The 115,343-nt window shown below is 61.4% G+C and carries 66 protein-coding genes (1 of these 66 running past the window's edge); 30 read left to right on the plus strand and 36 right to left on the minus strand.

Annotation, left to right across the window (positions count from 1 at the left end; genetic code table 11):
- Window positions 1–92: 92 nt before the first annotated feature.
- The 5 genes from MRY80_RS17625 to MRY80_RS17645 all read right to left on the minus strand — a co-directional run bounded on the left by MRY80_RS17625 (window position 93) and on the right by MRY80_RS17645 (window position 3,663).
- Window positions 93–545, minus strand: coding sequence for a hypothetical protein (locus MRY80_RS17625; protein ID WP_293292371.1), 453 nt, complete (start codon window positions 543–545; stop codon window positions 93–95).
- A 27-nt stretch (window positions 546–572) separates the two neighbouring features.
- Entirely contained in the window at window positions 573–932 is a 360-nt protein-coding gene (locus MRY80_RS17630) for a hypothetical protein (RefSeq protein WP_293292372.1), read from the minus strand.
- Window positions 933–966: 34 nt separating this feature from the next.
- Window positions 967–1,269: a hypothetical protein gene (locus MRY80_RS17635; protein WP_293292373.1), complete on the minus strand. Its 303-nt coding sequence runs from the start codon at window positions 1,267–1,269 to the stop codon at window positions 967–969.
- A complete protein-coding gene (locus MRY80_RS17640) occupies window positions 1,266–2,138 on the minus strand; it encodes a phage integrase N-terminal domain-containing protein (RefSeq protein ID WP_293292374.1) in 873 nt (290 codons plus the stop codon). Before MRY80_RS17640 ends, MRY80_RS17635 begins: the two co-directional genes overlap by 4 nt.
- 874 nt (window positions 2,139–3,012) lie before the next feature.
- A complete protein-coding gene (locus MRY80_RS17645) occupies window positions 3,013–3,663 on the minus strand; it encodes a hypothetical protein (RefSeq protein WP_293292375.1) in 651 nt (216 codons plus the stop codon).
- 238 nt (window positions 3,664–3,901) lie between these two features.
- Here MRY80_RS17645 and MRY80_RS17650 point away from each other — a divergent pair, with 238 nt between their 5' ends.
- Window positions 3,902–4,528 carry a site-specific integrase gene (locus MRY80_RS17650; RefSeq protein ID WP_293292376.1) on the plus strand — a complete coding sequence of 209 codons (627 nt, stop codon included), beginning with the start codon at window positions 3,902–3,904 and terminating at the stop codon, window positions 4,526–4,528.
- A 130-nt stretch (window positions 4,529–4,658) separates the two neighbouring features.
- Here the strand turns inward: MRY80_RS17650 and MRY80_RS17655 are convergent, their stop codons facing one another.
- Window positions 4,659–8,528: a hypothetical protein gene (locus tag MRY80_RS17655; RefSeq protein ID WP_293292377.1), complete on the minus strand. Its 3,870-nt coding sequence runs from the start codon at window positions 8,526–8,528 to the stop codon at window positions 4,659–4,661.
- 386 nt (window positions 8,529–8,914) lie between these two features.
- On the opposite strand from MRY80_RS17655, the gene MRY80_RS17660 reads away from it, so the two are divergent.
- The 3 genes from MRY80_RS17660 (at window position 8,915) to MRY80_RS17670 (ending at window position 14,855) form a co-directional block, all read left to right on the plus strand.
- The gene (locus MRY80_RS17660) at window positions 8,915–10,579 is read left to right on the plus strand and encodes a ParB/RepB/Spo0J family partition protein (RefSeq protein WP_293292378.1); all 1,665 of its coding nucleotides are present in this window, start codon (window positions 8,915–8,917) and stop codon (window positions 10,577–10,579) included.
- Between the two features lie 197 nt (window positions 10,580–10,776).
- On the plus strand, window positions 10,777–12,975 hold the full coding sequence (locus tag MRY80_RS17665) for an ATP-dependent endonuclease (RefSeq protein ID WP_293292379.1): 2,199 nt from the start codon (window positions 10,777–10,779) through the stop codon (window positions 12,973–12,975).
- Window positions 12,972–14,855 carry a UvrD-helicase domain-containing protein gene (locus MRY80_RS17670; protein WP_293292380.1) on the plus strand — a complete coding sequence of 628 codons (1,884 nt, stop codon included), beginning with the start codon at window positions 12,972–12,974 and terminating at the stop codon, window positions 14,853–14,855. Before MRY80_RS17665 ends, MRY80_RS17670 begins: the two co-directional genes overlap by 4 nt.
- Window positions 14,856–15,023: 168 nt before the next feature.
- Here MRY80_RS17670 and MRY80_RS17675 read toward each other — a convergent pair whose 3' ends face one another.
- Both MRY80_RS17675 and MRY80_RS17680 read right to left on the minus strand, forming a co-directional pair.
- Window positions 15,024–15,416, minus strand: coding sequence for a hypothetical protein (locus tag MRY80_RS17675; RefSeq protein ID WP_293292381.1), 393 nt, complete (start codon window positions 15,414–15,416; stop codon window positions 15,024–15,026).
- Between the two features lie 106 nt (window positions 15,417–15,522).
- The gene (locus tag MRY80_RS17680) at window positions 15,523–16,890 is read right to left on the minus strand and encodes an integrase family protein (protein ID WP_293292382.1); all 1,368 of its coding nucleotides are present in this window, start codon (window positions 16,888–16,890) and stop codon (window positions 15,523–15,525) included.
- A gap of 777 nt (window positions 16,891–17,667) precedes the next feature.
- Between MRY80_RS17680 and MRY80_RS17685 the strand changes: the two genes are divergently transcribed.
- The 3 genes from MRY80_RS17685 (at window position 17,668) to MRY80_RS17695 (ending at window position 20,921) form a co-directional block, all read left to right on the plus strand.
- A complete protein-coding gene (locus MRY80_RS17685) occupies window positions 17,668–17,880 on the plus strand; it encodes a hypothetical protein (RefSeq protein WP_293292383.1) in 213 nt (70 codons plus the stop codon).
- Window positions 17,881–19,199: 1,319 nt separating this feature from the next.
- Window positions 19,200–20,342, plus strand: coding sequence for a helix-turn-helix transcriptional regulator (locus MRY80_RS17690; RefSeq protein WP_293292384.1), 1,143 nt, complete (start codon window positions 19,200–19,202; stop codon window positions 20,340–20,342).
- A 426-nt stretch (window positions 20,343–20,768) separates the two neighbouring features.
- Window positions 20,769–20,921 (plus strand): hypothetical protein, encoded by a 153-nt coding sequence (locus MRY80_RS17695; protein WP_293292385.1) that lies wholly within the window; start codon window positions 20,769–20,771, stop codon window positions 20,919–20,921.
- A 39-nt stretch (window positions 20,922–20,960) separates the two neighbouring features.
- Here MRY80_RS17695 and MRY80_RS17700 read toward each other — a convergent pair whose 3' ends face one another.
- The 5 genes from MRY80_RS17700 to MRY80_RS17720 form a co-directional block, all read right to left on the minus strand.
- On the minus strand, window positions 20,961–21,935 hold the full coding sequence (locus tag MRY80_RS17700; protein ID WP_293292386.1) for a class I SAM-dependent methyltransferase: 975 nt from the start codon (window positions 21,933–21,935) through the stop codon (window positions 20,961–20,963).
- Window positions 21,936–22,018: 83 nt separating this feature from the next.
- Window positions 22,019–22,822, minus strand: coding sequence for an SDR family NAD(P)-dependent oxidoreductase (locus MRY80_RS17705; RefSeq protein WP_293292387.1), 804 nt, complete (start codon window positions 22,820–22,822; stop codon window positions 22,019–22,021).
- Between the two features lie 2 nt (window positions 22,823–22,824).
- The gene (locus MRY80_RS17710; RefSeq protein ID WP_293292389.1) at window positions 22,825–23,487 is read right to left on the minus strand and encodes a hypothetical protein; all 663 of its coding nucleotides are present in this window, start codon (window positions 23,485–23,487) and stop codon (window positions 22,825–22,827) included.
- The gene (locus tag MRY80_RS17715) at window positions 23,484–24,062 is read right to left on the minus strand and encodes an isoprenylcysteine carboxylmethyltransferase family protein (protein ID WP_293292391.1); all 579 of its coding nucleotides are present in this window, start codon (window positions 24,060–24,062) and stop codon (window positions 23,484–23,486) included. Before MRY80_RS17715 ends, MRY80_RS17710 begins: the two co-directional genes overlap by 4 nt.
- Window positions 24,063–25,304: 1,242 nt before the next feature.
- Complete coding sequence (locus MRY80_RS17720) at window positions 25,305–27,200, minus strand: EAL domain-containing protein (protein WP_293292392.1); 1,896 nt, start codon at window positions 27,198–27,200, stop codon at window positions 25,305–25,307.
- Between the two features lie 309 nt (window positions 27,201–27,509).
- Between MRY80_RS17720 and MRY80_RS17725 the strand changes: the two genes are divergently transcribed.
- Window positions 27,510–32,006: a PAS domain-containing protein gene (locus tag MRY80_RS17725; protein WP_293292393.1), complete on the plus strand. Its 4,497-nt coding sequence runs from the start codon at window positions 27,510–27,512 to the stop codon at window positions 32,004–32,006.
- A gap of 300 nt (window positions 32,007–32,306) precedes the next feature.
- Here MRY80_RS17725 and purU read toward each other — a convergent pair whose 3' ends face one another.
- On the minus strand, window positions 32,307–33,191 hold the full coding sequence (purU, locus tag MRY80_RS17730; protein WP_293292394.1) for a formyltetrahydrofolate deformylase: 885 nt from the start codon (window positions 33,189–33,191) through the stop codon (window positions 32,307–32,309).
- Between the two features lie 739 nt (window positions 33,192–33,930).
- Between purU and MRY80_RS17735 the strand changes: the two genes are divergently transcribed.
- Entirely contained in the window at window positions 33,931–35,544 is a 1,614-nt protein-coding gene (locus tag MRY80_RS17735) for a sulfatase-like hydrolase/transferase (protein WP_293292395.1), read from the plus strand.
- Between the two features lie 87 nt (window positions 35,545–35,631).
- Here the strand turns inward: MRY80_RS17735 and MRY80_RS17740 are convergent, their stop codons facing one another.
- The 8 genes from MRY80_RS17740 to MRY80_RS17775 all read right to left on the minus strand — a co-directional run bounded on the left by MRY80_RS17740 (window position 35,632) and on the right by MRY80_RS17775 (window position 45,776).
- Window positions 35,632–37,215 (minus strand): ABC transporter ATP-binding protein, encoded by a 1,584-nt coding sequence (locus MRY80_RS17740; RefSeq protein WP_293292396.1) that lies wholly within the window; start codon window positions 37,213–37,215, stop codon window positions 35,632–35,634.
- Window positions 37,212–38,030 (minus strand): ABC transporter permease, encoded by an 819-nt coding sequence (locus MRY80_RS17745; RefSeq protein ID WP_293292397.1) that lies wholly within the window; start codon window positions 38,028–38,030, stop codon window positions 37,212–37,214. Before MRY80_RS17745 ends, MRY80_RS17740 begins: the two co-directional genes overlap by 4 nt.
- Window positions 38,027–38,989, minus strand: a complete 963-nt coding sequence (locus MRY80_RS17750) for an ABC transporter permease (RefSeq protein ID WP_293292398.1) — start codon at window positions 38,987–38,989, stop codon at window positions 38,027–38,029. Before MRY80_RS17750 ends, MRY80_RS17745 begins: the two co-directional genes overlap by 4 nt.
- 21 nt (window positions 38,990–39,010) lie before the next feature.
- A complete protein-coding gene (locus MRY80_RS17755) occupies window positions 39,011–40,534 on the minus strand; it encodes an ABC transporter substrate-binding protein (RefSeq protein WP_293292399.1) in 1,524 nt (507 codons plus the stop codon).
- 385 nt (window positions 40,535–40,919) lie between these two features.
- On the minus strand, window positions 40,920–41,453 hold the full coding sequence (locus MRY80_RS17760; RefSeq protein ID WP_293292400.1) for a hypothetical protein: 534 nt from the start codon (window positions 41,451–41,453) through the stop codon (window positions 40,920–40,922).
- Window positions 41,446–44,250: a 2Fe-2S iron-sulfur cluster-binding protein gene (locus tag MRY80_RS17765; protein ID WP_293292401.1), complete on the minus strand. Its 2,805-nt coding sequence runs from the start codon at window positions 44,248–44,250 to the stop codon at window positions 41,446–41,448. Before MRY80_RS17765 ends, MRY80_RS17760 begins: the two co-directional genes overlap by 8 nt.
- Window positions 44,247–44,513, minus strand: coding sequence for a sarcosine oxidase subunit delta (locus MRY80_RS17770; protein ID WP_293292402.1), 267 nt, complete (start codon window positions 44,511–44,513; stop codon window positions 44,247–44,249). The genes MRY80_RS17765 and MRY80_RS17770 overlap by 4 nt, the downstream gene beginning before the upstream one ends.
- Before the next feature lie 9 nt (window positions 44,514–44,522).
- The gene (locus MRY80_RS17775; RefSeq protein WP_293292403.1) at window positions 44,523–45,776 is read right to left on the minus strand and encodes a sarcosine oxidase subunit beta family protein; all 1,254 of its coding nucleotides are present in this window, start codon (window positions 45,774–45,776) and stop codon (window positions 44,523–44,525) included.
- 96 nt (window positions 45,777–45,872) lie between these two features.
- Between MRY80_RS17775 and MRY80_RS17780 the strand changes: the two genes are divergently transcribed.
- Window positions 45,873–46,523, plus strand: coding sequence for a TetR/AcrR family transcriptional regulator (locus MRY80_RS17780; RefSeq protein ID WP_293292404.1), 651 nt, complete (start codon window positions 45,873–45,875; stop codon window positions 46,521–46,523).
- A 379-nt stretch (window positions 46,524–46,902) separates the two neighbouring features.
- Window positions 46,903–49,305, plus strand: a complete 2,403-nt coding sequence (locus MRY80_RS17785) for an FAD-dependent oxidoreductase (protein ID WP_293292405.1) — start codon at window positions 46,903–46,905, stop codon at window positions 49,303–49,305.
- 1,136 nt (window positions 49,306–50,441) lie between these two features.
- On the opposite strand, the gene MRY80_RS17790 is transcribed toward MRY80_RS17785, so the two are convergent.
- Window positions 50,442–51,278, minus strand: coding sequence for a LysR family transcriptional regulator (locus tag MRY80_RS17790; protein ID WP_293292406.1), 837 nt, complete (start codon window positions 51,276–51,278; stop codon window positions 50,442–50,444).
- 106 nt (window positions 51,279–51,384) lie between these two features.
- Between MRY80_RS17790 and MRY80_RS17795 the strand changes: the two genes are divergently transcribed.
- The 7 genes from MRY80_RS17795 to MRY80_RS17825 all read left to right on the plus strand — a co-directional run bounded on the left by MRY80_RS17795 (window position 51,385) and on the right by MRY80_RS17825 (window position 61,853).
- On the plus strand, window positions 51,385–52,101 hold the full coding sequence (locus MRY80_RS17795) for a class II aldolase and adducin N-terminal domain-containing protein (protein WP_293292407.1): 717 nt from the start codon (window positions 51,385–51,387) through the stop codon (window positions 52,099–52,101).
- A complete protein-coding gene (locus MRY80_RS17800) occupies window positions 52,101–53,564 on the plus strand; it encodes a sulfatase-like hydrolase/transferase (protein WP_293292408.1) in 1,464 nt (487 codons plus the stop codon). The genes MRY80_RS17795 and MRY80_RS17800 overlap by 1 nt, the downstream gene beginning before the upstream one ends.
- 19 nt (window positions 53,565–53,583) lie before the next feature.
- Complete coding sequence (locus tag MRY80_RS17805; RefSeq protein WP_293292409.1) at window positions 53,584–55,116, plus strand: ABC transporter substrate-binding protein; 1,533 nt, start codon at window positions 53,584–53,586, stop codon at window positions 55,114–55,116.
- An 84-nt stretch (window positions 55,117–55,200) separates the two neighbouring features.
- The gene (locus tag MRY80_RS17810) at window positions 55,201–56,160 is read left to right on the plus strand and encodes an ABC transporter permease (RefSeq protein WP_293292410.1); all 960 of its coding nucleotides are present in this window, start codon (window positions 55,201–55,203) and stop codon (window positions 56,158–56,160) included.
- A complete protein-coding gene (locus MRY80_RS17815) occupies window positions 56,160–56,984 on the plus strand; it encodes an ABC transporter permease (RefSeq protein ID WP_293292411.1) in 825 nt (274 codons plus the stop codon). The genes MRY80_RS17810 and MRY80_RS17815 overlap by 1 nt, the downstream gene beginning before the upstream one ends.
- Window positions 56,981–58,669, plus strand: a complete 1,689-nt coding sequence (locus MRY80_RS17820) for an ABC transporter ATP-binding protein (protein WP_293292412.1) — start codon at window positions 56,981–56,983, stop codon at window positions 58,667–58,669. Before MRY80_RS17815 ends, MRY80_RS17820 begins: the two co-directional genes overlap by 4 nt.
- A 97-nt stretch (window positions 58,670–58,766) precedes the next feature.
- A complete protein-coding gene (locus MRY80_RS17825) occupies window positions 58,767–61,853 on the plus strand; it encodes an autotransporter domain-containing protein (protein WP_293292413.1) in 3,087 nt (1,028 codons plus the stop codon).
- Between the two features lie 252 nt (window positions 61,854–62,105).
- Here MRY80_RS17825 and MRY80_RS17830 read toward each other — a convergent pair whose 3' ends face one another.
- Together MRY80_RS17830 and MRY80_RS17835 are read right to left on the minus strand one after the other, a co-directional pair.
- The gene (locus tag MRY80_RS17830) at window positions 62,106–64,016 is read right to left on the minus strand and encodes a histidine kinase (protein ID WP_293292414.1); all 1,911 of its coding nucleotides are present in this window, start codon (window positions 64,014–64,016) and stop codon (window positions 62,106–62,108) included.
- The gene (locus MRY80_RS17835; protein WP_293292415.1) at window positions 64,013–64,681 is read right to left on the minus strand and encodes a response regulator transcription factor; all 669 of its coding nucleotides are present in this window, start codon (window positions 64,679–64,681) and stop codon (window positions 64,013–64,015) included. The genes MRY80_RS17830 and MRY80_RS17835 overlap by 4 nt, the downstream gene beginning before the upstream one ends.
- Window positions 64,682–64,928: 247 nt before the next feature.
- Between MRY80_RS17835 and MRY80_RS17840 the strand changes: the two genes are divergently transcribed.
- Entirely contained in the window at window positions 64,929–66,119 is a 1,191-nt protein-coding gene (locus MRY80_RS17840; protein ID WP_293292416.1) for a hypothetical protein, read from the plus strand.
- 301 nt (window positions 66,120–66,420) lie between these two features.
- Window positions 66,421–67,878 (plus strand): hypothetical protein, encoded by a 1,458-nt coding sequence (locus MRY80_RS17845; protein WP_293292417.1) that lies wholly within the window; start codon window positions 66,421–66,423, stop codon window positions 67,876–67,878.
- Between the two features lie 200 nt (window positions 67,879–68,078).
- Here the strand turns inward: MRY80_RS17845 and MRY80_RS17850 are convergent, their stop codons facing one another.
- The gene (locus MRY80_RS17850; protein WP_293292418.1) at window positions 68,079–73,403 is read right to left on the minus strand and encodes a hypothetical protein; all 5,325 of its coding nucleotides are present in this window, start codon (window positions 73,401–73,403) and stop codon (window positions 68,079–68,081) included.
- Between the two features lie 363 nt (window positions 73,404–73,766).
- Window positions 73,767–74,483 carry a GntR family transcriptional regulator gene (locus MRY80_RS17855; protein ID WP_293293025.1) on the minus strand — a complete coding sequence of 239 codons (717 nt, stop codon included), beginning with the start codon at window positions 74,481–74,483 and terminating at the stop codon, window positions 73,767–73,769.
- A gap of 143 nt (window positions 74,484–74,626) precedes the next feature.
- Between MRY80_RS17855 and MRY80_RS17860 the strand changes: the two genes are divergently transcribed.
- From MRY80_RS17860 to MRY80_RS17880, 5 genes are read left to right on the plus strand one after another with little or no spacing between them, the layout of a single operon-like run.
- Complete coding sequence (locus MRY80_RS17860; protein ID WP_293292419.1) at window positions 74,627–75,427, plus strand: ABC transporter substrate-binding protein; 801 nt, start codon at window positions 74,627–74,629, stop codon at window positions 75,425–75,427.
- A gap of 51 nt (window positions 75,428–75,478) precedes the next feature.
- Window positions 75,479–75,919 (plus strand): hypothetical protein, encoded by a 441-nt coding sequence (locus MRY80_RS17865; protein WP_293292420.1) that lies wholly within the window; start codon window positions 75,479–75,481, stop codon window positions 75,917–75,919.
- Complete coding sequence (locus MRY80_RS17870) at window positions 75,916–76,674, plus strand: DUF1445 domain-containing protein (protein WP_293292421.1); 759 nt, start codon at window positions 75,916–75,918, stop codon at window positions 76,672–76,674. The genes MRY80_RS17865 and MRY80_RS17870 overlap by 4 nt, the downstream gene beginning before the upstream one ends.
- A gap of 13 nt (window positions 76,675–76,687) precedes the next feature.
- Window positions 76,688–77,362, plus strand: coding sequence for an amino acid ABC transporter permease (locus tag MRY80_RS17875; RefSeq protein WP_293292422.1), 675 nt, complete (start codon window positions 76,688–76,690; stop codon window positions 77,360–77,362).
- Between the two features lie 5 nt (window positions 77,363–77,367).
- On the plus strand, window positions 77,368–78,516 hold the full coding sequence (locus MRY80_RS17880; RefSeq protein WP_293292423.1) for an aminotransferase class V-fold PLP-dependent enzyme: 1,149 nt from the start codon (window positions 77,368–77,370) through the stop codon (window positions 78,514–78,516).
- A gap of 46 nt (window positions 78,517–78,562) precedes the next feature.
- On the opposite strand, the gene MRY80_RS17885 is transcribed toward MRY80_RS17880, so the two are convergent.
- The 7 genes from MRY80_RS17885 to MRY80_RS17915 all read right to left on the minus strand — a co-directional run bounded on the left by MRY80_RS17885 (window position 78,563) and on the right by MRY80_RS17915 (window position 87,915).
- The gene (locus tag MRY80_RS17885; protein WP_293292424.1) at window positions 78,563–79,321 is read right to left on the minus strand and encodes an Asp/Glu racemase; all 759 of its coding nucleotides are present in this window, start codon (window positions 79,319–79,321) and stop codon (window positions 78,563–78,565) included.
- 273 nt (window positions 79,322–79,594) lie between these two features.
- Window positions 79,595–81,094 (minus strand): aldehyde dehydrogenase family protein, encoded by a 1,500-nt coding sequence (locus MRY80_RS17890; RefSeq protein ID WP_293292425.1) that lies wholly within the window; start codon window positions 81,092–81,094, stop codon window positions 79,595–79,597.
- 21 nt (window positions 81,095–81,115) lie between these two features.
- Complete coding sequence (locus MRY80_RS17895; RefSeq protein WP_293292426.1) at window positions 81,116–82,135, minus strand: histone deacetylase family protein; 1,020 nt, start codon at window positions 82,133–82,135, stop codon at window positions 81,116–81,118.
- A gap of 27 nt (window positions 82,136–82,162) precedes the next feature.
- Window positions 82,163–84,175 (minus strand): ABC transporter permease subunit, encoded by a 2,013-nt coding sequence (locus tag MRY80_RS17900; RefSeq protein WP_293292427.1) that lies wholly within the window; start codon window positions 84,173–84,175, stop codon window positions 82,163–82,165.
- Window positions 84,172–85,191 (minus strand): betaine/proline/choline family ABC transporter ATP-binding protein, encoded by a 1,020-nt coding sequence (locus MRY80_RS17905; protein WP_293292428.1) that lies wholly within the window; start codon window positions 85,189–85,191, stop codon window positions 84,172–84,174. Before MRY80_RS17905 ends, MRY80_RS17900 begins: the two co-directional genes overlap by 4 nt.
- A gap of 200 nt (window positions 85,192–85,391) precedes the next feature.
- Window positions 85,392–86,636: a Zn-dependent hydrolase gene (locus MRY80_RS17910; protein WP_293292430.1), complete on the minus strand. Its 1,245-nt coding sequence runs from the start codon at window positions 86,634–86,636 to the stop codon at window positions 85,392–85,394.
- A 13-nt stretch (window positions 86,637–86,649) separates the two neighbouring features.
- Complete coding sequence (locus MRY80_RS17915) at window positions 86,650–87,915, minus strand: Xaa-Pro peptidase family protein (RefSeq protein WP_293292431.1); 1,266 nt, start codon at window positions 87,913–87,915, stop codon at window positions 86,650–86,652.
- A gap of 160 nt (window positions 87,916–88,075) precedes the next feature.
- Here MRY80_RS17915 and MRY80_RS17920 point away from each other — a divergent pair, with 160 nt between their 5' ends.
- From MRY80_RS17920 to MRY80_RS17930, 3 genes are all read left to right on the plus strand, one after another.
- Window positions 88,076–89,014 carry a LysR family transcriptional regulator gene (locus MRY80_RS17920; protein ID WP_293292433.1) on the plus strand — a complete coding sequence of 313 codons (939 nt, stop codon included), beginning with the start codon at window positions 88,076–88,078 and terminating at the stop codon, window positions 89,012–89,014.
- A gap of 156 nt (window positions 89,015–89,170) precedes the next feature.
- Window positions 89,171–90,124, plus strand: coding sequence for an ABC transporter substrate-binding protein (locus tag MRY80_RS17925; protein ID WP_293292434.1), 954 nt, complete (start codon window positions 89,171–89,173; stop codon window positions 90,122–90,124).
- A 120-nt stretch (window positions 90,125–90,244) separates the two neighbouring features.
- Entirely contained in the window at window positions 90,245–92,341 is a 2,097-nt protein-coding gene (locus MRY80_RS17930; protein WP_293292435.1) for an FAD-dependent oxidoreductase, read from the plus strand.
- Window positions 92,342–92,344: 3 nt separating this feature from the next.
- Here MRY80_RS17930 and MRY80_RS17935 read toward each other — a convergent pair whose 3' ends face one another.
- Window positions 92,345–99,853, minus strand: coding sequence for an autotransporter outer membrane beta-barrel domain-containing protein (locus MRY80_RS17935; RefSeq protein ID WP_293292436.1), 7,509 nt, complete (start codon window positions 99,851–99,853; stop codon window positions 92,345–92,347).
- 416 nt (window positions 99,854–100,269) lie between these two features.
- On the opposite strand from MRY80_RS17935, the gene MRY80_RS17940 reads away from it, so the two are divergent.
- The gene (locus MRY80_RS17940) at window positions 100,270–105,246 is read left to right on the plus strand and encodes a CHAT domain-containing protein (protein ID WP_293292437.1); all 4,977 of its coding nucleotides are present in this window, start codon (window positions 100,270–100,272) and stop codon (window positions 105,244–105,246) included.
- On the plus strand, window positions 105,243–106,010 hold the full coding sequence (locus MRY80_RS17945) for a peptidoglycan-binding domain-containing protein (RefSeq protein WP_293292438.1): 768 nt from the start codon (window positions 105,243–105,245) through the stop codon (window positions 106,008–106,010). Before MRY80_RS17940 ends, MRY80_RS17945 begins: the two co-directional genes overlap by 4 nt.
- A 29-nt stretch (window positions 106,011–106,039) precedes the next feature.
- Here MRY80_RS17945 and MRY80_RS17950 read toward each other — a convergent pair whose 3' ends face one another.
- Window positions 106,040–115,343, minus strand: partial view of an autotransporter outer membrane beta-barrel domain-containing protein gene (locus tag MRY80_RS17950; RefSeq protein ID WP_293292439.1) — the 3' portion only. The gene runs 4,070 nt beyond the window's last position; only the last 9,304 of its 13,374 coding nucleotides appear in the window; its start codon lies off the right edge, out of view — the gene reads right to left on this strand; its stop codon occupies window positions 106,040–106,042.

Here is a 115,343-nt window from a genome sequence, read left to right on the forward strand (position 1 = left end):
ACGCGTCTTCACCAGTTGCTCAACCCGCGCCCTACGGCGTAACAGAAACGGACGAGGCTCTAATCGCCGCTGGATGAAAGTTCAGTGGCAGGTCAATATCGACCGATCTTACTCCGGCACGATTCATTTGCAATAAATTCAGATTTCTGACCCGATTCATTCTCTTCTAGACTTCTAGCTCTGTATTTTTTTCTATTAATGCGTTCATCTGAACGCTCGCTTTTAAATTGATCCGACCCGCTTATTGCAGAGTTCAAGACTAAAGCGAAAAATATTGCAGCGAGAAACTGGAACACCCAACTTGGAACCTTTTCCAGCAAATCACTTTTCGAATGTAAGTTCCCTCCAAAAAAGCCGGTGCTGAGCGCGGCGAACAGTAATAATATGACCCCGATAAGTTTGTTAACGTTGTCTGCCCCCTCTACAAAGGATTCCAACCGTCTGAATTTTCGCAAAATTTTCGGAATTGTTTTCCAATCCAAGCGTGCAGTTCGTAACACTGCAGCTATGAGAACGATCAGAACAAGGAAATAGAGAGCGTTCATAATACGAAAGAGGCCCGAAGGCCTCCGTCAATTGAGAGTTTTGCGCGTCAGCCAACCAAGCCACATCAGCATGACATTGTTGATCACTATCAGCAACAAAACTGGAGTGCCAGCAGATTCAGTTTGCGACAAATGCGTGATCAATGCCCAAATCAACAAGAGGTAGAGCACCGTTTGAACTGCGTTCAGAACAAGTCGCATTTTGAGCTCAGCCGTGTTTTCAGTATTGCCTTCAGCACACATGCGTATCTCCGCCCCTGTGATCCCCGAGGCGCAGGAGGGCGAAAGCCCTTGCGCCCCGGCAGCGCCGGAGGACAAACGTTGATGATGTTTCGGAATTTCTTCCTTTAGCTTATATTCAGGGGCACGAATATTTTCTGACATCATTCTTACGCCCGTAAAGCGCGAACGATCGGTGTTTTCACCAGAACACCACCAATTCCAGATATTCGGTGTTGGTGGACGGTCGGAGCGGATCCGGTTCGTGATAGGCCGGACGCCAGACGACGCGGAAGTCCTCCTGTTCCAGCCATTTCTCCAGCTTGCGTGCGGCGTCAGTTTCGGTCAAGTCGAACGGATTAACCTGGATAATCCGATAGCTGCGAAAGCCCGCTTTGGCGCGTTCCAGGAGCGCGGTGGAGACGGTTTCAATGTCGAAGAGTTCTTCCGCGTAGGATTGGCGGGCTTTGGCGGTGACCGCATAAGTGGATTCGGCGCGCGTCATGAAAGAGCCCTCCCCAGATAGGTATCAGTCACTTCTAGGCGTCCGTGGCCGAGTTCACCGGAGATCTGGCGGCGAGCCGCCCGATCGGCCTGGCGCTCCTGGGCTGTCATCTCCTGCCAGCGCTTGCCGCCGTTCAAGGGGCATTGCATGCCTGTCAACGCCTCATAGCGATGCTGGGCATAGGCGTGACGAAACCCATGGGTGTTGCGCATCCCGGCATTCAAGGTCTGGTATTCATAGCGCTTCAGTTGTTCGGCATAGGTCAGGTTAGCCGGAATCAGCGAACCGCCCTTGGCCACGCGGGAAACCCGCTGAAGCACCCTGCGCTGCATGTCGGTCGTGATGGGGATAGTGCGAGGGCGGCCGCCCTTCGTCCAACTGGCCTTGAGCGCAATGTGATCATTGCGCAGGGCAACGTCCGGCCTGAATTTCATGGCTTCCTCACGCCGGAGCCCAAAGCTGGCCTGGAGCAGAATCGCCGCCCGGATATGGGCGCAGGGTATCTTGCGGTACTTCTCCAGCTTGAAGGTCTTCGCCCGGTTAATGTCGGCGCCGGTGCGCGCGGCAACACCATAGTCGGCATTGTCGCGGGAAATGACCGATCGTTTGTCGACCTTTTCCGCCCACCACCTGAGCCAGGTCAGGCGGTTGCGGATCGTTGCGTCATCCAGATCGCTCCCCTGCCATTTCTCAATCAGGGCGGCGACATGTTTCGGTTTGATCGAGCGGGTGCTCGGGAGTTTGTAGCCGAGGCTGTCAAGCTCCCCGGCGATCGCGGTCAGGCCGCGTTGGCGGTTTTTCTGGGTGCCATAAGAACCGTCGCGGTTGCGACGGCACAATTGGACCAGGTCCATGGTCAGATTGTCCATCTTGCTCTCTTTCCTGTTTCAAGGTTGGTGAGTGTTGATGGCCGTTGCCTGTCCGTAGATCAGGACAACCCGCGGAGATGGCCCGCGGCACTGGCCGAGGACTTGAACTGAACTCCTTTCATTGCGGTAAGAGCCTCCCTGAACCGGCCGGGTGACCGGTCATATTGGCTTGCCCGAATGGGCATCCGGTGTGGGAACCTGTGGGTTCGGGACACCGGGGGTGCCGCTTGCTGGCGGCGCGCGTGATTTCCGAGCAATCATGTTGCTCTCCTTTCGTGAGGTGAAACGGGATGGGAGATTGATCAGGCTTGGTGCGTGATCCGAGATGAATTTTCGCGAACAGTTTGACCTGGCGCCAGTAAAAAACGGCGGAAATGATTGTGGCGCAGGTGGGTGTCACCTCCACAGTCACGCGGTGGTCACGTGTTATCCCTTCCGGGGAAACGCTCTGAGCGGTGTCAAACAGCAGAGCCGTCACTCCCCAATAGATAGGGGAGTGACGGCTCTGCCGGCGCCCCGGGTTGTCGGACGTCCGACAACAGATCACCCGGCACCTCGTGTTGGTCGCGGCGGCTACACTAAGCGCCCATGACAGCATCTGGCGATGACGCGGGAGAGGATGACCTGCCACCGACAACCCGCTAGTCGTTTGCCGCCGCTACGCGGTCTCCCGAGCAAAGACTGGCAGAACGCCCGCTCATGGCAGGTCGTGTCCCGCTCAACATCACCAGATTGTGTGGGAGGGCGCTTCACGGCACCCTGGCCGCCCGTTACTCGGTGGCGGGTCCGGGGCGCGAATGCGGTGCCGCTGGCAAGTCCACTATGCAAAGAAACAGCCGCTCCGTTGCCGGAGCGGCTGCTGGATTGCCTGCTGTCAGAATGCAATCCGCAGGTAACCGGTGGCCATGCCGTAGTCGAACTCCGTATCTGGCGTGTCGCCGGTGGAGCGGCCGTACTCACCACGCACGCCGATTTCGGCTCGCTCGTTCCAGAAGTTCAGGCCGAGATCTGCACCCCCGAAGTAGGCATTCGTGCGGGTGGTGTCGGATGCGGGAACGCCCGAATAGCTCGTATCGCCCTCAATCCGGCGATAGCCTGCAAACGGCGCGAAGGTCAGCGCGCCCATATGGGCGCGTGCCTGCACATAGCCGCCAACCGTCCAGATCGAGGTATCGGAGGTGCCGCCAGGACCAGCGAAGATGGTCTCCTGCACGCCGCCCAGACTGGTGAAGCCGGTGACGCCGCCGCACAGGTCGAGCCAGCCAGCAGAGCCCGTGCCATCCGTACACAGACCAAGATTGCCGGAGATACCCCAATAGGTATTCGCGATGGCGTCGGAGAGCGTGCCGTCATCCAGATAAAGCAGGAACGCAGACGGGCCAGCCAATGCATCCAGATAGAATGCCCGGTCAATCCGCTCATTGAGTTCCGCCTCCGGCGGGCTGTCGTACACATCTGCGGCATGCGCAGTGGCTGACATGAGCAAAGCCGCCGCAGCGGCCAATATCGGTGTGATCGATTTCATGTTTTCTTCCTAGGAAAGGTTGAAGAACACGAAACACTATTGCCAATTTTGTTTATCCATCTGGCTTATCTGTGTTTTAATGACTTGAATAGGCTTTCCGGCTCCGCTATGCCGGATGCGCACCTGCCGCTAAAGCGCTGAATCGGCAGGTGTTTTTCACCGCACGAAACACAATTGGCAATTCTGTTGCAGCTCAGCCACATCTGACGCTGCGGCAGCGGAGTGCGAGGTGCGGTCAATGAATAAGAAAAAGGGTACACCCATCAGCCGAACAGGAATGCCATACATCCAGCTGTATGATGAACGGAGCCAACGGCTCTATATCAATGAAGACGAGCGGCTGCGGTTCCTCCATGCCGCGGAAAAAGCGCCGGGTGTGGATTGCACCCTGGCCATGACCTTACTCTATACCGGTTGCCGGATTTCCGAGGCGTTGGCATTAACGGTGGATTCCGTTCAGCTGAAGCCGGGGCTGGTCACGATCCGCACATTGAAGAAGCGCGGCCCCCGCGTGCATATTCGGCAGGTGCCCATTCCGCCCGGGCTGGCGTACCTTTTGCAGTGCCACCATCCGTTTCACGCAATCAACGCTCAGGGTCGGGCCAATCAGGTGCTGCTGTGGCCAATCAGCCGGTCTACCGCGTGGCGGCGCATCTCTAACTTGATGGACGCGGCGGGCATTGTGGGTGTTCAGGCCACGCCGAAGGGATTGCGGCATGGTTTCGGGGTGCACTGCGTCCTGCGCGGTGTGCAGCTCAACATGTTGCAGAAATGGATGGGACACGCCTCAATCGGTGTGACAGCCGGTTACGCCAACGCCAGCGGACCGGAGGAGTTTGCAGTCTGTGCGCGGACTTGGGATTGAAGCGTGATCAAGGCCACGTGTTTGCGAACACAGAGGGAACAATGGAGAGCGTTAATTAAAGAATCAGCCCCAGATTTAATTAGCGGCAGGCGCTAATTAAATTTGCAGGGCTAAAACACCAATGCCTTTTTTAGATCAGGTAGAAATGCCCTCTAAGCCAGTCTTCAAGATAGGAACTTGCCTGAGGGGTGGAGTACAGCCGGATCCGCAATAATTCGGTCCCCTGCGCGATCTTATGGTGAGACGACAACATCCGATAGAGGCGCTCCAATACTCGCCCGGAGTATTTCATCTTTTCAATTCGCTCTATCTCAAGTCGCCAGGCGAGACGGAGAAACGCTAAGGCGACCCGAAAATGCGATCCGAAATCAGCGGTTTCATTTCCAAGAAAAGTCAATGCGGCATCGAACAACACCGACTTTTCGGGAATGCCCCCCTCCGCTATCGCCGCCAGAACATCGGGCGACAAGGATATGTGGCCGTGGCGTATTTGAGCGAGTTTGGCCGAATCCATTGCATAGTCGGTTAGCGACAGCACACCCGTTTCGTGGCCGTACATCAAAATAGCTTGTAGCCACGCTGACCGCGCGTTTTCCGGATCGAGAACCCGGAAGAGTTGGCGCGAACCGAGGTCTTCACTCACGAACAAGAGGCCATGACGTTTGGCAACGGTGAACGGGCCGAGGGCCGATTCATCTAGTTCCTCAAAAACAGCCGCAATCTCGCTGTCATCCATAGTCGGCAAGACAAACGGTTCGGCGGTAAAATGCTGCTGGATGTAGGCAAGATTGCCCTCAATTCGAGCCACACGCGCATTGAGCTCGTCGGCCGAGGTCTGGACACGGAGATAACGTCCGTCCTGGTAACTCAGACTGAGTTGCTCGCCATGCCCAGCTTCATTCCGCACGATTTCGAGCAGGTGAACCAGCTCATCAATTGTGGTCTGACATATGATTAAAGAGCCCAGAATTTGGCGAAGCTGATCGGCAATTCCCAGTTCAGCGACAGTCCAAGCCGTATAGGTATCGAATATGGCGCCAGTCGCGGAGTTTTCTCTGAGAGTCTGTAGAGCTTGCTCACGTTCTTCGATATTGCCCAGACACGTGCGGATACCTTGCCCCTCGGCAATCAAATGCCCAGCATACTCGATACAAGAACCACCCCCGAATTCCGAGGCCATCGAGAGCGGGAGGTGGCCTTTATAGTACTCATTGTCGATGCGTTCGATATGCTCCGATCTGGTGCGAACAGAGTCCAATAGCGGCTGCATGTCGTTGTTTTCTATCTGGACGGGTCTTATCGCATTCTGAGGGCCGAAATCGCGACCGAGATTTCCCAAGAAGGCGTCATTCAGCGCGAGATACTTGTGCCGAACGGATCGAACCGTCCATGTTTCCTTGTTTCCGGCAGAATCCTGGACCTCGACGGACGAACCCAGCTCGGCGCCCAGCAATTGGCCATAATAGTGGTGATCTGGAGGGTAATGATTGGGGATGGATGAATTCGGGTCGGCTTCAAGAATGAATTCCTGGATTGCCTTGTCAGGGCCTTCGATTTTGACCTGAAAATCGATCTTTACGTCTTCTGCCGAAAGCACGTCGTCCGGCACGCTGTGATCATGGATCAGCATGGCGCTCAAGCTCAGCATAACATCGAAATTTTTCGCGTTGACCTGGGCAATCCGGTAGGCCGTCTCCAAAGCGGCCTTGTCCTGAAGACGCTGGGCACGCATGCGGGCCAGCGTGATCAGCGAGGTCGGCTTGCCAGTCAGCTTGCCCAGGTCGATTCCCGCCAACAGTTCGATCGCGCCATCGTCTTGGCCGTTGCGGCGCAGCGCGCCGATTTGCATCAGGATCGTGTCAGCATTCGTAGGATCATGTGCCAAGCTCTGTTTCGCGATTTCAATCGCGCGCGGTAAGTCGCGAATGTTGTACGCAATTGCCGCCAACAAATCGGAGTACGCCGGATCATCGCCGAGAGCGTCACAGGCGGAGGTATAAAACGCGAGCTCCGTTTCATCCAATTTGATGTAGGTATAAGCTTGTAGCAGGAGCCGTAGCTCGCTACTCGGCGTGTCTGGCGCTGTTATATCTTTCAGCGCAGCTATTATCGTTTGGTGATCGCCACGAGAGGCCGCCTCTCTCGCCAGCATGATGCGAGATGCGGAGTGCATCCCCTCGATGTGGTCGATTAGAGCCTGGTAGATTTCCTCCAAGTGTTCGAAATGGCCCACAACGCGCGCCAAGTTCAGGGCGCTGTGGAGGAGCTCCATGTTATCGGGGTTAGCCCCCACGAGATCACCCATCTTCTCAGAAGCCGCATCAGCGCCTCCCGTGTGCGCTTCCGCAAGAAGACACATGCCTTCCAAAGCAACTTGCTCCGAATTCTCAAATGCGGAGAGGTCCGCGGAAGCGAGAAGCGTCAACACATCCGCCCAGCGATCTTTGTTCAGAAACACCTGAACAAGGCCGAAAATCCGATCGCGCTCACTCCCTATCGCCGGGGCAAATTTTTCAGCGCTCTCCACATCATCTTCAGTGAGCGCGATGTAGAATGCAGCCGACTGCAGCGCCGGATGTTCGGGTAAGGCTGCGAGCGCTTGATCCAAAACCTTCTTTGCGTCGGTCAGATTGCCGAGGAGACGCAGCCCCACCACGAGATTGTGCGCCATCGTGGCACGGCCACCGTCCCAGCTGTTCTCGGATGCAATGTCATGGTCGAGTTGCCGATTAAGCACCTCAACCGCTCCTTCGAGCGCTGCTCTTTGATCTGCCGAGCAATGCTCTGTTGTCTGTATTTCGTGGGCAATTTGATCAACTGTGGCTTCCGCTGAAAAACGCCGCAGAGCCTGATTGTCAGAGAACTTCGCGCTGCCATCATGCGCATAGCGCCACCACCGTTTGCTGTCGGCTGTGCGGATGAAATACATGCACTTGGCGGCTGCGATGTTGTCGTTATCGGGAATCTCATCCGCAGACTCGACAAGGTCTTCCTCGGAAACCTCCTTGTTCGCAGCTGCAAGCCAATACATTACGGCCAGACGTTCATTCGCGATATGTTTGGGGAAAGACTGGTTGGCGATCTTCCACGCCTCGTCGAAGTCATTTTTCAGCAGAAAGGCATGAATCTGCGATGCGATGCCATCAGGTGTCTCGGACTGGCTGGCATAGGCTTCAAGATGATGCTTGATCGCATTATCGAGGTCGTCGAGGAGCATGTGGCAAGCAGCCAGATTCGCATGCAATCGAAATCTGAGACGGCCATCCAGCTTCCCGTCGTTGCGCTCAGCAAGTTGCTCCAGGAGCATCAGCGCCGTGCGGGGCCTGCCATCGTTGATGAGATCGCGCAGACCATCGATCTGACCGTCGATTTCAGTCTTGAGCGATTGGGAGTCCGCAGTTGGAGCCGAAAGATTAGCAAAGCCCTCTTGAATAGCCGTCAGTATCGCCAGATTATGCTGACCAGCGTCATTCGAGATTGTATCGAGTTTTGCTTGGATCTGATCTTGCCCGTCCAGAACGGAAAGCAACTTGTTATCGGGATCAAAGGCACGGATCGCCCGGTCATGCTCTATAATTCGGGCAGATAGGGTCTCCCACCCCCAATAGTGCGCTTCTATCTCCCTTCCGGCTTTTTGTTGCGCCAGCGCGAGCTTACTGGCGTAGGCCTGAAGCGAAGCATCATTCTTTGCGGTCGAAACTAAAATAAAGACATCAATCGCGGGATCGAGCCCGAGCGCACTTGTGAAGTCTGTTTCGAACTCCGGTTCAGATACTTTCTTCCCGAATTCCTTCTGCTTGCACTGAATGCCGATCCGTCGCTCGCCTGTCGGCGTTTTTTCGCGGGCAATGACATCGATGCCGTCCTGTTTCTGCCCTTTGGTTCCCCACTCTTGCGCATTCGGATCCTGATAGATTTCCCCGAACAGGATTGCGGTGCATTGCTGGAACACCTTTTCGTCGGTCGGTGGTTGAATGCGAGCGGCGTCAGTCTGGGTCATATGAGTTTCAAAGTCACTTTATTGCTAATCGTCAGCCTAACGGATTACGGATCAAAATAAATAAAAAGTTCCCATTATGTTCTAATTTGTTCGATGATCCCAGAGTATTGCGCGTTCCACGCGCTTGGTTCCCCTTTTGGACAGCTTACACCAAAGCCGGCGACGCCAGGGCTGTGGGTCAAGCGTCTTTCGCCGCAAGCGGTCTCCCGAAAAGACGCCTGACCCATCGCCGGTCTTTGGTCGATCGTCCCCGTAACGACGCGCCGACAGGCGGCGCGGCATCGTTTTGTTGGATTGGGGGACGCTCGGCGCTGGCCAGGGGAACATGCGCGGTTTGGTTTTTCTAACGGGCTGCGCGGATGTGAACCCAATCAGGAGACCGAACAATGGAAATCACCTATCTTGACCTCAATACCCTCAAACCCTGTCCGCTGAACGTCCGCAAGCATGGCGACACCAGCGGGACTGACCTCATGCCAAGCATTCGGCGCAAAGGCGTGCAGCAGCCGCTGTTGGTGCGGCCGAACTGCGAAGGCTACGAAGTCGTGGCCGGACAACGACGGCTCAATGCCTGCAAGGCGTTAGCCGAGGCCGGAGAGGCCATTGATGCCCTGCCCTGCATCATCATGGCGGACGACGATGACGCAGCGGCGTTGGAGGCCTCCATCATCGAGAATATCGAGCGTCTGCCAATGGATGAAATCGACCAATATGAAGCCTTTGCCGCCTTGCTGGAGAACGGACGGACGGTGGCGGATATCGCCGCCGTGTTCGGGGTATCGGAGCGGTTGGTCAACCAGCGGCTCGCCATCGCCAATCTCTACTCCCCCATCCTCAACGCCTATCGCCGCGAGGAGGTCAATGCAGGCGACATCCGTCTGCTGACCATGGCGAGCAAGCGCCAGCAGAAAGCATGGTGGAAGCTCTGGAAGGACGAGCACCAGTACCCGCCGACCGGACGCCACCTCAAACAATGGTTGTTTGGCGGGGCGGCTATTCCCACAGCGAACGCCCTGTTCGATCTGGCGGAATATGCAGGGGGCGTGACCGCTGACCTGTTCGGCGAGGAAAGCTTCTTTGCCGACGTCGACCAGTTCTGGCGGCTGCAAAGCAAGGCCATTGCCGAGAAGCGAGAGGCTTATCGCGCCGACGGTTGGAGCGAGGTACAGATTTGCGAGATCGGCGCCTATTGGGCGAACTGGCAATATGTGGGCACCGCCAAGGAGGACGGTGGCCGGGTCTACATCACCTGCACGGACGATGGCGAAGTCACCTGCCATGAAGGGTTCCTATCCGCCGAGGAAGCTCGCAAGCGTGCGCGTGCCGCAGAAGAGCCCGCCGATACGCCGAAACCCGTCCGGTCGGAACTCACCCAAGCCCTGCAAAACTATCTCACTCTGCATCGCCACAATGCGGTGCGACTGGAATTGTTGAGCCAGCCCGCCATTGCCTTGCGGTTGGCGGTTGCGCACATGATCGCCGGATCGACGCTGTGGCGGGTGCAGCCAGAACCGCAGCGGGCGAAAAGCAATGCCATCGAGCAGAGCGTTGCCGACAGCCCGACGCAGAAGTCCTTCATGGCCGAGGCCGATGAGGTGCGTGCCCTGCTTGGGATGGAAGACGGGGACACGGTGGTTAAGCAGGGCTGTTGGGATGGTCGCGTTTTATCGGAGGTGTTCGAGCGGCTGTGTGCCATGGAAGATGACGCGGTGATGCGGATCGTGACCTACGTCATGGCGGAAACGCTGGCGGCGGAGGAAGCCGTTATCAACAAGCTGGGCGAAACGCTCAACGTTGACATGCGCCAGCATTGGCAGCCAGACGATACCTTCTTTGATCTCTTGCGGCATAAGCCTGCCCTCAACGCCATGGTGGCGGAACTGGCAGGCGATGACGTGGCCAAGGCGAATCTGGCTGCAACTGGCAAGGTGCAGAAAGGTATCCTACGGGACTGCCTGAATGGTAACCGTAAGGCTAAGGTGACGGATTGGTTGCCGGGGTATCTGGCGTTTCCGCAACGGCTCCATTTGGAGGGTGAAACGGCGGTCTGATAACGCGCCAATGATCGGATGTTTGGGTCGCCTACGGCGACCCAATTTTGCCTTTATATTGAAGAAGCCAGCATTCATCTCACCTGAATGACTTCTCAAAAATGCTGCGCCTCGGAGGACGAAAGGCGACTTAATTCTGGATTGTTCCATCAACTCAAAGTATTTTGTCTATAGGAATGATTCATAGGCAAAACGAAATGCACTTAAGTAACATTAAGATAAATAATTATCGCCGCTTGGCAGATGCCAGAATTGATCTGGATCGCGAAATCTCAATTTTTGTTGGCGCGAATAACAGTGGCAAGACATCTGTCGCGCATGCCATGCACTTCTTTGTCGGCGGTGCCCGTGATCGTGTCAGTTTTCATGATTTCAGCGCATGCCGTTGGAGCGACATCGACGCATTTCAGGAGGGACAAGAAGGCGCCGCCCTTCCCGTACTATCGATCGACCTATGGTTTAGTGTCGAGCATACAGACCTTCACCGTGTCATTGATCTTCTTCCCGACCTTAACTGGCAAGGAACGAAAGTCGGCGTTCGTATCGCTTTTGCCCCGCGCAACGAAGAAGAAACGTTGGCGCGCTTCCAGGAACGGCACGCGCAGGCACAGGAGGCAGTTGCCAACCTGGAGACGCCAGAAGGTGAAGCGCCCTATGTTGCCTCGCCGCAAACGCTGCGCGAGTTCCTAGAAGGCGAACTTCAGAGAGAGTATGAATTCAAATACTTTGTCCTCGACGAAGCCCAATTCAATGATGATCTGGTGCCAAACGAAGTTTACGAACCCCAAGAGCTGTTAAGGGATCAAGGTCGGACGGGTAAGGACATCGTCAACTCGTTAATCAAGGTCGATTTCTTGCACGCTCAACGCCATCTTTCAGACACTGAGGGAGGCAGCCGTTCCGAGGAACTTTCACGACATCTTAGCCGCTATTATCAAAGAAATCTGGAGCGGCATGGAGACGATCACAACGCGATCAGGGCACTCGCGGAATCCGAGATATTACTTAACCAGCACCTTGAACAGGTGTTTGCCGATACTCTCCAGCGTCTTGCCCAGTTGGGATATCCGGGACTGACCAACCCGCGCTTGATGATCAAATCGGCACTTAATCCGGCGGCAGTCATGAATAGCCAGGACGGTGCCCATGTTCACTACGCTCTGAACGATGAGGGGCTGACGCTCCCCGACAAATACAATGGCCTCGGCTTCAAAAACCTTATCTACATGGTCGTTGAACTGCTCGATCTTCATGCGCAATGGCTTGCAACGGAGGAGAAGCGGCCGCCCCTGCATTTGGTCTTTGTCGAAGAGCCAGAGGCCCATTTGCATGCCCAGCTCCAGCAAGTGTTCATCAACAAAGTTCTGGAGATTCTGGCAGCAGAAGATGACGCGCCTGATGGTTTCCATACGCAACTGGCACTGACGACGCACTCCCCGCATATTCTGTACGAGCGTGGCTTCCAGCCCATCCGGTACTTCCGGCGCGAAGGGACAGGCGTCGAACAAGCGTCCAAAGTCCTGAACCTGTCGGAATTCTATCGCACGACAGGTAATCCTAGCCGTGATTTTCTGGAGCGATATTTAAAGCTAACGCACTGTGATCTCTTCTTTGCGGACGCAGCCGTGCTGGTCGAAGGCAACGTCGAACGGCTTGTCATGCCACAGATGATCGCGAAAGCAGCACCCGGCCTGCAATCCAGTTATCTTAGCGTACTCGAAATCGGCGGTGCGTACGCTCACCTATTCCGTACCCTCATTGAATTCCTAGGAATAACAACACTTATCGTCACCGATCTGGACAGCGTGATCGGGCCAGCCGATCAAGAAGAGGACGATAACGCCAACCCAGATGCGAACGACGACGAGGATGGTGGCGCGGCGGGCAGCACCTGCACGCCGGAAACACCAGATGCGGTGACCTCTAACCAGATGCTTGCGCAGTGGCTGCCCGGCAGAATCAGGATCGACGAGCTCTTAGAGGTCGACCCTGCTGGTAAAACCGTCGCCGCCGACGCTTTTGGCTTGGGGGCAGTTCGTGTCACCTATCCTTGTACGGTTGAGTTAACACGTAACGACGAGCAAACGCAGCGCGCCGGTCGCACACTCGAAGTCGCCTTCGCTTTCGATAACCTCGACTGGACGCAGGAAACCGCCAACGCTGACCTCAAACTGCGGGTGCGCGCACCGCAGGATATTGAACATCTGGCGCAGCGTATTCACGATAAGGTCTGTGGTTCGAACTACAAGAAGACGGATTTCGCGCTCGCACTGCTCGCGAAAGACCCGGCGTCCTGGAACGTCCCTCAATACATCGCCGAAGGCTTGCAGTGGCTCGAAGCCACGCTGGGTTTAGCAGCGGAAGAGGTCGACCAGCAAGAAGGTGACGCTGCATGACAAGCCGCATCGGTCAACCCAATACAGAAACCGACACAGCACTTCACCAGCGGCTCGCCGGCAACGGCAACCGGCATTTTGTGATGGTTGCGGGAGCCGGTTCAGGAAAAACAACATCGCTGGTCAAGGCTCTTGCGCAGATCGAACGCACCCAAGGGCCTACCCTGCGCCGAAACGGGCAACAGGTTGCTTGCATCACTTACACCGAAGTGGCGGTCGAAGAAATTAGGGGGGATGTTGGGAATGACGACCTATTCCACGTCTCCACGATTCACAGCTTTCTCTGGACGGTTATCAAGCCGTTTCAAAATAATCTCCGGGCCTGGGTGAACAACCGCTTGCAGGAAAAGATCGCCGAAGAACAGGAAAAGATTGATAAACCGCGAACGAAAGAAGCCACGAAGATCCGCGCGGCGGAAAACATCGAGCGCTATAAGCGTCAGCTCACCGAAATTGGCGCGGTGAAGGGCTTCCGTTATGGTACCGGCAGCGACTACTCGAATGGTGTCCTCGGTCACAGCGATATTCTGAAAATCGGCCCCGATTTCATCACCGAACATGCACTGATGCGATCGGTTCTGCCGCGGCGCTTTCCAGTGATCTTCGTCGATGAAAGCCAGGACACTGATCCGACCTTTGTGGATGCATTACGCCAAGTGGCCCGCGCTGTCCCGCAGGACTTTTGCCTCGGGTTCTTCGGCGATCCGGTGCAGAAAATCTACATGCAAGGTGCCGGTCCGATTCCTCCGGAAGTGGAATGGGAAACGCTAGAGAAGCCCGAGAACTTCAGATGTCCGCAGGCCGTGCTGCGCGTTATCAATCGGATCAGGGCGGAAGACGATGGGCTCGAGCAAACGCGGGGACGCCGCATTGCAATAGACGGCGAAGACGTTCCCGTCGAAGGTTCTGCCAGGGTATTAATCCTACCTGCAGATGAACGGCGACAAGAACGCCTGGTGGATGCACGTCGCTGGCTGGCTGAACAGGATAGTGACGAAGGATGGCTGGAAGATGAAGACGAAGAAGCGCTGCGGCTCTTAGTGCTGGTTCACCGGATGGCGGCCGCCCGTTTGGGTTTTCCGAACCTCTATAGTGCGCTCAATGACAAATCGCCCGAGGATCTCAGTACCGGCCTCATTGACGGGACCGCATGGGTGGTACGCCCCTTCCTGTCGTACGTCTTGCCAGTGGTGCTTGCGCGTCACGAAGGGCGGGAATTCGAGATCATGCGCTTGCTTCGCAAACATTGCCCTCGTTTGCAGCCGGATGCGTTGGCCGCTGAAGACACCGCGGGACTTTTAAACGACCTGCAACAACAGATCGGTGAGCTGGTAGCTATGCTGGGCGATCACGGCGGCGCGAGCGTCGGCGATGTTGTGCGCTTCATGAGAGATAACAATTTGATTGCTTTCGATGATCGCTACACCGCACTGATTGATCTCTATGCTGAAACCACTGAACCGATTATCGAGCCAACAACGGAAGACGCCGCCCTTCGCTTCATGCAATGTGACGCATTGGAGCTATGGGGATATCGGACGTACATTGAGAAGCTGTCGCCTTTTGCCACGCAGCAAGGCATCAAGGGAGCGGAGTTCGATAAGGTCATCGTCGTCGTTGACGATCAGGAGGGCCGAACGAATACGTTCTCATACGGCAAGTATTTTGGTTTAACGGAACTGTCAGATACGGATCGCGCGAACCTTGCCGCCGGAAAGGACTCCGTTATCGATCGAACACGGCGCTTGTTTTATGTTTGTTGCTCACGCGCACTTTCTGACCTTGTTATCGTGATATTCGCCGACGACACGATACGGATGCGCGATGCATTGCTTGAGAAGGCGTTCTTTGAGCCCGAATGCGTGCATGTCTTCGACTAGACCTCTTTTCTAGTTGTTCAGTGAAATCCACACAATAAGGACATTGATGCGGCACTTCACCCTCTGGGTGACGTCCTGCTTGGACCGAACTCCGTTGAAGCCTGACTATTCGTGTGTATGATCAACTCAGGCTTACGCCCCAGCCTACCGGCTAGCCCCTCATCAGATCTACCTTCCATAGTAAACACCCCACGCAAGCCCAATATCGGCAAAGGTCCATTCCTTACGACGGCCATGTGTTGGGCTGCGACGCGTGGAGCAGTCTTTCAGCCCGGTTTCCCGTTGGAACTTCATGAACCAAGCCACCGATTTGGGCTTGCCACGAGGTGTTGGCTGCACTTCGCGGATGATGCCGCTGTGCGCCCAGAGGGATCGAGGATCGGCAACGGTCGCGGGATCGGCAAGATAGCCGCGCAACCGTTCAAGTGTGGCCTGTTCCGGAGATTGCTGCAGTTCAGAGCGGAGCCGTTTCACAGCAAGTTCAGCTGCGCGCTGACCTGCGGATTCAAGCATTTCTGATAGCTGGTCGTGCGTGAGCACCACGGCGGGAATACCTTCCATGTGGCATGCTTTCATTGATTGTTGGAGAACGAGAAAGGTCGCGAAGAAACCGAACGGCGGGACGCCCTATCTCGATTGACTCACGTCACAGAGCGGTGGTCAAGAATTATACCTCTAACAGGGCGCCGAGCCGTTCCGTAACTGGACGCAAGGGATCGACCAAGCCGAGGTCATAAATCATAGTCGTTTCAAGGTTACCCCTGTGATCGACGTAGTGGGAGACGGCTTCGCGTGAGACGCCCTGCCCCGTCAACATTAGTGAAATCGCGATCCGCTTAAGATCATACAATTGGAAGTGATCGGGGACCTCAGGAAGTGCCCGAAAGCGTTTCAAAGCCCGATGAAAGTTGTTTCGCGGTCGAGCTGGGTCAGTATGGCATGGAAAGAGATGTTGCGCTTCAGGCCAACGATGGTGCTGCGCGGCAACCAGTTCTGCAACTCGCGGATGGATTGGCACAGAACGGTACGCAAACTCGGCCACTCTGCGCGAGAGCTTCAGGCCCTTTGTATTATGTTTGTGCCAGATTAGTCGATCCAGATCGAAATGGGAAAATTCAGCGTTTCGGACATCGCTCGGGCGCGCCATGGTCAACAACAGAATCCCCATGAATGCGCAAAGTTCGACCAATTGCTCGTTTGCCTGGGTGACCGCTCCGCAATTCAGGGCAGCGTCCCGTTTGGCTGTTCCCGTCAGGTCGCAAAGCAGAGGCGGAACAAGCAACGGCGGGTTGAAGATCGCCTTTATGAGATTCCGGATTTGAGCATCTGTGTATTCGCGCCGCTGTCGTTGGGTACGGCGTAGCTCGATCGGATCGCACGGATTGCGCATATCGATCAGCTGCATTTTCAGGCCCCAATTATACATCGCCTTGATATGCCGAAGTGCTGCGTTGGCCTGGTAATCGCTGGCAATTCCGTTCACGAAATTGGCGATCTGACTGGGCGTTATCTTCTCAGCGCTGTCAGTGGCATGCTTCAGGCCGAAGGGAACTTGCGTCCGGCGTTTCGGCCCGCCCCTTCCCGGCTTAAGCCCTATTTCGAGCCAGGGGGCAACGAGCGATCGGAAACTCCGCTGGTTACTCTGGCTAAGTCGAGACAGTCGGCCGGCAAAATACTCATCGACAAGCTCGCGAACCGTAAGTGTATGTACCCTGCGGTAGTCGGTGCGCTCCTTCTCCGGATTGACACCAGCGTTGATCTGAAGCTCGCGTTCCTGCGCCATCAACCGCGCCGACGCGACCGAAAGCAACGTAGCGCTTCCGAGCACATGGCGACACCGTCTGCCGTTGAACTGGTAGGAATGGATGAATGCCTTGTGACCGTTTCCGGTCACCCGCAGACCCAATCCCGCAATAGCGCCGTGACGAACTTTCCCATCTTCGCCGATGGGGCAATCCCAGATGATTTCTTGCTGCTTGCCCGATGGACAGCTGACCGATCTAACCAATGATTCTGTAAGAAATACCTGAGCCATTATCGTGGAGTCCGTGTAACGCTCATGTAACAGAAATATACAATATTTTGCATATTTCCTACAAATAGAATTTGTAGAAATTTGTCAAAAAATGATGATTTTCAAATGTTTACCGATATGCGTTATTTATGGCTGTGATGTTTATGTCACGCTTTTAACCAGCGTGTCACAGGTTCAAGTCCTGTACGGCCCACCAAGATTTTCAATGGCTTACGCAAATACGATATTACTAGAGCCAACACATGTAACCGCGGTGTAACAATCTCACTGGATTGCTCTAAAGATGCAAATATCATGAAAGCGATAGCTTGAAAGCAAATCGCGTTCCGCAGATGCCAGCGATGGACATTTGCCGTTTGGTCGACTATTCACAATTTTCGATTATCTACTAGCAACTCCATCCCCCGACCCAACTTTTCCCGCCCTTGACGACGCGGTAATTTGTTTGATCTTTTGCACAAAGACTAAAGGCGAAGGATGGGATTGGAGAGCAACCTGTCCGCCGAGATGCCGGCCGAGCATGTTGAGAAATTTGCGGATGACCCAACAGGCGAGGCTCGGATCCTTACCGATTTGAAAACGATCAGAGCACGAGTTGAGCAGTGATTATCTAGCCATTTTCTTTTTGCGACAATCTAGCTGTGAAGGAGGCAGACCATGCTCGTCATTCCGCACGGTTTTGAAAACAGCGATCTGACGACCAAGATCATCGTCGCCGTCGTCTGCGCTGCATCATTGTTGGTTTACCTCACCATTTTGTTGAGGCGTAAGAGGTAGATGCTGAACACCAAGAGCGAGAAACTCGCTGGAATGCCAGATCACTCGCTTTGCCAACTCACTCGGCGCAAGCTGATGCGGCAGAAACGCTCAGCGTTTGCGCAAGTGAAGCCGGAGCTGGTAAGGACCGCCATCAACTCGGCTAAAGCAGGACATGGCATGAGTTCCGCTCGCTGGATTAAACAGGCAGGGCTGTTCATCGCAAAGCCTTAGATGTCATCACCTTTGCTTCTATCGCCCCTGTCTGCGAAGCTTCAGCACCTCACAGAACTCCCGAACCATATCCGGTGAGACATCGTTCGGATAACAGAGCGGAGAATAGCCACCGGGGCGCGACCAGGCGCTTCGTTCACCACAACGGCGCCCTCCTCGTCCGCGTTGTAAAGGTAAGGGCAACTGCCGGAATAGCGGGCGATGCTTTCGCGGATCATCTGGTTCTTCAGCGTTGGGATCGGAACAGTGCAGGTGAACCTCTGCTCTGTTACCGGCGCTTGAAGCTTGGCTACAGGCGCCGGAGCTGGCCGTTGGGCGGAGAGATAGTCACCATGCACCCAGCCGTGACGCTGTTCGGTTCCCGCAGTCACCTGATGCCAGGCTCCCGAGCGTCCAAACGATGCCAACGGCGTACCGGAGTCGAGCACGGCCAAGACATCGGCTTGGATGTTCGGCTCACTGCGAAGGCGTAGTCGCGCTGTCGAGAACAGCTGCGTATTCTTCGCGCTGAGAGGCTCCGATGTCGACCTACCGATTGCCTCCTGCCGCGCACGAGAACTGGGAGCAGGTCATTCCCAACTTGCCCAAGCCACGTCGCGACGACGCCAATGGCGATTACCCATAGCAAGCCCTTACCCGTGCGCGACGCGCATGCCCCCTCCCAAAAGAAACGCAAAGTAATGCGCGTGATCAGCTCCTCAGTTTAGCGCATCGGTGCAATCCTAGCATGTCGTTCTTCGCGTTGTGCAACCGTCCTTTGATTCAGGTCAGTTAACGCTGTTGATGACAGCGAAGTGAAGATGGATTCGCGTGCACGTATATACCCCTATACATTCTTATGATTAGAGACAGCACGCCACACTCCAAGGCGGAAGACATCGCCTTTCCAATCTGGGTGAAAATCTTGGTCCCACCTAGCGGGTTCAGCACCATGCTCGATGAAATACTTGAGTGGCTGAAGGCATCGTGCCTTCTATCGGACTATGCCTGCCATCGGCTGGGCGGTGATGATCATCGGCATCACGCTCATCTTGGCTAGGGGAATTGGCGTTACGTTCGCTCCTCACCTCTAAGCTCCAACAGAAAACCGAATCCATCTTTGGCGCCAATTCTGCGCAAAGGCAGACACAATTAAGGGCGCACACAAATGCCGTCTCTATGAGCTATTCTCGTCAATGCGTCAGGGCGAGCTAAGTACTCACTGCCTGCATAGCATCCTGAACCGCGTTGACAGCGCGTGCAAACACCTCAAGATATCAACCTTCAAGAATTGACTTCCCCGGCGACACGATTAAGGTTTCTATTCTGGGAAGTTGTTTATGGACATAGGTCTTCGTGAATTCGATGAGCTAACGACGCTGATCTACGGCGCTGCGCTCGACGACAGCAAGTGGGATGTCTTTCTTCACCGGCTCGCGCACCTCTTCGGCGGTGTGAGAACGCACATGTATGGTTTCGATTTCGACTCCAATTCCGACTTCGGAATGAAGTGCGCATTGTTTGATCCAGAGTTCATACAATCATACCAAGACTATTTCTTCGACAAGAACGCGTGGACGGACAGCCTATTCAAAGGAACAATAGGAGCACCACGCCAAGCAGAGTCGATGTGTTCACTCGAGAGGCTCTATCAGACGGAATGGTACAACGACTGGATTCTGCCACAGGAGGACATTCTTGGTGGCGGAGGCGTGATGCTGTTCAAAGAGGAAACACGCTTGTTCCTGTTGGGGGGCAATATTCGGCGTCGCGACATCGATCTAATCGAGAAGCCTTGGATGGAAATCGTCTCTTTGCTCACGCCACATTTGCAGCAGGCATTCGAGATCGCGCGAACGGTGTCCGATCAGGTGCTGGAGAGGCAGGCGCTTTCCGCGACGCCGGATCCATGTGCAGCGGCTGTATTCGCAATCAGCGAAGACCGTCGAATGCTGTATGCCAATCGCGCAGTCGAGCATCTTCTTGACGACGGGGCCTTCATCCGGCTCGATTTCGGTCGGCGGCAGACGTTTACGCAGTGGTCACATGATCAGACGTTCGAGAGAAAACTTGCCGGCGTGGCGGGTTCGGACCTTCACCTTCCAGAGACCTTCAAATTGCGTGATTGCGCACAGGACACCGAATGGACAGTCCGCATTGCGCGCGTGGTCCCCGAGGCGCTTCCTTACTCCGGATTGTGTATCCCTTATGGAACCGACAAAGCCATATTTCTTGTCACCTTGACTTCGGCGAAATCGATCAGGGACACCGAGCAGCTGGCGCTCGGTAAACACTTCGGACTCACCGATTTCGAGACACGCTCGATACTTAGACTCGTTGAAGGACTTTCGCCGAGAGAGATCGCGCAGGAGCGGGAGGTCAGCGTATACACCGTGCGCAATCAGATAAAATCTGCGATGTCGAAAATGGGAGTACGCCGACAGATTGACATCGGACGGTTGGTCGAGGCTCAGCGCCACTAGGTATTTGGATCAGATATTCGTGCGAGCTTAGTCGCAGTCGGCAATCAGATATGTCCAACATGTCTTGTCATGTTCGATCGCCCAGTGGGGCATTCGATGAAGATAGGCGGATACGCGCATCGCAAAGCGTGTTGACAACAATCGCTTCGATAATCTGATGCTTTTTCGGCAGCAATTCGCTCTACTGAAGGCAGCCAAACTCTGTGGCCTCAATATCCATACGATACACAGATAGCACTGCGCCTTCTACAAGGAAGAGCTCATTGGAAAAAATACTGGGTTTGGACTAACGACTCTGACTGAAAGCTCCATATACATATGAGAAATTGACCGAAACCGTCTCGGCTTGTTCTTCTCGTGCGTCATGCCACCACCCCCTGCATTTTCCAGCCGCTTGGAAAGATGCGAACTTGGGAGAATCTTCGCATGCCATTGGAACTGCGCGCGAGGCCGGCGCCGTTCGGTGGCGTCATGTCGACGATCGGCTCACGAAAAAGCCTCATCGCCGACAAGGATACCAACGCGCCCAAGAACAGAAGCCCGAACACGAGAATGACGGTTGCCACCGCGTGCAAATGACGCTCGTCTGCCTTCCTCGCGGGCTTCCGGCCAACCATGCTACCACGCCACTTCCGAAGACTGCTTCGTGATAATCGTCACGAGTGTCAGGCCAGTTCGGTCCGACGTGAATTTCACGGCCTCCTTGAGAACGCCCGCTCGCCCGACAGTATCAAGCACATCTTTCGGGGTGCGTTCGATTAGTTCCCAGTTGGCCAGGAATTCTATGACGGGCCTGTACGGATTAGGACGCAGAATGTTTGTGAAAACCAACCGTCCTCGATCGGGAAGCTTCTCGTAGCAGTCAGACACGATTCGCTCTACGAAACGGTCGCTCAAGTAATCGAACAGCCCTCCAGCGAGGACCAAACCGAACTCCCCACGGCCAACGTTCTTAACGACCTTCATCGCGTTTCCCTCAACGGTGGTGGCGGCGATCTCCTTTTCGTCGAGCCTGCTTCCTGACAATTCGAGCGCGTCGGCATCAATGTCGTTCAGGACGATCCGAGCACCATGCAAAGGCGCCAACTCAGCCGCTCGCAGCACGTCAAGTGAGCCGCCACAAGCCAGAGAAAGCAAGGCCTCTCCGCGGCGAGCGGCATCAGCGATCAATTCAGACTGTATATCGATCTTATTGCGGTGCTGCTGGGCTGCTGGACAGTTAAGGGCGTAGTACTCCATGCAACCATGCACTGTTCCCAGCGTGAGGTTTGGGGTGCCCTCCATCAATCGCTCGATCGTTTCGAAGTCGCCTTGGTATCCCCGGGGCCACTCCTGCAGCCTCTGAATCCATGATGACCGTGAGGCAATCTTCCGAGCGGGCTCGAGGGCTTGCCGTATGTCGTCCTTTCCTAGTCCCACTGCCTCAGCCTGAAGGCCAAGAGCGCCTAAGCCGTGCATCCATCGCACCGTCTCTTGGAACAATATGAGCGGCTCCACTTCGGATTCCACTCGGGCAAGAGCGACGACCTCATGCGCATGGGCTTGAAGCGCGAGCAATGCGGTTTCGCCGCCAGAGCCTACACTGGCATCCATTCCCGCCCCCTGCTTCCGTTGAATCGATTGATCTTGCAGGCGATCATCACGCAATTGGTGAGCTTGCGCATGATCCAGCTAGACTACCAGTCTAGCCTCCAGCGCACGAGCATGCGGAACGCGGAGGGGGAAAGCCTGCCGATTAGGGCGCGCACGGCCGCATCCCTCCCCACCGCGACCACGGGTTTTGGATTCTCGCGCTCAAGCAGCGCGACCAATCTGGACACAGCCTTGTCTACGTCCATTGCGTGGCGCAGCATGCGGGCCGAAAGTTCCGGCGCGGCCTCGTAGAGCCTGGCATACGGTGAATTCGAGGATACCCTAGCCTCCGCAAGAACCCGATTGTGAAGTCCCGTCCTGACATTCCCGAGCTCCGCATATATTGAACGAGCGCCAAAATGCACAAGCTCCAGATCTAGAACCTCGGAGTAGGCACGAAGCGCTGCTTTCGACGCTCCGTATCCTCCCAAGAGTGGCGCGCAGAGGCGCGAACTCTGCGAGCCTAGCCAAAGAATTCTTCCAGCGCTCTTGCGTATCAGGGGAAGAAGTGCGTGTGCGAGGGAGACCGGAACCACGAAGTTCACGTTATTCAGGTCGTAGATCTGGCGATCGGCATCCTCGAGTGAAGTCAAGGCCGACGCCCCGGCGGCGTTTACGAACCATACCGAGGTCGAACCGGCGCAGGCCCGCGCGATCTCACCGGCAGCCTCTTCGACCGTGGATCGATCCATGAAATCGCAATGGAATATCCGAAAGCCGGGGAGAGATTCGAGTGCGCTCACTCGGCGTCGAGACGTTCCAATGATGATGAAGCCCCGCTCGCGCAGCCTCTGCGCTATCCCGAGCCCCAAGGGAGAAGATATGCCCGTGACGACGGCTGTCCTCATCGCTAGAGGCCAACATATTCAGCGTAGGACGCGATTTCATCTTCCATAACGGCGAGTTCCGGAATTCGATCGAACACACTCTTGGAATCGCGCTTCACGTCCGCCGCCAAGAGCACGGTGAGCATATCCAAGCCTGGATACATTGCCGGCTTGGAAATTGGATACATCTTCAAAAACCGTCTGTAGAAGTCGACATGCTGCACTCGTACTGCTGTGACGACGTATCGAGCGTCAGCGAGGGCTGTGTGCAATCTGATTCCACGCATCAGTTGAATCAGTGCCCTGATTCCCCTTCTCTCGAAGGACGGATCGATAACGAACCTGTTGCTCTCCACGAACGAGTTTCCCGCGATACCCGCCGCTCTTAGTTCTGGCCCGAAGGCATCCATAGCGCCGACCTCGTCGGACTCAAGGACTTTTCGGTTCGCCCGGATAGAGCCCATCGGCCTGCCTTCATGGAGAAGCAAGAACGAAAAACAGTTCTGTTTGGAATCGTAGTCGTCGTAGAAAAGGTCGCCGACCGAATCTGTCATCACGCCGCTTGCGCGGTAAGCACGGTGTCTAAGGCTATATACTTGGTTCCGTGCTGTCGTTGTGTGGGCGGGTATCAGTTGGAACCCGTCCGCGTTCGGAAAGGCAAAGTTCTTACTTTCGCTGATGATCATGATTCAATCCTCCTAAAAGGACTGGGCAGCATGAATGACGTTCTGGCGGCATACTCCTCATATTCGACGCGGCGCTCAGACTGCCTGATCATCTTCTCTTCGTCCGATGCAGCCTTGAGATAGAGCCCGGACAGCATGAACAAGAGGACGTAGGCAACGAGGGAGTCAGCTACCAAACACGTGCCAATCCAGAAGATGATGTAGGAGAGGTAGAATGGATGGCGCACGTATTTGTAAGGTCCGGAGGATACCAGTCCATTCGGAACCCTTCCGGAGCACGCGAGATAGAGTCCTCTGTCACGAGTGGTGATTACCGCCCAACGGAACAGCAGAGCTCCAGCCGACGAAATGGCAACAGCGACAGCGCACCGGATAGGGACGACCGTCTGCAAGAGGGTGCTGTAGAAGGTCGCCCCCATCAGCAGAACCGAGTTGGCATATATCAAACCAGTGCCGACACCTTTGCCAGCCTGCTTGAAGTGCCGATGAGCGGCGATGACAAAGCCCGCAAACACCGCAATCTCAAATGTGAGGAAGATTACCTTTATGGCAATCGTGATGGCATCAGAAGTCATATCGTCATGCCCCACTCTTGATGATGAGCCGTTTGAAACCCAAAGTTCATGAGGAGCTCCTCGAACAACATGCAGCGAATGAAAATCCGAACTGCTGCGAGATCATCGGCGTAGCGAACCTCCAGTTGTCGCCAGGAACGGACATCGTACCGCTTACTCTGGAAATTGAGGGAAGGCCGATGGTGTTCCGCAATTGCGATCTACCGAGATGTATTGTTTACATACAGGATCTTGCCATATTCAATTTAAGGAACTATTTCGCGTATTTTAATCAAACGAAACCTCAATTCTTCTCCTTTTTTGCTATTTCTATAAATCCTACACATAGCTTATGTCGCTCATTAACTCGACGTTCGCAAATTGTATGACGATATATTTCCGTCAATACATGATGCAATTGTAGCTTAACTTGATTTCTAAATGAACCGACTAAGCTTCACATGATCCAGATGGACCATATGATTGAAATAAAGCCTTAGTGCCCGCGACGCCCGGCTGCTGAACCGCAGAATAGGCCTCCAGCGCGACAACTCCGTCGCCTTGCGCGGGGGAAGCGGCGTCCCGATTCAGCTCAATTAGAACAAAGTGCTGTCGTACCAGACCGCTCACGAACGGCGGCACATGCGCAAGGCCGCTACCCTGCCAAAGGCATGCATGAACACTGTCAGAGTGACGTCATAGCCAGGCACGACAACAAAGGCGGTGATAACACGTGACACCCTATCAACCGCTGGGCGGTGACCCCTGGCGACACTTGGCTTGAATCACGTCATTTTGACAACAGATGGCAACCAGAAGCTCGCGGTGGCTAGGCACTAGAAACCAAGGACGGATCATGCAGTTTTGTCGTGGCAGACGGCTAGCGACGCAATCTTTTGAACCTGAAGCAACACTAGCAATTCCTGTAGGCGGATCGAACAAAGGGGAAGCTTAAGACGAACAATTAGGGCCCAATCCCCAAGCTAATCGTACCTGCGGATTGGTTCTGTTCATGTTCTGATCTTCGCGCGAAACCACGCTGGATTCTCTCTGTCGAGACTCGCATGCGGCCCGTCACAACTCCTGACAAGGTTGTTGTTTGTCGCCTTGCCCGGAGCGATTGAGCCAACCTATGCCGCAATCCAGCTGCTGGACCGATCGGCGGCAGGTCATCAATTGACCGGCAGCAGCGAATTGCCCGAAAACGGCCACCCACTTCCCAACATCTAACAATTCACGCCGTTGCCTGAGCACAAGGGTTCGCTAGTGCACCGAAGCCATGCCGCCAGGATTCAGTCCTGCACGCAGTGTGCGTACTCGGTCCAGGCTTGCAGGTCTGCCAAACAGGAAACCCTGCACCTCATCGCACCCTTCTCGGGCGAGCATCGACAATTGGTGGAATGTCTCAACGCCTTCCACCAAAACGGTGATTCCGAGGCTCTTACCGAGTGCCAATATCGCCCGTAGGATAGCCTGGTTTTGTCGATCCATGTCCAAACCGGCCACAAAGCTGCGATCGACCTTGATCCGATCGAAGCGAAACGACCGAAGGGTGTCCAACGAAGAATACCCCGTTCCAAAATCATCGATTGCGATCGTCACTCCCGTCGCTCGCAGTTGCTGCAAGATGTGCAACGCATGGTGCCGGTCACCGATGATTGCCGTTTCAGTGACTTCCAGCTCAATCAAGGAAGGATCGATGCCGGTTTCGCGCAAAGCCTGACGAACGGTATCAATGAGTGCCGTGTCTCGCAGCTGCAGTGGCGAGATATTGATCGCAATCTTCTCGGCAATGTTCCATTCCGCCGCTTGGCGGCACGCAGTCTGCACGACCCACTCACCCAAAGGAGAGATATACCCAGTCTCTTCGGCGATCGGAATGAACTCGGCCGGTGAGATAAGTCCTCGCGTGGGATGGTTCCACCGAAGAAGCGCTTCGTAACCAACAACAGCATGCGTCTCGGCCGAATGCTGCGTCTGGTAGTCAAGATAGAACTGCCCCTCTTCAAGCGCAGTGCGCATGTCGGACGCGAGCATCCGACGCGTGCGTGCAGCCTCGTCCATTGCGGGCTCGAAGTAGCAAATAGGGAGGTCGGCTCTTTCCTTAGCGCGATACATTGCAAGGTCCGCGTTTGCGATGAGTTTGCTTGACTGTGTCCCATCGACGGGGAAGATGGCCACGCCCATGCTGCCACTTGGAAGGATCGCGATATCTCCGAGGTATGTCAGTTCTCGCAGCCGTCCATTCAGGGTATTGAGGAACGTAGTCAGTTCGGGTGTGAATTCGAACGTCTTGAACGCTACGAATTCATCGCCTCCAAAACGAGCAATGAACTCTCCTGGCGCCAAGTCTTCCGAGATTCGATCGGCCAGCAGCCGCAACAGACGGTCGCCACAATCATGGCCGTGTGTGTCGTTGATCTCTTTGAACCGATCGAGGTCTATGTTGACAACAGCGACTTTCCGTCCCGCAGCTTCGGCGTTCTGCAAACAGATGTCCAACTCCTCCAGGAAGTGCCGTCTGTTGGGCAGGCCTGTCAAAGCGTCGTATCGCGCAAGATGCGCCAAATGGTCGGCCGCCGCCTTCTGTTCGGTTCGGTCTCGCGTGATCTTCGCGAATCCGATGTGTTGCTTGGCCTCGTCGAAGATTGGATCGATGACAACCTGAACCCAGAACTTCGTACCGTCCTTTCGATACCGCCAGCCTTCGGTCTCGAAATGACCATCCCTGAGCGCAGTCGCCAATCCTGTCTCGGGCAACCCCACAAGCCTGTCCTGCTCGCCGTAGAAGCGTGAGAAATGTTGCCCGATGATTTCGTCGGCAGTGTATCCTTTGAACCGCTCTGCCCCGGCGTTCCAGCTCATCACATGACCGGCAGTGTCAAGCATATAGATCGCATAGTCGGTAACGCCTTGGACCAGGAGCTTGAAATTCCGGTCAATCCCGTCCTTTTCACCGGCCAGGTCGGCACGCCGATCATGTTGATGTCCGAGCACGGCAAACAGCGCTCCCAGCACCAAGGGCGCCGTCAACACGATCAAATGCACAGGATTGGAACTGATGAGATCGCCGAGCGGCACCCAGCTGGATCCACGCCAGACTTGGTCAATGGTCATCGCCGTGAGAGGAAAACCGAGTCCGGACAGCGCTCCGAACAATGCGTAGCGACTCGCGCGCCTCCAAGAACGCAACATTTCATCTTCCCATTTTCGTTGCCTGCAAGTTACGTCGAATGCGTAAACGTTGGATTACTGAACGGAACTCACTCAAACCGGAGACGCTAGCCGTGGCTTATTCCAAACATTGCTCTCCACCTGCCCAACCACGCCTGTACAATGCAGATGCTTGCTCTGCACATATCGGCTTCAAGTGGCATTGCCAAGAATTATGCGCTGTCAAATTAACGTCAAATTCACCGGCGTGCCAAAGATTTCAGTCGAGATGTTGCGCTAATGCCGAGGCATTCTGTGAGTAATTCGTCTGTCGATGGTCGCGAGGAGAAGCGTCTCCAAGCCCTAAAGAAACTGGAAATCCTGGACAGTGATCCGGAACAGGAATTCGACGCCTTGGCGCAAGCGGCGGCACTGGTGTGCGGAACTCCCATTTCACTGATCAGCCTGATCGAAGCCGAAAGACAATGGTTCAAGGCCAATGTCGGCCTTGGCGATGCCCGCGAGGGTGGACGCAGCATCTCATTTTGTACCCACACAATCCAAGGCCACGGCCTGATGGAGGTGACGGACGCGACACGAGATGCGCGGTTTGCCGATAATCCTATGGTCGTTGGCGAGCCACATATCCGCTTTTATGCCGGATTTCCGCTGACCCTCTCGACAGGGGAGAATGTTGGCTCCCTATGTGTGGTCGACTGCCAGCCAAGAACGCTTTCCGACGACAAGAAACAGGTTTTGAAACACCTCGCCGATGCAGCTGCGCGCGCGATGGAAACGCGTGTTGCAGCACTGCACGAACGCCGACTGCTCGCTGCCGAGTCGCGCGCTCGATCCATACTTGAACATAGTATTGATGCCATCGTGACGATCGACTGCAACGGCGTGATTCAACATTGGAATGGGGCCGCGGAACGCATGTTCGGCTTTTCTGCGCAAGAAGCGGAAGGACACTCCCTCGACCTCATTCTCACGAACGATCAGCGCGATTTCGAGATGGATGTCAGAACGCGGTTGCGCGGCGCGGAAACCACCGCATCGATCAACACTGTAAGGCGGCACAAGGACGGCTCTCCGCTGTCAGTTTCGGTATCGATTGGCCCTGTTGTCGCGCCTGACGGCAACGTCACAGGTGCGACCGAAATCATCCGAGACATCACAGAGATGGCCAGGAGCCACGCGCAATTGGTCGAGGCGGAGAAACGCGTCAATCGCCTCTACAGCGCAACGCCAGCAATGCTTCATTCGATTGATGCGGAGGGACGGCTTGTCAGCGTGAGCGACCGCTGGCTGGAAGAGATGGGTTTCGAACGCGAAGAAGTGATCGGGCAGTACTCGTCCAGCTTTCTCACCGAGCAGTCCAAGATCAAAGCCAAGAATGAAACTTTGCCCACATTCTTCAAGCTGGGCCACTGCGAGAATGTCGAATACCAGATGGTCACGAAGTCGGGCGCCGTGATCGATGTCCTATTGTCGGCCATTCTGGAACGTGACGATACGGGAAAACCGTTACGCACAATGGCGATCATTGAAAACGTCACGTATCGGCGCGAGGTGGAAAACGCGCTGCGAGACGAGCGCCGACGGCTGAAACAAATTCTCGAGGCAACGCGGGCCGGTACTTGGGAGTGGAACATCCAGACCGGCGAAGTACGTCTCAACGCGCAATGGGGGGCCATCATTGGCTATGCGCTGGAAGAGCTCGGCCTGCCCGACGTCCATACGTGGCAAAGCCGGATTCACCCTGACGACGCCATCGAGAGCCACAAGAGACTCGATGCACACCTGGCCGGACTCTCCGATGAATACGAGTGCGAGACGCGCCTTCGTCACAAGGATGGCAGTTGGGTGTGGGTGTTAGGTCGCGGGTGCGTGCTGAGCTGGACTGATGACGGTAAGCCGGAATGGATGTACGGCACGCATCAGGACATCTCCAGACGCAAGAAAAGAGAAGAAGAGTTGCGTAAGAGCGAGGATTTCCTCGAACGGACCGGCCGGCTCGCAGGCGTCGGCGGTTGGGAAGTGGACGTGGTCAATGAAGAGATCTTCTGGTCGAACGAGACCTGCCGGATTCACGGTGTCGAGCCCGGCTACAAGCCCACACTCGCCGAAGCAGTCAATTTCTATGCGCCGGAAGCCCGGCCGGTCATAGAGGCAGCGATTGAGAAGAGCATAGCGACTGGCGAAGGTTGGGATGTTGAACTGCCGTTCATCAAGATGGATGGTGAACGCATATGGGTGCGGGCTGTAGGATCGGCTCAGTTCGAAAGCGGCAAGCCCGTCAGAATGGTCGGCGCATTTCAGGATGTAACTGAGCAGGTCACCCAGCGCATTGCGCTTGAGCAGGTGAATGAACGTATTGCAATCGCCACGCGCAATGGCCGGATCGGCGTCTGGGATGCCAATCTAGACACCGGCAAGACACTCTATTCCGACATCTGGTGCGAACTGATTGGATATCGACCCGGTGAGTTATCGGATTCCGGCACCCAATGGTTGGACCTGATCCACCCCGATGATGTTGATCGCGCATTGCATGCCGACGTCGCTCATTTGAAGGGAGAGGCTCCATATTTCGAAGAACAGTTCCGGATGCGTCACAAGGATGGCCATTGGGTTTGGATCCTGGATCGAGGCCAGGTGACCGCCCGAAACGATCAGGGCGAACCGATGCGGATGATCGGCACCCACACGGATATCACGCGCCAAAAGCAGGACGAGGAAGAGCGGGTATTGATGGGAGAACGGATGGCGATCGCGGCCGACAGCGGCGGGATCGGCATCTGGGAGGTGGACCTGCGTGAGGGCAGCGTGCACTGGGATGATTGGATGTATGAGCTTTACGGCCTATCGGAACGTATCGACATCCCGATCGGGGATCTCTGGCGGAAGCAGATGCACCCTGATGACCTCGCTCGCATGGAGACAGCCGTCAGGCGGGCGATGGAGAATGCGAACCAGATGGATGAGGAATTCCGCATCTTCTGGCCGGATAACACGATACGTCATCTTCATGTTTCTGCGAAAGTCCATTCGGGCAAGGACGGCACCCCGCAAAGGCTCATCGGAGCGACCTGGGATGTGACAACCCAACGAGAGCTGGCCCTGGAGCTCGCGGAGCAACATGAGCTGATGCGGGTGACACTGAACTCCATCGGCGACGCCGTGATTACAACCGACGCCCAAGGTTGTGTCCAATGGCTGAACCCAGTTGCTGAATACATGACCGGATGGGCGGTAGAGGAGGCTCGAGGGCAACCTTCGTCGCGTGTATTCGCCATCGTGCACGAAGTGACGCGTGAAGAAGCCTATGATCCGATCAAAGCATGCCTGGAACGCGGTCGCGTGACCGGGCTAGCCGAAGAAACCATGCTGATTGCGCGTGATGGGCGCGAATACAGCATCGAGGACTCCGCAGCACCGATTCGCAGCGCGGCGGGTGAAGTGCTCGGCGCCGTCCTGGTTTTTCACGACGTCAGCGAACAACGCCGTCTTTCACGAGAGATGTCCTATCGCGCGACCCATGACCAATTGACTGGTCTCGTGAACCGGTCCGAGTTTGATCGACGGTTGAATCAAGTGTTCAAGAGAGCCCAAACGGAGGCGATACAAAGCACCTTGCTGTATCTTGACCTCGATCAGTTCAAGATCGTCAACGATACATGTGGCCACGCAGTCGGCGATGAGCTGCTCAAACAGGTCAGCAAACTGCTGGCAAACACAGTACGATCGGGTGACACGACAGCGCGACTGGGCGGTGACGAATTCGCGGTCATTCTCGAACACTGTGGCGCCGAAGTTGGCGAACGCATTGCCAAGAAAATCTGTGATCGCATGAGCGATTATCGCTTCATCCACGATGGTCAGCCCTTCAGGGTTGGGGCGAGCATTGGCCTGGTTCCGATCGACAACACCTCACACAGCGTCGCGGTGATCCTGCAAGCTGCGGACACATCTTGCTATGTCGCCAAGAGCTCAGGCCGCAATCGCGTCCATGTCTGGAAAGAAAGCGACGAGGAAATGCAGGCCCGTTCTGGCGAGACCCGATGGGCGACGCGCATTGAACGTGCCCTTGAGGAAAACCGCTTCGTCCTGCATGGGCAAAAGATCGCGGCACTGAGCGACGAGTTGCCCTGTCAGGACAGAATTGAGCTATTGCTACGAATGATTGATGAGGACGGCGAGGTAGTCATGCCGAACTCATTCCTCCCTTCTGCTGAACGGTTTAGTCTCAGCACTCGGATTGACAACTGGGTTTTGTCCAATGTCCTGCTATGGATGCAAAGCAGAGAGGCCGCATGGCAGAACCGTGTCATCTGCGTGAACCTATCTGGGCATTCGCTTGGCGACCGCTCGTTTCATCAATGGGCAATCGAGAAGTTGGATGCGGCCGGTGATGCGGTGTGTAATCGTCTTTGTCTGGAGATCACAGAAACCGCCCTCATCACCAACATGGCGGACGCATTGGTCTTCATAGAGGCCGTGCGAAGCCGTGGCGTAACGATCGCGCTTGATGATTTTGGGGCTGGCGTCTCCTCGTTCGGCTATCTCAAACGCTTCCCAATCGATTACCTCAAGATTGACGGTCAGTTCGTGCAAGGCCTGATCGGGGATGAACTGAATGAGGCAGCGATCCGCTGTTTCGTAGACGTCGCCAAAGTTCTCGGCGTGAAAACCGTGGCCGAATTTGTCGCCAATGAGGAGGTAGCATGCAGACTTCGAACGTTGGGGGTCGACTACGCTCAGGGCTACTACATTCATAAACCCGAGGCCATCAGTGGTTTTCCTTTGTGAAAGATCAAGTCTCGGCACGCGCTGAATGGGACACAAGATCGTGACGCTCGTCGGCCAATTGGGGAAGCTACCCCGAACGAATTTGCAACTCGATACGCAAGGGGCCGAAGTGTTCAAACGCGTCACGTGACCACGCGGACAAGACCTTGGGGCAAGTCGAACGCGCCGCGCCGATCTCATCGGTCTATTGTTCACTTTGACAGCGAGCTCAATTAGGAAGCGAACAAGACCAACAGATCACATGCTCAATGATTGACGACTTCAGTACATACCCGACCCTATGAGCGCCAAGGCTGCGGCCTATCCCATGCGTTCCGATGCATACGAACCAGGCGATGCCGGGAATACGACAGTCTTGCTTCCGTTCAGAAATACGCGACGGTGGATATGGGCATGGATAGCCCGGGCCAATACTTGGCTTTCCACATCCCGTCCCATCGATACGTAGTCGTCGGGGCTCTGTGCATGGGTGACCCTAACAATATCCTGTTCGATAATTGGACCTTCGTCCAGATCCGTCGTCACGTAATGGGAAGTCGCCCCGATCAGCTTCACACCACGCTGATAAGCCTGTTTGTAGGGATTCGCTCCCTTGAAGCTAGGCAGAAATGAGTGGTGGATATTGATAATCCGGCCCGACATCTTGCTGCACATCTCATCGGAGAGCACCTGCATGTAACGAGCCAACACGACGAGTTGGGCGCCAGCCTCTTCTATGATCGCCATCTGCTGCAACTCGGCCGAACTCTTGTCTTCTTTGGTCATTTTGATGCAGTGAAACGAAATGTCGTGGTTGACTACAAGTTTCTGGTAATCCATGTGGTTGGAAATTACTGCCACGATATCTATGGGCAGAGCTCCGATACGCCAGCGATAGAGCAGGTCGTTCAGACAATGACCAAATCGGGAAACCATGATGACAACTCTCATCTTATGTTTCTCGTCGTGGAAGGCAAAATCCATCATCAAGCGTTTTGCTATTTCTGAAAACCGCGTTTCCAGCTGGACGAGATCAGCGTCCATTTCAGAAGCAAAACTCACCCGCATGAAGAATTTTCCGGTTTCGAAATCATCGAACTGGGAGCTGTCGATAATGTTACACCCTTGCTCAGCAAGGAAGCCGGATATCGCGGCAACGATACCGCGTGTCGAAGGGCAAGTGACAGTCAGCGTGTAGGTGCTCATTTCCATTTCCAAGTCAGGCGCGAGAATCGATCTGTTGGCGAGCGGCCCAAGGCTGGATTTTTCGCAGCGCCGTTTCGCACTCAAGTCAGGCAAATCATATTTATGTACATCTACGTACATTTTTAAAAGAAAGGCAAGCCGCGAATTGCCCGCAAGCCCCGACAACCGATACCGGCCCACGGCACGCGATTGGCGTCGCACCCAACACTGTAATGGACAACGCAGAAGACGCCGATGCGACGGCCTATAATGGTGATATCCGCACGGGTAAGCAAGCATGTCGGCGAGTCGCGAACCGCCCTCGCCTCCGCCTCGATGATTGGCCATTCCTCCGATGCTGTTGCGACCCAAGAGGCGCAAGAGCCAAATCAGCGCTAAAATGGACATTGCTGTCCATATTTGATATCTGCTCATTGATGATTGGAGATGTGGGAATTTCCGGCGGATACAGAGAGTGCGTGGCCCTTGCGGTGAAGGAATTGCGCGCTCGCCTTGAACGGGTCTTCCAAACGAACGGCTGACAGCTTCATGACAATTGCTAAATTCACGGACAATTAAGCCATGGCGGCAGCTCTAGCCTCTCCACATCACGGTCCTTTGCGGATCGCAGGAAATGAGAACCCAACATGGGATCGAGATGAACGTCAGAGACAATGCCGACCGCAGGATGTCCTTTTGATGACAGCACCGAGTCCATTGAAGAACCCGCCTGAGCTCTTTTGATGCGGATCAATAGTAGATGAATACGAAATCCAAGATCGGCAACGTGTTATACATCATGTGCGATCAACTCAGGTTCGATTATCTGAGCTGCTACGGACACGAAGGTCTCGACACTCCGAATATCGATTTGCTGGCATCCGAGGGTACGAGATTTACGCGCGCCTATGTTCAGTCTCCCATCTGCGGCCCAAGCAGGATGAGTTCGTATACCGGACGCTATCCGATGTCGCATGGGTCCATCCAGAACGGGTATCCGCTGAGAATCGGGGAAAAGACGCTTGGAGACCATCTGAGGCCCCTGGGTGTCGAAGCCGTATTGATCGGCAAGACGCACATGCGTGCGGACGTCGAGGGCATGGAACGGCTTGGCGTCGCGCCGGATTCCATTATCGGCGCACGACTGTCGGAGTGCGGGTTCGATGCCTTCGAGCGGGACGACGGTGTACACGCCCGTGACGCCGACACCGCGTATAATTCCTATTTGCGCGATAGAGGCTATCCGGGTGAAAACCCCTGGCACGATGCGGCAAACAGCGTTGCCAGTGCGTCACCGGAGGAAACCGGCAGCGGCTGGTTTCTGAAATACTCCAATCGCGCGGCCAAGGTTGCGGAAGAGGATAGCGAGACTCCTTATCTGACCCGCCGCTTTGTCGAGTTCCTAGATGCGCGAGAAGGCCGTGACGGCTGGCTTTGCCACCTTTCATTCATCAAACCGCATTGGCCTTACATCGTTCCGGCCCCCTATCACGACATGTTCGGGCCAGGCAGTTGGCGCCGCCCGGTTCGCAGCGAAAAGGAACGCGAGAACCCGCATCCCGTTTTCGCCGCCTTTATGGAACACCGGGTTTCGGAATCGTTTCGCCGCGACGAAGTGCGCGAGACCGTTCTTCCCTCCTATATGGGGCTGATAAAGCAGATCGACGACCAGATGGGCGTCCTGTTTGCGGAAATGCAAAAGCGTGGCCAGTGGGACAACACACTGATCGTACTCACATCCGACCATGGCGATTATCTGGGCGACCACTGGCTGGGAGAGAAGGACTTCTTTCACGAGCCCGCTGTAAAGGTTCCGCTCGTCATTCGCGATCCGCGCGGGTCAGCGGTTCGCGGGCGGGTGTGCGACGCGCTCGTTGAGGCCATCGACCTCGCGCCGACCTTCGTAGAGGCATTCGGGGGACAACCCGCATACAACTGGCTTGAAGGAAGGTCGCTTATGCCCCTGCTCGAGGGCGAGCGACCGGAGAGCTGGCGGCAGGTGGCGTTCTCGGAATACGACTACGCGATGCAGCCGGCGCGGGAGTCCCTGGGCCAAGGCATCAGCGAATGCAAGATCGTCATGGCGTGCGATGATCGTTGGAAGCTTATCTATTTCGAGGGTTTTCGACCGATGCTGTTCGATCTGGATACCGACCCCGACGAACTGAACGATCTGGGCGATGACCCGGATTACGAAGCCCACCGTCAGCGCCTGACCGACGCGATCTTCGCCTGGAGCAGGCGCGAACGACAGCGTGTCACGATCACCGATGAAGGAGTACTCGCCGGGGACGATATCGGCACTGTCGAACGAGGAATTCTGATCGGGTTCTGGGACGAAGAGCAGCTTAAGAATTTCAGGAAGAAGGACTAGGAGCCGCCAGGCCCGAGGCCGTCTGCACAGGCAGGCGGACCGCCACGCCGGCCATCTGCTTTGCGGACAGGGCGACCCGAACCATCCCTAGACTTTTGCGGCAAGCTGATCGTCCAGCCAGCCCCGTCTCGTCGTCGGTTCGGATGCCAGCAGCCGCTTGGTGTAATCCTGTTTGGGATCGGCAAAAACGTCCTCGGTGGAGCCCTGCTCGACAATCTTCCCACGTTCCATGATAACCACAGAATGGGCGAAGCGGCGGGTCACTCCCAGGTTGTGCGTGATGAAGAGAATGCCGATATCGCGCTGCTGCTGGAGGCGCCACAGCAGTTTGAGGATGCTGTCTTCGACCAGTGCATCCAGAGCCGACGTGACCTCGTCGCAGATCAAGATGTCAGGCTCCGCGGCGAGACAGCGGGCGATGCAAACCCGTTGTTTCTGCCCTCCGGACAGCGCGCCGGGATACCGGTCCAGCAATTCGCGGGACAGCTCGACTTCGTCCATCAGGGCATTCAGACGATCCTGCAATGACGGGCCGCTTAGCTTCAGAAACTTCCGAAGTGGGCGGGAAAGCGCGGTCCGCACCGTCTGTCGGGGATTGAGGGCAACGTCCGGGAGTTGGTGGATGAACTGAATTCGGCGACGGATGTCGTCAGCGCGGTGATCGATATTGTCGGCGAGCTTCTTTCCATTCATCGAAATCGTGCCGGCACGCGGCGGAAGCAATCCCGCGATCGAGCGCGCCACGGTGGTCTTTCCGCTGCCGGACTCGCCGACCAGCGCGACGATTTCGCCGCAGGCGATCTGCAGGTCGACATTACTGACGACCTTGTTGGCGCCATAACCCAGATCGAGCGAACGCGCTTCGATTACCGCATTCGCCTCAGGGGGTTGACCGGCGAATTCGCCGACCTTGCGATGCGCCACCAGCGCCCGGGTATAGTCCTGGGCGGGCTGCTCGATAATTCTTCTGGTCTCATCCTGCTCCACGATTTCACCATTGCGCAACACGACAATCCGGTCGCTAATCTGGGAAATCACCGCCAGATCGTGGCTGACATAAATGGCCGCACACTGCTGCTCCGAGATGACGTGGCGTATGACACGCAACACTTCCATCTGGGTGGTGACATCGAGCGCGGTCGTCGGTTCGTCGAAGACGATCAATTCGGGATCGTTTAGAAGCGCCATTGCGATCATTGCGCGCTGAAGCTGCCCGCCTGACACCTGATGAGGGTATTTTCGACAAAATTTCTCCGGGTCCGGCAGCTGCAGCCGTTCGAAAAGAGAACACGCGATGTCGCGGCGCTCGGGTCTGGACACTTGCTTTTGCAGAGCGCGAAGTTCGGTAACCTGATCTTCCAAGCGATAGAACGGATTGAAGGCCGCAGCAGCCGACTGGGCGACATATGCGACCTTTCGCTGACGCAGCTGGCGTAACTCCTCCTGCGACATGGCAAGCAGGCTTTGCCCCATCAATCGAACCTCGCCCGAGGCGACCCGGCATCCCGGGCGCAGGAAGCCGATCGAAGCAAGGCCGAGCGTCGATTTGCCGGCCCCGGATTCGCCGATAAGGCCGAGAACCTCGCCTTTCTCCATCCTTACGGAGATGTTCGACAGAAGCGTTTTGTCACCGGCCTTCACGAGCAAGTTTTCAATTTCGAGAAAGCTCATTGCCCCAGCTCGCTGCGGATCGAATATTTGTGAACGAACCAATCGACGATGCCGTTGGCCGCTACCGCTATCGCGGCGATGACAAACGCCGGCACGAGCGGGGCAGTCCGACCGATGGAAATTGCGAGGGCATTTTCGCGCACCAGTCCTCCGAGATCGGCTTCGGGCGGTTGAATCCCGACCCCGAGAAAACTCAACGCGCTGATAAACAGCGATGCATAGGCAAACCGTATTCCGAATTCGGCGATCAGGGTTGGCGCCAGGTTGGGCAGTATCTCGCGAAAGATATACCAAGGCAGTTTCTCGCCCCGCAGGCGAGCTACTTCGATAAAGTCCATGGCGGCAATGTCGCCGGCCGAAGCGCGCAGGATCCGGAAGAACAGCGTCGCTTCCAGCACGATCATGGTGCAGACAAGGGTGGTAAGCGAGATCCCGGCCACCGCCAACACGATCAACGCAAAGATGATCTGCGGGATGGCCATGACCGAATCGACACCGCGGCCAATCACCATATCGAGCCAACCCTTGCGGACGGCCGCCATGATCGCCAGCACCACGCCAAGGGCACATGCGACGACCGTAACGAATGTTGCGATTCCGAGCGTATAGCGGAGGCCATATATCGTGCGGCTCAGCAGGTCGCGTCCCAGGGCGTCGGTGCCCAGCAGGTTGTCGGCGTTCGGCATCGCAAATGGCGCCGCCAGAACGTCGGTGGGACTGTAGGGAGCGACAAACGGCGCGAATATGGCGACAAGGACGAGCCCGGTCAAAACACATACCGAAAGCAGGAAGGAGGCCGACGAATGCCTGTTCATGCTTTTGGCTCTCTCAGGCGAGGATTCACCAGGATCGAGAGAAAGTCCGCCGCGAAATTGAAAAGAATGAAGACCAGCGAGAAACAGACGCCGCAGGCCTGAACCAAGGGTAGATCGCGATAAGCAACGGCATCGACCATCAGTTTGCCCATGCCCGTGTAGCTGAACACCGCTTCTACCACCACAACGCCAACCATGAGGGAAGCGATCGTGAGCATCGATATGGAAAGGATCGGAGAAAGGGCGTTCGGCAGAGCGTGCTTGAGGACAATCCGCCGTGGAGACAACCCCTTGATTTCGGCCATCAGGATATAGTCCGAGGCCATGACGCTCAGGATCGCCGTGCGGGTCAGACGCATGGTGTGCGCGATCGTGATGAAAACGAGTGTGGCGACGGGCAGCGCAAGCGCATTTGCCCAGTCTGCCAGGGTTGCGCTGCTGCGGATGATGGCCAAGCCAGGAAACCAGCCAAGGCGCGTCGAAAAGATATTGATCAAAATGTAGCCTGACAAAAATGCGGGTATCGACACAAGCCACATCGAAACCATCGAGATCATACGATCCAGCAGACTTTCGCGATTGAGCGCAGCGATGATTCCCAAGCCGATCGCCAACGGCAATGCGATAGCCGCAGCAGACAGAGCCAGGATCATCGAATTGGTCAGTCGGGGGATCAGCACCTCGACAACAGGTCGCTTGCTGGAGAAGGACATTCCCATGTCGCCCTGCAGCGCGCCTGCCACCCAGTTCCAATACCGTAGAAACAGAGGGTCATTGAGTCCGAGCTCCTGGCGGAGCTCGGACAAAGCCTGGGGCGTCGCGTCCTGGCCTAGAATTGCCTGCGCTGCGTCGCCTGGCAGCATGGCCGTGCCGACGAAAACCAGCACGGATACGACGACAAGGGAGATAAGACCGCTTCCGGCGCGTTGTATGACAAATGACAAAAGCGGATGACGCATAATGGTATCACCCAGCCAACGTCATACGAACCAGACGTTCTCGGCGGCGCGAAACGATCCTACCGCCTGGGTGCCGGTAACGTAGCCCGCCAATTGCGTCGAAACCCCTTCAGGTGTGTTTTGGAAGGCCGGGATGATGGCGCCACCGTTTTCGTTCAGGATACGCTGCGCCAGGTGTGAGGCTTGCAAGCGTTCTTCAGCATCCGGCGCGCCCCGCGCAACCTGAAGCGCAGCGTCGAAATCGGGATCCTTGAAAGCGGTGTCGTTGACCGGCGAGGAACTGGAATAGGCCAGGGTCATGATCAGGTCCACGGTTGGCCGGGCGCCCCAGACTGTAGCGTGGAACGGCGATTGAGCCCAGATGTTGCCCCAGTAACCATCCGCGGGTTCCCTCTTCACTTCGATCTCGATCCCTGCCCGCGACGCATGCTCCTTGAACAGGGTCGCCGCATCGACGGCCGCCGCTCCCGTCGCCGACGACGTTTGCAGAACGATTGGACCGCTGTGGCCCGACTGCTTGAAGAGGTCGCGCGCCCGGTCAGGGTCATAAGCGATCTGGACGACGTCGGCAGCATATTCAACAGCGTCCGGCGGCACTGGGGTGTCATTGCCCAGACGCGCATGACCGCCATAGATGCGCTGGATAAAGTCTTCGCGGTCAATCGCATGCTTCATAGCCTGACGAAGCAAGGCGTTGTCGAACGGCGCCCGGTCCAACATCATATTGAATCCGCCGAAGCCGGTACCGGATTGGAATTGCAGATTGACCGTCGGCAAGGCTTGAAGCAAAGGCACGGCACGCGCGTCCAGATTGCCGACGATATGGGCCTGTCCGGACTGGATTGCACTGATCCGGGCGGACGGGTCATTCGCAGCAAGAATGGTAACGGTGTTTACATGCGCCTTGCCGGTCTTGAAGTAGTCATCGAAGCGCTCGGTCTCCAATATCTCTCCCGGCACAAAATTCGTGACCCTGTAGGGGCCGGAACCGATCCCGGTGAACTCGGTCGTGCCCTCGGGAACGATACCAAGCGAAAAGTTCGAGAGGCTGGCCGGGAAGTAGAAATTCGGCGCTTTGAGAGTGACAACGATGCGGTGATCTCCGTCCGCCTCGACCTTGTCAACCGCCTTGATAATCGCGCGGGAAGTCGATCGACTTCCTTCCGCGACATGATACATCAGCGAGTAAATCACATCCGCGGATGTAACAGGCTTTCCATTATGGAACTTGGCGTTGGGGGCCAGATTGAAGGTCCAGACAAGGCCATCTTGCGCCTCTTCCCAATCGAGCGCCAAGCCTGGCTGCAGTTCGGCCCGAGGACCGGTCGTTTCAACCAGAGTGCTGTAAATGGTCCCCCCGAGCACCGCCATGAAAGGTGAGTTGAAAGTGCGAGGATCCAGACTGTCTCCGGTAGATGCGCCATTGATTGCAACCACCAGATCGCCCCCGGACTTGGGCACCTGTGCGAAACTGGTTCTCGGGGCCAACCCAATCGCGGTGGCTGCACCGACCGCTCCGAGAAACGTGCGTCGCTTGAATTTCATAGAATGTGACATTGGACCTCCACCTGTCTTCGGTAATCGATTCAGATCATTGCCCACCTGACCACGACCGGCTTCGGCAGGAAGGCGAACAACAGGCTCTCGCCAACAGGACCGAAGTCCGCCTCTTATTAATGTTCACTTCTGTACGTATTCTGCTGATTGAAATCCGTCTTTGTCAACACACTCATTGGCGCAATACCGACTATTTTGGCGCCTTCAGACACTATTCGCGCGGGCAATCGGAGCACAGTGCACCGAACGGAAAATCCATGTTCATGATTGTCCGTGGCGCTTCAATATCTGAACCGGCTCTGAGAACCGAATGAGTGCTCTCGACAAACCGAGCCGAATGAATGCCGATCAAGGGCCCGAGATCTCCTGATCGTCAGGTCGTGACATGCTCGTCAGCCGCGTTGGCCAAATTTCGGGCGAGCATCCAGAATGCATCCTGCATCGGACTGGCGACATGCACGCGAAAGTGGTTTTGGTCATTCCAACTGTAGATCATCGCAGCAAGCCCATGGAACAGACGGTTGACGGAAGCCGATGACGTGCGAAGACTGATACCGGCTCCGCGACGCAGAAACGCCATCGCGTCGGCACCCTTGATTTCGAATACCGCGTATCCGCACGTCATGTCGGAAATGGCTAGACCGAGCTCCGCATTCCAGCCGTCGGCCAGATCGGGCCCATTGACCATAAGTACGCGGTCGCGACGCAAGCGCAGCAGATAAGGCTCTCCATCGGGAGCCTCTGGCCAACCGATTGCGCGGTCAATCCCCGTCGATTTCCGGATCGAGGCAAAGGGCCCGCTGATGACCGTCATCCGCTTCGGCCTGATTTGCCGAATTGTCAGGCCGGAAAGTTCAAGAAACTTGCGTTCGATCGGTACGTCCCAGCTAAGATTGTCGTTACGCATTCAAACGCTCCCCGGCAGGGTCAAGAAAACACGGGCTTGCAACCTGCGCCACTCGGGTTTCGCCAAGATGCAGGATTTTCACATATTCACCCACGCGCGCTTGCCCGCGCTCAATCAAAGCAAGCGCGATCGGTTCGCCGAGGCAGGCGCTGTCGTAACTCGAAGTCACGATACCAATGGAGACGGTGCGGCCCTCTCGGATGTCGACCACATGCGCCCCGACAGGCAGAGGCCCGGACGGCTTGGTTACTGCGAGCCCCACGAATTGCCGCCGCGTCTCGAGTTTTGCGACCTCGCCATGAAGGCTGCGATCGCCCACAAATTCGGTCTGTTTTTTCAGGCGAGGGATACCGAAGCCCAGATCATGGGGCATGGTCTCTCCGTCGGTGTCTTTGCCGACGATCAGGTAGCCCTTTTCGGCACGGAGCACCGAAAGTGCTTCAAGCCCGATGGGCCCCGCCCCCCGTTTCCCGCCCGCGGCGATCAGTGTTTCCCACAGCGTCTCGGCCTTTGCGGCGGGAACGGCAACCTCGTAGCTAGCATCGCCGGTGAAACTCACTCTCGCAATCCGTGCCGGAGCGCCCTGAAAAGCGGCTTCCCGGAAGGTCATATGCGGGAAACTTTCGGGCGAAAAATCCAGCCCCGTACCCAATTCGCCGACCATTTCGCGAGCCTTGGGCCCTGAAACGGTGATGGTAGCCCAATTGGCGGTGGTGTCATGAACGAACAGCCGATCGGGATCGTTTCCGTCCTGCCGCCAGGCCTCCAATAGGGCGTTCACGCCGTCCACATGGCTTGATGAACACGATATGACGAACCGGTCCGGACCCAAACGAGACACCACGCCGTCGTCATAGACGATGCCTCGCTCGGTTAGCATGAAGCCATAGCGGATCGACCCGGGCTTCAGCGTCTTGATCGTGTTGTAATAGATGAAATTGACGAAGGCCTCCGCGTCCGGACCCATCACTTCGATCTTGCCGAGCGGTGAGCTGTCGAAGATGCCCGCGGCGTCGCGCGCCATCTTGCTCTCGGCGCGAATTGCCTCTTCCTCGGATTTGTCGCCATACCAGCCCGGACGTAGCCATCCCCCGTATTCCCCCATGGCGGCCCCGGCGGCACGATGCACGGCCTCAAGCGGCAATCGTTTGAGAGGGTTTCGCATCTGGCCGCGATTATGCCCGCGGTACAACTCCAGGGGCACCGGTACGAAGGGCGGGCGGAAGGTGGTCGTTCCAGTTTCAGGGATGGATTTTCCCTGTATCGCGGCCATCGCCGCCAGTCCGGCCATGTTCGATGTCTTGCCTTGGTCGGAGGCCATGCCGAGCGTGGTGTAGCGTTTCAAATGCTCGACCGAGACGAAGTTCTCACGCGCCGCCTGTTCTATGTCTTTCAGCGTCACGTCGTGCTGGAAGTCGATCCATTGCCTTCCTTTGCTCCCGGGCTTCGGCCAGAGAGGCGTTATCCGATAATTTCCTCTTCGTTCCGATACGCTACCGCTTCGCGCCGAATTCCTGGCCTCCGCCAAGGCGTCTTCAAGGTCGAAGGAACCGTTGGCGGCGCCGATGGCGATCATGCTCTTCCCCGGATTTCCCGGGACGAAGGCGGCCAGGTCGTCACGCCAATCCAGTTTTCCGCCGGCATGCCGCCAAAGATGGACGACCGGGGTCAGCCCACCCGACGCGAGAATCGTGTCACATGCATATCGTTGGCCGCCAATTTCCACACAGCTCGGGCGTTTGCCGCCCAAGGCACGAATTGGGCCCCGGGTCGCATCACACTCGGTTACTTCCGCTCCCGCTGCACGAAGCCGTTCCGCAGCCGGCTTGGAGAAGCTGTTGTTGGAGACGAGCGCGATATTGCGCCCGACAAGCACGCCATATCGACCGAGATACTCGGTGGCGGCTTCTACGGACATGATGCCCGGGCGGTCGTTGTTGGCAAAGGTAATCGGGCGATCCAGCGCGCCCGTCGCCATCACGATCCGACCTGCCCGCATCCGATGCAGCCGAGGCGCGCTTGAAAAACCGCGGTGCTCGGCCAGTCCAACTAGGTTGTGATCGAAAACGCCGAAGCCGGTCGTGGACGTCAATACGCGTCCACCGGCCTGGCGAATGGCCTTTTGCTGGGACGCGACCCACTCCTCCGGGGCTTCGCCTTCAATCGCCAGTCCCCGACGATAGAGCCCGCCGCCAAGTTCCGGGTGATCGTCGATAAGCACCACCTCTTGACCGGCTTCCGCACAGGCGCGCGCGGCTGTAAGCCCGGCCGCGCCTCCGCCTATTACGAGGACATCGCAGGTATCGTGCAACTGGTCGGACACGTAGCCCGCAACCGTGTTGCGATCCAGGTGGCCAAGGCCTGCCATGCGCCGGATGGCCGGCTCAAACAGACGCCAGTCCGGCCACATGAATGTCTTGTAGTAGAAGCCTGCACCCAACCAGCGGTGGAAATAGTCGAGTCCGCCCTTCAGATCGGCCCTGGCTGTGGGCCAGGCATTGACTGCGCGGGCCTTCATGCCGTCGACAAGGTGTGTCGTCGTTGCCTGACAATTGGGGAACTCATCGCCGGCGAGACGAATGTTGAAGATCGCGTTCGGATCGTCGAACCACGCCCCCCACACGCCGCGCGGGCGGTGATATTTGAAACTGCGTCCCATGACACGGACGCCGTTCGCCAACAAAGCTGAAGCCAATGTGTCGCCGGAAAACCCTGAATAGGCGCCGCCATCGAAGCAAAAGCTGAGCGGCTTCGTGCGATCGATCAGTCCGCCCGAGCCAACACGAGAACCGGTCATGAAGGGTCCTTTCGCAGCGCAATGGCCCCGAATACATCCATGGAAACCGTGTCGCGCTCCATCACGAAGTATTCCTGGCACGGCAGGTGGCACCAGATTTCCCGGGCCGCGCCTTTCTCGTTGCGCTGGGTGTTTAAGTATGTGTCCCAGTCGGCATCGCTAACCGGCTCCGAGGTATTTGGGCGCGTCTTGCCGACCTCTCCGGCGAACTGAAATTCGCGTTCATCGCGCAAACCGCAGAATGGGCAGGGAAAAAGCTGCACGATGCCCTCCTAGTGCGCGATGCCGGAAGCGGCACCCTCGTCGATCAGCCGCCCTGTGCGGAAACGATCAAGATCGAATGGGCGGCTGACTTCGTGATGGGAACCAGTGGCAAGCAGATGCGCAAAAAGCGTTCCACCTGCCGGAATCGCCTTGAAACCGCCTGTGCCCCAGCCGCAGTTGAGGTAGAGCCCGTCGACACCTGACGGCCCGATGATTGGAGAGCTGTCCGGGGTCACGTCCACGATCCCCGCCCAGTGACGGAGCAATTTGACCTTGGCCAACACCGGAGCCATTTCCGCCAGTCCGGACACGACCAATTCCTGAACAGGCATGTTGCCCCGTTGTCCGTAGGATGGCACCCGATCAAGGGCCCCGCCGAACACCAGACCGCCCTTGTCGGACTGACTGAAATAGGTTCCATACGCCGGAGAAAATGCGACAGTGTCCATGACCGGTTTCAGCGGCTCGGAGACGAACGCCTGCAACGCGTAAGAGTGAATCGGCAGGTCAAATCCGGCGATTCCCGCCAAGACGGAAGAATGGCCTGCAACCGTAGCGCCGATCCGATCCGCGCGAACCTCTCCCAGGTTCGTATTCACACCGACGGCGCGTCCTCCCTCCCTGATCACGTCCGTCACTTCGCAGTTCTGTATGATGTCCACACCCAGCGCGTCCGCTGCGCGGGCGTATCCCCAAGCCACCGCATCGTGCCGGCCGGTTCCGGCGCGCCCTTGCCAGATCGCTCCGTGTATCGGAAATCGAGCATCCCTATCGAAATTCAGAATTGGGGCGCGCTTGCGCACATCTTCGGCGCCAAACAACTCTGCATCAGTTCCGTTGATCTGCATCGCGTTGACGGTGCGCGCCGCGATTTCCATCTCCGCCTCGGAGTGCGCAAGCACCATCATCCCTCGAGGCGAGAACATGACGTTGTAGTTCAACTCTCGAGACAAGCCCTCGTAGAGTCGCAGTGACATGTCATAAAGCGCGGCGCTTTCCGGATAGTAATAATTCGACCGTATCGCCGTTGTATTGCGCCCCGTGTTGCCGCCACCCAACCACCCCTTCTCAAGGATGGCGACGCGACTGATGCAGTGGTTGCGCGCAAGGTAGTAGGCCGTCGCCAAGCCGTGACCGCCGCCGCCGATAATGATGACGTCGTATGTCGATTTGAGCGCTGGGGAGCGCCAAGCCTTGCCCCAGCCTGAGTGGCCGCGCAATCCTTCGCGAAAATGTCGGAGTGCAGAATATCTCTTGTTCAACAGCGCGCGTCTCGTCAAAGATGGAAAAATCGCAGTGGGCTTAAAATGAACACTAGTGTACTTATTTGCGCAGATCAATGCGAAAACGAGGAGCTTATGACTGAAGAATCCGGAACGGACAATAAACCTCGCGGGCGAGGCCCCGGGCGCACAACGCGTGAGGATTGGATACAAATTGCTCTCGACACGCTGATTTCCGACGGCGTTGAGAGCGTAAAAGTACTCGCACTTTCGCAGAAGCTCGACTGTGCAAGATCAAGCTTTTACTGGTACTTCAAGAGCCGGACACACCTTCTTGACAGCTTATTGGATGTTTGGCAGCAGACGAATACGAGAGCTCTTGTCGAAAGCGCCCGCCTGCCTGCCAATAGCATCAACAGCGCCTTGACCAATGTTTTTGGCTGCTGGGTCAGTGGCGGCGAATTCGATACGCGACTTGATTTTGCGGTTCGTGACTGGGCCAGGCGCTCGGGCACCGTTCGACGCGCTGTTGATATCTCCGATTCGATGCGGATCGAAGCATTGGTAGGAATGTTCCTGCGATTTGGCTACGAGCTCTCCGAAGCGGAGATTCGGGCGCGGATCATCTATTTCACCCAGATAGGGTATGATGCGGTTGACCAACGTGAAAGTGCAAGCACCCGCCGAAGTCGAGCGCGAGATTGGCTTTTCTGCCTAACCGGCAAGAAGCCTAGCGAAGAAGAGGTTGCCGCCCTTAGCTCTGCACCTCTCGGCAGCATCAAATGAATCAACTTTAAGTCTTTCACGACTTCAGAGCATCCCTACTCTACTGCCGCCTCCGCCACACATGCTTGTATTGGCTCCTAGGGATTCTGCCCATGCTAGATAGGCGACACGGCGCGGGATGAACCCCGCTTCCGGTCGCGCCATTCGTCGCCACCGCATCCCGCTAGCGGCGGCTGTCATGTCTTACCGCATCTGGACCGGCAATTGGCGCCAGGCTTGAAAGACTGTTCAGATTCCGCGGGGGAGTTCCGCCCGCGGTCCGGCAAGGATTCGTCATCGCTAACCGCCACTGAGCCGACATCGCTAGCTCGCTGTAACTTTTTTATGGACATTAGTGTACCTTTTATCCATCTTGCAAAAAAGTCACACGGGATCGGTCATGAAAGCATCGTATAGAGCTGTTGTAATTGGTGGTGGCATCGTCGGTGCATCAGTCCTTTATCACCTGACGAAGTTGGGCTGGACAGACGTAGCTCTTGTTGAACGCGCCGAGCTAACGTCTGGATCGACCTGGCACGCTGCCGCCGGTTTTCACGTGCTGAATGGCGACCCCAACATTGCATCCCTGCAGTCCTACACGATTGATCTTTACCGCAAGATTGAATTGGAAAGCGACCACAGCTGCGGAATCCACATGACCGGCGGCGTCAACTTCGCCACTGATCCGGATCGTTGGGAGCAGCTTCAGGCAAGCTGGGCGACTCTGCAGGCGATCGGCATCGAAACGGCCAGGTTGATGACACGCGAAGAGATTGCGGAGATATCAGGCGGCGTCATTCGAACGGACGATATTCTTGGCGGGCTCTATGACAGCAATGAAGGTTATGTGGACCCCAATGGAACCACTCACGCCTTCGCGAGCGCCGCCAAGAAGCGCGGCGCCGATGTCATCCTGCGCAACCGTGTGCTGAAACTGGACCAGCGCCCAGACGGCTCTTGGGATGTAGTCACCGAGAAGGGTACGATTCATACCGAGCATGTGGTCAACGCGGGAGGGCTTTGGGCCAAGCAATTGGGTTTGATGGCAGGTGTAGACTTGCCGGTGACTCCGATGGAGCATCACTACCTCATCACCGAAGACCTCGAGAGCCTCAAGGCAATGGACGGCGAATTGCCAGTGTTGGTGGATCTCGACAACTTCTCGTACACGCGACAGGAACGTAACGGATTGCTGATGGGCGTTTATGAGCGCAATCCGAAACACTGGTGCATGGACGGCGCACCGTGGGATTACGGCATGGACCTGATCCCCGAAGATATCGACCGGATCGAGTATGAACTTGCCAAGGGTTTCGAACGGTTTCCGGAACTTGCCGAAGCAGGCATCCGCCGCTGGGTAAACGGCGCCTTCACCTTCGCACCCGACGGCAATCCGCTGGTTGGTCCTGTGGGCCCGCGCGGATACTGGGTCGCGTGCGGCGTAATGGCAGGCTTCAGCCAGGGCGGCGGGGTCGGCAAAGCGTTGTCGGAGTGGATGGTGCACGGGGAACCGGAACAAGACGTATTCGGCATGGATGTCGCCCGTTTCGGTCTGCACCAGTCGAACAAGGAATACATTCGCCAGACGACCGCGCAATTCTATTCCAACAGATTTGTCATCACATATCCGAACGAACAATGGCCCGCCGGCCGTCGGCTGCGAACCGCCGGAGCCTACGCCGATATGGATGCGGCCGGCGCTCGCTGGGGACAAAGCTGGGGGTTGGAAACGCCCCTCTACTTCGCCCCGACGCCCGAGTTTGAAGAGCCCGGCTCGATGCGACGCCCGGCTTCGTTTCCGATTGTGGCGGATGAGTGCTTCGCCACAAGGGATGGCGTCGGGTTGCTCGATATCAGCGGGTTTTCGCGCTATCGGATAACGGGCAAGGGCGCCGAGGCGTTTCTCGACAAGCTCCTGGCCAGCCGCCTGCCGGAACCGGGCAAGATAAGACTGGCGCCGATGTTGGGCCACGATGGCCGTCTCAAGGGAGACCTGACCTGCTTCAACTGGGGCGGCGGCGAATACTGGCTAATGGGCTCATATTACCTCCGCGCCTTCCATATGCGCTGGTTCAACGACCACGCGGAAGAAGGCGTGCAAATCGAAGATATTTCCGATGTCTGGGGCGGTTTCGCGATCGCCGGCCCGAATGCGCGGGCCGTTCTTGAACAGGTGAGCGATAGCGATCTTTCCGGCTTGGGAATGATGACCTGTCAGACGGTCGACATCGGCCTTCATCGGGTGCGAATTGGCCGTCTCTCGCTGTCTGGAGAGCTGACCTACGAGATCAATTGCGCAGCAAACGAGCATGCTCAATTGCGACGATTGCTATTGAAGGTGGGTGACAAACTCTCAATTCGCGAGGTCGGCTTCGCATCGCTATTGAGCATGCGTCTAGAGAAAGGGATAGGCATCTGGAACGCGGAGTTCACGCAAGCCTATACTCCAGCGATGACTGGTCTCGATCGCTGGATTGCGTGGGACAAAGGTGATTTTGTCGGCAAAGAAGCCGCTCAACGTTCAAACGCGCCCGACAGAGTGCTGACCATGCTGGAAATAGACGCCACAGACGCAGATGCCGCAGGCTTCGAACCCGTTTGGCAAGAGAATCGGTTGGTTGGCATGACAACTTCGGGCGGTTACGGTCATCGGATTGGAAAGAGTCTCGCACTCGCCTTAGTTGACACCGATTTAGCTGAACCAGGCAATCAACTTTCCGTGCATGTCGTAGGTGAAAAGCGGAAAGCGAAAACAATCGAGATGTCACCCTATGATCCTACAGGCCGTCGAATGAGGGTCTAGTCGTTTCAGGGCAATCCGAAGTCAAAAGTAAGGATTGAGGTTGAGCCGGGAGGCCTTCCGGAGCCTCTGCCGCAAATTGGACGACCGCAGCACAACATCGAATCTTGTGAGTGAATAGAATGGTCGCTTTCAAAATTTTTTATCCCGTGAGCGTACCGTCCATTTTCGCCTCCTTTCAGAGGTGTATCTCATCTACTGCGCAAAGCATGGCCTAGCTCAAACGCTTCCCAATTGATTACCTCAAGATTGACGGTCAGTTCGCGCAAGGCCTGATCGGCGATGAACTGAATGAAGCAGCGATCTGCTGTTTAGTAGATGTCGCCAAAGTTCTCGGCGTGAAACCGTGGCCGAATTCGTCGCCAATGAGGAGGTAGCTTCCAGACTTCGAACGTTGGGACACAAGCACGTGACGCTCATCGTCCAATTGGGAAAGCTCATATTACGGTGAGAGGATGAATTGTTATTGTCCTGCAGAAAAACAGCCAAGCCACCGACCCTGGCTTTCAAACTCATGCCGGATTGGTAACCGGAGACAAGCTTGTTGCCTGCCTACAACATCAATAGAAAATACGCTTCACACTTTGCCCCGATTTCCTGCATTGGTGGACATCATTTCGGACACAAAATTGGACACATATGGATTCTAGATCGATTTAAATGATATATTACAACATCTTAGGTCTTGGCTACGTAAACTTTTAATCAGTAGGTCCAGGGTTCGAACCCCTGCGCGCTCACCAACAAAATCAAAGACTTAGATATTCGCGACACCTTAAGATCGTGCAATATTGGCAGCACACTCTCCACACGCAGTTTTGGAGGGTGCGATGGCCTCGCACTTGTGCTCGGCGAGAAGGTGCGAATCCACAAGCGGGAGCGCAGCTCCACCTGGCAGGCGGCGACCTATTTCAAAGCAAGGAATGGCGCGTCAGCACAAAAACCGACGGCCTGTCTTAGATCACGGCCATTGCCCTGACCAAAGACATGCATGAATACCGTCAGAGTGACGTCATCGCCGGTCAGCAGGTGCGAGGAGCATCTTGGATTGCGCCAGCTCCTGTTCAGGCGACGGTGAGTAGCTCATGTGCCGACCATGGACCTGAATGTGCGCGCGCACCTGCGTGCAAGCTGAACGTTCACGACACCCAATCCGCCGCAGTCGCTGTGATCCAGTTCTTGAAGTTTCGGGCATTCTTCGAGTGCGGGTTGTCAATGCGCGCCCAGTAACTCGTGGGTGGATGGAAATCGCACGGACCCAGATCATGCAGGGCCCCTTCTCGAATTGGGCCTGCCGCCAGCAGTCGCGGGGCAAATGTGCGTCCCATGCCGGCTTGCGCCAGCAATAGCGCAGCCTGGAAGCTGTCGCATTCGACGACGCGCAACCGCTTGCGCACCTTCTCGCGCCTGGACTTTCGAAACGCTTCAAACGCAGCCTCGAACCCCGTCACATGGATCAGCCTGTCTTCCTCGACATCGCCTGTGCCGCAGACCGTTACAAGATCGCCCCCCGGGATGGGCGCCGCCCCCGCCTGTTTCAAGGGCCCGAGAAACAGGGAGATATCGGCTTTGACCCCGATTGCATCGGTCTGCCAGAGCGCGGTGCTGATGCGCAGATCGATTCCAGGATATTCGGCAAGGAAGTGGTGGAGCCTCTGCGTCAGCCAATTCGACGCCATGCTCGAATTGCTCAATACGTGCAGCCGATCGTCCTTGCTCACCCTCCCGAAGCGCCCCAACGCAGCCTCGATACGGCCGATTCCCTCTGCGACCGACGTGTAGAGTTCCGAGCCTGCGCCGGTCAGGGCGACGCCGCGCGCGCGCCGCTCGAAGAGCTGCACGCCAAGACGCTCTTCCAGCGCTTTGACGTGCTGGCTGATCGCGGCCTGCGTCAGACCGAGCTCCTGAGCCGCACGCGTTAAATTGCCATGTCGTGCAGTCGCCTCGAAACTGCGCACCCATTGGAGCGGCTGCATCTCAAACCCTTCGTTTTCCTTATGGCTACAGGTAGAAATTATTAATTTCACGGTTTGGCGTCAACGCGGCACTGTATGCACGTAGTAGTTGCCGGGAAGACCTGAAATGGACACCACTGAAGCCCGTCGCGACCTTGCGGCTGCCTTGCGTTTCACAGCCAGGCTCGGGATGCACGAAAGCATCGCCAACCATTTCAGCCTCGCCGTGTCCGACGACGGCCAGCGCTTCCTGATGAATCCCTATGGCAGGCACTGGTCGAAGATGCGCGCCTCCGATCTGCTGGAGCTCGACGCCCGCGACAATGTCGAGACCGGCTCGAATGTCGACCCCACCGCCTTCGCCATTCACGGCGCGCTTCACCGCAACGTCCCGCACGCGCATTGCGTGATGCATCTGCATTCCAAATACGCCACGGCGCTCGCATGCCTCGAGGATCCGACGATGGCGCCCATCGACCAGAACACGATGCGCTTCTACAATCGCGTCGCGATCGACGACGGTTTCGACGGCATGGGCCTCGGCGACGAGGCGGAACGCATCGGACGCGCGCTCGGCAATCACTCCGTCATGATCATGGGGCAACACGGCGTGCTGGTCGTGGGGCCGAGCGTCGCCCAATGCTTCGACGACATCTACTATTTCGAACGCGCGGCAGAAACATACATCACCGCGCTTTCGACCGGCCGTCCACTCAGGGTCGCGACGCCCGAGATCGCCGAGAAGACCGCACGGCAATGGGCCGACTATCCGGGCTTCGCCGAGAAGCACTTCGCCGCTGTCCGCGACATCCTAGACGAGGACGAGCCGGAGTACCGCGACTGATGGCGCCGCGGAGCGAAAACCTTCTGATCCTCGTTTCGGACGAGCATCGCCGCGACGCGATGGGCTGCATGGGCCACCCGGTGGTTCGCACGCCGAATCTCGACGCCTTGGCGGCGCGCGGAGCGGTCTTCGAGAACGCCTATGCGCCTTCCCCGATCTGCGTGCCGACCCGCGCCGCGCTGGCCACCGGCCAATATGTTCATCGCACCGGCCACTGGGACAGCGCAGCGCCCTATCGCGGCCAGCCGAAGAGCTGGATGCATGCGCTGCGCGAGCGTGGCCTCACCGTCATGTCGTTCGGCAAGCTTCATTTTCGCTCCAGCGCCGACGACAACGGCTTCTCGCGTGAAGTGCTGCCCATGCACGTGATCCACGGCACAGGCTGGACCGAGGGGCTGCTTCGCGAAGAGGAGCCGGTCTATGCCGGCGCGCGCGAACTGGCGGCCGATGTCGGCAGAGGCCCGTCCGAATACACGGCGTATGACGAGGCCGTCTGCGCGGCGGCGGAGGACTGGATCGCCGGGTCCGCCGGGAGCGCCCCGTGGGCCGCCTTCGTCTCGTTCGTGTCTCCGCATTATCCCCTGCGCGCGCCGGACGAGTTCCTGAAGCTCTACGACGACATCCGCATCCCGGCGCCGGCCGGACGCGGCACCAACGGCGGCGCTCGGCACCCCGAGATCGACCACCTCGCGCGCTTCTTCAACTATGACAAGCACTTCACACCGGAACGCATCATCGAGGCGCGCGCGGCGTATTTCGGGCTGGTCAGTTTCATGGATCATTGTGTCGGCAGGGTCCTTGCCGCGCTGGAGGCGTCGGGGCAAACGGAGAATACCCGCATTCTCTACATATCCGATCACGGCGAGATGCTGGGCGACCACGGCTTCTGGACGAAATCCGTCATGTACGAGGCGTCGGTCGGCGTTCCGATGATCGCTGCCGGTCCGTGGATCGAACCCGGACGGCGCGTCCGAACGCCGGTCTCGCTCGTCGATGTCGCGGCGACCGCCGCCGACCAGTTCGGCGCCGAGGATTTTCGCAGCACCCTGCCCGGGCGGTCGCTCTGGTCGATCGCCAACGAGCGCGACGATTGCGGACGGACCGTGTTCAGCGAATACCACGACGGAGGATCGTCGACCGCGAGCTTTCTCGTCCGCTGGGACGACTGGAAATACATCCATTATCCCGGCCTGCCGCCGCAGCTCTTCAATCTGGCCGACGATCCCGACGAATGCATCGATCTGGGACGATCGGAGGTTGCACGGGACGTGGCTGCACGCGCAGAAGGCTCACGCAGACTCCACGACATCTGCGACCCGGATCGGGTGAACCAGATCGTTTTCGACGATCAACGCCGCCGCATCGCCGAGTTGGGCGGTCTCGAGGCGTGCCGCGCCATGGCCTTCGGTCACACGCCAGCACCGGCGCCAAGCGCGGTCATCGCCACGGAATACCGAGAATGAAGCAAAGAGGGGAAATGCCATGCCGATGAAACGCCGCAACCTGCTCAAAGGCGCCGCCGCTCTGGGCGTCCTGTCTTCACTGCCCGGCCGCGCTCCGGCCGCTCCAAGATCCGGCGGCCATGTGCGCGTCGCGATGGGGCATGGCGGTAGCTCCGACAGCTACGACCCCGCCACCTACGCCAACAACTACATCCAGGCGCAGACCTACGGGCGCAACAACATGCTGACCGAGATCGCCCCGGACGGAGGGCTACGCGGCGAACTGGCGGAAAGCTTCGAGGCCAGCGCGGACGCGAAGACGTGGCGCTTCAAGCTGCGCAAGGGCGTGACGTTCCACAACGGCAAGACGCTGACTGCCGAGGACATCATCGCGTCGATCAACTACCACCGGGGCGAGAACAGCAAGTCTGCGGTCAAGGCGCTGGTGGAACCGGTCGTCGATCTGCGCCGCGACGGCGACTGGGTCGTTTTCGACCTCGAAGCCGGAAATGCCGATTTTCCCTTCCTCTTCGCGGATTATCATTTCGCGATCTTCCCTTCCGCCGACGGCGAGATCGATTTCTCGCAAGGGGTCGGCACCGGCGGCTACATGATCAAGTCGTTCGAGCCCGGCATCCGCACCGAGCTGGTGCGCAATCCGGACTACTGGAAGGCCGACGCGGCGTTCTTCGAGGAGATCGAACTGCTCTCGGTGCTGGACGCAACCGCCCGCGTCACCGCGTTGACCACGGGTGAAGTCGACATCGCCGACAAAATCGATCCGAAGACCGGCCCGCTCGTGTCGCGCGCGCCGGGGGTCAACATGATGGAGACGGCCGGCGCCCAGCACTTCACCTTTGCCATGGACACGCGCCAGGGGCCCTTCAACGACGCCAACGTCCGGCTCGCGCTGAAATACGGCGTCGATAGGCAGGAGCTGGTCGAAAAGATACTCGGCGGATACGGTTCGGTCGGTAACGACCATCCGATCCCGCGGTCGAACATCTTCTTCAACGCCGATCTTGAACAGCGCGCATTCGATCCCGACCGGGCGCGGTTTCACCTCAAGCAGGCCGGCCTCGACGAATTGTCGGTGGAATTGCACGCGGCGGATGCGGCTTTCACCGGCGCCGTCGACGCAGCGACGCTCTACCGCGAAAGCGCCGGCGGAAGCGGCATCGATATCCGCGTCGTCCGCGAACCCAACGACGGCTACTGGAAGAATGTCTGGATGCAGAAGCCGTGGACGGCGGTCTACTGGAGCGGCAGGCCGACGGCGGACTGGATGTTCACCACCGCCTATGCCGCCGACGCGAAATTCAACGACACGTTCTGGCACAACGACAGATTCAACGAGCTTATCGTCGCGGCCCGGGCGGAGCTCGACGACGCCAGGAGACGGGAGATGTATCACGAGATGCAAGCCATCGTCCGTGACGATGGCGGCGCGGTGATCCCCATGTTCGCGAGCTATATCGCCGCGACGCGCGACACGGTGGGGCGGCCGGACGTGATCGGCGACAATTTCGACCTGGACGGGCTGCGCTTCGTCGAACGCTGGTGGCTGGTCTGACATGAGCCCGTTTCGGACACAGGGCGCAGGTCGCGGAGAACATACCTCGACCGCGTCTCGCCCGGGTGGCGGAGGGGATTCAGGTTGAATCCGGTTCCGAAGCTGATCGCCAAGCGTCTCGCCCTGGGCTTCTTCAGTCTGTGGTTCGTATCGCTTGGCGTCTTCTTTGCAATCGAGGCTCTGCCCGGCGACGCCGCCGAAGCGATCCTCGGACAATCGGCCATGCCGGAGACGGTCGAGGCCCTGCGCCGCGAGATGGGGCTCGAACGGCCTGCCATCGAGCGCTACGCGGATTGGATGGGCAGTCTGGCGAGGGGCGATCTCGGACGATCCATCGCGACGGGACGCGACGTGTCGGACCTCATCGCATGGCGCCTTTCGAACACCCTGTTTCTGGCCGTGACGGCGGCCCTGATCTCCGTTCCGCTCGCGATCGGACTTGGCCTCGGGACGGCGCTCTGGCGCAATTCCCTGTTCGACAGGGCGAGCAACATCGCGACGCTGACGTCGATATCTTTGCCCGAGTTTTTCGTCGGTTACGTTCTCATCTTCATCTTCTCTGTAAAGCTGGCCCTGCTGCCCTCCCTGTCGAGCATCGCGCCTGATATGGGGTTTGCGGAGCGCCTGTTTCGCACCATCCTGCCGGCCTTCACGCTCGTCCTGGTCGTGGTCGCGCACATGATGCGCATGACCCGCGCCGCGGTCATCAACCTGCTCGCCCAGCCCTATATCGAGATGGCACGCCTGAAGGGGGCCGGCAATGCGCGGGTGATCCTCTGGCATGCGCTGCCGAACGCGATCGCACCGATCGTCACGGTGATCGCCCTCAACCTGGCCTATCTGGTCACCGGCGTCGTGGTCGTGGAGGTCGTGTTCGTCTATCCGGGCCTCGGCCAGTCGCTGGTCGACAGCGTTTCGACCCGGGACCTTCCCGTGGTGCAGGCCGCCTGCCTGATCTTCGCCGCCGCCTATATCCTGCTGAACCTGACGGCCGACCTGGTGGCGATCCTGTCGAACCCGCGCCTGCTGCACCCGAGGTCGTGATGGTCGTGCGCGCTTCTCTCACCTCGATCCCCTCGCCCGCGCGTTTCGGCCTGGCCGTCATCGCGATCTATCTGTTGCTCGCCCTCCTCACGCCGTGGATCGCCCCCTACCTGGAAAGTGAGGTGGTCGGTCACGCCTATATGCCGATCAGCATCGACCATCCGCTCGGCACGGACAGCCTCGGGCGCGACATGCTGACCCGCATCCTCTATGGCGGCCGCAATACGCTTGGCATCGCCCTGTCGGCGACGCTTCTGACGTTCCTGACAGGAATGGTGGCGGGGCTGTTCGCGGCGATCATCGGCGGCTGGCCGGACCAGTTGCTCTCGCGCTTCGTCGATGTGGTGATGTCGGTGCCGCAGCTCATCATGAAGCTGTTTCTGCTGTCGGTGTTCGGGACCTCGGTTCCGTCGCTGATCCTGATCATCGCCGCCGTGGATTCGACGCGCGTCTTCCGACTGGTCCGCGCCACGGCCTCGGATGTCGCCGTCATGGATTTCGTCGAGGCGGCGCGCGTGAGGGGCGAAGGGTTGGGCTGGATCATGACCCGGGAGGTCCTGCCCAACATCACCGCGCCGCTGATCGCCGAATTCGGCCTGCGTTTCTGTTTCGTCTTTCTGGCGATCTCGGCGCTCAGCTTCCTCGGACTGGGCATCCAGCCGCCAATGGCCGATTGGGGACAGATGGTGCGCGAAAACGCCATCCTGATCACCTTCGGCAACGTCACGCCGCTGATACCCGCGACCGCGATCGCCCTGCTGACGATCTCGGTGAACTTCGTGGTCGACTGGATGCTGCAGCGATCAAGCGGGGTGGCCGAATGACCTCGTCTCCGCTTCTCCAGATGCGCGGCCTCAGAATCGAGGCGGGAAATGCGCCCGGTGGGCCGCCGATCGTCCACGGACTGGACCTTCAACTCGCGCCCGGAGAGGTCCTGGGCCTGATCGGCGAGAGCGGCGCCGGCAAATCGACAGTGGGGTTGGCGGCGATGGGGTATAGCCGCGACGGGTGTCGATTTGCCGGCGGGACGGTGATCTTCGACGGACAGGAACTGACCGGCGCGGCAGCGAAGGTACGGCAGGCCCTGCGCTCCTCGCGGATCGCCTATGTCGCGCAAAGCGCAGCGGCCGCCTTCAATCCCGCCTGGCGGATCATCGACCAGCACTGCGAGTTCCCGGTGTTGCGGGGCCGGATGACCCGAAGCCAAGCGGAAGCGGACGCAGTCGATCTGTATCGCCGGATGCGCCTTCCCAATCCCGGCGAGATCGGCTTTCGCTATCCGCACCAGGTCTCCGGCGGTCAGTTGCAGCGCGCCATGACCGCGATGGCGATGGCCTGTAGGCCCGACCTGATCATCTTCGACGAGCCAACCACCGCGCTCGACGTCACCACCCAGATCGAGGTGCTGCACGCCATTCGCGACGCTGTCGACCGTTTCGGCACGGCGGCGATCTACATCACCCACGATCTGGCGGTGGTGGCGCAGATGGCGGACCGGATCATGGTGCTGCGCAACGGCGAACTGGTGGAGGAGGCTGCCACACAGACGATGCTCGCGGCGCCGCGAGAGAGCTACACGCGATCGCTCTGGGCCGTCCGCAAACTTCGGCCTGATCCCCGACCGGCGCACGCGGAAGGCGTTACTCCGCTCGTCAGCGTCACGAATCTCAGCGCCGCGTACCACGACACGAAGGTGCTGGAGGACATCAACCTGGATTTCCATCGCGGCAGGATTGTCGCCGTGGTCGGCGAGAGCGGGTCTGGAAAGTCCACGCTGGCGCGAACCATATCGGGGCTGATGCCCCCCATCGCGGGCGGCGTCTCCTTCGACGGCGAGCCCCTTCCGCCGGATTGCCGTCGGCGAAGCCGCGAGCAATTGCGCCAGACACAGATCATCTTCCAGACCGCGGACACCGCTCTCAACCCGAGGCACACCGTCCGCGAAATCATCGGACGCCCGCTCACATTCTATCTGGGTCTCAGGGGATCCGCGCGCGAACAGCGCATCCGCCAGATCCTGTCCGACATCGAACTCGATCCGGACGAATTCCTGACCCGCCTGCCCGGAGAACTCTCCGGCGGCCAGAAGCAGAGGATCGGCATCGCCCGGGCGCTCGCCGCGGATCCGCGATTCATCATTTGCGACGAGGTCACCTCGGCGCTGGATCAGATCGTGGCGGAGGGAATCCTGCGCCTGCTGCTCCGCCTGCAGCGCGACAAAGGGCTGACCTTGATGTTCATCACGCACGACATCTCGACGGTGCGCGCGATCGCGGACATCGTCGTCGTCATGCAGAACGGGCGCGTGGTGGAACACGGATCGCGCGACGAGGTGCTCGACGCTCCGCGCATGGACTATACGCGGCGGCTTCTCGCATCGGTGCCCGAAATGGATCCGGACTGGCTCGACCGCGTTCTCGCGGCTCGCGAGACGGTCGGGATTGCACGCCCGGCAACGGCCTCGATCCACATTCTCGACACGGCATCAGCAACGAAGAACAGGAGTTGAAACCGCTTCCGAGAATGCAGGCGCACGCTTCTGGTCCCGCGACGCCTGAACCATCGACAACCGAACATGTCCAAGACTATCGATTGGGGGAAATGAAATGAATCGAACAGCTCTATCCGGGTTCAATCTCGGCGTCGGTCTCCTGCTTGCAACCGGCGCGGCACACGCCGATCCGCTCGTCGTCCAGACTCCGGAGCTCGAATACTACACCGTTCCGAGCGACATGACTTATGACTTCGTCTATGTCGCCTACGGCGATAACACGACCGGCTACCTGACGATCGACGACGGCCATGCAGTATCGAGCGACGAACATTTTGTCGTCGGAGGCGGTCCAGGGGCCTACGGCTCCGTAACGGTGACGGGCCCCGGTTCCAGCCTCACCGCCATCCCCGGCGGCTACGATGGATGGAGCTTCGTCGGCTACAACGGCGAAGCGGCCCTCAATGTCCTGGATGGTGGTACGGTCACCCTGAACCGCCTTTGGATGACCATGGAGGAAACCGGCACGTCCTCCGTCGTGGTCGATGGCGAGAACTCGAAACTGACGACGATCGGCGACATGCTGGTCGGCTATCACGGCAACGCCAATGTCGATATCCGAGCCGGGGGTGCGCTGGAAACCCACGGCGTATCAGTCGGTGGGTTCGAGTACATGGACGACAGCGTCGCCTCCGGCACACTGACCGTGACCGGAGAAGGCACGAGTTGGGTGAATACCAGAGGTGTCTTCGTCGGATTGGGCGGTCCCGATTCCAGCGGAAAGCTGGAAATCTCCGGCGGTGCGTCGGCGGAACTGACCGACGTCGGATTGTTCGTCGGAACACAAGGAACAGCGGAGTTCACCGGCGAGAACACGAGGGTCACCATCGGAAACCCCGACGACGACAACACGGTCGACTGGCTGGCCACCAATGCAGCCAGCTTCACCGTATCGGACGGCGCATATCTCTACAGCGACGGCGGCTATATCGGAAACCAGGGCACCGAGCTGGCCGTGATGACGATAACCGGCGAGGAGACGATCTGGGATACATCGGTCCGAATCTTCGTCGGCGGCGGCGGAAACGATCCGACCAATGACGGCAACGGCAAGGTGATCATTTCCGACGGAGCGACGGTGACGACGGCGACCGTCTCGCTGGGCGAGGACGGGAACTCGAAGGGCCTGATGATCCTGACTGGCGAAGGCTCCTCCATCTCCACCAAGGAGAACCTCAATCTCCCGGTTCCCGCGGCCGGCAATTTCTACATCGGCCCTTCGGGAGTAGGCACGCTGATCGTGACCGACGGCGCTTCGGTCCATGCCGACAACGAAATCCGGATCGCGTGGTGGGAAGGAAGCAAGGGGACCATGAACATCGGCGCGGAAGCGGGAGAATCTGCCGCGGCCGCCGGAACGGTCAGCGGCGATGCAGTGCATTTCGGCCAGGGCGACGGCGTCGTTGTCTTCAACCACACCGAGACCGACTACGATTTCGACACCATATTCTCCGGGTATGGCGCGGTTCGCCTGTTGGCGGGCGACACGACCTTCTCTGCGGATTCGACGGACTTCACCGGTACGGTCGATGTCGAAGGCGACACGTTGACGCTGGACGCCGATTTTTCCAATGGCGACTTCACGGTCAAGAACGCGGCGACGCTCGCCGGCGCGGGATCGGTGCACGATCTGACCGTCGAGACCGGGGGCACGATGACGCCCGGTTCCTCGGCCGGGACACTCTATGTGACGGGAGATTTCGTCAGCCAGACCGGTTCGACCTATGTAGCGGAGCTCGAGGACGGCGGCATCAGCGACCTGATCTCGGTGACGGGCACGGCGACGCTTGCCGGCGACCTGGAGGTCACGCTTCCGGCTGTCTACGCCTATGGCGATAGCTGGACCGTGCTGGAGGCCGCCACGATCGACGGCGCGTTCGAGTTCGACGAGCAAACGCTGTCGCTCTTCAAGCAGGTGGCGGTCAACTACAATGATGGCGACACGCTGGACACGGTGACCGTCGATATCGAGAAGGCGATCAGCTTCGCGTCCGTGGCCGAAACGCCGAACCAGCGGGCGACCGCCGAAGCGCTCGACAGCCTTGCCGGCGCCAACGATCTGCTTGTCGCTCTGGCCGATCTCGAAACCGAGGAGGACGCGCGCGCGGCCTACGATCTCGTCTCCGGCGAGTTCAACGCAACCGTCCTCGGCCAGATGTACGAGACCTCCGGGCTCATGCGCGACATTCTGATCGACCGGATCCGCTCGACACTCTCAGTGAGCAGCGGAGCTCCGGCGCTTCCGCTTGCCTATGCGGACGATGTCGCGCCCGCCGACCCGACGGAAGCGCTTGTCGCCAGCCCCCTGCCCTTCGATTCCGGCATCTGGGGTAGCGCTTTCGGCGGCTGGGCGCGCAACGACGCCGACGGCAATGCCGGCGAAACGATCCGGGAACTCGGCGGTTTCGTGGTGGGCTACGATGCGCCGGCGCTGGACGATACCACGTTGCTCGGCTTCGCCCTCGGTTACGGCTACAGTTCGATCGAGACGGATGCACGCTACTCCAGCGCCAGAACGAACGATTTCCACGTCGGCGCCTATGGCGGCCGCAAGCTGGACGGTGTCGCAACACGCTTCGGCGCAACTCTTTCGCTCGGATCGGCCGACATCGAGCGTTCGGTCGCGATCGGCAATTATTCGGAAACGTTGACCGGCAATCAGACACGCCTTGCCGGCCAGGCATTCGGCGAGATCGGTTACGAGGCGAGCCTCGGAGCGTCGACCCTCGAACCGTTCGCGAACGCGGCCTATGTGCATGTCAGAGGCTACGGCTACACCGAGAATGGCGGCGCGGCGGCCCTCGACGTCGAGACCAGCGACAATGGCGTCGGCTTCACGACGCTCGGCCTTCGTGCCTCTCGCGATCTCCCAGCAGCCGAGGCAAGCGTCAGCATTTCGGGAGCGGTCGGCTGGCGGCATGCTTTCGGTGACGTCGCTCCGGACGTCACGCAGTCCTTCTCGGGCGGCGACGCCTTCACCGTCTCCGGCACGCCTATCGCCGACGACGCAGTGGTCGCCGAGTTCGGGCTGAATGTGGGGCTGTCCGCCGGTATGAGCCTCGGCTTCTCCTATGAAGGCCAGTTCGCCGGCGATGTCATCGATCAGGCGGCAAAGGCGCATTTCAGCTGGTCGTTCAACTAGCCGTCTCCGACGCCGTGATCCTGCCGGCGGTCGGCGTCGCATCCTGCTAGCGCCGGTGCACATCGGGGCCGCATCTACAGCGGCCCCGTCTTCCACGGGATGAAGACCGGGGCGCACGTCATTGCCCCGAGCCTGCCGAGCTTGACGTCGCTTCACGTGGTGACCGGCGAGACGTACCAATCTTGAAGCGAGAGTACGGTTGCGCCGGAAGCGTCACGGCTCGGCGCGGCCGTCGAGAATGTCAGCTCAGCGTCAGGCCTGGCACACGGCCGGGTCGGGTTCCCGACGGGTTTGCAAGCCATTATCCGCGATCGTTCGGACGGGGATCGTCAGCGTGAATTCGGCCTGTTCGTCGCGTACCTCGAAGCTGGCGAAGCCGTCGAGGGAATGTGCGCGTTCGCGGGCGTTTCGAAGCCCGAGGCCGCCTGTCGATTCCGTCGGGTCTTGCGACGAGAGGTGGTTGCGGACGACGAAACGGATCGTGTCGGGGGCGATGGCCTCGCCGCGGATGTCCAGCCGGCCCGGTGCACCGTGGCGGACCGCGTTGGTGACGGCCTCCTGGAGGATGCGAATGATGTTGAAGGCCGCCTCCTGGGGGATCGTGCCCAGTTCCGGCAAACGCGTCATCGACCAGGTGACATCGTAGCCGAGCGCCTCCAGCGGCTCGACGCAGCGGCCCCTGAAGACGCCGAGATAGTAGTGCAGATCGGCCTCCTCGACCTCGAGCGTGTCGAGGACGAGCCGCAATTCGCCCAGTGCGGCGCGGGCGCTCGCCTTGATGTTGTCGCGCAGGTCCTTGTCGCTCTCCGAAAGGGCGGTGATCGCGACCAGGTGTCCCGCAACGCCGTCATGCAGGTCGCGTGTCATGCGGGCGCGTTCCTCCTGCAGCAGGCGCGCGGCGTCCTTGCGTTTCTGTTCTTCGTAGAGGTCGGCGAGTTCCCGCTCCTTTTCCGTCAGCCTCGCGCGCAACTCGTCGGCTGCATTGTCCAGCGCGTCGGACATGGAGGTGTAGCGGCGGAAGATCATGGCGGCGAAGCCGACCAGGGTGATGATGCGCGAGACCTGCGCCAGCATCAGCCCGTGCTCGATCCAACCCCGCCAGACGCCGACATCGTGGACCGCGCCGACGAACAGGATGAAGACGCCCGACAGCGTCAGCACGACATCAAGGCTGCGGTTGCGCACGACGCCGCGCGCCAGGATGACGAAGCTCGTGAAGAACAAGGCGATGGTGACCGGCAGGGAGAAGTGGAAGGTCAGATCGACGACCGGCCGGTCGAAGAGCTGGGGCAGCGCCGCCAGGAACACGAACATGCCGGCCAGCAGCCAGAGCGGTATGCGCGTGGCGGAGCCGGTGATCGCACCGGACAGCCCCACCAGCGCGAGGCCCACAACAGGCGACATCAGGAAGGTGTAGACGATGATGAGGCGGTAGTCGGGAAGGATCTGCGCGATCGGGCCGGCGCCATAGGCCAGCGACAGAAACAGCACCATGCCCATCCAACCGAACGCCGTGTCCGACGGCTTGCGCAGGAACAGCACGAGCGCGAAGCAGGCGAGCATGATCTGCGCGCCGAAAAGGATGATCTTCAGGTCGTGATTGAAGAAGCTGCGCCAGTAGTAGATCGGCCGCAACTCGTCGAGCCAGCCGACATAGACATCGGACAGCCCGCCGGCGAAGGGGATGGCGACCGTGCGTGCTTTGGCCTGCAGGTCGATGCGCAGGGTGTTGCGGCCGTCGAGGAGCCGTTCCGCCGGAAGCAGCATCAGGGCGGTCGCGTTCGACAACGGTCCGGGCCAGTCGCTCGACGTGGTCGAATCGAAGATTTTCAGCCCGTTCAGATAGACGTTGGCATAGGGCTCGTAGACGGGAACATGCAGGCTGAGTTCCCGGCCGGCGCGCCGCGAGGCGTCGAAATCGAACTCGAAATCGAAACGATGCAGCCCGGTCTGCCGCTCGAACGGCGTCCAGCGATAGGGAAGCTGCACCGGCGTCCCGGCGGCATCGCCGATGCTCAGTGTCGCCTCCGACAGGCGCAGGGCATTGTCCGCGCTTCTCAAGGCGTCGCGGACTGCAAAGAAGGTGACCGCAACGAGCACGCAGGCCACAAGGACGCCCAGCGCGGTTCCGCCCCTGCGCGTCAACATGGCGGCGCGCGTCACGGGATCCACCCTTCCCGTCTGGCGAGATAGATCGCTTCCGTCTTGTTGCTCACCTGCAGCTTTCGGTAGATGTTGCGCGTGTGGACCGGAACGGTCTGCGGCGACATGCCGAGCATCTCCGCGACCTCGGCATTCGAAAAGCCCCGCGAGATCGTGGTGAGGACGTCACGCTCGCGCTTCGTGAGCGTGAAGGGGAGTTCGGCCGCGCGCCGCCCGATGTCTTCCTGGGGCGGCTCCTCGTGCAGCGATTGCACGATGAGGCGGGCGATCGACGCGGACATCGGCGACTGCTGGGTGACGGCCATCTCCATCGCCTTGATGATGCCGATCGCGCTGTCGTCCTTCTCCAGGTAGCCCGTGGCCCCGGCCCGGATGGCATCGAGCACAGATGCGGAGTCGTTGAGAACGGACATCACGATCGCAACGGCGTCCGGCTGGCGCGACCGCAGCGCGCGTATGGCCTGGGTTCCGAAGCCGTCCGGGAGCTGCAGATCGGCGATGAGGATGTCGACCTCTTGGCGGGCGATGATTTCGAGCGCTTCACCGACGGTATGGCACGGGGGCAGTAGGACGCCGGACGGCCACGTCTGAATGATCCCCCCGAGCCGAAGAGCGACGGACCGCTCGTCCTCGAGCAGCAGGATCTGAAACGTCTTCGAGGTCAAGGTCTGCGCTCGTCCCCAGTTCGGCACAGGTAAAAAGGTCGCGCCCGAACCGCCGCGCAACGGTTTCGCTGCGCCAACGGCGAACATGACCGTGATACGCCCTCCGCTGCCGAAACAGCAACCATCCATTTACGATATCGCCGCTTTGCAGGGTTTCCTACCAAGGCGTTGGTATTCAAAACCCACCGGGAATCCTGTCTGTCCGTGGCATCGGCATATCAAGAAAACACCTTGAGAGGGACGCAAGATGACCGCTGGATTCCAGAACAAGCTCGGGAAATGGGCGCGCTGCTCCGCATCGGCCCTGATCATCGCAAGCATGCTGCCAGGCTCGGCCTTCGCAGCGAGCTGCGAGGCAGACAGCGCAAGTCTCGAAGACCAGATCGCCGCGTTCAAGGAGGCGGTGGAAGACCTCCAGGAGAATGTCGAGAAGGATTTCAAGAGCGCGACGTCGAAGAGCTACACCGAGGATTACTTCGACGATCTCGACAGCAAGAACAAGAAGGCCAAGACATCCACCGACCTCGTCAACGAGACCATGGACTTCAAAGGCTATCTCGAGGGCTGGAGCAGCTATGACAACCAGCAGAAGTCCCTGCCCCCGGTCGTCACCGTGACGATGTCCAACGCGGAAGAAATGGCCCAGGCCGCCATGGACGACGAGAACACGAAGCTCGATCTCGCCGATCTCCGTTGTTCGCAATCGACCGAAGATTCCGCGCTCGAAGCCTATCTCGACCAGGCCGATGACGACCTCGTCGAGGATTTCGACGTCGCCAAGAAGGGAATCTGCACCGTCGTGCACGTTCTCGCGAACCTTCAGGACAAGCGCGAGAAGCTGAACGACATCCGCGAGAACGGCTATCCGATCTTCTTCAAGCACGCGAAGGACAAGAAGACCTTCGGCGGCTACTCCCGGACGATCCAGTTCAAGACCGATCTGCGCATGTATCCGGTCTATCCCGACAAGGAGATGGGCGTGGACGGGGAGGATCAGGAGATCCTGCTCGGCCAGATCGAGGGCATCAACCTGTCCTACAACACCTGGTTCAAGTTCTCCGACGACGACTGGGATCCGTTGAACCTCTACCAGTACCTGATCGACGACACGGAGAAGGACGACTACATCTGCGCCCCGTGGTTCTATATCACCGGCAGCGTGAAGGTCGCCTTCTGCGCGCAGGTGGAATCCCACAGCAGCGACAAGATCACCCTCAAGCTGAAGACGAACTTCCATTACAAGGGCGACACCAAGACCGTCTATATCGGCAGCACGACCATCGATGCGCCCTTCGGACTGCTCGCCGACATCTCTGACATGAAAGAGAAGAAGATGCAGGACCTGCAGTCCAAGATCGTCGATCGCATCAGCGGATTGTTCGGCGTCTTCGACGACGTGAAGAAGAAGGCGGACGACTGGCAGAAGACCTGCAGCTGACGACCGATCGGCAGGTAGCCGAGGGGAGAGCTCCGCGCTTTCCCCTCGCCAACACGACAACCGGCACGATCCGAAGTCGCCACGATCCGGGCACTACCAAGCAATGGGTATTTCCTAGCCGGCCGGAATCGGGTGTCGCTAGACCTCCCAACCACACGTCGTTTTCGAGGGGTGCGGCGACCCTTTTGCGGGGTGAGTGGCGGGAACGGGGCGACGGGCCCGACACCAGGCTTTCACGCAGAACCTTGTGCCGGGCTCGCTTTCACCGCGAACCATCTTCCGTGCAGACAAGGATCTCGTCATGCGAAACGCCAGCAAGCCCACACGGATCCTCTTGTCCGCGGGCATCTGCACACTCGCATCCGGCTGCCTCGGCGGACTGCCGGGTCCGCCGCCGCCGATCGTCGCGCCGCAGAACCTGGGCCACGACTGGCGCGAACACTTTCAGTACGGAATGCAGTTGATCGAGGAAGACGGCCTCTTCAACAACAGGTCCGTGTTCGCCCGCGCCGCGTTCATGAGCGCCGCACGCTTCTCCCACGACCACCCGCCCTCCTATATCGGCCTCGGCCTGACCGAGATGGATCTCGGCAACTTCGCCGCTGCGCAGATCGCGTTCCTGAATGCAGCGCTCATCGAGGACCGCAGCATGTATTGGGCGCTGTCCGCCATGGCGGCGCTGCGCAACGGCGACGAGGTGGTGGCGCGGACGCTTTTCGATTCCATGCAGATGGCACGCGCGCAAGACGACGACCCGGCCAGCCAGTTCATCCGCGCGGTCTATCTGCCCACCGACCGGACGTTCACGGCGCCGATCGTCAAGGTGCCGGTCAAGTTCGATGTCGAAGGCGTCAGCGACGACCTGGTCTGCGACGAGGATTCGGAGGATGATGCGTGCCGCAATCTCAACATCGTCGCGAATGTCTATTTCGTCCGCCGCTATTCCGTCGACACGCTGACGCGCGGATCGGACTTCTTCAGCGAACTCACCTTCCAGCTCGGCGCCGAGCGCACCCAGGAGTGGGAGAAGGACAGCGGCAGCTGGGAGGTGAGAATCCTCAAGGAACTCGCGATCTCGATCCCCGAGATCCAGTATGCCGTGCGCCTGACGCCGCAAAGCGCCAACAGCGTCGTGCAAGTCAATGCGGCCCCGTCCGTCGTTGCGTCGATCGGGCAGGAATCGGAAATCCACGAGGGGTCGGACAAGACGATCCTGTACAATTCCGCGGGCGAAGCCGAGGAGTACACCGCCGAGACCGGCATGACGCTGCACCTGGAGCCGGAACTCGCAACACCGCAATATGTCAGCCTCAAGCTCGACTTCGAGTTCAGTTCGATGGCGACGCTGGAACCCTCCGCGACGGCGCATGTGCTCGACGTTTCCAAGAACACCTACACGATCACGGGCTTCTTCCCGTATGGCCGGCCGGTCGTGCTGGGGACGATTTCAAGCGGCACGAAGGAATACAACGCCTCCGGCCAGACGAAGCTCGATCACCTGCCCATCGTCGGCGGAGCTTTCGGCAAATCCGAGGACCAGGTCTCGATGTCCGACACGCTCGTTCTCGGCGTCCTGTCGGAGCCGGTAGCCTTTCACGGTTCGCATGAGCGGCGTGTGCTGGACGCGATGAAGGCGATGGGCGTGCCGGTTCGCGTGCATGAGACGGTCAATCGGCGCCGGATCCTTCACCGCGCCCCGGACGTCTCCGGGTTCGGGACGGAGTTCCTCCGCACTTACGTCGGAACACCCAACGAATAGCCGGAGGTGATGTCGGGCCTCCGACGTCCACGGCCGGTTCAGGCTCGCGTCTGATCTGCGCTGCGGGGCTCTTCTGTTTGCACTACAGCGCAGCGGGGTTCGCACGAAATCCGCCTCGCCGATGCCGAGATGCGGGAGAGTTCACGTTCGGGCCGTATCCCGTATCTGCCGAGAGCCCGATGGCTCCCGGCCGCCTCGGGTCAGAACTCCCAGGACAGGCTCATCTGCGTGTCCGTATTGCGCTCGAAGCGATCGCTGTCCCATGTCGTCACGGACATGTCCCAGATCAAGCCGGTCGATGAGCGCACGGTCATGCCGAGACTCCACTCGTAGCGCGAATAGTCCGGCGTGGCGCCGATCGCCTCCCAGCCGAAGCCGTCGGCATCCGCCGCGTTCGACTGCGCGGCGATCGTGCGATCGTCGAGATTGATCGCCTCCGTGCGCGACACCGAGGCGCGCGGCTCCATCGTCATCGTGTCGGAAACCTGGAAGATGTTTGACAGCGTGACGCCGATGGTGCCGTACTGGTCGGTCACGCGGTCTCCCAGGTAATGGTTGCCCCAGACGCTTTCGTCCTCGTGGTAATCCTCGCGATAGGTGGACGCGACGTCGTAGGCGCCGAAGAAGTGGACGCGGCCGAGGTCGCCCAGTTTCGCCCGCAGACCCGTCTGCGCTCCGGCCTGCAGCAGCCCGGTCACGAACTGGCCGTGCACATAGTTCGGATCGAGTTCGCCATCGAGCGAGTAGCCCCAGGCCGTGCGCGTGTAATCACTCTGGGTGATGCCGGCGCCGACATTGCCCTGCAAGTAGAAGCCGCTGTCGCTCGCCACCCCCGCGCCCAGGCCGCCCCACGCGCCGACGCCATCGCCATCCATCCAGCGATCCGGGATGGAGTAGTCGTTGGCGGTCGAGCCGAGCCCGAAGGTCAGATAGGCGTTCTCGCGCGACATGATGGCGCCGAAGGCGGCGTTGTAGGCGTGCTGGTCGAAGGAGGCGGAGTTGCCGTCGCCGAAGGCCTCTTCCGAACGATAGGAAAAGTCGCTCCAGTAGCGGATGGAGTCTTCGCATTTCTCGTCCGGGTTCCTGTCGGGATCGAGCAGGCAGTCCGCGCCGAGTTCGCCCATCTTACCCATCGCGTCGCCGATCTGACGCGTCACGCCGTGCTGCGCCTCGGCCGCGGCGACCATGCCTTCGCCGTCCAGGGAATCATAGACCTTCTTCAGATCGTCGAGATCGACCACGCGCAGGATGTTGGCGGCGATTTCCTCGTATTCGGGCCATCCATAGGTCTGGATGTTGGTCACGGCGTTACAATAGGAACCCTGGTTGATCGTCAGCCCGCCCGGGCAATAGTCGATCGAGTAGCTCAGCTGCGCCAGGTTCGGATCGGAGAAGTCGATCGAGGCGGAGAAGGTCGCGGTCGTCGACGAGGTGCCGTTCAGGAAGGTTGGGTGGACCGACATGCCGGAATCCGTCACACCGCCGTCGGCGTAGAGGAACGGGATCAGGAATGTTCCGGGCGACCCCGCTCCCGTGATCGGCGCGAGCTGCAATTGCCCGCCGAGATCTGCCGTGCCCGTGACATAGACATGGTCCATCTCGTCGATGCCCTGGATGCCCGTTACATTGGTGTCGAAAGCGACGTCGGCGATCATGATGCCGCTGGACGACTGGACGAAATTACCGGTCACGGTCGTCAGATCCAGGTCAGGCAGCGTCGGTTCGAATGAGGCGGGCGTCGGGAAGAACGCGAACAGCGTCGGGGTCACCGAGCCGGCCGTCGCCGCTTCAACGCTCGTCGTCGACTCCAGCTGCAGGTTTCCGTTCGGATCACCTGCCAGCCCGATGGAGAACACGCCCGCATTCGTGAAGACGTTGGAACTGTCGGTCGCGTGACCAAGATCGACATCGCTGCCCGCGATGAAGGTCGCGCCGGCCTGGTTCTCGACCGTGTTTCCGGTGCCGTCCACATTGCCGAAGTCCAGATCGATGGACCCGAGGATCCAGCCGCCGGCCCCGTTGACCACGGCTTCTGACGCCGCTCCGCCCGTGATCGCCACGTCGGAAACGCCGCCGAGGGTGAAGATCTCGCCGCCTGCGCTGTTGTCGAGCGTGTTCGACGTGCCGCCTTCGATGGAAACGGCATGACCGCCCGAGCCGCCCTGCATCAGGCCGGTGTTGACGATGTCGATGTCGCCATTGCTGGACATGGCCCGGAGACCGTAGGCGCCGGACCCCGTGCCGGCGATCGCGCCGCTGCTTGTGGCGGAGACGCCGCCCGAGATGAAGCCCGTCCCCGCGACGCTGCGCAGGTAGACGCCGCCGTCTGTGCTGTGGCCGACGATCGAGCCCGCTGTGTTGTCGAGGCTCACCAACCCAGCATCGACCAGCGCCGACATGCTGCTGGCGTCGACCGCGTAGCCGGAGGTGTCACCGAAGGACAAAAGCATGCCGCCGGCATTGTCGATCGCGGTCGCGCTCGCGACGCCGATATCGGACTCGCTCTTGGCGATGACGGCGGACGCGCCCTCGCCGGTCACGGTGACCGAACCGCCATTGTTGGAGACCAGAACCTCACCCGACGCGGACGCCGCGAAACCGGTGATGATTCCCGCCCGGCTGTGCGCGACGATGCCATGCGATTCCGCGCCCTGCGTTTCGATGACGCCGGAATCGTTCAGCACGGTCACGTTTCCGGAGACCTGGCCGAGACCGTAGGACAGCGCCATCACGCCGGCCGCGCGCTCGCCCGTCGTACCGATTCCGCCCGAATTCGACACGCTGACGTCGTCCGCACCGCCGAACTGGGCCGTGCCGGGCATGCCGGACCAATAGAGCAGGTTGGCGTTGTAGGTACCCGCGCCGATGCGCTCGTTCAGCCCGTTCACGCCGCCGGCGCTGACCGCGATGATCGCGTCGCCATGGTCGCCTTGGGTTACCACCGTGCCGGAATTGTCCACCGTCACGACACCGCCTGCGCCGCCGATCGCGCTCGCAAGGCCTTCGGTGCCGAGGGTGCTGCCCGCCGCACCGGTTGCGCCCGCGCCCCACTCAAGGAGCAGGCCATATTGACCCTCGAACGCGGCGTAGATGTCGCAGCCGACGCTCAGCGTACAGGGATCGAATGCGGACCCGGCGCTGCTTCCGAACCCGCCCGCGCCAACGCCGCCACCGACGCCGGCAACCCCGCCGATGCCGCCGAGGCTTTCGGCGACGATCCCCGAGCCGTAATCGGTCGCGGCAACCGTCACGATGCCTTCGTTGGTGACATCAACCGTGCCGCCATTGCCGCCGTCGCCGCCATTGCCGCCGTTCCCGCCATTGCCGCCGAGACCACCGCTGCCGGCCGCGCCCGCAACACCGTCATAGGACAGGAGGAACACCGGCGAGTCGTAACCGACGGCGCCCGCCGTACCGCCGACGCCGCCAGCGCCGCCGATGCCGCCCGTGCCGCCGACACCGCCGAGGCTGCGCGCCACGATGCCGGCCGTGCCCGCGTCGATGCGATTGTCCGTGCCGAGGTTTTCGACGGTGACGTCGCCGCCGGCGCCACCGAGGCCGCCGCGTCCGGCCTGACCGCCGATGCCCGCGACGCCGCCATTTCCAGCCGCGTTCGCGATATTGCTGATGTTGAGCGGGTTGGCGAAGTCATGATCGGCGCTGCCATTGCCGCCAAGGCCACCCGTGCCGCCGACACCACCGGTTCCGCCGGTGCCACCCATTCCGCCTTCGCTCTCGGCGAGAATTCCGTAACCGAGCGTCGTCAGTAGCGTCGTGTCGTTGGAGATATCGACCGTCCCACCGGCGCCGCCGACGCCACCGATTCCACCCGTGCCGCCAACACCGCCGGCACCGCCGGTGAAAGCATTCTGCCCGGTATTGCCCAACACTTCAGGATCGAACGAAACAGCGTTGCCACCCTGGCCACCCTGACCGCCCTGACCACCCGTGCCGCCCTGACCGCCGACACCGCCGCGGCTGAGCGCCGCAATGCCGTCGTCGAGCGTGGCCGTGCCAAGATCGAATGCGAGATCGACTGCGCCACCGGCTCCGCCCGTGCCGCCGACGCCGCCGAGACCGCCCTGGCCGCCAAGCCCGCCGACATTGCCGGGTGCGCTCACCACCTGAATGTCGAAGAGGTTCTGAGATTCCACGGACGCCACGGCGTCCCCGCCGTCGCCGCCCTGGCCGCCTTGACCGCCGGTTCCACCCCGGCCGCCCGAGCCGCCGATCGACTGCGCGTCGATGAGCTGGCCCGCAACCACGAGCGGACTGGTCACTGAAAAGTCGATCGCACCACCGACGCCACCCACTTCACCTGTACCACCGACGCCACCCATCGCGCCCGTGCCGCCAATGCCGCCCTGCGCGGTCACGATAACGGTGTTCGGGATGGTCAAGGGCGGGAAGATCAGCACGTTGATGATCGGAACAGTGTCGGTGAAGGCCTCTCCGCCTGCGCCGCCCCGTCCGCCGGCACCGCCGACGCCCGCCTGCCCCGCGGCGCCGCCGATCGTCGAGAGATCGTAGGCGAGGCCGCCGATGCTCACGGACTCCCATGTGTCGCCGATGGTGATGCCGGTCCCGGCAAGGCCCGCATTGCCGTCAAGGCCGCCTGGCACGGTGCCGTTTTCCACGGACCCGCCGATCTCGGACGTTCCCGTGCCGAGGAGGGTCATGGTCACGCCATCGACCGTGATCCGGTTGTTGTCGGAGGTCTGCAGAGCACCGCCGCCGACCGTGTATTCCCAGGGATAGGTCTCGATATCGAGGCCGCTGGTCGCGACGTAGCCGGTTCCGACCGTGCCCCCGAAATCGAGATCCGTCAGCGGGTTTCCGTCGCCGACGCCGACGGCCGACGCGGTCGTGCCTGCCGTCGTGGAAACGGTGATCTCGCGATTGTCTCCCTCGACCGCGGTGATCTTGAGATAGTAGTCACCCGAATCGCTCTCGACCGAAGCGGTCAGCCCCCAGCCATTGTTCGTCGATTCCGTGTTGAACTCCGCGGCGACCTCTTCCAGCGTCCAGCCGTCTGTCGGCTCGTTGGTGATCAGGTCGAGCGTTTCGTCATAGTCCACGGAAAACGGCGTCGTGCCATCGATCGTGCCTTCGATCGTGAAGGCCGCGCCTTCGTTCACCCATTGGGTTTCGGTCATGGGGCCGACCGTCGAAAGCACCGACGTCTCGGTGTTGTAGCCTTCCGAGATGACCTCGATCGACACCGGTGCCGAGAGGAACGAATAGGACGACACGCCGGCGTCGTAGTCCTCGATCTGCACCAGCGACGTCTGCGATGACGTCAGGATCGTCACCGTGCCGCTTGTCGGTGCGTCGCCGCCATTGCGCGGCGCCACAACTTGCGGTGTGGGGAAGGAATAGAAGGAGGCGCAGGCTTCGCCCCAGGTCATATCCGGACAGGTGTAGTAGCCGGTTCCGCCGTTAAAACCGTCCAGTCCGGCCGATGGCACGACGGCGATGTCGCCAGAGGGCACGACCGTCTCGGCCACGTTGGTCTGGGTCGTCATGGACTGCGCGAAGGCGGTGCCCGCCGGCAGAGCTCCAAGGAGCGCGACAGTCACCGGCACAACGAAGGAAGCCTTCAGCCAAAAGGGTCTAAGCCCTTGATCTGACCCACGACTTTCCATTCGGAAACCCCTCCCACCGAATCAACCACAAGATGAGTATCCTGTCACATAACTTTGCGGAAGCCCAATTTTCGATCGGCCCACCGCTTCCGAATTTCCCTTGGGAAAACGCGCGATGAGGCTGCCCGAACGATTCTCCCTTCGCGCCGTGAATGAACATCGACCAACCGGCTCTGCCGCGCGCATGCGCGGTGGCGGATAACGGCCGCTGCCGGTTCCCACATGGCGCTCCCGCGCGGGCGTCTACCCGGAAGTCGCCTCCGCTTTCTCATGTGCGGCAAGGGATTTGCGGAAGGCCTGCTCACCCTCGATCACGAAGCGCAGCATCCGGTCTGATGCGGCCACGGCGTCGCGCGCCCGATGGGCGGCAAGCAGCTCGCGCTGACCGGCCACGACGACCTCCAGGGTCGCATCGTCGATCATGGTGGTCAGGCGCACATTCTGAACCTGCACGAAATAGCGGCGAATGGTCTGTTCGAGCGCCTTGTGGGGAACGAGGGACAACCAGGCGCCGCGGAAGTCCTCGGACGCGTGATAAAGGGTCGGAACGTCGTGGGCCTCAAGGGCGGCGCTCGTGCGCTCCACCGCCTCGTCCATGCGCGCGACGGTCTCGTCCGTCATCGACTGGGCCGCAAGCGCAGCCGCGCGCGGTTCCAACAGCCGGCGCAGATCGAACACTTCCAGCACCTCTTCCGGGGAAAGCCGCGGCAGCGTGAAGCCGCGCGTCGTCGGGGCGAGGAAGCCCTCCGCAACCAGGCGCAGCAGCGCATCTCGAACCGGCATGCGCGACACGCCCAGCTCTGCCGCGATGTTGACGTCGACCAGGCGATCATCCCAGCCGACCTGGCCAGTCTGCACCCGTTCGATCAGCAGGTCATAGATTCGATCGCGATGGCTTTTTCGGGACATAACTGAATACTGTTTTTCGGTGACGATACGGCATGATTTGCCGAAATGCACCAATTTTCGGCCCTATCGTCGAAATGCGACCTTCATGATCGGAAAATAGGTGTTGAAAAGTATTCTGTTTGTGGCAACCTCCCATCCGGAGACGGGAGGCACGAACAGCACGCCAAGAAGCCCGATCCCAACAGGAGGCTCTGATGAAATCTACCCGACACATGATGCTCGGCCTGGTCGCCGGGTTCGCTTTCGCGCTGAGCATGCCCGCCATGGCCCAGGACACGTTGCGCGTTGGCGCATATCCGGCCAATCCGCCATGGGAAAACAAGACCGAGGACGGGTCCTTCGAAGGCTACGAAGTCGACATCGTCAACGAGATCGCCAAGCGCATGGGCACGGAAGCGAAGATCGACGGCATGGACTTCAAGGCTCTGTTCGTCGCGTCCGCGTCGGGCCGGGTGGACATCGTCATCTCGTCCTTGACCATCACGAATGAGCGGCTCGAGAGCCAGTCCTTCACCCAGCCCTATTTCGAGGGCGCGCTGGGCGTCGGCGTGAAGGAAGGGTCCGACATCGATTCCGTCGCCGCCCTGAAGGGCAAGGTCGTCGGTTCTGTCGCGACATCGTTCCCCGAAGCCTGGCTGAAAGAGCGCAAGGACGAGATCGGCTATGCCGACTACAAGAGCTACGACACGACCGCGAACATGCTGACCGACCTTCAGAACGGCCGCATCGAGGCCGTCGTCAACGACGTGGTGGGCCTTCACTACGCCTTCAGCAAGATGAAGGGCCTGAAGGTTGGCGCCGACATCGTTACGGGCGAGAAATTCGCGATGATGATGCCGAAGGGCTCGGACAAGCTGGAAACGGTCAACCAGATCATTTCCGACATGAAGTCCGACGGCACCATGGCCGCGCTTTACGAGAAGTGGATGGGCGTCGCACCTGCCGAAGGCAGCTTCGCGGTTACGCCGATGCCTGTGCCGACCTCGGCCGACTGACGATGATCGTCGGGGCGGCCTCGCCGCCCCGCCATCGCGCACCTGTCTCCCATGGATTACGCCCATCTCGCTTCCGTGCGCGTCGACGCACCGTCCGACTTCGCCCTGCGACACTTGTCCGACGGGCGCAAGCTCGGCCGGTGGACGCTCGGCTCCATGGACCTCGTTCCGGCCGGCGAAGACGATGTCTGGGCCGGCACTTCGCTTTTCGACGGCTTGCCGGCCGAAGTCGAGATCAGGCTGCACGCGGAGCTTGGGCTGATCGATTTTCACCTGGGCGCATCCGGCGCGCGCGTGCCACGCATCTCGATCCGCGTCACGCCCGGGCCTGACTGGGGCCTGCCGGATGCGAGTTGCCTGGTCGCGATGACGACATGGCGCGCGGACTGGATGGACGACGACCGCTGGGCGCGCACCGTCAAGACACACGAACTCGAAGTGCTGCTGTTCAAGGCGCAGATCGAGACCGACTGGAAGGCGGATGCGCAATGACGCCGGCGGCGTGGCGCGCTCAGTTCCGCGCGGGCGACATTCGCCAGACCTCGGCACTGTGCCCCGGTTACGTGCAGGCGAACATGGCGTTCGTCCCGGAAGCCGTCGCAGACGACTTCGAAACCTTCCTGCGCCGCAATTCGGTCGCCTGCCCGCTTCTTTCACGCGGAAGGCGCGGCGATCCCGCGCTTCCCGATCTCGGCGATTTCGACCTGAGGCAAGACCTGCCGCTCTATCGGCTGTTCGAAGACGGCCAACCCGTCGATCTGCAACCCGACATTGTGTCCGTCTGGCGCGACGACCTCGTTGCTTTCGCCATCGGCTGTTCGCTGACCTTCGAAGCCGATCTCGTCGCCGCCGGCGTCTCGCTTCGATGCCACGCGCCGGGCGTGAGTTGCTCCGCTTTCGACACGACGATCCCCAATGTCGCGGCCGGCCCGTTCGGCGGCAATCTCGTCGTCAGCATGCGCTCGATCCCATCTTCGCAGGTGCAATTGGCGTGCGACGTCACGCGCGCGCATCCGGACTCGCATGGCGAACCCATCCATATCGGAGATCCGGCCGCAATCGGGGTGGACTTCGCCCATCCGATCGACGGGCTCGGGCTGACCGATGTAGAACCGGGCGAGACACCTGTCTTCTGGGCGTGCGGCGTGACGATGGAACGTGCGATCTCCTCGGCCCGACTGCCATTTGCCATCACCCATGCGCCCGGTCACATGCTGATCACCGACCGCAGGTCCCAATCCCAGTGACGAGGTTCGCCCCATGAGCGCACTCGAAATCTTCTTCAATATGGACGTGCTCGTCCGCGCCTTCCCGATCCTCCTGAGGGGACTGGGCATGACGCTGCTTCTCGGCGCGACGTCCATCATATTGGGTACGATCATCGGCACGGGCATCGCGCTGATGCGGCTCTACGCCGTTCTGCCGCTACGCCTGTTCGCGATCGGCTACACCGATTTCCTGCGCGCCATGCCGGTGCTGGTCGTCCTGATCCTGGTCTATTACGCGCTGCCCTTCGCCGGGATCGTGCTGTCCTCCTTCGCGGCGGCCACGATCGCCTTGTCGGCGGTGCTGGGCGCCTATACCGCCGAAGTCGTGCGCAACGGCATTCAGGCCGTTCCTTCGGGCCAGTTCGAGGCGTGCGCGGCGCTCGGTCTCAGCTTCTGGCGGATGATGCAGAAGGTCATCCTGCCGCAGGCCGTGCGGCTGATCATTCCGCCGCACGCCTCCAACTGCGTCTCGATCGTCAAGGACACGTCGCTCGCGTCAGTCGTCGCGATGACCGACCTCCTGAAGCAGGCGACCGACGCGCAGGCCCTTTTTGCCAATCCCACGCCCCTCATCGGGGCAGCGCTGATCTATGTCGCGATCCTCTGGCCGCTGGTGCGCCTCACCAGTTGGCTCGAGCGACGCTACCAGCGTGCCTACCAGCGGTGAACATCATGCAAGACGCCTATTTCCTCTACCACTCCATCGGCCAGTATCCCGGCAAGGCCGACGACCTCGCACGCGCGATGGCGGAGTTCGCCACCTTCTGGGGCGCGCCCGATGACGGGCAATGGGCCGAGATACTGCCTCGGCGCGCGGCCTTCATCGACCGCTGGCGGGACATCATCAACGCGCCCGAAGGGTCGCTCACCACCTGTGAGAACGTCACCCAGGGCCTTCACATGCTGATGACCGCGTTGCCCGAGGAAAAGCTCAAGGGCAAGCGCGTTCTCGTCGCCGGGGATTGCTTCCCCTCCAACCACTTCCTCCTGACCAAGTTGCAGGAAAGGCTCGGCTTCACGCTCGACACCGTTTCCCTGCGCCAGGGTGCGAACTGGGTTGAGGACGAGGATTTCCTGAAGAGCTGGGGGCCGGATGTCGCCGTCGCGCTCCTGACCTGGGTGTCCTCGACCACCTCGCATCGTATCGACCTGCCTTCCCTCGTCGCGCATGGCCGGGAAATGGGCAGCCTGATCGGCGTGGACATCACGCAGGCAGCGGGGCTGCTTCCGTTCGACGTATCCGACCCCGAGATCGATTTCACCATCTCGACGAGCCTGAAATGGATGTGCGGGACGCCCGGCGCCGGCATCCTGCACGCCGCCCCGCGCCTGATCGCCGAGAGTTCGCCCGAGTTGCGCGGCTGGTTCAGCCAGCCGGATCCGTTCAACTGGGCGCTGGACAAGTTCGAACTCGCGCCCGACATCCGCCGCTTCGACAACGGCACGCCCGGCTGCGTCGCGGCGATCGCGTCCCTGCCGGCGATGGATTGGCACGCGGCGCAGGACACTGCCGCCATCCTCGCCCAGAACCGCCGGCACACGGCGCGGATCATCGAGGGCGTCGACGACCTGGGCCTCGACCTGATCACGCCGAGAAACGAGGCGGCCCGAGGCGGCTCGATCATGATCCGCCTTCCCGACCGCCCCGCCTCCGAAGCGGTCGCGGCGCTGCGCGAAGACGGCATCGCCACCGACGGCCGCGGGAACATCCTGCGGCTGTCGCCGGGTGTGATCACGTCGGATGCGGGCGTTGAGGCGGCGCTGGAAGCCATGGCGCGGTTGCGCTTGGGCTCCGTACAAACGAGCGCAGCGCGGGGCTGACAAGTACAGGCCACCGATGGGATGCCTCGACGGGCGCGCTCGACTGTCAGGACGCGCCGGTCCTGTTGAGCGAGCCGATTCCCGCGGCCTCGCCCTGACCGCTCAAGAGGCGCATACACTGCCAGGCGAGAGCCTGGTTGCTCGTGACCACCGGTTTGCCAAGTTCGCGCTCAAGCGTCTCGACCACACCCGCCGTTCGCAGGCCGGTGCACGAAATGAAAAGTGCGTCACTGTCCTCGTGCATCGCCCGCTTGCCCTCTTCAACGAGCGCCGCGACGCTGAGCCGGTTGATGTCGGGATCGCCGTCGAGATCGAAGGTCATGCGGCGATCGATGACCAGTCCCTCCGCCTCGAAATGGGCCGCGACCATCTCGGCGACCGGCACCCGATAAGGCGCGAGAAGCGAAATCCGTTTTGCGCCGAGCACTTCGAATGCCTTGACGGCGGCGCCGATCGGCGTGGCGACCTCGACACCGGGCCTCGCGTTCCGGATGATTTGTGCGACCTTGTCCAGTCCGATGGCGATCGCGCCGGAGGTGCAGCCGAATGCGACGACATCGAGCTTTGTACCGGGAACGAGCAGGCGCGCGCATCCGTCCAGATGCCCTTCCAGCGCGGCAAGGCTTTCCGGCGACGCGACGGGTTCCATGGCAATCCGCGTCGTGAATATGCCGACGCCCGGCGCATCACCGATGAAATCGTGGATATCGCTCTCGAACGCCCGGTCCACTGACAGCGCGATCAGCCCTATGGATCCGCATGCGCCGACCCCTTCGTCATATCCAGGCTTGGCGATTTGCCACATGGAACCTCCCTCCCTCAAATTGGCGCTTCTTTGTTTGCCCGCACGCTCCACAAGAGGGCGTTGGTGGCCGGCCACCAGGTGACCGATGACGCGTCCGAAGGTCAAACTGTCGTTCCTCCCTCACCCGGCTTGCGGGGACATAGGTCGCTGGACTCGCATGAGCCTGCAAAGCGGTGCGTGGCGCGTCGATAGGCAGGCTTCGAAGTCAATGTGAGCCCCTGCCGAACCGAAATCGATGGTGTGCTTGCATCCCGTGTGTGCCTCGCCAATCACTCACAACGCCATCGTCACAGCCTTGGTGCGCAAGACGTGATCGATCTGCTCGCGGCCCAGATCCTTGCCGAAGCCGGATGATTTGCATCCGCCGAAGGGCATCGCGCTGTCGCCGACGTCATGGCAATTGATCCAGACGCTTCCGGCGTCGATCCGTCGGGCCACACGCTGCGCTCGGGCGCCATCCGCCGTCCAGACGCTGGCCGCCAGCCCGTAGACGCTGTCATTCGCCAGATGGACAACCTCGTCTTCGCTCTCGAATGGCAGGACGGCGAGCACCGGGCCGAAAATCTCCTCCTGGACAAGGGGATGCCGATTGTCGCTCATCGCTACGAGGGTCGGCTGGACGAAATAACCTGGTCGCTCACAAAGCCCGCCGCCGATAAGGACGTCACCGTCCGCATTCGCCATCTGCAGATAGCGGGCGACGGATTGCCGGTGTTCTGCCGAAACGAGCGGCCCGATATCGCAGGCGGGATCGAGCCCCTCGCAAACCTTGAGACCGGCGAGCATGTCCGTCAGCGCCGCAACGCCTTCCTCATAGACGTCGCGGTGGAGATAGAGCCGGGACCCCGCCGAGCAATTCTGTCCGGTGTTGAAGAAGACGCTCCACCGCGCCGCCTCGGCGAGGGTCTGGAGGTCAGCGTCAGGGAACGCCAGCATCGGCGACTTGCCGCCCAGTTCCAGTGTGACCGGGGCGAAATGGCGGACCGACGCCAGGCCGACCTGCATGCCGGTGACGGTCGATCCCGTGAAGGACATCTTGTCCACGCCGGGGTGTGCGGACAAATGCGCGCCGACCGTCGCGCCAAGGCCCGTGACCACATTCAGGACGCCATCGGGAAGCCCCGCTTTCTGTGCGAGCCTGCAGAAATACTGCATGCTCAGCGGGGTCACTTCAGCCGTTTTCAGGACCATCGTACAGCCGACCGCAAGCGGTGCCGCGCATTTCCACATCGCCATGTTGAACGGGAAATTCCAAGGCGTGATCGCGCCAACTACACCGATCGGCTCCTTCAGCGTGTAGGCGAAATAGTCGCCCGCCGAAATGTCGCGCGTCGCGCCTTCGATCTTGGTCGCCCAACCGGCCATGTAGCGAATGAGATCGGCCGAACCGAGGATGTCGATTTCGCGGCACGGCCCGATTGCCTTGCCGGTGTCGAGCGTCTCGATCTGCGCAAGCGTCTCGGCATGGTCTTCCACGAGGTCTGCAAGCCGCCACAGGATGCGCTGCCGCTCATTTGGCGCCATGCGTGGCCAAGGGCCCTGATCGAAGGCACGTCGGGCCGCTGCAACCGCGACGTCCACATCGGCCGGCGTTCCAAGGAGGACTCCCGACAGCGGAGCGCCGGTGGACGGCTCCATGACCGCCCTCGTCCCGCTCGCCTGACCTTCGGTGAATTGCCCGTCCACGAACATGCGCGGCGGACCGTCGAGAAATTCACGCGCGGCGTCCGTGACCGGGTAGTTCGCCAGATAGGCCTCGATTTGCGGATCCATGACGTCCTTCCCGTTGATGTGTCAGCAGCCGAACCCGGTCAGAACCTTCTCGACATTCACGCCCAGGTCAGCGACGGCATAGCCGCCCTCCATCACGAAGACCGTCGACAGACCGAGGTCGCCGATGCGACGGCCTATTTCCGTGAAGTCGTCGGAGGCGATGGCGAAGAAGGATTGCGGATCGCGTTCGTAAAGATCGACACCGAGCGAGACCACGAGGACATCCGGCGCGAAGGTTTCGATGTGCCTGGACGCGTCGCCAAGGGCGGCGGCCCATTGCCCGAACCCCGTTCCGGGCGGCAAGGGATAATTGCGGTTGCAGCCCTCGCCCGGACCCGCTCCGGTCTCATCCGCACAGCCGAGATAGAAGGGATAGGCCCGGTCCGGATCGCCGTGGAGCGAACAGAAGAGAACATCGGCTCTCTCGTAGAAGATGTCCTGCGTGCCGTTGCCATGGTGGAAATCAATGTCGAGCACCGCGACCCGGTCGGCGCCTAGGTCCCGCAGATATTGGGCGGCGATGGCTGCGTTGTTGAGATAACAATAGCCGCCGAACTGCGCTGTCATGCAGTGATGACCGGGCGGGCGGCATAGCGCGAAAGCGGCGCGCTCACCTGTCGAGACAGCATCCGCGGCCGAAAGGGCGGCGTTTGCGCTGGCGCGCGCGGCCTGAAACGTGTCCTTCATGATCGCGGATTCGCCCGAGAAGGCGAAATACCCGATCTTCCCCTCGATGTGCGTGGGGCAGCGGCGGCCGGTCCTGTGCGACGGCATGACGGTCGCGATGGCTTCGCCCCTGAAGCCGGCCGCGGTCCACTCGTCCCAGCAACCGGACAGGAAATCGACATAGGCCGGATCGTGGATCCGCTTGAGCGGCCCAAGTCCGAAATCGCGTGGCGCAAGGACGGGGCCTATCGTCTCCATCCGCGCGAGGACTTGGTCGATCCGGTCGGGTGTTTCAAACGGCGTGATCATCTCGCCGCCGAAGACCTCGTGGGTCGGGGCATGCAGGCGTTGGTCCGGGCTGAAATAGACGTTCATGGCTTTGTTCCGTGGCGCTCGTGCGGGTCAACGCGGGATCGGGACGCCGAGATGGAAGGCGATCTTGCGGTTCAACGCCTTGAGGTAACGATCGAAGACGATGGCCATGCCGGCGATGCCGAGCCCCGCCAGCAGGCCGTCTCCCGCCGCGACGCGCGCAATCGCCACCAGAGTGGTTTCCTCCAGACCGCGCGTGCCGACGAGCGCCGTGATCACCAGCATCCCGAAAGACATCATGACGACCTGGTTCAACCCCAGGAGGATCGTCGGCAGGGCCAGCGGCAGCTTGACCTGGGTCAGCAGTTGCAGCCGACTGCATCCGGACATGATCGCGCCTTCGACCAGATTGAGGCGCACGCCCCGGATCCCGGCACTCGTGTACCGGATGGCCGGCGCGATCCCGTAGAGGATGATCGCGACAAAGGCCGGGAAATCGCCAATGCTGAAGAGCATCACGACCGGGATGAGATAGACGAATGTCGGCAACGTCTGCAGCACGTCGACGAACGCGATCAGGACACGTTCCGCCCTGTCGCTGAGACGGGCCCACAGCCCCAATAGCGTGCCGATGATCATCGCGACGACGACCGACATCGACACGAGATAGAGCGACATCATCGCCTTCTTCCAATAGCCGAGAAGCGCGATCGCGACGAAGATGGCGATGCCGAGCATTGCGAGGCGCCAGCCGCCGAGGATCCAGCCGAGCGCGCCGATCACGATGACGAAGGAAGCCCATGGCACGGTCAGGAAGAAGATCTTGACCGGCTTGAGCAGGTAAACGATCGCCGTGTCGCGCACTGCGTCGATCTGCGTGTCGAAGGTCGCGCCGATCCATTGGACCGCGCCGTTGCCGAAGCGCCCAAGGGAGATCACCAACTCATCCGGCCACTGATGCATTGCGGGAACGAAGACGGAGATCAGGATGGCCACCGCCAGGATCGCGGCGCATCCGAGCGGCAGCGCATGGCGCGCAATCCACGGCTGGTCGGTGGCGGTGTGGGCGGGGCGTTTGGTGGCGATGGCGTAGGACAACCTGTCGAGCGTGATCGCGATCAGCGTGATTGCGAGGCCGGACGCCATGGCGTCGCCCATGCGCATCGATTTCAGCGCCTTCAGGACATCGCCGCCAAGCCCGCCAGCGCCGATCAGCGAGGCGACGATGACGACGGCCAGCGACAGCATGATGACCTGGTTGACGCCCAGGAGGAGCTTGTTCCGGGCGGCCGGCACGCGCACGAGCCAGGTCAACTGGAACGGGCTGCAGCCCGCGATCTCGCCGAACTCGCTGACGCTGCGCGGCAAGGCGTGCAGCGCTTCGGTCGTCACGCGCGCCATCGGCGGAAGCGCGAAAACGATCGTCGCCATGAGGGCGGCGACCGGGCCGAAACCGAAGAACAGGATCATCGGCACCAGATAGGAAAACAGCGGCAGGGTCTGCATGGTGTCGTAGAGCGGCTGCAGGGCGGCGTTCAGCCAGGGCTTTCGATATCCCCATATGCCGAGCACAACCCCGCCGAAGCCGCCGAGAATGACCGCGATGATGACCGATGCGAGCGTCAGCATGGCCGACTCCCACAGTCCGAACACCGCGAAGGCCGCGAAACAGAGGCCGGTCCAAAGCGCGAGACGACTGGACGCATACCACCAGGCAACGAGGCAGAAGACACCGGTCGTGCCGATCCACGGCAGGGCCGGAATGTGGAAGGGCGGCGCGTCCTGCCTGTAGAAGGTGAAACCGTCGGCCAGGAGGCCCGCGAGCAGTTCGAACGGCTGGGAAATCAACCAGCCGACGGAACGCGTGATGGAGGAGAACCGCACCGGTCCGATCTGGAATTCACGGGCGAGGTATTTCATGGCGTCGGTCAGCGGCGTCGCGAGATCGAAGATCCAACCCTGCGGAACGACGACAAGCGGGTTGCCACGGTCCAGAAAGGCGAGCGCCCATGAAGCGGCAAGCGCAAGGATCAGCGCCAGGTGGTGCAGGCGCAAGGACGGCACCCCCGGCACGGCCACGGTATAGCGCGCGAGGGCCGTCATATCAGGTAGGCCGCCAAGTCGCGGCGATGGAGCGTGCCGAGCAATGCGCCGCTTGCGTCGAGAACCGGATGATGCCCCTCGCCCGCGATGACATCCGCCGCCACCTCGACAAGCCGCGCTTCCGCCGGGACGGCCATGTCGTTGGTCGGCGTTCCGCCCGCGGTCATGATCGAGCGCACGCGCAGGACCTTTTCCTTCGGGATGTCCCGCGTGAATTTGGTGACGTAGTCGTCGGCCGGATCGAGGATCAGCTCTTCCGGCTTGCCGATCTGCACGACCCGCCCGTCCTTCATCACAGCCATGCGGTCGGCGAGACGGACGGCCTCGTCGAAATCATGGGTGACGAAGACAATCGTCTTCTTCAGGAGGCCTTGCAGGCGCAGGAATTCCGACTGCATGTCCTGCCGGATCAGCGGATCGAGCGCCGAGAAGGGCTCGTCCAGAAACCACACTTCCGGCTGTGTCGTGAGGCTGCGGGCGATGCCGACGCGCTGCTGCTGCCCGCCGGACAGTTCGTCCGGGTAGTAGGTCTCCCGGCCCTCGAGACCGACCAGCGCGATCATCTTCCGGGCGGCTTCTTCCCGCGTGCGACGATCGGCGCCCTGAACGCGCAGCGGAAACGCGACATTGCCGAGCACGGTGAGATGCGGCAGCAGGGCGAAGTCCTGAAACACCATGCTGATCTTGCGGCGCCGGAGCTCGACGAGGTCCCTGTCGCTGAGATCGGCGATATTGACGCCGTCGATCAGAACGCGTCCGCCAGTGAGGTCATGCAGCCCGGTCATGCACCGCAGGAGGGTCGATTTTCCGGAGCCGGACAGGCCCATGATGATGAAGATCTCGCCCTTCTTCACTTTCAGGCTGGCATGCCTGACGCCGGCAATCAGTTTGCGGTTTTTCAAATCATCGTCGCTGGGATCGGGACCGAGATTCCGCAAAGCGGAGGCGGCACCGTCACCGAAAATCTTCCAGACGGCGTCGCACTCCAGTATCGTCTCGGCATCCTTGTCTGGCATGACTTCAAAGCCCTCGCGGATCGCGCGGCATGGCTCCTGCCGCTTCGAAATGGCAATCTCCCTCACGTCAGTTGTCGTGCGAATACCGATCTTGAACCGGTTTGGTTTTGCAGCGACCGAAGTTTGAGTGCCAAAATTCGGGCAGTTTCCGGAGTTTCACGCCCAGAAAACGGGCAATCCGAGCGGACCACCGGACGTGATCAGCCAAGTTCCAGCAGATCCATGACGACCCGGCACAGCAGCGTCGCGCCCCGAACGAGATCCTGATCCGCAGTGTCTTCGGCAGGGTTGTGGCTGATGCCGCCGATACTCGGCACAAAGACCATGGCCGTCGGGCAGAAGGACGCCAAGGCCTGGGCGTCATGCCCGGCGCCCGACGGCATCCTGCGCGCGCGGTAGCCAAGCCGGCCGGCTGCGGTGAGAATTCGAGCTGTCAGGTCGGGCGACATCGCGGCCGCGGCATCACGCCCCGCGATGCTTCTTTCGACATGGACGCGCGCGCGTCGTGCACAATCCTGGGCGATCGCCATCAGTCGGGCGAGGACGCTGTCGATGATGACATCCGTGCCCGCCCGAATTTCGAAGGTGAGGACCGCCCTGCCCGGCACCACGTTGGAAGCGTCGGGCGAAAGCTTGAATGCGCCGAAGGTCAGGCGCACATCCTCCCCGAATTCGGTCTCGACCGCTGCAAAGCCTTTGGTGACCGTCTCGGCGGCGGCACGCATGGCGTCCCGGCGCAATGCCAGCGGCGTGGTGCCGGCATGATTGGCCTGCCCATGGAAGAGGAGTGTGCCGCTGAGCAGGCCGACGATACTGTCGACCACGCCGATCTCCAGCCCCTCCGCCTCGAGGACCGGCCCTTGTTCGATGTGCAGTTCCAGAAAGGCCGCGATGTCTTGGCTCGGCCGCGATGCGTCACGAATGTCTTCCGGCGCCAGGCCGAAATCGCGCATCGCCGCCGACAGCGTTTCCCCGTCTCGTCCGGTGGAGTCGGCGACTTCGTCGGCCTCCAATTGACCGGTCATCGCCCGCGACCCGAGCAGGCTGATGAACGCCCCTTCCTCGTCGGCGAACGCGACGATTTCGAAAGCCGTTTTCAGATCGGGGCTACGCGCATGAATCTGGCGGGCGATCTCGATCCCCGCCATGACGCCGAGCGCCCCGTCGAGCGCGCCGCCGCCCGGAACCGTGTCCACATGCGATCCGCAGACGATCGCGGACCCGTGTTCGGGTCCCAGCCGGCCGATCAGATTGCCGGCCGCGTCCATGCGCACGGTCATGCCGGCATCTGCCATGCGCGCGCGCAACCACGCCAGTGCCTGTCGATAGGCCGGCGAGAAGGCGGGACGATCGATACCCTGTCCGGCCGGTAATGCGCCGAATCCGGCGAGCACCTTGAGGTCGGAAAGCAGACGCTCTCCGGAAATGAGCGTTCCGTTTTCCATCGCAGCCGCCAGCCTATTTGACGATGACTTGCCGGCTCAGATTGGAGAGCCTCTCGCAGCCATTCTCCGTGACGACGATCGATTCCGAGAAGCCGATTCCATATTCCCGATATTTCAGGCACAGCGGCGGCATGTGAAACGTCATGCCCTTTTGAAGCGGGCGGAGTTCATCCTGGCGAAGCGAGATGATTTCACCCTCGCCCCAATCCGGCGGATAGCTGACGCCGATGGAGTAGCCCAGGCGGTTGCGGTGGTATTCGCCGAACCCGGCCTTTTGTGTCACCGCGCGCGCGGCCGTGTCGGCTTCATGCGGGGTCACGCCCGGCTTGATGGTCTCCAGTGCCGCTTCCACCGCACCGATGCAGGCTTCCGCCGCCCGCACCCATTCGTCCTTCGGAGTGCCGACGAAGATCGTGCGCATCAGCGCGGCGGTGTAGCGATGCTGCGACGCCGAGATCTCGAAATACATCAGATCGTTGTCGGCCAGCCGATTGCTCCCGCCCGTCTGGTGCGGCAGGCATGAGCGCTCGCCGGCAAGCACGAAGGGCGGCAGCCCCATATATTCGCCGCCGTTTTCAAACAGCGTCTTGTTGACGACCGCGTTGATCTCGTCGCCGCTCGCACCCGGCCGCGTCGCGTCCCAGCCGGCCTGCATGGCGAGGTCGACCAGGTGCGCGGATTTGCGCATGACAGCGATTTCCTCGTCCGACTTGATCATGCGCGCATTCCACATGATCTGCGTCGCATCGACGAAGGTGTTTTCGGGCAGGTTGCGCAACAGCGTCTCGTGTTCGTCGACCGTGTAGAAGAACGTCTGTTTTTCGACGCCGATGCGGCAGGCCCCCGCCAGGCCAAGCTGCTGCAGGACATTGACCGTCACGCTTGGCGGGTGGTCCCAATCGAACACCTTGGCGATGCGCGTGCTCCAGGCGAATTCCGGCGTATTGATCCACTCGAAGTCGCGGACGAGGAAGACCGGTTCTCCATCCTTCGGCACGATGATGCAATGATACTTGTAGTAGCCCGGCGTTTCGTAACCGGTGAAATAGGTGATGTTTTCCGGGCCGCGGATGAGCAGCGCATCGAGATCCATCTCGGCCATCGCCGCCTGCACGATGTCGTAGCGGCGGACATATTCCTCGGGCGTGAAGGGCAACCGGTCATGCACGATCATCGGCAGTTCGAAGCCCGATGCGGCGCGCCGGGTCGTCGGCTGGAAGGTCACGTGCTCGGTGTGCTCCGCGACGCTGAAAATCTCTCGGTCCTGCTCCAGTGCCATTGGGCTAACTTCTCCGGAATATGATTGCTCTGGCCGGCAGGCAGCGCCGGCCTCGGGGCAAACGCTAGGAGCGACCGGGAGAGCGACATATTGCAAAGGAAGCGACTTCACTTCTAAACTTTCCGAACCAACGCCCTCTCAAATCCGGGATAATCGAAGTATGCGCAGGGTTTCCGACATCGACCTCCGTCTGCTGCGGGTCTTCGTGGCCGTTGCCGAAGCCAAGGGCTTCGCCGCGGCGGAGACCTATCTCAACGTCTCGACCTCGACGATCTCCATGCACATCTCGAACCTCGAGAGCAGGCTGGGGATCCGGCTCTGCGAGCGAGGCCGCAGCGGCTTCAAGCTCACCGATCGGGGGCGGCTGGTCTTCGAGGAAACCAAGGGCATCTTGAAGTCGCTGGACGATTTCGCCGGGATGCTGGCGAGCGTGAAGAGCAAGCTGGCCGGCCGACTGTCGATCGGCATGGTGGACGCGCTCGTCGACCATCCGGCGTTTCCCTTGAGCGCGGCGCTGCGCGAGTTCAACACCATCGATCACGATGTCGCCCTGGAACTGACGGTAGCGCCACGGCAGGAACTGGAACATCACGTCGTCGAAGGCCGCATCGACGCCGCCATCGGCCCCTTTGTCCGCAGCATTTCCGGGCTCAAATTCACGCCCCTGCTCAGCGAGCCGACGCAGCTCTATTGCGGGACGGGGCATCCGCTCTTCCGGGCCTCACGCAAGGTTCTGGCGAAGACGGACATGTCGGCATTCCGCGTCGTCCTGCGCCAGTACAACAGCGAATTCGACCGCGCGAAGCTGGGCGCCGTTCGTGAAGAAGCGACCGTGAACAACATGGAGGGGATGCTCGTCCTGCTGCTGTCAGGCAGCTATATCGGTTACCTACCGACCCACTATGCGCAGCCCTGGGTCGATACCGGGCAGCTCTTCGCGATCGACACCGGGGACAGCGGCTACGTCTCCGAACATGCCTTGATCACCAAATCGAGCGGGCAGGAATCGCTGGCGCTGGACAAGTTCGTCTCGCTCATACGCGAGGCAGCGGCCGCGGCTCAGCGTGCCCAAACGGAAGCGTCGTCCGCCCTGGCGTGAAATCAGTTCGGCGATCCCCAAAGTGAAATTCGCCTTGTTTTGATTTTTCTCAATCCATTGTTGCGCTGCACTCCAAAGAAAATTGCGGGCATCGAGGGGTGACGGGATCCCATCAGCCTTGTTGGAAACCGATTTCGCCAACCGGAGATTGAAGATTTGAAACAGCGCATCCAATCCATGCTGGCAGCGACGGCCGTTGCCGCCCTTGCCGCCGCCACGCCCGCCCTCGCAGTCGAAACGAGCGAGCCGATCAAGGTGATCCTGATCGACAGTTCGGACGCCGACATCATGGCGTATTCCTTCGGCACGATCCTCGAACGGATCGGCTACAATGTGGAGTATGTGCGTATCGACTACGCCGCGCAGATCCCGGCCCTCGAAACCGGGGACGTGGACGTGAGCACATCCATCTGGGACACGACCGGCTGGGCGAACCTGACCGACGCCGTCGGCTCGGGCAATGTCGTCAATTACGGCTCGACCGGGGTGAAGGTGGTCGAGGGCTGGTGGTATCCGTCCTATCTGAAGGAATCCTGCCCCGGCCTTCCGGACTGGGAAGCGTTGAAGGAAGAAGCCTGCGCGAAGGCCCTGTCGACGGTCGAGACCGAACCGAAAGGCCGTTTCATCGACGCTCCGGCGGACTGGGAAACCGACGCGCAAACCCGCATGGACGCGCTCGGGCTTCCGATCGAGGCCGTCAATTCCGGCTCGCCGGTCACGCTGATCGCGACCCTTCAAGCGGCCGTGGAAAAGAAGGAGCCCGTCATGGGCTGGGGCTTCGTTCCCCACTGGTTCTTCGAGAAGGTCGACGGGGAATTCGTGACGCTGCCCGACGGCCCGGACGCGTGTTACGACGACCCCGCCTTCGGCCCCAATCCCGACGCCACCTATGATTGCGGCTACACGCCCGGCTTCGTCTGGAAGCTCGGCAGCGCGAAGCTGGCGGACAAGGCGCCTGAAGTGTCGCGCTACCTGCACCTCTTCCAGATGTCGACCAGCGACGTCGCGGTCGCGACCGATCGCATCGAGAATGGCGGCGAGGACATCGAGGCCGTCGCCGCCGAATGGGTCGACGCCCACCGCGCGGACTGGACGTCCTGGCCGCGCTGACAGCGACCGTTCGAACGCTGTTCGCCGAGATGGCGAAGCACTTCAGGGCGGCCCCGCCGCGGGCCGCCGCTCTCCGTGGAAGTCGCCCTTCCGCGGACCACCGCGAAAGGCCCCCGTTCGATGTCCCGTGACCCGCGCTACGACATTTTGTTCGAACCCGTGAAGATCGGACCGCGCACCGCCCGAAACCGCTTCTACCAGGTGCCGCATTGCAACGGGCTCGGCTATCTGCACGCCTCGGCCATGGCGACCATGCGCGGCATCAAGGCGGAGGGCGGCTGGGCCGTGGTCAATACCGAGCAATGCGAGATCCACCCCTCCGCCGACAGTTCGCCCCTGGTGGAGATGCGCCTGTGGGACGACCGGGACCTGCCCGCGCTGGAACTGATGGCGCAGAAGGTCCAGCGACACGGATCGCTGGCCGGTGTCGAGCTGACCTACAATTCCTATGCCATGGCGAGCCTGTTCACCCGGGAAATCCCGCTTTCGCCGAGCCATCTTCCCGTCCAGACATCGAACCGGGATCCGGTGCAGTGCCGGGCGATGGACAAGGACGACATCGCCAACTTTCGACGGTGGCATCGCAACGCCGCCGAACGGGCCGTGCGCGCCGGGTTCGACGTCATCTACGTCTACTCGGCCCACAATCTCTCCCTGCTCTTCCACTTCCTGTCGAAGCGCTGGAACCATCGGACCGACGACTATGGCGGTTCGCTCGAAAACCGTGTCCGGCTGCTGCGGGAGGTGATCGAGGACACCCATGACGTCGTCGCCGGGCGTGCCGCGCTCGCCGTGCGCATCAGCCTCGACGAACTCGTCGGCGACAAGGGGCTGGAACGCAACGAGGCCGAGGATGCGATCGGCATGCTGGCCGAACTACCCGACCTCTGGGACGTCACGCTGTCGGACTGGTCGAACGACTCCCAGACCTCGCGCTTTGCGCCCGAGGCGGTCGAGGAGCCGTTCGTCAATCGCATCAAGACGCTGACCAGCAAGCCCGTCGTAGGCGTCGGCCGCTTCACCTCTCCGGACACGATGGTGTCGCAGATCCGGCGCGGCATCCTCGATTTCATCGGCGCGGCGCGGCCCTCCATCGCCGATCCGTTCCTGCCGAAGAAGATCGAGGAGGGCCGGATCGACGAGATCCGCGAGTGTATCGGCTGCAACATCTGCGTCGCGCATGACGAACTCGCGGTTCCCATCCGCTGCACCCAGAACCCGACCCAGGGCGAGGAATGGCGCAGGAACTGGCATCCCGAACAGGCCGCGCCTGCGGGCTCACAGGACACGGTGCTCGTCATCGGCAGCGGGCCGGCAGGGCTCGAATGCGCCAATCATCTCAGCCAGCGCGGCTATGCGGTGACCATCGCCGAGCGCGAGAGCGAGATCGGCGGCCGGGTCACGCGGGAGGCGCGACTGCCGGGCCTTGCGACCTGGGGTCGCGTGCGCGACCACCGACAGGCGCTCCTCGCACCCCGACCGAATGTCGACCTCTATCTGGAGAGCGAACTCGATGCCGATGCCGTCCTGGAGTTCGGCTTCAACCGGGTCGTTGTCGCGACCGGCTCGAAGTGGCGGCGCGACGGCGTGGCGCGCCATCATCAGCATCCGGTTCCCGGGCTGGCCGACACAGCGTGCCTGACGCCGGACGACATCATGGACGGCAAGCGTCTTGGCGAACACTATCTGATCTATGACGATGACCACTACTATCTCGGGAGCCTGATGGCCGAGTTGCTGGCCGCCGAAGGCGCGAAGGTCACTTATGTGACGCCGGCGGGCATCGTGTCTTCGTGGTCGGTTGCAGCGCTTGACCAGCACCGCATTCACAAGGCCGTGCTTGAGTGTTGCGACAGCGTGAACCTCAATGCCGCGCTTGCGTCCGTCGACGCGGGCCAGGCGGTGCTGGAATGCGTCTTCACGGGCGCCACCCGGCAGATTCCCATCGATTGCATCGTCCCGGTGACGGCGCGCCTTCCGGCCGACGGGCTGTTCCTCGATCTCAAGCAGCGCCGCAGCGAATGGGCGGATGCGGGCATCCGGTCGGTCGATCTGATCGGCGATGCCTATGCTCCCGGAACGATCGCTGCCGCGGTTTATTCCGGACACAAACTTGCCCGCACTCTCGATGTCGATATCGAGCCCGACGCGGTTCCGTTCCGCCGCGAGATGACCCGGATCGAGGATTACGATTACGAAGACGCCCGAAACGCATGATCGTCAGAAGGGCACGGCCAGTTTCATCGATCCGGAATAGTCCTGTGTCGTCTCGCCGATCTGGGCCGTGGCCAGTGCGCGGAAGCTCATGCCCGGCTCGGAGACCACGTCGAAGCCCAACTTCAGGTCAAGATAGGCACTGTCCGCGTCGCCATAGACCGTGAACGGATCCACGGACGCAGGCGCGCCGACGAAGGCCGCCGAGATGCCCGGATCGCTGCCGAGCGGAACGCCGATATAGCCGATGGACGCGAAGGGTCGGACCACCGTCTGTTCGGTCGCCCGGAACTCGCCGCCGATCTCGAGCGAGGGCGCAATCGTGACGAATCTCTGCGTCTGCTCTTCGACAATCAGTGCGACCGGACTGTCGCCTTCTTCCGTGAAGCCGTTTGCGCGCACCCAGGTCACGCCGACATCCATGGACGGGCGCAGATATCCGGACGATCCGCCGATCGTGTGCGACAGCCGCGCATGTGCGGCCGCATAGGCATATTCGGGGCTGCTCTCGAGCGTGTAGTTCGGGCCGTTCGGAAGCTCCACCTCGCGCACGACCTCATAGATGTCGTAGCCGCCGGTAAACGTTCCGGCGATCGTCGTTCCGCCAAAGACGCCCTTGATCGCCGCACCGGCCTGAAAGCGCTGGCCGGTGTTCTCACTCATCTCGCCGACCTTGCCGTTCATGCTGCCGATCATGCCGCCGAACCCGACTCGGACATGGTCGCTGACGATGCCCTGCGCGCCGAAGCGCGAGCTGTATTCCGAACTCGACCAGCCGAGATTCTCGAAATCGCTTTCGCGGTGCGTTTCACCTCCGACGCCGGCCACCCACATGCATTCGCCCTCAGCGTTGAACTTGTGCGGGCCGTTCGCGACGCGGCAGCTCAGCAGGGATTCCTCGAAGTCCATCGAGGCGTAAAGGGCCGCGATCTGGCTCTCGACAAAGGGCTCCGGCGTCAACTGGTCGAGCACCGGGGCGTAACCTTCAAGATCCGGGATGTTGAACAGAGCCTCGACAACCGGCTCGAGGCTTTCTGAGCCGCCCGCAAGCTGGAAATCGTTGATGTAGTCACCCAGAGATGTCTGGTTCGCGTTCAGCCCTTCCGGCGAGAAGTCGACCGCGTAGTCGAGCAGCAGATCCGTCGAGGTCGTGGTGAGGCCGTAGGTGGCGACCGCGCTGGCCGGCGCCGACAGTTCGATGCCGAAATCGGTCAGCGTCGTGTCGGAGCGCGCAAGCAGCGCCTGATGCTCGCCCGGCAAGACGTTGCCGATATTCATCAGCGACAGATCGACCATGCCGTTTACGCTGATCTCCTGCGAGGCCAGGATCACGTCGGTCTCGTTCGGCTCGCGCGGCGTCGGCGGCGTGAGCGAGGTAAGTGCCAGGTCGAGATCGACGGAAAATGTTCCCGTGTCGGTCTGTTCGTAGATGCCGGTGACCGAGGTCGTCATCACGCGATCTTCGCCGCCAGGCGCGACGGTACCGGCATTCGACAGCGTGTTGCCCGTGCCGACCTTGGCGACGAGGCCGGAATTCAAGGTCGAGCCGATTTCGTTGGTGAAGCCGTTGGCGCCGTCACCGAGATCGAACGACCCCGTCATCGTGCCGAAATTGTCCACGGTCTCGATGCCGCCGGTCGACACCATCGCATAGCCGTCGACGCCGTCCGCGGTGGTCACTTCGCCACGGTTCGTGACGAGATTGTCCACGCCGTCCATCAGGCGGATCCCGGCCGCGGTCTCCGGCTGAACGTCGGTGTCGAGCCCCACGAGCGTGCCGCCGCTGACCTTGGAACCCTCGGCCAGCGTGACGGTGATGTCGCCCGCCCCATCCACGCCGATCGATTGCGCGAATACGCCGATGGCGTTCTGGCCGCTCGTGTCGATCGTGCCGTCAAGCGAGACGGTCACGTCGTCGCCATAACCAACATAGGTGTCTTTGCCGCCGCCTGCGCTTTGCGCGAAGATGCCATGCGCCGCATAGCCGGACGTGGTGATGTCGCCCGTCTGGCCGACGGACACCTTGCCGGCGCTGCCGTCGCCTCCGACGCTGCCCGCGAAGACGGAAATGGTCGGTCCGATCCCGGTGCCGCCGGCAAGACCGCCGCCGCCGCCGATCGACTGGGCGAAAATGCCCATCGAACTGCTGCCATGGGTGACGATGTCGCCTTCGCTGGTGATTGTCACGTTGCCGCCGTCGCCGGCATTGCCGCCGTCACGCGCGAAACCGAGGCCGAGGCCGACATTCGGCAAGTCGGTCACGCCGGTGATCGCCTGCAGGGATTGAGGGTTCGGCAGGGTCCGGTCGATGCTGCCGGACGTGCCGCCGCCCCCGCCGATCGACTGCGCGATGATGCCGTGAGCCTCGTCGCCGAATGTTTCCAGGCTGGCCGTGTCGCTCATCGTGACGATGACTTCGCCGCCGTCGCCCGCCGCGCCGCCCGCGCCGCCGATCCCGAACTTGCCGTTCGGCCCGATCGCCGCCGCTCCGCCGTCGGAGAGCCCGTTCAGCGCCTCCAATTCCTCGTCGGTCCGACCTTCCGGGTCCTCCAGCTTCGACCAGATCACGGCCTCGCCGCCACCGCCGCCGATCGACTGGGCGTAGATCGCATGGGAGAAATTGCCGTCCGTCGTGATCGCGGCGGCGTTCGCCACGGTCACCTTCTTGCCGTCGCCGCTGGCGCCGGCATCACCGCCGACGATGACGGACAGGTCCGTCGGATCGACGATGTTGGGCAGGTTGCACGGCAAACAGGTCGCCACCGCGACCGCAAGGTCGCCTTCGGGGAAGCCTGTGCTGAGCGCCCCGCCGCCACCGGCACCGCCACCGCCGCCGATCGACTGCGCCCAGATGCCGCGCGACTGGTCGCCATGGGTGGTGATGTCGCCGTCATTGTCGACGAAGACTTCGCCGCCGTCGTTCTCTCCGCCGCCACCGCTGCCGCCGACTGCGATTTCAAGCTTCAGGTTGCTGGTCGAGAACTTGCTGAACGGGTCGAAATTGCCGGCATTGAGCAGGACGTTGAGCGCGTTCGCGCCACCGCCGGCACCACCACCGCCGCCGATCGACTGCGCGACGATGCCGTTCGCCATGTCGCCGAATGTCTCCAGCGAATTGTCGTTGTCGATCTCGACATAGCCGCCATGGTTGCCGTCGCCGCCATTGCCGCCGACGGAGACCGCCGCCTGGAAGGATTTTCCCTCGCCGTCGCCGAGGCCGATATTGCCGGAATAGGCAAGCCCGCCATTGCCGCCGCCGCCGCCGATCGACTGGCCGTAGATCGCATGGGCGTTGTCGCCATGCGTGGTGATCTCGCCCGTGTTGGCGAGTTCGACCGTGCCGCCGTAATTGCCGGTGCCGCCGCTGCCGCCCACCGCGACCGAAGCATTGACGACCCATTTGGATTCGGTCGGCGGAATGACCGAGACACCGATCGCGGCGGCGAAGCCGCCATTGCCGCCGCTGCCGCCGATCGACTGGCCGAAGATGCCATGCGCGCGATCGGCATTGGTCGACAGCGTCCCGCTATTGTCCACCATGACACCGCCGACGGTCGAGCCCACGGGTGCCGCATCACCGCCGGCGCCGCCGACGGAGACGTTCAGGCTGCGGTTTTCAGGGCCGCCGATCGATGTCGAAAAGGCAAAGCCGCCATTGCCGCCGCCGCCGCTGATCGATTGCGCGAAGATCGCTGCCGTATCGACGGGCGCCTCGTCGGCCTCCTCGTCGTACAAGACGGGCGCATAGGTGAGGCTGATGTCGCCGCTGTTCGTCACATCGACGTCGCCGGCGCCGTTGCCGGTCCCGCCGGACCCGCCGACCGCGACGTTGAGCGTGATCGATTCCTTCGCGCCGAAGGCACCGGCCAGGGAGCCGCCGCCATTGCCGCCGCCGCCGCCGATGCTGCGCGCGGCAATGCCGTTTGAATTCACCCCGTTCGCGGTGATCGCCGCGGCATTGTTGACGATGACGTCGCCGGCGTGACCGCCGCTTCCGCCGGCACCGCCCACGGCGACGCTGAGTGCAAGGCTCTTCTTCTCGCTGGTGTTGACCGCGGCGGAGAACGCGCCGGCGAAACCGCCATCGCCGCCGCCGCCACCGATGCTCTCGGCCAGAATGCCGTGGGCGTTACTGCCATGGGTGACGATGGTGCCGGTGATCGGATCGACGCTGATCACATCGCCGTAACTGGCGCCGGGCGTATTGTCGACGATGTCGGTGTCGTTGAGCGCCACGCCGACCCCGACATTGCGGCCGATGCCGCCGTCGCCGCCCGAACCGCCGACACTGACCGAGATCGCGCCGCCCGACTTCTCGCTCGCCGTCGCGCTGATCGAGGCGGCAAATCCGCCCGTGCCGCCGCCGCCGCCGATGCTGGTCGCATGGATGCCGTGCGACATGTAGCCGGCGGACCCGTCTTCCGCGCCCGTCGTGATGTTGCCGTCGCTGGTGACCTGGACCACCGCGCCGTCATTGCCGTCGCCGCCCGCGCCGCCCACCGCGACGCTGGCGGACAGCCCGGCGCCCGCGGCGCTGAACGTTCCCGCAAGCGTCGCGGAGCCGCCGCCCGACCCGCCGCCACCGCCGATGCTTTCGGCATAGATCGCGCTCGAACGGTCACCGCCCGTGGTGATGTCGCCCTCGTTTTCGACGCTGACGGCACCCGCATAGTTGCCCGTGCCGCCGGCGCCACCGATCGCGATCGAGGCCGAGGCGCTCGCATTGCCGCCGATGGCGAGCCCGAAGCTGCCGCCGAAACCGCCATTGCCGCCACCGCCGCCGATGGATTGGGCGCGAATGCCGTTGGCATCACTGCCCATGGTCACGATCGTGGAGGCGTTCGACACATCGACAGAGGCGGCTGTGCCGCCGCTGCCGCCGCCGCCACCGATCGCGACACCAACCGCGCCCGAAGAACCGGTGCCGATGGCGATCGGCACGGAGATCGCTGCGCCGCCGGATCCGCCGCCGCCGCCGACGGATTGCGCCAGGATTGCGTGCGACAGGTCGCCCTCGGTGGTGATTGCGTTGGAGTTCGCGACTTCCACCCAACTGCCCGTGCCGGCGTCGCCACCGGAGCCGCCGACCGGAACACCGATCGACACGCTCAACTTCTCCGAAATGCTTACGGCCGCCGCGACCGCGAAGCCGCCATCGCCGCCGCCGCCGCCGATGGATTGGGCCGCGATGCCGTAGGAGCGGGCGGCCTTGGTGTGGATTTCGCCGCTATTGGTCACACGCACGCCCTGTCCGGAGCCGCCGCCGCCGCCATCGCCGCCGATCCCGACCGCGACACTGCCGGCGACCGGTCCGCCGCTGAAGGCCGCGGATATCGCGCTGCCGCCGGAACCGCCGCCGCCGCCGATCGACTGGGCGTGAATGCCGTGCGAATCCGCCTGGTTGGTGGTGATGGCGCCGCTGTTGTCGACCGTGACCAGCGTGCCGGATTTCACATCGCCCGCAGTGCCGCCGCCGCCGCCCACGCCGACGCTGATCGCGCCCGCGCCAAGGCTTGCCGCGATGGAGTTGCCGCCATTGCCGCCGCCGCCGCCGATCGATTGCGCAAAGATACCTTTCGAGCGGACGCCGTCGGTCGTAATGGTCCCGTTATTGTCGATCGAGACCGCATCGCTGTCGCCGCCGCCGCCGCCAGAACCGCCGACGCCGACCGAGACGCTGACCGTTCCGATCGCGCCGGAAATGGCCATACCGCCATTCCCTCCGCCGCCGCCGATCGACTGCGCGAGTATGCCGGCCGCGTCCTCGCCCGCGGTCGCGATGGATGTTCCCGCGGCGGTGTTGACCTCGACTTCGCCGGCCTCGCCGCCACCGCCCGCGTCACCGCCGATCGCGAAGGACGCGCTGATCGGAATGGTCGGAACGGGCGCGGCGAGCGCCACCGCGTAGCCGCCATTGCCGCCGCCGCCACCGATCGACTGGGCCAGCACGCCGCGTGACTGCGCCCCGGACACGTCGATGTCGCTGCCGGTGTTGAGGTTGACGGTGACCTTCTTGCCGTCACCGCCGAGGCCGCCGTCACCGCCGATGCCGACACTGACGACGGGCGCCGCGGCGACCGCATAGCCGCCATTGCCGCCACCGCCGCCGATCGACTGGGCGAAGACACCCGTCGAACCAGACTGCGCGGTCGTTATCGATCCCGAACTCGTGACCGCGACGTCGTTGGCGTTGCCGCCGGACCCGCCCTTGCCGCCGACGGAGAACAGGCCGCCTGCCCCGCCGCCATTGCCGCCGCCGCCGCCGACCGACTGCGCGTAGATGCCGATGGAATCCACGTTGGTTGTCTCGATGTTGCCGGTGTTGTTAACGGTGACCTTGTTGCCGCTGGACTCGCCGCCGCCATTGCCGCCAATGGCGACCAGACCGCCCGAGCCGCTGCCATTGCCCGCCCCTGCGCCCATGCTGCGCGCGTAGATGCCGTAGGCGGCCTCGCCAGTGGTGAGGATGGAGCCGTCATTGGTGACGGTCACGACGCCCGCGTCACCGCCATTGCCGCCCGCATCGCCCAGCGCGACGGCGCCCGACGGGCTGCCGCCAGAACCGCCATTGCCGCCCACGCTCTGGGCGAAGACGCCATGTCCGCTCGCGCCATGGGTCGTGATGTCTGAATTCACGCCGAGGGTGACCGTCACGTCGGCGCCGTCGCCGCCGTCGCCGCCGCTGCCCGCGTCGGACGCGAAAAGCCCGAAGGAGCCGCCGCCATTGCCGCCCTGGCCGCCCTCGCTCACGGCGAGGATGCCGTAGGCCTGCGTGCTGCCGTTGACGGTGATGGCGCCGTCATTGTTGACGGCGACGGAGCCCGCGTTGCCGCCGCGGTCACCGCTGTCGCACCACGTCGCCAGAAGGATGGTGGTGCACCCGCCATTGCTGCCCTTGCCGCCCTTCGAACGCACCTGGATGCCGTTGGCATTGGTCGTCGAGAACGACGCCCCGGACCCCGGGTTGGAACCGGGATTGTTCACGGTCAGGCTCCCGGAGACGGACCCGCCCACAACGACCGAGTTGGCGTAAAGCTCCATGAGCAGCTCGTCGCTCGTGTAGGTGGTCGAGCCCAATTCGTAGCTGTCGGTCCCCGTCCTGAAGATGTACTCCCCGCCCGGCTTCAGCGGCGTGCCATCGCTGTCGGCGACAACGAGCACCTTGTCCGTGTTCGAATTGTTGTCGTGATCGACGGCAACGAGCGTGAACTCGATGACATCGGGAACCGATGGCGCGTCCTGGCCGGTCTTTTCCAGATGGATGCCGATGACGCCGCTGTTGACGGTGGTCGTTCCGGGCGTTCCGTCGGCGACGTCGACCGTGCTGACGCCGGTGTTGACGTATCGAATGCCCGCAACGGGCACGTCGGTGCAGTCGCCGCTGGAGCAGCCCTCATTCGCCGCCTGCGAGGGAGCAGCGGCGATGATGAGAGAAGCAGCGAGAACGGCCGCGGCAAGAAGCGACCCGCTCCATCCGATCAGGCGGTCCGTCAGGACTCGGACACACCGGAGCACAACTTGACTGGGATCGAGGGGATGAGTTGCTCGCGAAGAACGCAGCAACTTGGTCTGCCGAACGACGGTCATGGTAATCGTGCCCCCTCAAGCGAACGATCAGAATTAACGTCTTCTTAAGAGTTGTATCGACTTGCGGTCACAATACAAGCATTGGTTGAAACTCCGGACACCTCAGTGACATTATTGTCACAGCAACAGAGCGGGTCTTCGGCACGGAAATCTTTCGATCGGGAAGTGGTGCCGGTGGCGTATCAGGGAGGATCCCGACGGGAGCGCATTCGCTTCGTCGGCCCCGACACGCGCGACGGTGCGGCGGCAGCTTGACCCGCGTCTTGACCGTTCAATAGTGTCGGGACAGTTTGCACCGGGACGTTGTCGATCGGGCAAGCATGTTCGGGGAAGTGGGGGAAGCGGTGCTGTTCAGGACCTTGATGATCGTCTGGGCGCTTGTGATGGCTGCGGCCCCTGCCCAGGCGCTCGAAATCTACCGCAACGGGGTACGCTACGACATCGCCGCGCGCCTGCCTTCGGGCGCCAGCTTTCGCGTGGACGGCGTCGATCGAAAATTCGAGCTCGGCGGCGTGGACGGCAATCTGCGCCTCATTCAGGACGACTATGCGGAATGCGGGAGCCTGATCGACGAAAGACAGACGAACTGGGCGAAATACGGGTTCCTGGAGTCTTTCGACCGCTACAAGAGCGCAAACGAGTGCTCGATCACCATCCACGATCCGGCCGGCAAGGAAACGGTCGCCTCCTTCTACATTCGCATCGACGCGTGCAACTGCTTCTCCGCACTGCATTTCCGTTTCTTCGACCGCGACCTGAAGGATTTCGAGGACAACGCGCCCTTCGTCGTCGCCAGCGTGCGCGTCAACAACAACGGCGCCGCGGGGCCCGATGTCGCGACACGCGGGTCGGCTGCAAAGCCTGAAGCGGATCAGGCTGCAGTCACTGACGACAATCCGACTGGCGACGAGCCGAGCGCACCGGCCATGCCCGCAACGGCCCGGGTGTCGGCGGCTCTCGAAGGCCTGACCTGCCTGCGCTCCGTTCACCTCTTCGGCGAGAAGAGCAGCCAGGCTTTTTCCGAGGGCGACAAGGCGGCGCGCGCGCTCATCCTGATGTCCGCATGGACCGGAACGAAGATCGCGGACATGGCGCGGCGCGCAGGCGTTTCGCAGATGGCTTCATCGGTCAGTTATGATTTCCCGGGCGAGGATCGAACAAACCTGCGGCAGATCGAGACTGTCATCGCGGCCCATGGCGAGGCCATCGCGCGGCTGGAAGCCGATGTCGCCCGCTACGGCCTAAGCCTTTGCGGCATCGTCTCGGCCTCGCTTCACGACACCGTCGAAAGACTTTACAACTCGCAAGGGCAGTTCAGATCCGTCTCGCACTGGTATCTGGAAGCCGCGCAGCAGCTCACCCAGTTGCACGAATGCGCAAGCGGTGAAATCGACGGCGCCTTCGGCCCGTCCAGCCGCACGACCTGGAACAGGATGTTGACTGCGCTTGGTCAGCCTTCCGTCGGCGGGGACTTCACGCCCACGATGAGCGACGTGATCCGGGTCGCCGCGATCCCGGTGACGGGGCCCGCCTGCGACGGGGCCTCCGCCGCGAAGGCAGGCACAGTCGCGATCCCCGTCCTGCCGTTTCTCTACGGCCGCACCTGGACATCACAGGGCTGGCTGGAGCGGCGGACGCCGAAACTGCGGGTGATCCTCGACAACCTGGCCACGGCGAACGAATGGACCCCGTTTCAGCAGCGCCTCGTGCGCATTCTGGTCAATGACGCCAACAAGACCAATGACGCCTTCACGGACTGGGACTTCTATGACGCGTTGGCACTCGAAAGGATTTTCAAGTCCGGCATCGGCGTGACACCGAACGAGGGTGCCGCCAGCTATTGGCGCTCCGTCGCCGATCGCAAGCAGACCGAATATCAGCGCTATGTGCGCGTGATCGAAACAGGCGAGAACGTCCGCGACTTCACCCTTGAAATGATCCGCGCGAACACGCCGCCAAAAGACACCTACATGGCGACCTGGGTGAGTTCGCTCATTCCCCTCGATGCCCGCCTTGCGATGAACATCGACCGCCGGGTCGGGATGGCGCGGCTTTCGCATCTCGTCATGAAATATCCGGAGGCGCTCGCGACGGTCGAGCAGACGGCCGGGCCGGAATTGCTCTATCCGCTGGCCGACCGACTGCTGGAGGGGTCGAGCGTGCTTGGCAAGGGCACGGCGCAGGCTCGCGTGCTGCTCGAGGCCGCAGTGAAACAGAAGGCCCCTTACGCCGCCTCGCGCCTCGCCTTCATGCTCTATCACGGCAATGGCGGCCCGGCGGACAAGGAGCGGGCGAAGAGCCTCTTCCAGTTCGCCTCGCGCAATGGCGGGGCCTTCGCCGACTATGCGCTAGGCAGGATCGCCGAGATCGAAACTCCAGAGGATCCGGACAAGGCGTTCGACTGGTATGAGCGCTTTCTCACGCAGAAGCGCAACGGCTACGATTCGTTTGCCGCGGGCAGCCTGATCATCAACCGTATGATGGCCGGCAGCCTCGCGCTGGCGACACCGCGCGCCAAGGCCCTGGTCGATAAGATCGCCCGCGGCCAGCAGGACTATGGGCAGTATTTCCCGCGCAGCCTCGCCCTCCTCTATCTGTGTTCCGATTGCGGCGGCTCGATCGATTACGCGGAGGCCGCACGGTGGCTGCGCATCACCCGCGACGGCGGCGCCGGACGAGCGGGCGTCATCCTCTACCGGCTTCTCAAGCAGCTCCCGGAGCTGGCGACGTCACCGAACGAGGCCATCGACAGCCTCAAATTCACGGTGGACGTCGCCAACGAACACATTCTCAAGAGCGACGACCACGTGGAGCCGTATCTGGCCTTCAAGCTCGAGGAAGCGCGCAATGCGAGCGACCCGGCGGGCCGGCTGCAACAGATGAAGACGGTGATGGACGGCCTGTGCAGGTTTGCCCGGGGGCCCGGTTCCAAATGCGAGACCGCGGCGAAGCATCTCGCCTCCGGCGCCTTCGGCGCGGACCTCGTGGTGGTCGGCCTCGAGCGTCTGGAAGAGCTGAACTCGGTGGCGTTGGTCGACGTGCTCGCGGCCTATGGCGACTTCAAGGGCGCGCTCGAGCGCGGGTTGCGCGCGGAAGCGGACAAAATGTTGCGCTCGTCTTCGGTCATTTCGAGCGAGACGTCGGAACGAGACTCGTTCTTCGCCGACATCGACCATCTGCGCGCACCGACGCTGCGCCGCCTGGTCTCGCAGAGAGACCCCTCCGACATGGCGTCGCTGCCCGACGGTTTCGTCGAATATCTGGGCCTGCTGGCACGCAACGGCGACGACGAGGCACGCGAATATCTGCAACTCGTCTCGTCCGCGCCTGCGCCCCTCGAAACCGTCAGCCCGGACCTTGAGGCTGCACGCCAGACCTTCGAGCGGGTCAAGGCGCGAGGCGGGCTGAGCATGTCCCTCGTCAATGCGGCGCGCATCTATTCGACCGCTCTGCAGGCGGCGCAGGCGCCCGCACAGGCGCTTCAATACGAACTGACGGCTCTCGCGGCCGAGCGCCAGCTTGACCAGGTGACCGGCTTCAACGCCGGGCCGCTGCAGGGCCGGCTCAAATCCGTCTGCCACCTCTCCAAGGCAAGCGAGCGCATCTTCGCGCTCGGTGCCGACGGCGTCGCGCTGGTGCTCGCCAAGGACGCCATCAACGAATTGCAGGACATTCGTCAGCAACTTGCATCGCTTCCCGAGCGGCTGCAGGGATGTTTCCGGGACCTCGTCGCCGACAACTACCGCTGGCTCGCCGACCTTCTCGTCCGTCAGGATCGGTTGAGCGAGGCCGAACTCGTGCTGTCGCTTCTGAAGGACTTCGAGGCGTTCCAGTTCGCGGGCCGCGACAGCGCCTTTTCCGGCGACGCCTTCCGCCAATTGCCCTATTCGGCCGCCGAGCAGGCCCTGAAGGACGCGCTCGACGACCTCACCCTTCCGACCGTCACCGATACGCGCCGCAGGATCGAGCTGCGCGCAAAGCAATCCGTGCAGAGCCTGACACGCGCCGAGCAATCCGAGCTCGCAGAGATCGAGCAGAACCTCGCTGCCGCCGAAGCGGCCTACGAAGCCGGGCTGCAGCGCATCCTCGACGCCGCGGATGGCCTCGACGGCGCAGCGCTCCCCGAAGCGACGCTCGCCGCGGAGCAATCCGTCCAGGAGACGTTGCTGGGCAGGCTCGAGGAGAATGTCGCGGCGATCCACTATCTCGTCATGCCCGACCGGCTGAACATCATCCTGACCACGCGCACGGACCGCAAAAGCGTCACGATCGACACCTGGAACGACGAACCCTTCTCAGAGGCTAAGCTGAACGAGGAGCTGGAATATTTCCATTTCGTCATCAGCAATCCGAGCTTCGACCCGCTTCCAGTCAGCCGCCAGCTCTACGATCTGCTGGTCGCTCCGCTCAAAGAGGAGTTGAAGGCCGCCGATCCGGAGATGCTGCTCGTCTCGCTCGACAAGCGCCTGCGCTATCTGCCCTACCAGACGCTGCATGACGGCGACAAATTCCTGGTCGAGCGCTTCGCCCTGTCGCTGTTGACCAGCAGCGAGAGCGAAATCAGCGGCAGCCATGTGTCCGACGTGCCTTTCGCCGCGCTGGGGATGACCCAGCAGTCCGGCCTGTTCGCGGCGCTGCCCGGCGTCGCCGTCGAGCTCGACGGCATCGTCAAGGGGCAGAACGGGTTCGGCTTGTTCGACGGCCAGGTCTACATGGACGAGGCCTTCGACCGGCCTGCCCTCGTGCGGTCCCTGAAGATCGGCGAGACAGGCGACGCCGGCCTCGGCTTCGTGCATGTCTCGTCGCATTTCCAGCTTGGCGACAACGACGTCGATTCGTTCTTGCTGCTCGGCAACGGAGAGCATCTGAGCCTCGCCGAAATCAAGGACGACCCGAATGCCTTCGACTTCAGCCATGTCGAACTGCTGACCCTTTCGGCCTGCGAGACCGGCCGGGCGCATCCGGACAATGACGGCAGGGAGATCGAGAGCCTTGCCAAGATCACCGGAGACCGTGGCGCCCATTCGACAATCGCCAGCCTGTGGCCAGTGGCCGACAGCTCCACGGCCCTTCTGATGCAACGTTTCTATGAGCTGCGCGCGCTCGGTTCCATGTCGAAGGCCAAGGCGCTCGCCGTGGCTCAGCGCGAGTTCATCCGCGGCGAAGTCGGGAGTTCGGAAAACCTCACGACCCGAAGCATCGTCTACGAGACGGCCCGCCGGTTCGGCGCCCCGTTCACAGAGCGCGACGACGGCATCGATCCGGGATTTGCCCATCCCTTCTACTGGGCTCCATTCGTTTTGACCGGAAACTGGCGATGACCCGCACATTCAGGAACACATCCGCACAAGCAATGGTCGCGGCCGCAGCTGCCGGCTTCTGGCTGGCGCCGACCACGACGCTGGCGCAGGACGCCACGGCCGACATCATGGCGAAGGCCGATCAATGCTTCGGGGCGTCATTCAGTCGTGAGGAAGGGCCGGTCCGAGACGTGCGCGTGATCTTCTCCGCCACGGACACAACGGAGGAGCCGCGCTGGAACTCCTTCGTGAGCTTCGAATACAGCCTGTGGGACGTTCCCAACGAGACCTATGGCGTCACCTCGTCGTGCACCGCATCCGGCGACGACATTTTCTGCACCGGCGAATGCGATTCCGGCGCGCTGCGCATCCAGCTCGCCGAAGACGGCCGCCTCTTCGTCGAGGCGCCCGGAACCTATTACATGCTGATGCAGGGTACCGACGGCATGGTGCCTCCCGTGATGGACGCGGACGGCATCTGGCTGAACGACATCTTCGCGCTGTCGCCCGTCGACGATCCGGACGGCAAGTGCAACGCCACGCCTCAGCAGACCTTTGTCGAGCTGCGCGCGGGTGACCTCTCGCCGCGCGTCAAGATCCTCGAGACGAAGCTGAACAGCCTCGGCCACTTCCTGGAGTTTCCCAACACGGTTTTCGACGAGCAGACGACCGCGGCGGTGCTTTCGTTCCAGACACAGTATCAGCTTCCCGCGACCGGGGTCGTCGATCAGAGAACGGCACGCGTGATCGACAGCGCCGCCTTCACAAGCGGCGGCGGGTGCTAGTCGCCCAGCAGGCCGCGTAGGTCGCAACCTCAGAAGGCCAGGCGCGCCGCGATATGGGCCTGATGCGAGTTGGTGTCGCCGCCGAACTCGCCGCGATAGCCCATGTCGACCTGCAGCCGCTCGCCGCCGAATACCTGCAGGCGGGCTTCGCCGAACAGCGTCTTCTCGTCGATCGGGGTGGCGATCATGGCCGGGTCGGCGGCACTGTCCGCGCCCAGCAACCGGAAGGGATGCGTGATCGCGTCGGTGTCGTGGATCACCGCGCCGCCCGCCAGGATCAGCCGCGCATTGTCGGTGATTTCCGCCCCGACCGTGATCTGCGGCACGATGCTGGCGATCCATTGGCCGTGCGCGTCGCCGGCGACGCCCAGTCCGTCGAGACCTGTCTCGGTGAACGCCCCCTGGCCCACCCGCAGATAGGAGGCGCCGACGCCCGGCCGCACGAAAACAGGACCCAGATCAAAGGAATAGCCCGCCTCGCCGACGAAGCCGACATAGGTGTTGCCGTATTCCGCCGAGCCGATGCCGGCGGTGAACACCGCCTGGCGCCGATGCATGGTCGCATATTGCTTTCCGGCAATCACAGAGAAGGAGATGCTGCCGTCGCCGGCGTCGCCGAAGGTCCTGCGGAAGCCGAAGCCGCCATGATATCCGTAGGCTTGGCCCATCGCCCGGTCGCCGTCGAACGCGATGTCGCTAACATTGTCGTAGCCCATCGCCCAACCCAGCGACCAGCCCTGTTCCATCGGCACGTCAGCGCCGAAGCGCAGCCGGAAGACATCCGCAATCTCGACCGACTTGCCGAAGTCCGACCCGTCGCGATCGAGGCCGTGAACCTCGATCTTGTTCCAGAGGCAAGGCCCTGAACCGGCATCGGACCAGTCGGCGCAGCCGAACAGGTTGCCGGCGAAGTCACGCGCCGACTGGAACTGCTCGACGGAGGGCGCAAGGTAGGCCTCGGGGTCCAATTCGCTGAAGATTTCCGCGTAGAGGTCTTCCTGGCCGACCGGAAGGCTTCCGAGAAGCGCCAGCAAGCGGCCGATGCCGTTGGCCCCGCCGACATCCAGCGCCGAATCGAGGTGCCGGCCCATCGCGGCCTCGTTGCGGGTTAGGAAATCCTGTCCGAACTCGCTCTCATAGCCGAGCAGGATGCCGTCATCGCCGTCGATCACCTTGTAGTCGAGCGCGATCGTGTCCTCGACATGGAGCCCCAGATCGGTGCCCGTACCCTCCGTCGCGACAAGCGGTACGGGATCCGAATTCTCGAGCCAGGTCAGCGTGATGACGGCTTCGCCTTCCACGACCGCGTCGCCCGTCGCATCGATCCTGTCGGATGCGTAGGGCCCGAAGGCGATGTCGTAATAGCTCTTGCCGTCGACCGTTTGGACGAAGTCGCCGTCGAGCGCGACGTGACTGATCACCGACGTGCCGAACAGAATGTCGTTCGCCGGATCGTCCGAAACATAGTCGTCATATGCCTCGCCCGCCGCGAAATCCAGCGGGTAGAACGGTGCGGACTGGCCGAGATAGAGATATCCGGCGTTGGTGAAGTTGCCGGTGCTTCCAGCGCCGTCCCGCAGGTCCAGCGTATCGATGGTGACGAAACTCGCCCCCATGCGGTTGAGCACGGCATTGTCGCCCGCGCCGAGCACCAGATTGCCGACGATCGCTCCGCTGTTGTCGACGGTGTCGTTGCCGTCTCCCGCCAGGACGACGAGGCCGGAGACTGCGGACAAACTGCCCGATGCGAGGAGCTTGTTGTCTGCGCCGCCTTCCAGGACGACGGCCTTGCCGTCGCCGGCGCCGCCGCGAATATCGTCACCAGCCGTGACGGTGATGTTTCCGGCGCTGTCCGTTCCGTCGCTGATCGCCCAGACACCGACGCTGTCCGTGCCGCTCGTGTAAACGGTGCCCGTCAGGCCGACGGTCACGGCGCCGCTGGTCTTGCCTTCGCTGCGGGCTGTGACGCCGACGGATTGCGTGCCCAGCATCGCGACCGAACCGCCGACCTCGACGTCCACCGCGCCGGCACCGGCGCTCGTCACGCTTTCAGCCACCAGCCCCTTCGACTCATCGCCCTGCGCCTCGATCGAACCGCTGACGCCGACCGACACTGCGCCGGTTCCGTCGGCGCCCGCGCTCTGCGCGTAAACGCCCGTGTTGGCGCTGCCGCCGAGCAGGATCGAGCCGTCCAATTCGACCGAAACCGCGCCGCCGCTGCCAGCGCCGCCTGCCGCGCCAAGGAACGTGCCGTCGATGAAGCCGCCGCCGCCGCCGATGCTCTGCGCCAGAATGCCGATGCCGCCATCGCCAAGAATGCCGACATTGCCGGTCTGGGTCACGGAAACGGCGCCGCCGTCACCGCTGTTGTTGTCGAGAAGGACCACGTCCGGCTGCGAGAAGCTGCCGAAGATCGCGCCGCCGCCGCCGCCAATCGACTGGACGATGATGCCGTGCGAACTCGTGCCGGAGGTGAGGACCTGGCCGTCATTGGCAAGCGTGACCGAACCTCCATTGCCTTCCGCGCCCTTGAAGCCGCCCAGATAGATGTGCGGCGCGTCGTCCCCGCTCACGGTGGCGGCCCCGCCGCCCGCGCCAATCGACTGGACGAGCAGTGCCGGCGCGTGGTCGCCGGTGGTCTGGAAGCCTCCGCTGTAGCCGATGTCGATGGCGCCGCCGTCATTGCCGGTGCCGCCTTCCGCCCCGAGGCTGATCCAGGTGGTCCCGCTGCCCAGCGTCGGCGTCGTGAAGGCGGCGAAGCTGGCAGCGCTCAAGACGTCGTTCTGCGGCTCGGCTGCGTCGGTGTCGTCCTGGCTGCCGATCTGCAGGTCGATGAAGGCATACCCGCCGCCTCCGCCGATCGACTGGACGACCGCGCCCGGCGAGAAATCGCCGCCCGTGGCGACCATTCCGTCCTGTTCGTAGGTGATGTCGCCGCCGGTCGAGGTCTCGACCTCGTCGCCGCCAAGATTGACGACCGTTCCGCCGAACCATTCCTCGAACAGGCTTTCGATCGCGACGAAAAGGCGTCCGCCGCCGCCGCCGATGGACTGCACATTGGTGCCGACGCTGTTTTCGCCGAGCGTGACGACATTGCCGGACTGGGTACTGTCGATGTCGCCACCGTCATTGTTCTCGCCGCCGTCGCTGCCGAGGTCCGCCTGCACCGTCAGGTCAGTCTCCTCTTCGCCAAGGCTTTCGTCGAGTTCGGCAAGCGTGAAGTTCAGCGAAATGGTTCCGCCGCCGCCGCCGATCGAATCCACCGAGATGGCGACGGAATCATCGCCGCCGGTCCCGATCGTGCCTGTCGAGTTGACGGTCACCTTGCCCGCATTCATGCCCGACGCCCCCTCGGCCCCCGCACGGGCCGCGACCAGCGGGTCGGGCGCTTCGGCCGGGCCGGTGCCACTGAGCAGCGACAGGCCGGGAAGCGCCGTGAAGCCGTCGATGTTGAGGTCCAGACCGCCGCCGCCGCCATTGATACTTTGCGCCTTGATCGCCTCGGAACCGTCGCCCAGCACCGTGATGTCGCCGGTATGGGTGACCGTCACGTTGCCGCCCTGGCCGCCCTCGCCGCCGCCGGTCGCGCCGAGGATGGCCGAGAAGGCGTTGGAGGCGACCAGTGTGATCGGTTCGACCGTCGCAGCGAAGCCCATGGAGGCGTTGCCGCCGCCGCCGCCGATCGACTGGGCGAGAATGCCGTGGGCCTTGTCGCCCTGGGTCAGGATCGTGCCCGAATTGGTGACCGTGACGCCGCCGCCGTCGCCGCCGTCGCCGCCGACGCCGCCCAACGCAATCAGAGGTGTGTTGGTCGCCCCGGAGCCGATGATGAAATTGCCCGCGATCACCATGCCGCCATTGCCGCCGCCGCCGCCGAGACTTTGCGCGAAGATGCCGTGCGCGCCTTCGCCGGACGTCTGCACATGGCCGGAATTCTCGACCGTGACCTTGCCGCCCTTGTTGCCCTCGCCGCCGAAGGCGCCGAAATTGAAGCCGGCGGTAAGGCTCTCGGCACCACCGCCCAGGCCGCTCATGGAGAAGATCGAGGAGCTGTTGCCGCCGCCGCCACCGATGCTTTGCGCGAAGATGCCGTACGCGCCCTTGCCCTCGGTCACGATGACGCCGGACATGTCGCCGTCCGACGCCGTATCGGAGACGCGGTTGATGACCGAAACCTCGCCACCGGTGCCGCCTTTTCCGCCGTCGCCGCCGATATTGACGACGAGTCGGTGCTGCGTCGTCGACACCGTCCCGCCGGCGATCGCATCCAGCACGATGCCGGCATCGCCGCCGCCGCCGCCGATGGAGTTCGCGCTGATGCCGGCCGCATCGGTTCCGGTGGTATAGATCAGCCCTTCATTGGTCACATCGACATCGCCGGCGGTTTCGCCCTCGCCGCCGCCGCCACCGACATTCACGTCTACGGAGTTGGTATCGTAATTGCCGATCAGCCGGGCATGCAGCGCGGCACCGCCCACGCCGCCGCCGCCGCCGATCGACTGGGCGCGTATGCCGTAGGATTTGTCGCCCGAGGTGGCGATGGCGCCATTGTTCGTCACGGAGACGTCGTCGCCCGTGCCGCCGGTGCCGCCCGTCCCGCCGACCGCGATGGTCAGCGAGTTGGAGGAATTGCTTTGCGGCCCGGCCACAAGCGTCCAGCCCAGCGTGCCGGCCATGCCGCCCGCGCCGCCGCCGCCGCCGATCGACTGCGCCAGGATGCCGTCGGAATCGTCGCCCTCGGTGATGATCGCGCCGTCATTGGTGACGGTCACCTCGTCGGCCACCGCGCCCGATCCGCCCTCGCCGCCGACGGACAGGGCGAAGGCCCCCTTCACGTTGATAACGAGCCCCATGGCGCTGCCGCCCGCGCCGCCGTCACCGCCGATCGACTGCGCGAGAATGCCCCGGGAGCGCTCGCCCGCGGTTTCGATATCGGCGGCGTTGTCCACCGTGATGGAGCCGGCGATGCCGCCTTCCCCGCCGGTGCGCCCGACCGCGAGCGAACCCGAATAGCCTTCCGCGTTGGCGCCTTCGCCGAACGTGACCGCGACGCCGATGGAGCGCGAACCGCTGCGGCCGCCCGCGCCGCCAATCGACTGGGCGACGATGCCGCTGGAATCGTCGCCGTCGGTTTCGAGCGTGCCGTCGGTCGTCACCTCGACATCGCCCGCCTCTCCGCCGGTGCCACCCTTGCCGCCGAGGCCGATGGAGACTTCGTTCCAGGAGAAGGGAGAATTGGCGAAATCGAACGAGGCGTCGCCACCGCCGCGGCCGATCGACTGGGCCGTGATCGCCGCCGAATTATGCCCGCCCGTGATGATGACGCCGTCATGCTCGACGCTGACATCGCCGGCGATACCGCCCGTCCCGCCGTCGCCGCCGATGGCCATGCTCAGGGCCGCCGACTTGCCGTAGAAACCCGTCCCGACATTGAAGGTGCCGCTGCCGCCACCGCGTGTGATGGATTGGGCCAGAATGCCGCCGCTGCCGTCGCCGTCGGTCTGGATGTCGCCATTGTGGCGCACCGAGACGTCGCCGGAATCGCCGGCGTCTCCTCCGGATCCACCCACCGCGATGGAAGCCGAGATCGCATCGCTCGGATCGCTCGCCGCAGCGACGCCCAGCACCGCGTTGATGCCCGCATTGCCGCCGCCGCCGCTTATCGACTGGGCGATGATGCCGGCAGAGGCGTCGCCGAACGTCATGATCAGGCCGGGCGTTTCCGTCTCGACGGTATCGACCACGGTATAGCCGCGCACCAGCGTCACGTCGTCGGAATCGCCCCCGGCGCCGCCCGTGCCGCCGATGCCCATCGCCAGCGGGCTGCCCGACGGCGCGATCACGCCCGTCGCATTCAAACCGCCGGTGCCACCGCCACCGCCAATCGACTGGATCACGATGCCCGCGCCGTTCGCACCATATTCGTCTGCGCTGAAGGTGATCGTCTCTTCGCCCGTATCGTCGTCGGTGGAAACGTCGATCACGGTGTTCATGAAGATGTTGCCGTTGCTGACAAGCGATACCTCGGCGCCGTCGGCGCCCGTCCCGCCGTAGCCGCCGAGCCCCATCCCGAAGGTGAAGCCGTCGATCCGGCTGGTTCCGCCGGAACCGGAAATCACGCCGGTGACGTTCATGCCTCCGGCGCCGCCACCGCCGCCGATCGACTGGACGAGGACACCATGCACGTCGAAGCCGTCCACCATGATCTGGCCGGTATGCGTGACGGTCACCTCGCCGGCATCGTCGCCGTCACCTGCAAACCCGCCCACGCCGAAGGTCAGGGCCGGCTCCGTCGTGGTGGTCAGCGACGCGATCACGCCGCCGCTGATGTTGATGCCGCCCGCACCGCCGCCGCCGCCGATCGATTGGGCAAGAAGGCCCTTGGAGTGGTTGCCCGAGGCGAAGATGTCGGCATCGACATCGACCGTGACGTCATCCGCCGACCCGCCGTCGCCGCCGAAGCCGCCGACACCGACGACGACCTGGCCTTCGGTCGAAATGCCGCCCGAGATGTTGAAGCCGCCCACGCCACCGCCGCCGCCGATCGACTGGGCGGCCAAAGCAACCGTATTGTCGCCCGCCGCCTGGACCTGTGCGCGTTCGGTGTCGTCGTCTTCGGCTGCAAGGGTGACGCTGACCTCGCCCGCGTTGCCGCCATCGCCGCCGAAGCCGCCGATCCCGATCGATCCAAGGCGGCCATTCGACGTCTTGGTGGTCGTGATCGCCACCTGCCCGGAGACATTGAAGCCGCCCGCACCGCCGCCGCCGCCGATCGATTGGGCCAGCACGCCGTTCGAGCCGTCCGAACGGGTGCGATAATCGTCGAGCTTCAGGGTTTCTCCGTCCACATTGAACGAACGGTCGGTGAAGGTTTCCTCATCGCCAAACCCCGAGGCGAGCACGCTGCCGCTCACCGTGACGGTTACATCGTCGGCGTCGCCGCCGCCACCGCCGAACCCGCCAAGGCCGAAGCCGAAGCTGCCGGCATTGCCGCTCGTGGACCCGGACAGGTCACCGGTGACATTGAGACCGCCTGCGCCACCACTGCCGCCGATGCTCTGCGCGACGAGGCCGTCGGAAAGCGCGCCGGTCGTGTAGGTGTCGCCTTCGCGAGTCAGTTTCACTTCGCCGGCATTGCCGCCATCGCCCCCGAAACCGCCAATGCCGACGGTGACCGTGCCGGCCGTTCCTGAACCGAGCGCGACCGATCCGGAGATGTTGATACCGCCCGCACCACCGCCGCCGGCGATCGATTGAGCCATGACGGCATCGGCATTTTCGCCGGTAGTGACATAAAGGCCGGTCACGTCGCCGGTGACCTTGCCGGCATCGCCCGCGCTTCCGCCGAAGCCGCCGATCCCGATGCCCGCTGAAATGGCAGTGTTTTCCTTGCTGCTGGTCAGGCTGACATTGCCGGTCACGTTGAAGCCGCCTGTGCCGCCGGCGCCGCCGATGCTCTGCAGGATGACACCGAAGGCGTCGTCGCCGCCGGTGGAGACGTCTCCGTCAAGCGTGCCGCTGACATTGCCCGCATTGCCGCCGCCGCCGCCGAAACCGCCGAGGCCGAAGCCGAGCGAGCCGGTCGTCGCGCGGCTGGCCGCGATGCCGCCCGTGACATTGAAGCCGCCCGCGCCGCCGCCGCCGCCGACGGACTGCATCAGGGCGCCATAGCCGCCGTCGCCTTCCGTCGTGATGTCGCCGGTCAGCGAGCCCGTGACGCCGGCCCCCTTGCCACCGGCGCCGCCGAACCCGCCGACGCCGACGCCCAGATTGCCGGCGCCGCTCTCGCCAAGTGCGAGCGAAATGCCGCCCACGATATTGAAGCCGCCTGAACCGCCGCCGCCGCCAATGCTTTGGAAGGTCGCGCCGGACGAATCCTCGCCCTCCGTCTCGATATCGCCGACCAGCGTCGCGGTGACCGTCGATCCGTCGCCCCCGTCGCCACCGGCCCCGCCGATGCCGACCAGTATGTTACCGGCGAGGTCCTTCGAGCCGGCGATACCGGCGGTGATCGCGATGCCGCCCTTGCCGCCGCCGCCCCCGACCGACTGGACGAGCAGAGCGGAGGAATCGTCACCCGTCGTGCCGATGTCGCCATAGATGTCGGCCGTGGCCGTTCCGGCGTCGCCGCCGCCGCCGCCCTTGCCGCCGATCCCGATGCCGAGATTGCCCGCGCCGCTGGACCCCATGGCCACATTGCCGTCGATGACCATGCCGCCGACGCCACCGCCGCCGCCCAGCGACTGCACGATGATCCCGATCGACTCGTCCCCCTCGGTCACCGCGGACACCAGCGTGTCGTCGGAATCCGTGACGTCCTCGTTCATCGTCAGGCTGACATTGGCGCCGTCGCCGCCGCTGCCGCCCGCGCCGCCCAGTCCGAGGCTGACATTGCCGCCCCAATCGGAGCCGGCCGCAATGCCGCCATTGATGTTGAACCCGCCGGCCCCACCGCCGCCGCCGGCCGACTGGACGAGCACACCCGTGCTTTTCTCGCCCTTCGTCACGGCCGCGCCGATGATGTCCGCCGTCACCGTGGATGCGTCGCCGCCACCGCCGCCCGATCCGCCGATGCCGACATTGAGATTACCGGAGACGTTTCCGAAGGCGCTGATCCCGCCGCTGATGTTGAAGCCGCCCGATCCGCCGCCGCCGCCGAGCGACTGCGCAACGATCGCGTCGGACTTGTCGCCTTCGGTCTGTGCCGCAACCAGCGAGGTGGTCGGCGACGTCAGTTCGTCGTTGATCGAGAGCGTGACAGCTCCGGCGTCGCCACCTTCGCCGCCGGAACCGCCAAGCCCGACATTCAGCGTGCCGGCTCCCGAGCTTCCGCCCGCGATGCCGCCGCTGATGTTGAACCCGCCTGCGCCACCGCCGCCGCCGACGCTTTGCGCCAGCACCGCGACGCTTTCCTCGCCCTTGGTCAGGCTGTAGCCGGTGATGTCCGCGCTGACCGCGCCGCCGTCTCCACCATCACCGCCCGAGCCGCCGATGCCGACATTGATGGCGCCTGCCGCGGTACCGGCGCCGGCGATGCCGCCGCTGATGTTGAAGCCGCCCGATCCGCCGCCGCCGCCAAGCGACTGGACGACGACGCCGCGCGAGCGGTCGCCCTCGGTCGATGCCGCCACGCGGCTCGTGTCGGTGACGGTCACTCCGTCATTGACGGTGAGCGTCACGTCGCCGCCATCGCCGCCGCCACCGCCCGACCCGCCGATTCCCACGGAAACGCCGGCGGCCCCGGTCGCCGCGAAATTCACGCCACCGGAAATGTTGAAAGCACCATTGCCACCGCCGCCACCGAGGCTCTGGGCGGTTATCGCGTCGCTGTCA

The organism is Oricola sp. (genome assembly GCF_022763245.1).
In the GTDB taxonomy this organism is placed as follows: Bacteria; Pseudomonadota; Alphaproteobacteria; order Rhizobiales; family Rhizobiaceae; genus Oricola.

Bases quoted from the DNA above. Each gene is read 5' to 3' on its own strand.
- MRY80_RS17625 (WP_293292371.1), bottom strand. From the start codon at position 545: ATGAACGCTCTCTATTTCCTTGTTCTGATCGTTCTCATAGCTGCAGTG.
- MRY80_RS17630 (WP_293292372.1), bottom strand. From the start codon at position 932: ATGATGTCAGAAAATATTCGTGCCCCTGAATATAAGCTAAAGGAAGAA.
- MRY80_RS17635 (WP_293292373.1), bottom strand. From the start codon at position 1,269: ATGACGCGCGCCGAATCCACTTATGCGGTCACCGCCAAAGCCCGCCAA.
- MRY80_RS17640 (WP_293292374.1), bottom strand. From the start codon at position 2,138: ATGGACAATCTGACCATGGACCTGGTCCAATTGTGCCGTCGCAACCGC.
- MRY80_RS17645 (WP_293292375.1), bottom strand. From the start codon at position 3,663: ATGAAATCGATCACACCGATATTGGCCGCTGCGGCGGCTTTGCTCATG.
- MRY80_RS17650 (WP_293292376.1), top strand. From the start codon at position 3,902: ATGAATAAGAAAAAGGGTACACCCATCAGCCGAACAGGAATGCCATAC.
- MRY80_RS17655 (WP_293292377.1), bottom strand. From the start codon at position 8,528: ATGACCCAGACTGACGCCGCTCGCATTCAACCACCGACCGACGAAAAG.
- MRY80_RS17660 (WP_293292378.1), top strand. From the start codon at position 8,915: ATGGAAATCACCTATCTTGACCTCAATACCCTCAAACCCTGTCCGCTG.
- MRY80_RS17665 (WP_293292379.1), top strand. From the start codon at position 10,777: ATGCACTTAAGTAACATTAAGATAAATAATTATCGCCGCTTGGCAGAT.
- MRY80_RS17670 (WP_293292380.1), top strand. From the start codon at position 12,972: ATGACAAGCCGCATCGGTCAACCCAATACAGAAACCGACACAGCACTT.
- MRY80_RS17675 (WP_293292381.1), bottom strand. From the start codon at position 15,416: ATGGAAGGTATTCCCGCCGTGGTGCTCACGCACGACCAGCTATCAGAA.
- MRY80_RS17680 (WP_293292382.1), bottom strand. From the start codon at position 16,890: ATGGCTCAGGTATTTCTTACAGAATCATTGGTTAGATCGGTCAGCTGT.
- MRY80_RS17685 (WP_293292383.1), top strand. From the start codon at position 17,668: ATGCTGAACACCAAGAGCGAGAAACTCGCTGGAATGCCAGATCACTCG.
- MRY80_RS17690 (WP_293292384.1), top strand. From the start codon at position 19,200: ATGGACATAGGTCTTCGTGAATTCGATGAGCTAACGACGCTGATCTAC.
- MRY80_RS17695 (WP_293292385.1), top strand. From the start codon at position 20,769: ATGCCATTGGAACTGCGCGCGAGGCCGGCGCCGTTCGGTGGCGTCATG.
- MRY80_RS17700 (WP_293292386.1), bottom strand. From the start codon at position 21,935: ATGGATGCCAGTGTAGGCTCTGGCGGCGAAACCGCATTGCTCGCGCTT.
- MRY80_RS17705 (WP_293292387.1), bottom strand. From the start codon at position 22,822: ATGAGGACAGCCGTCGTCACGGGCATATCTTCTCCCTTGGGGCTCGGG.
- MRY80_RS17710 (WP_293292389.1), bottom strand. From the start codon at position 23,487: ATGATCATCAGCGAAAGTAAGAACTTTGCCTTTCCGAACGCGGACGGG.
- MRY80_RS17715 (WP_293292391.1), bottom strand. From the start codon at position 24,062: ATGACTTCTGATGCCATCACGATTGCCATAAAGGTAATCTTCCTCACA.
- purU (WP_293292394.1), bottom strand. From the start codon at position 33,191: ATGAGCACCTACACGCTGACTGTCACTTGCCCTTCGACACGCGGTATC.
- MRY80_RS17735 (WP_293292395.1), top strand. From the start codon at position 33,931: ATGAATACGAAATCCAAGATCGGCAACGTGTTATACATCATGTGCGAT.
- MRY80_RS17740 (WP_293292396.1), bottom strand. From the start codon at position 37,215: ATGAGCTTTCTCGAAATTGAAAACTTGCTCGTGAAGGCCGGTGACAAA.
- MRY80_RS17745 (WP_293292397.1), bottom strand. From the start codon at position 38,030: ATGAACAGGCATTCGTCGGCCTCCTTCCTGCTTTCGGTATGTGTTTTG.
- MRY80_RS17750 (WP_293292398.1), bottom strand. From the start codon at position 38,989: ATGCGTCATCCGCTTTTGTCATTTGTCATACAACGCGCCGGAAGCGGT.
- MRY80_RS17755 (WP_293292399.1), bottom strand. From the start codon at position 40,534: ATGAAATTCAAGCGACGCACGTTTCTCGGAGCGGTCGGTGCAGCCACC.
- MRY80_RS17760 (WP_293292400.1), bottom strand. From the start codon at position 41,453: ATGCGTAACGACAATCTTAGCTGGGACGTACCGATCGAACGCAAGTTT.
- MRY80_RS17765 (WP_293292401.1), bottom strand. From the start codon at position 44,250: ATGACCGGTTCTCGTGTTGGCTCGGGCGGACTGATCGATCGCACGAAG.
- MRY80_RS17780 (WP_293292404.1), top strand. From the start codon at position 45,873: ATGACTGAAGAATCCGGAACGGACAATAAACCTCGCGGGCGAGGCCCC.
- MRY80_RS17785 (WP_293292405.1), top strand. From the start codon at position 46,903: ATGAAAGCATCGTATAGAGCTGTTGTAATTGGTGGTGGCATCGTCGGT.
- MRY80_RS17790 (WP_293292406.1), bottom strand. From the start codon at position 51,278: ATGCAGCCGCTCCAATGGGTGCGCAGTTTCGAGGCGACTGCACGACAT.
- MRY80_RS17795 (WP_293292407.1), top strand. From the start codon at position 51,385: ATGGACACCACTGAAGCCCGTCGCGACCTTGCGGCTGCCTTGCGTTTC.
- MRY80_RS17800 (WP_293292408.1), top strand. From the start codon at position 52,101: ATGGCGCCGCGGAGCGAAAACCTTCTGATCCTCGTTTCGGACGAGCAT.
- MRY80_RS17805 (WP_293292409.1), top strand. From the start codon at position 53,584: ATGCCGATGAAACGCCGCAACCTGCTCAAAGGCGCCGCCGCTCTGGGC.
- MRY80_RS17815 (WP_293292411.1), top strand. From the start codon at position 56,160: ATGGTCGTGCGCGCTTCTCTCACCTCGATCCCCTCGCCCGCGCGTTTC.
- MRY80_RS17820 (WP_293292412.1), top strand. From the start codon at position 56,981: ATGACCTCGTCTCCGCTTCTCCAGATGCGCGGCCTCAGAATCGAGGCG.
- MRY80_RS17825 (WP_293292413.1), top strand. From the start codon at position 58,767: ATGAATCGAACAGCTCTATCCGGGTTCAATCTCGGCGTCGGTCTCCTG.
- MRY80_RS17840 (WP_293292416.1), top strand. From the start codon at position 64,929: ATGACCGCTGGATTCCAGAACAAGCTCGGGAAATGGGCGCGCTGCTCC.
- MRY80_RS17845 (WP_293292417.1), top strand. From the start codon at position 66,421: ATGCGAAACGCCAGCAAGCCCACACGGATCCTCTTGTCCGCGGGCATC.
- MRY80_RS17850 (WP_293292418.1), bottom strand. From the start codon at position 73,403: ATGACGACCCAGACCAACGTGGCCGAGACGGTCGTGCCCTCTGGCGAC.
- MRY80_RS17860 (WP_293292419.1), top strand. From the start codon at position 74,627: ATGAAATCTACCCGACACATGATGCTCGGCCTGGTCGCCGGGTTCGCT.
- MRY80_RS17865 (WP_293292420.1), top strand. From the start codon at position 75,479: ATGGATTACGCCCATCTCGCTTCCGTGCGCGTCGACGCACCGTCCGAC.
- MRY80_RS17870 (WP_293292421.1), top strand. From the start codon at position 75,916: ATGACGCCGGCGGCGTGGCGCGCTCAGTTCCGCGCGGGCGACATTCGC.
- MRY80_RS17875 (WP_293292422.1), top strand. From the start codon at position 76,688: ATGAGCGCACTCGAAATCTTCTTCAATATGGACGTGCTCGTCCGCGCC.
- MRY80_RS17880 (WP_293292423.1), top strand. From the start codon at position 77,368: ATGCAAGACGCCTATTTCCTCTACCACTCCATCGGCCAGTATCCCGGC.
- MRY80_RS17885 (WP_293292424.1), bottom strand. From the start codon at position 79,321: ATGTGGCAAATCGCCAAGCCTGGATATGACGAAGGGGTCGGCGCATGC.
- MRY80_RS17890 (WP_293292425.1), bottom strand. From the start codon at position 81,094: ATGGATCCGCAAATCGAGGCCTATCTGGCGAACTACCCGGTCACGGAC.
- MRY80_RS17895 (WP_293292426.1), bottom strand. From the start codon at position 82,135: ATGAACGTCTATTTCAGCCCGGACCAACGCCTGCATGCCCCGACCCAC.
- MRY80_RS17900 (WP_293292427.1), bottom strand. From the start codon at position 84,175: ATGACGGCCCTCGCGCGCTATACCGTGGCCGTGCCGGGGGTGCCGTCC.
- MRY80_RS17905 (WP_293292428.1), bottom strand. From the start codon at position 85,191: ATGCCAGACAAGGATGCCGAGACGATACTGGAGTGCGACGCCGTCTGG.
- MRY80_RS17910 (WP_293292430.1), bottom strand. From the start codon at position 86,636: ATGGAAAACGGAACGCTCATTTCCGGAGAGCGTCTGCTTTCCGACCTC.
- MRY80_RS17915 (WP_293292431.1), bottom strand. From the start codon at position 87,915: ATGGCACTGGAGCAGGACCGAGAGATTTTCAGCGTCGCGGAGCACACC.
- MRY80_RS17920 (WP_293292433.1), top strand. From the start codon at position 88,076: ATGCGCAGGGTTTCCGACATCGACCTCCGTCTGCTGCGGGTCTTCGTG.
- MRY80_RS17930 (WP_293292435.1), top strand. From the start codon at position 90,245: ATGTCCCGTGACCCGCGCTACGACATTTTGTTCGAACCCGTGAAGATC.
- MRY80_RS17945 (WP_293292438.1), top strand. From the start codon at position 105,243: ATGACCCGCACATTCAGGAACACATCCGCACAAGCAATGGTCGCGGCC.